The 115,343-nt window shown below is 64.4% G+C and carries 94 protein-coding genes and 2 pseudogenes (2 of these 96 cut by a window edge); 67 read left to right on the top strand and 29 right to left on the bottom strand.

Going from position 1 to position 115,343, the window contains the following annotated elements; all coding sequences use genetic code 11:
* The 6 genes from QA645_RS29195 to QA645_RS29170 all read right to left on the bottom strand — a co-directional run.
* On the bottom strand, positions 1-517 hold the beginning of the coding sequence (locus QA645_RS29195) for a tetratricopeptide repeat protein (RefSeq protein ID WP_283044867.1). The gene continues 959 nt to the left of window position 1, outside the view; only the first 517 of its 1,476 coding nucleotides appear in the window; it begins with the start codon at positions 515-517; its stop codon lies beyond the left edge, outside the window.
* 320 nt (positions 518-837) lie between these two features.
* Positions 838-1,017, bottom strand: a complete 180-nt coding sequence (locus QA645_RS29190) for a hypothetical protein (protein ID WP_283044866.1) — start codon at positions 1,015-1,017, stop codon at positions 838-840.
* 365 nt (positions 1,018-1,382) lie between these two features.
* Positions 1,383-1,565, bottom strand: coding sequence for a hypothetical protein (locus tag QA645_RS29185; protein WP_254130248.1), 183 nt, complete (start codon positions 1,563-1,565; stop codon positions 1,383-1,385).
* Between the two features lie 458 nt (positions 1,566-2,023).
* The gene (gene frc, locus QA645_RS29180) at positions 2,024-3,301 is read right to left on the bottom strand and encodes a formyl-CoA transferase (protein WP_254130249.1); all 1,278 of its coding nucleotides are present in this window, start codon (positions 3,299-3,301) and stop codon (positions 2,024-2,026) included.
* Positions 3,302-3,364: 63 nt separating this feature from the next.
* Positions 3,365-5,098, bottom strand: a complete 1,734-nt coding sequence (gene oxc, locus QA645_RS29175; RefSeq protein ID WP_254192814.1) for an oxalyl-CoA decarboxylase — start codon at positions 5,096-5,098, stop codon at positions 3,365-3,367.
* Between the two features lie 74 nt (positions 5,099-5,172).
* Positions 5,173-5,868, bottom strand: coding sequence for a GntR family transcriptional regulator (locus QA645_RS29170; RefSeq protein WP_254135345.1), 696 nt, complete (start codon positions 5,866-5,868; stop codon positions 5,173-5,175).
* Positions 5,869-6,213: 345 nt separating this feature from the next.
* Between QA645_RS29170 and QA645_RS29165 the strand changes: the two genes are divergently transcribed.
* The 8 genes from QA645_RS29165 (at position 6,214) to QA645_RS29130 (ending at position 16,190) form a co-directional block, all read left to right on the top strand.
* Positions 6,214-8,343, top strand: coding sequence for an acetate--CoA ligase family protein (locus QA645_RS29165; protein ID WP_283044865.1), 2,130 nt, complete (start codon positions 6,214-6,216; stop codon positions 8,341-8,343).
* A 61-nt stretch (positions 8,344-8,404) separates the two neighbouring features.
* Positions 8,405-9,244, top strand: a complete 840-nt coding sequence (locus QA645_RS29160; RefSeq protein ID WP_254130252.1) for an IclR family transcriptional regulator — start codon at positions 8,405-8,407, stop codon at positions 9,242-9,244.
* Positions 9,245-9,352: 108 nt separating this feature from the next.
* Entirely contained in the window at positions 9,353-10,165 is an 813-nt protein-coding gene (locus QA645_RS29155; protein ID WP_283044864.1) for an NYN domain-containing protein, read from the top strand.
* 85 nt (positions 10,166-10,250) lie between these two features.
* Entirely contained in the window at positions 10,251-12,053 is a 1,803-nt protein-coding gene (locus QA645_RS29150; protein ID WP_283044863.1) for an adenine deaminase C-terminal domain-containing protein, read from the top strand.
* A gap of 151 nt (positions 12,054-12,204) precedes the next feature.
* Positions 12,205-13,995, top strand: coding sequence for a glyoxylate carboligase (gcl, locus tag QA645_RS29145; RefSeq protein WP_283044862.1), 1,791 nt, complete (start codon positions 12,205-12,207; stop codon positions 13,993-13,995).
* 11 nt (positions 13,996-14,006) lie between these two features.
* On the top strand, positions 14,007-14,792 hold the full coding sequence (gene hyi, locus QA645_RS29140) for a hydroxypyruvate isomerase (RefSeq protein WP_283044861.1): 786 nt from the start codon (positions 14,007-14,009) through the stop codon (positions 14,790-14,792).
* An 11-nt stretch (positions 14,793-14,803) separates the two neighbouring features.
* Positions 14,804-15,691 (top strand): 2-hydroxy-3-oxopropionate reductase, encoded by an 888-nt coding sequence (locus QA645_RS29135; RefSeq protein WP_283044860.1) that lies wholly within the window; start codon positions 14,804-14,806, stop codon positions 15,689-15,691.
* Positions 15,692-15,806: 115 nt separating this feature from the next.
* The gene (locus QA645_RS29130) at positions 15,807-16,190 is read left to right on the top strand and encodes a DUF1236 domain-containing protein (protein WP_254130258.1); all 384 of its coding nucleotides are present in this window, start codon (positions 15,807-15,809) and stop codon (positions 16,188-16,190) included.
* Positions 16,191-16,264: 74 nt separating this feature from the next.
* On the opposite strand, the gene QA645_RS29125 is transcribed toward QA645_RS29130, so the two are convergent.
* A complete protein-coding gene (locus QA645_RS29125; RefSeq protein ID WP_254130259.1) occupies positions 16,265-16,861 on the bottom strand; it encodes a thiamine pyrophosphate-dependent enzyme in 597 nt (198 codons plus the stop codon).
* Between the two features lie 7 nt (positions 16,862-16,868).
* Positions 16,869-17,435: a thiamine pyrophosphate-binding protein gene (locus tag QA645_RS29120; protein ID WP_283044859.1), complete on the bottom strand. Its 567-nt coding sequence runs from the start codon at positions 17,433-17,435 to the stop codon at positions 16,869-16,871.
* Positions 17,436-17,690: 255 nt separating this feature from the next.
* Between QA645_RS29120 and QA645_RS29115 the strand changes: the two genes are divergently transcribed.
* The 3 genes from QA645_RS29115 to QA645_RS29105 all read left to right on the top strand — a co-directional run bounded on the left by QA645_RS29115 (position 17,691) and on the right by QA645_RS29105 (position 19,609).
* The gene (locus QA645_RS29115; RefSeq protein ID WP_283044858.1) at positions 17,691-18,740 is read left to right on the top strand and encodes a hydroxyacid dehydrogenase; all 1,050 of its coding nucleotides are present in this window, start codon (positions 17,691-17,693) and stop codon (positions 18,738-18,740) included.
* A gap of 152 nt (positions 18,741-18,892) precedes the next feature.
* On the top strand, positions 18,893-19,291 hold the full coding sequence (locus QA645_RS29110; RefSeq protein WP_283044857.1) for a flagellar basal body rod C-terminal domain-containing protein: 399 nt from the start codon (positions 18,893-18,895) through the stop codon (positions 19,289-19,291).
* 105 nt (positions 19,292-19,396) lie between these two features.
* Positions 19,397-19,609 (top strand): hypothetical protein, encoded by a 213-nt coding sequence (locus QA645_RS29105; RefSeq protein WP_027531168.1) that lies wholly within the window; start codon positions 19,397-19,399, stop codon positions 19,607-19,609.
* 3 nt (positions 19,610-19,612) lie between these two features.
* On the opposite strand, the gene QA645_RS29100 is transcribed toward QA645_RS29105, so the two are convergent.
* From QA645_RS29100 to QA645_RS29085, 4 genes are all read right to left on the bottom strand, one after another.
* Positions 19,613-20,191, bottom strand: a complete 579-nt coding sequence (locus QA645_RS29100) for a GNAT family N-acetyltransferase (RefSeq protein ID WP_254130263.1) — start codon at positions 20,189-20,191, stop codon at positions 19,613-19,615.
* Between the two features lie 6 nt (positions 20,192-20,197).
* Positions 20,198-22,555 carry an Orn/Lys/Arg decarboxylase N-terminal domain-containing protein gene (locus tag QA645_RS29095; RefSeq protein ID WP_283044856.1) on the bottom strand — a complete coding sequence of 786 codons (2,358 nt, stop codon included), beginning with the start codon at positions 22,553-22,555 and terminating at the stop codon, positions 20,198-20,200.
* 66 nt (positions 22,556-22,621) lie between these two features.
* Positions 22,622-23,809, bottom strand: a complete 1,188-nt coding sequence (locus tag QA645_RS29090; RefSeq protein WP_283044855.1) for a cupin domain-containing protein — start codon at positions 23,807-23,809, stop codon at positions 22,622-22,624.
* Positions 23,810-24,008: 199 nt separating this feature from the next.
* On the bottom strand, positions 24,009-24,488 hold the full coding sequence (locus QA645_RS29085) for an Lrp/AsnC family transcriptional regulator (protein WP_187437017.1): 480 nt from the start codon (positions 24,486-24,488) through the stop codon (positions 24,009-24,011).
* Positions 24,489-24,622: 134 nt separating this feature from the next.
* Here QA645_RS29085 and ald point away from each other — a divergent pair, with 134 nt between their 5' ends.
* Entirely contained in the window at positions 24,623-25,738 is a 1,116-nt protein-coding gene (ald, locus tag QA645_RS29080) for an alanine dehydrogenase (RefSeq protein WP_283044854.1), read from the top strand.
* A gap of 14 nt (positions 25,739-25,752) precedes the next feature.
* Here the strand turns inward: ald and QA645_RS29075 are convergent, their stop codons facing one another.
* The 3 genes from QA645_RS29075 to QA645_RS29065 are packed head-to-tail and all read right to left on the bottom strand — an operon-like array spanning position 25,753 to position 29,791.
* Positions 25,753-27,663: an NAD(P)/FAD-dependent oxidoreductase gene (locus QA645_RS29075; protein ID WP_283044853.1), complete on the bottom strand. Its 1,911-nt coding sequence runs from the start codon at positions 27,661-27,663 to the stop codon at positions 25,753-25,755.
* The gene (locus QA645_RS29070) at positions 27,660-28,301 is read right to left on the bottom strand and encodes a TetR/AcrR family transcriptional regulator (RefSeq protein WP_254192827.1); all 642 of its coding nucleotides are present in this window, start codon (positions 28,299-28,301) and stop codon (positions 27,660-27,662) included. The genes QA645_RS29075 and QA645_RS29070 overlap by 4 nt, the downstream gene beginning before the upstream one ends.
* Positions 28,298-29,791, bottom strand: a complete 1,494-nt coding sequence (locus QA645_RS29065; RefSeq protein WP_283044852.1) for an AMP-binding protein — start codon at positions 29,789-29,791, stop codon at positions 28,298-28,300. The genes QA645_RS29070 and QA645_RS29065 overlap by 4 nt, the downstream gene beginning before the upstream one ends.
* A 171-nt stretch (positions 29,792-29,962) precedes the next feature.
* On the opposite strand from QA645_RS29065, the gene QA645_RS29060 reads away from it, so the two are divergent.
* From QA645_RS29060 to QA645_RS29025, 8 genes and pseudogenes are all read left to right on the top strand, one after another.
* Complete coding sequence (locus QA645_RS29060; protein ID WP_283044851.1) at positions 29,963-31,222, top strand: ABC transporter substrate-binding protein; 1,260 nt, start codon at positions 29,963-29,965, stop codon at positions 31,220-31,222.
* A 90-nt stretch (positions 31,223-31,312) separates the two neighbouring features.
* Entirely contained in the window at positions 31,313-32,215 is a 903-nt protein-coding gene (locus QA645_RS29055; RefSeq protein WP_283044850.1) for a branched-chain amino acid ABC transporter permease, read from the top strand.
* Positions 32,212-33,231 carry a branched-chain amino acid ABC transporter permease gene (locus QA645_RS29050; RefSeq protein ID WP_283044849.1) on the top strand — a complete coding sequence of 340 codons (1,020 nt, stop codon included), beginning with the start codon at positions 32,212-32,214 and terminating at the stop codon, positions 33,229-33,231. The genes QA645_RS29055 and QA645_RS29050 overlap by 4 nt, the downstream gene beginning before the upstream one ends.
* Positions 33,192-33,590, top strand: a pseudogene (locus QA645_RS29045) (ATP-binding cassette domain-containing protein); the annotation flags it as partial. The gene QA645_RS29050 and the pseudogene QA645_RS29045, both read left to right, overlap by 40 nt.
* 187 nt (positions 33,591-33,777) lie before the next feature.
* On the top strand, positions 33,778-33,990 hold the full coding sequence (locus QA645_RS29040) for a hypothetical protein (protein WP_283053667.1): 213 nt from the start codon (positions 33,778-33,780) through the stop codon (positions 33,988-33,990).
* Positions 33,987-34,700 carry an ABC transporter ATP-binding protein gene (locus QA645_RS29035; protein WP_283053392.1) on the top strand — a complete coding sequence of 238 codons (714 nt, stop codon included), beginning with the start codon at positions 33,987-33,989 and terminating at the stop codon, positions 34,698-34,700. Before QA645_RS29040 ends, QA645_RS29035 begins: the two co-directional genes overlap by 4 nt.
* A 166-nt stretch (positions 34,701-34,866) precedes the next feature.
* Positions 34,867-35,085, top strand: a complete 219-nt coding sequence (locus QA645_RS29030; RefSeq protein ID WP_283044848.1) for a hypothetical protein — start codon at positions 34,867-34,869, stop codon at positions 35,083-35,085.
* 112 nt (positions 35,086-35,197) lie between these two features.
* Positions 35,198-36,256, top strand: a complete 1,059-nt coding sequence (locus QA645_RS29025; protein WP_254192835.1) for a putative sulfate exporter family transporter — start codon at positions 35,198-35,200, stop codon at positions 36,254-36,256.
* Positions 36,257-36,384: 128 nt separating this feature from the next.
* Here the strand turns inward: QA645_RS29025 and QA645_RS29020 are convergent, their stop codons facing one another.
* From QA645_RS29020 to QA645_RS29000, 5 genes are all read right to left on the bottom strand, one after another.
* A complete protein-coding gene (locus QA645_RS29020) occupies positions 36,385-37,257 on the bottom strand; it encodes an ABC transporter ATP-binding protein (RefSeq protein WP_283044847.1) in 873 nt (290 codons plus the stop codon).
* Positions 37,254-38,111 (bottom strand): ABC transporter permease, encoded by an 858-nt coding sequence (locus tag QA645_RS29015; RefSeq protein ID WP_254135346.1) that lies wholly within the window; start codon positions 38,109-38,111, stop codon positions 37,254-37,256. The genes QA645_RS29020 and QA645_RS29015 overlap by 4 nt, the downstream gene beginning before the upstream one ends.
* A 35-nt stretch (positions 38,112-38,146) precedes the next feature.
* A complete protein-coding gene (locus QA645_RS29010) occupies positions 38,147-39,568 on the bottom strand; it encodes an ABC transporter substrate-binding protein (RefSeq protein WP_283044846.1) in 1,422 nt (473 codons plus the stop codon).
* 165 nt (positions 39,569-39,733) lie between these two features.
* Positions 39,734-40,507, bottom strand: coding sequence for a Crp/Fnr family transcriptional regulator (locus QA645_RS29005; RefSeq protein ID WP_254130279.1), 774 nt, complete (start codon positions 40,505-40,507; stop codon positions 39,734-39,736).
* 218 nt (positions 40,508-40,725) lie between these two features.
* Positions 40,726-41,022 (bottom strand): DUF971 domain-containing protein, encoded by a 297-nt coding sequence (locus QA645_RS29000; protein ID WP_254135347.1) that lies wholly within the window; start codon positions 41,020-41,022, stop codon positions 40,726-40,728.
* Positions 41,023-41,236: 214 nt separating this feature from the next.
* On the opposite strand from QA645_RS29000, the gene QA645_RS28995 reads away from it, so the two are divergent.
* The 16 genes from QA645_RS28995 (at position 41,237) to mmsB (ending at position 59,019) form a co-directional block, all read left to right on the top strand.
* Positions 41,237-42,010, top strand: coding sequence for a ferredoxin--NADP reductase (locus tag QA645_RS28995; RefSeq protein ID WP_254192838.1), 774 nt, complete (start codon positions 41,237-41,239; stop codon positions 42,008-42,010).
* Between the two features lie 103 nt (positions 42,011-42,113).
* Positions 42,114-43,856, top strand: a complete 1,743-nt coding sequence (locus tag QA645_RS28990; protein WP_254130281.1) for a fumarate reductase/succinate dehydrogenase flavoprotein subunit — start codon at positions 42,114-42,116, stop codon at positions 43,854-43,856.
* A 30-nt stretch (positions 43,857-43,886) separates the two neighbouring features.
* A complete protein-coding gene (locus QA645_RS28985) occupies positions 43,887-44,120 on the top strand; it encodes a ferredoxin family protein (RefSeq protein WP_008141081.1) in 234 nt (77 codons plus the stop codon).
* A 2-nt stretch (positions 44,121-44,122) separates the two neighbouring features.
* Complete coding sequence (locus QA645_RS28980; protein ID WP_283044845.1) at positions 44,123-45,100, top strand: HEAT repeat domain-containing protein; 978 nt, start codon at positions 44,123-44,125, stop codon at positions 45,098-45,100.
* Positions 45,101-45,235: 135 nt separating this feature from the next.
* Positions 45,236-46,408, top strand: a complete 1,173-nt coding sequence (locus tag QA645_RS28975; protein WP_283044844.1) for a fumarylacetoacetate hydrolase family protein — start codon at positions 45,236-45,238, stop codon at positions 46,406-46,408.
* 392 nt (positions 46,409-46,800) lie between these two features.
* Positions 46,801-47,766 (top strand): galactofuranose ABC transporter, galactofuranose-binding protein YtfQ, encoded by a 966-nt coding sequence (gene ytfQ / locus QA645_RS28970; protein WP_254130285.1) that lies wholly within the window; start codon positions 46,801-46,803, stop codon positions 47,764-47,766.
* 116 nt (positions 47,767-47,882) lie between these two features.
* The gene (locus QA645_RS28965) at positions 47,883-49,424 is read left to right on the top strand and encodes a sugar ABC transporter ATP-binding protein (protein ID WP_283044843.1); all 1,542 of its coding nucleotides are present in this window, start codon (positions 47,883-47,885) and stop codon (positions 49,422-49,424) included.
* Positions 49,421-50,413 carry an ABC transporter permease gene (locus QA645_RS28960; protein WP_254130287.1) on the top strand — a complete coding sequence of 331 codons (993 nt, stop codon included), beginning with the start codon at positions 49,421-49,423 and terminating at the stop codon, positions 50,411-50,413. The genes QA645_RS28965 and QA645_RS28960 overlap by 4 nt, the downstream gene beginning before the upstream one ends.
* Entirely contained in the window at positions 50,410-51,390 is a 981-nt protein-coding gene (gene yjfF, locus QA645_RS28955; protein ID WP_254130288.1) for a galactofuranose ABC transporter, permease protein YjfF, read from the top strand. The genes QA645_RS28960 and yjfF overlap by 4 nt, the downstream gene beginning before the upstream one ends.
* Positions 51,387-52,157, top strand: a complete 771-nt coding sequence (locus QA645_RS28950) for a FadR/GntR family transcriptional regulator (protein WP_254192844.1) — start codon at positions 51,387-51,389, stop codon at positions 52,155-52,157. Before yjfF ends, QA645_RS28950 begins: the two co-directional genes overlap by 4 nt.
* Positions 52,158-52,159: 2 nt before the next feature.
* Positions 52,160-53,086 (top strand): Gfo/Idh/MocA family oxidoreductase, encoded by a 927-nt coding sequence (locus tag QA645_RS28945; protein ID WP_283044842.1) that lies wholly within the window; start codon positions 52,160-52,162, stop codon positions 53,084-53,086.
* Between the two features lie 2 nt (positions 53,087-53,088).
* On the top strand, positions 53,089-54,165 hold the full coding sequence (locus QA645_RS28940) for an aldose epimerase family protein (protein WP_283044841.1): 1,077 nt from the start codon (positions 53,089-53,091) through the stop codon (positions 54,163-54,165).
* The gene (locus QA645_RS28935; protein ID WP_283053389.1) at positions 54,165-55,043 is read left to right on the top strand and encodes an SMP-30/gluconolactonase/LRE family protein; all 879 of its coding nucleotides are present in this window, start codon (positions 54,165-54,167) and stop codon (positions 55,041-55,043) included. The genes QA645_RS28940 and QA645_RS28935 overlap by 1 nt, the downstream gene beginning before the upstream one ends.
* Positions 55,044-55,117: 74 nt before the next feature.
* The gene (gene chvE / locus QA645_RS28930; protein WP_254130292.1) at positions 55,118-56,191 is read left to right on the top strand and encodes a multiple monosaccharide ABC transporter substrate-binding protein; all 1,074 of its coding nucleotides are present in this window, start codon (positions 55,118-55,120) and stop codon (positions 56,189-56,191) included.
* Between the two features lie 63 nt (positions 56,192-56,254).
* A complete protein-coding gene (gene mmsA, locus QA645_RS28925) occupies positions 56,255-57,832 on the top strand; it encodes a multiple monosaccharide ABC transporter ATP-binding protein (protein WP_254135349.1) in 1,578 nt (525 codons plus the stop codon).
* Positions 57,829-59,019, top strand: coding sequence for a multiple monosaccharide ABC transporter permease (gene mmsB / locus QA645_RS28920; RefSeq protein ID WP_254192847.1), 1,191 nt, complete (start codon positions 57,829-57,831; stop codon positions 59,017-59,019). The genes mmsA and mmsB overlap by 4 nt, the downstream gene beginning before the upstream one ends.
* 110 nt (positions 59,020-59,129) lie before the next feature.
* Here mmsB and QA645_RS28915 read toward each other — a convergent pair whose 3' ends face one another.
* Positions 59,130-59,285, bottom strand: a complete 156-nt coding sequence (locus tag QA645_RS28915) for a hypothetical protein (protein ID WP_177195871.1) — start codon at positions 59,283-59,285, stop codon at positions 59,130-59,132.
* 131 nt (positions 59,286-59,416) lie between these two features.
* Here QA645_RS28915 and QA645_RS28910 point away from each other — a divergent pair, with 131 nt between their 5' ends.
* From QA645_RS28910 to QA645_RS28840, 15 genes are all read left to right on the top strand, one after another.
* Entirely contained in the window at positions 59,417-59,992 is a 576-nt protein-coding gene (locus tag QA645_RS28910; RefSeq protein ID WP_283044840.1) for a cytochrome c oxidase subunit 3 family protein, read from the top strand.
* A gap of 2 nt (positions 59,993-59,994) precedes the next feature.
* A complete protein-coding gene (locus QA645_RS28905; protein ID WP_283044839.1) occupies positions 59,995-60,255 on the top strand; it encodes a cytochrome C oxidase subunit IV family protein in 261 nt (86 codons plus the stop codon).
* Between the two features lie 111 nt (positions 60,256-60,366).
* The gene (locus tag QA645_RS28900) at positions 60,367-60,819 is read left to right on the top strand and encodes a cytochrome c (protein ID WP_254130296.1); all 453 of its coding nucleotides are present in this window, start codon (positions 60,367-60,369) and stop codon (positions 60,817-60,819) included.
* A 40-nt stretch (positions 60,820-60,859) separates the two neighbouring features.
* A complete protein-coding gene (locus QA645_RS28895) occupies positions 60,860-62,206 on the top strand; it encodes a cbb3-type cytochrome c oxidase subunit I (RefSeq protein WP_254130297.1) in 1,347 nt (448 codons plus the stop codon).
* 61 nt (positions 62,207-62,267) lie between these two features.
* Positions 62,268-63,080: a CbbQ/NirQ/NorQ/GpvN family protein gene (locus tag QA645_RS28890; RefSeq protein WP_283044838.1), complete on the top strand. Its 813-nt coding sequence runs from the start codon at positions 62,268-62,270 to the stop codon at positions 63,078-63,080.
* Positions 63,081-63,090: 10 nt separating this feature from the next.
* Positions 63,091-65,004 (top strand): VWA domain-containing protein, encoded by a 1,914-nt coding sequence (locus QA645_RS28885; RefSeq protein WP_283044837.1) that lies wholly within the window; start codon positions 63,091-63,093, stop codon positions 65,002-65,004.
* A 78-nt stretch (positions 65,005-65,082) separates the two neighbouring features.
* Positions 65,083-65,739 (top strand): HAD family hydrolase, encoded by a 657-nt coding sequence (locus QA645_RS28880; protein ID WP_283044836.1) that lies wholly within the window; start codon positions 65,083-65,085, stop codon positions 65,737-65,739.
* Between the two features lie 6 nt (positions 65,740-65,745).
* The gene (locus tag QA645_RS28875; RefSeq protein ID WP_254130301.1) at positions 65,746-66,696 is read left to right on the top strand and encodes a sugar-binding domain-containing protein; all 951 of its coding nucleotides are present in this window, start codon (positions 65,746-65,748) and stop codon (positions 66,694-66,696) included.
* Between the two features lie 302 nt (positions 66,697-66,998).
* A complete protein-coding gene (locus QA645_RS28870) occupies positions 66,999-68,309 on the top strand; it encodes a sugar ABC transporter substrate-binding protein (protein WP_254130302.1) in 1,311 nt (436 codons plus the stop codon).
* A 90-nt stretch (positions 68,310-68,399) separates the two neighbouring features.
* A complete protein-coding gene (locus QA645_RS28865; protein ID WP_283044835.1) occupies positions 68,400-69,272 on the top strand; it encodes a sugar ABC transporter permease in 873 nt (290 codons plus the stop codon).
* A gap of 4 nt (positions 69,273-69,276) precedes the next feature.
* Positions 69,277-70,107 carry a carbohydrate ABC transporter permease gene (locus QA645_RS28860; protein WP_254130304.1) on the top strand — a complete coding sequence of 277 codons (831 nt, stop codon included), beginning with the start codon at positions 69,277-69,279 and terminating at the stop codon, positions 70,105-70,107.
* Positions 70,108-70,122: 15 nt separating this feature from the next.
* A complete protein-coding gene (locus tag QA645_RS28855; RefSeq protein WP_254192854.1) occupies positions 70,123-71,130 on the top strand; it encodes an ABC transporter ATP-binding protein in 1,008 nt (335 codons plus the stop codon).
* Positions 71,131-71,150: 20 nt separating this feature from the next.
* Positions 71,151-71,924, top strand: coding sequence for an SDR family oxidoreductase (locus tag QA645_RS28850; RefSeq protein WP_254192855.1), 774 nt, complete (start codon positions 71,151-71,153; stop codon positions 71,922-71,924).
* Between the two features lie 39 nt (positions 71,925-71,963).
* The gene (locus tag QA645_RS28845; protein ID WP_283044834.1) at positions 71,964-73,610 is read left to right on the top strand and encodes an FGGY-family carbohydrate kinase; all 1,647 of its coding nucleotides are present in this window, start codon (positions 71,964-71,966) and stop codon (positions 73,608-73,610) included.
* Between the two features lie 5 nt (positions 73,611-73,615).
* Positions 73,616-74,551 carry a carbohydrate kinase gene (locus QA645_RS28840; protein ID WP_283044833.1) on the top strand — a complete coding sequence of 312 codons (936 nt, stop codon included), beginning with the start codon at positions 73,616-73,618 and terminating at the stop codon, positions 74,549-74,551.
* Between the two features lie 6 nt (positions 74,552-74,557).
* Here QA645_RS28840 and QA645_RS28835 read toward each other — a convergent pair whose 3' ends face one another.
* Positions 74,558-75,445, bottom strand: a complete 888-nt coding sequence (locus tag QA645_RS28835) for a LysR substrate-binding domain-containing protein (RefSeq protein ID WP_254192858.1) — start codon at positions 75,443-75,445, stop codon at positions 74,558-74,560.
* A gap of 123 nt (positions 75,446-75,568) precedes the next feature.
* On the opposite strand from QA645_RS28835, the gene QA645_RS28830 reads away from it, so the two are divergent.
* The 10 genes and pseudogenes from QA645_RS28830 (at position 75,569) to QA645_RS28785 (ending at position 86,580) form a co-directional block, all read left to right on the top strand.
* The gene (locus QA645_RS28830) at positions 75,569-76,990 is read left to right on the top strand and encodes an amidase (protein ID WP_283044832.1); all 1,422 of its coding nucleotides are present in this window, start codon (positions 75,569-75,571) and stop codon (positions 76,988-76,990) included.
* 84 nt (positions 76,991-77,074) lie between these two features.
* Positions 77,075-78,025 (top strand): ABC transporter permease, encoded by a 951-nt coding sequence (locus tag QA645_RS28825; protein ID WP_283044831.1) that lies wholly within the window; start codon positions 77,075-77,077, stop codon positions 78,023-78,025.
* Positions 78,022-78,915, top strand: coding sequence for an ABC transporter permease (locus QA645_RS28820; protein WP_283044830.1), 894 nt, complete (start codon positions 78,022-78,024; stop codon positions 78,913-78,915). Before QA645_RS28825 ends, QA645_RS28820 begins: the two co-directional genes overlap by 4 nt.
* A 2-nt stretch (positions 78,916-78,917) precedes the next feature.
* The gene (locus QA645_RS28815; RefSeq protein WP_283044829.1) at positions 78,918-79,931 is read left to right on the top strand and encodes an ABC transporter ATP-binding protein; all 1,014 of its coding nucleotides are present in this window, start codon (positions 78,918-78,920) and stop codon (positions 79,929-79,931) included.
* Positions 79,928-80,932 carry an oligopeptide/dipeptide ABC transporter ATP-binding protein gene (locus QA645_RS28810; protein ID WP_283044828.1) on the top strand — a complete coding sequence of 335 codons (1,005 nt, stop codon included), beginning with the start codon at positions 79,928-79,930 and terminating at the stop codon, positions 80,930-80,932. Before QA645_RS28815 ends, QA645_RS28810 begins: the two co-directional genes overlap by 4 nt.
* Positions 80,933-80,990: 58 nt before the next feature.
* The gene (locus QA645_RS28805; protein ID WP_283044827.1) at positions 80,991-82,484 is read left to right on the top strand and encodes an ABC transporter substrate-binding protein; all 1,494 of its coding nucleotides are present in this window, start codon (positions 80,991-80,993) and stop codon (positions 82,482-82,484) included.
* A gap of 431 nt (positions 82,485-82,915) precedes the next feature.
* A pseudogene (locus QA645_RS28800) lies at positions 82,916-83,188 on the top strand (CorA family divalent cation transporter); the annotation flags it as partial.
* A 225-nt stretch (positions 83,189-83,413) separates the two neighbouring features.
* Complete coding sequence (locus QA645_RS28795) at positions 83,414-84,499, top strand: cytochrome c peroxidase (RefSeq protein ID WP_283044826.1); 1,086 nt, start codon at positions 83,414-83,416, stop codon at positions 84,497-84,499.
* 17 nt (positions 84,500-84,516) lie between these two features.
* Positions 84,517-84,837 (top strand): plastocyanin/azurin family copper-binding protein, encoded by a 321-nt coding sequence (locus QA645_RS28790; RefSeq protein ID WP_283044825.1) that lies wholly within the window; start codon positions 84,517-84,519, stop codon positions 84,835-84,837.
* An 84-nt stretch (positions 84,838-84,921) separates the two neighbouring features.
* Positions 84,922-86,580, top strand: coding sequence for a methyl-accepting chemotaxis protein (locus QA645_RS28785; RefSeq protein WP_283044824.1), 1,659 nt, complete (start codon positions 84,922-84,924; stop codon positions 86,578-86,580).
* Positions 86,581-86,883: 303 nt separating this feature from the next.
* Here QA645_RS28785 and QA645_RS28780 read toward each other — a convergent pair whose 3' ends face one another.
* Together QA645_RS28780 and QA645_RS28775 are read right to left on the bottom strand one after the other, a co-directional pair.
* Positions 86,884-87,504 (bottom strand): alpha/beta hydrolase, encoded by a 621-nt coding sequence (locus QA645_RS28780; RefSeq protein ID WP_283044823.1) that lies wholly within the window; start codon positions 87,502-87,504, stop codon positions 86,884-86,886.
* On the bottom strand, positions 87,501-88,439 hold the full coding sequence (locus tag QA645_RS28775) for a ring-cleaving dioxygenase (RefSeq protein WP_283044822.1): 939 nt from the start codon (positions 88,437-88,439) through the stop codon (positions 87,501-87,503). Before QA645_RS28775 ends, QA645_RS28780 begins: the two co-directional genes overlap by 4 nt.
* Before the next feature lie 131 nt (positions 88,440-88,570).
* On the opposite strand from QA645_RS28775, the gene QA645_RS28770 reads away from it, so the two are divergent.
* From QA645_RS28770 to QA645_RS28760, 3 genes are all read left to right on the top strand, one after another.
* Positions 88,571-89,524, top strand: a complete 954-nt coding sequence (locus QA645_RS28770; RefSeq protein WP_283044821.1) for a LysR family transcriptional regulator — start codon at positions 88,571-88,573, stop codon at positions 89,522-89,524.
* A 122-nt stretch (positions 89,525-89,646) separates the two neighbouring features.
* Positions 89,647-89,979 (top strand): hypothetical protein, encoded by a 333-nt coding sequence (locus tag QA645_RS28765; protein WP_283044820.1) that lies wholly within the window; start codon positions 89,647-89,649, stop codon positions 89,977-89,979.
* The gene (locus tag QA645_RS28760; protein ID WP_283044819.1) at positions 89,976-90,290 is read left to right on the top strand and encodes a hypothetical protein; all 315 of its coding nucleotides are present in this window, start codon (positions 89,976-89,978) and stop codon (positions 90,288-90,290) included. Before QA645_RS28765 ends, QA645_RS28760 begins: the two co-directional genes overlap by 4 nt.
* A gap of 176 nt (positions 90,291-90,466) precedes the next feature.
* Here QA645_RS28760 and QA645_RS28755 read toward each other — a convergent pair whose 3' ends face one another.
* The 3 genes from QA645_RS28755 to QA645_RS28745 are packed head-to-tail and all read right to left on the bottom strand — an operon-like array spanning position 90,467 to position 95,136.
* On the bottom strand, positions 90,467-91,345 hold the full coding sequence (locus QA645_RS28755; protein ID WP_283053386.1) for an alpha/beta hydrolase: 879 nt from the start codon (positions 91,343-91,345) through the stop codon (positions 90,467-90,469).
* Between the two features lie 54 nt (positions 91,346-91,399).
* The gene (locus QA645_RS28750) at positions 91,400-94,096 is read right to left on the bottom strand and encodes a hybrid sensor histidine kinase/response regulator (protein ID WP_283044818.1); all 2,697 of its coding nucleotides are present in this window, start codon (positions 94,094-94,096) and stop codon (positions 91,400-91,402) included.
* Positions 94,093-95,136: an ABC transporter substrate-binding protein gene (locus QA645_RS28745; protein ID WP_283044817.1), complete on the bottom strand. Its 1,044-nt coding sequence runs from the start codon at positions 95,134-95,136 to the stop codon at positions 94,093-94,095. The genes QA645_RS28750 and QA645_RS28745 overlap by 4 nt, the downstream gene beginning before the upstream one ends.
* 286 nt (positions 95,137-95,422) lie before the next feature.
* Between QA645_RS28745 and QA645_RS28740 the strand changes: the two genes are divergently transcribed.
* From QA645_RS28740 to QA645_RS28730, 3 genes are all read left to right on the top strand, one after another.
* Positions 95,423-96,190: a hypothetical protein gene (locus tag QA645_RS28740; protein WP_283044816.1), complete on the top strand. Its 768-nt coding sequence runs from the start codon at positions 95,423-95,425 to the stop codon at positions 96,188-96,190.
* A gap of 71 nt (positions 96,191-96,261) precedes the next feature.
* On the top strand, positions 96,262-112,869 hold the full coding sequence (locus tag QA645_RS28735; protein ID WP_283044815.1) for a leukotoxin LktA family filamentous adhesin: 16,608 nt from the start codon (positions 96,262-96,264) through the stop codon (positions 112,867-112,869).
* Positions 112,870-112,875: 6 nt separating this feature from the next.
* Complete coding sequence (locus tag QA645_RS28730; protein ID WP_283044814.1) at positions 112,876-114,570, top strand: ShlB/FhaC/HecB family hemolysin secretion/activation protein; 1,695 nt, start codon at positions 112,876-112,878, stop codon at positions 114,568-114,570.
* A gap of 57 nt (positions 114,571-114,627) precedes the next feature.
* Here the strand turns inward: QA645_RS28730 and bluB are convergent, their stop codons facing one another.
* Positions 114,628-115,260, bottom strand: coding sequence for a 5,6-dimethylbenzimidazole synthase (bluB, locus tag QA645_RS28725; protein WP_283044813.1), 633 nt, complete (start codon positions 115,258-115,260; stop codon positions 114,628-114,630).
* 3 nt (positions 115,261-115,263) lie between these two features.
* On the bottom strand, positions 115,264-115,343 hold the final stretch of the coding sequence (gene cobS, locus QA645_RS28720) for an adenosylcobinamide-GDP ribazoletransferase (protein WP_283044812.1). Its footprint extends 706 nt past the window's final position; the window shows 80 of its 786 coding nt (coding positions 707-786); its start codon lies beyond the right edge, outside the window; the stop codon is at positions 115,264-115,266.

The raw sequence follows: 115,343 nt of genomic DNA, 5'->3' as shown, positions 1-115,343 counted from the left end.
GGCGGATGTATTCGCGGGTGCGCTGCACGGCCCCCTGTACCGCCCACCTGATCCCCAGCTCCTTGCCGAGCACTTTGAGATCAACTGGCTTGTTCTTGTAGGTGAAGGCTGTTCCGCGCCCGATCACGAAAGCGCCTGGTATTTGCGCGAGATCGGTGGTCAGGTCGGTCGTAACGCCATCGGCAAAGTAATCTTGTTCGGGGTCTTTGCTCAGATTGGCGAAAGGGAGAACAATCAGCGAGAGCCGTGGGACGACTCCCGGCCGCGACGCTGCTTTTTGCTGCAGGCTTTGGCCCTCGTGAAATATCTCCGTCTTCACCACCTTCCATGTAGTCCAATATCCCGCCAAGCCGCCGATAACAGCGCCGATTGCAGCAACTGACGCAATCGCTGCACCGAAATTGCTCACTCGATAGCGCAGGCGATCAGAGATGAAGCGAGCTCGTTTCAGAGGCGGAGCAGGCCCGCTGTGCTCCGTGAGATCCGCGCCGTCGCCCGACGAACCCGCATCGCTCATAGTCCTGGCCTCGCCCAGAGCATTCGCGAATGTCTTCGAGCATATACTCGCTCGGATTGTGCCGGAAGCCCTTTCGCATTCAGCGAGCGGATGGATCGGAGATAATCCTGCAAACAGGCAATCGACTTGCCAGACCAGATTACCGATGAAGTCAGCTATGGGTCTAAAGTGGCTGCCGGCAGCTTCGATTGCCAACGTCATTATGGCTCGGAAGCGGACGCCGGCGGGGCGGGGGGCGTCAAGCCCTGGAGTCCGCTAAGGGTCACAAGCTGACGGTCGCGGGCGACGCTAGAAGGTCGGCTACGGGCCATTTCCGGACGTCATCGTAATTGCTTTTTTTCTTGGTCGGCTAGATCACGTCCCATTGAGAAAAACTTCTCCTCATGCGCAGCAATGGCCTCCTCAATCGTCCCGAACCATTCGCTGCGTTCAACCGGCTCGACTTCGATAAAAAGCTCTACAAATTGGCGATCGAAGCCAGAGCGGGCGTTGAGAGTCATCGGCAAGCTATAAAAGTCAGCGCTTTGGACGCAGAAAAGATGCGACGCGACGTCCTCAAAGCATCGGAATTGGACAGCTCTTTGGGCGTCAATTCGCTTCCAGATAGACTGCTCTCGATACATCCCTGTTCACCGGTTTGTTTTCTTCAAACCACTGCTTAAGCCGAGTACATCTACTCTTCCCGCCACCAACTGCTCAAATTTGAATGAAGCGCACGAGGTCCGCATCGGGTCAAAAGCTGACATCTGGCCGGACACTCAAAATAGTCAGCTAAGGGCCACAAGGCGACATCGGCCTTTCTTACGCGGCCCTTAACCGCGCTTGGCGTTATCAGAATCCGACGCCGCCCTTGTGAGCACACGCCCTAGTCTTCGCCGGCCTTTGACCGAGCTTCGCGGGCCAATCGTTCCGCTTTGAGCCGCTCGCGGTTCTCGTGGAGGGAGTGCTGGGCCCTCGCATAGTCGTTCATCGGCTTCTGCGGTTTGACGGGCTTGAACGCCTTGTCGGCTTCGCGCCTGGCGCGATCAGAGGAATGATCTCTCAACATGTGTCGATCTCGATGTGTTTGAAACTGTGTGGCCCGCGAATTCGCCGACGTCCCGTCCGCGTTCGCGGGCTGGTGAAACAGGCGTTGTCCTTGGCGTGGAGAAGTCGGGTCTGGATAAACAACTGACGCCGACCGCCTCGGTTCCTCGAAAGACTATCCGACGCCAATAAAAAGGCGGGGCTGGTCGCCAACCGGCCAATGGTCGAGGCGCGGCAGAGGTGAGCCTCTGCGTCGAGATGCCCTTATGGGCCGACCTTCGCTTTTCGGATTGTGACAGATTACCCCTGTTTTGCCCGACGCGTCAACCAAAATTCGTAAAATTCGAAATCTGCTTCTGCAGCCAAGGGATTGGCTACTGTGCATGGGGTTGTTTTCCAGTTTTGGTTTGGGCTTGGGATTGCAAACAAAAAGGGCCGCCTCGATGGGCGGCCCTTTGGTCTCGCGCGTTGTGGCGTCGCTTACTCAGCGGCCTGCTTCTGCGGCGGGTCGAGCGCGCCGGACTTGTGGATGTCGGCGACCTGGTGGTCGCTGAAGCCGAGCACGGCGCGCAGGATCTCGTCGGTGTGCTCGCCGAGCAGCGGGGAGCGGGTGACGTCGCTCGGTGAATCCGACAGCTTGATCGGGTTGCCGACCGAGATGTACTTGCCGCGGGTCGGGTGATCGACCTCGACCACGGTGCCGGTCGCGCGCAGCGACTGGTCCTCGGCGATCTCCTTCATCGACAGGATCGGGCCGCAGGGGATGTCGTCCTTGTTGAGGATCTCCATCGCCTCGAACTTGGTCTTGGTCATCGTCCACTGCTCGATGCGGGCGAAGATCTCGTTCAGGCGCGGCAGGCGGGCCGGGGGCTTGGCGTAGTTCGGATCGGTCTTCCAGGTCGGCTCGCCGATCACGTCGCAGATCTTCTCCCAGACCGGGGCCTGGGTGATGAAGTAGATGTAGGCGTTGGGATCGGTCTCCCAGCCCTTGCACTTCAGGATGCGGCCGGGCTGGCCACCGCCGGAATCGTTGCCGGCGCGCGGCACGGCATCGCCGAACGGAATGCCTTCGCCGAACTGGCTGTATTCCTTGAGCGGGCCGTGGGCGAGACGCTGCTGGTCGCGCAGCTTGACGCGGGCGAGATTGAGCACGCCGTCCTGCATCGCGGCGGTGACGCGCTGGCCCTTGCCCGAATGCGTGCGCTGATAGAGCGCGGTGACGATGCCGAGCGCCAGATGCAGGCCGGTGCCGCTGTCGCCGATCTGCGCGCCGGTCACGAGCGGCAGGCCATCGCGGAAGCCGGTGGTCGAGGCGGCGCCGCCGGTGCACTGCGCGACGTTCTCATAGACCTTGCAGTCTTCGTACGGTCCGGGGCCAAAGCCCTTGATCGAGGCGACGATCATCTTCGGGTTGATCGCCTGGATCTTCTCCCAGGGGAAACCCATGCGGTCGAGCACGCCGGGGCCGAAGTTCTCGACCAGCACGTCGCACTTCTTGATCAGCTCGGTGAGGACTTCCTTGCCCTTGGGGTTCTTGGTGTCGAGCGTGATCGAGCGCTTGTTGTGGTTGAGCATGGTGAAATACAGGCTGTCCACGTTCGGGATGTCCTGCAGCTGGCCGCGGGTGATGTCACCCACGCCCGGGCGTTCCACCTTGATCACGTCGGCGCCGAACCATGCGAGCAGCTGCGTGCAGGTCGGTCCGGACTGGACGTGGGTGAAGTCGAGAATGCGAACGCCCTCGAGCGCTTTGGTCATTGTGTTGCTCCGTACTCTGTCTGCCCCCGCGAACCGCAGGGAATAAAGGTTGAGGGGGTGGACTTACTTCTTCTTCTGCAGAACGCTCTGCGGATTGAGGTTGCCGATGCGGCCGCTCTCCGAGCCCGCGGCCGGATCGATCACCGCGTTGATCAGCGTCGGCTTGCCGGACGCCATCGCCTCGTTGACGGCGCGCTTGAGCTCGTCGGGCGAGGTCGCATTCACGCCGACGCCGCCGAAGGCTTCCATCATCTTGTCGTAGCGTGCGCCCTTGACGAACACGGTCGTTGCCGGATCGGCGTTGACGCTGTTGACGTCGGTGCCGCGATAGATGCCGTCATTGTTGAAGATGACGACGCAGATCGGCAAATTGTAGCGGCAGATGGTCTCGACCTCCATGCCGGAGAAGCCGAAGGCCGAGTCGCCTTCAACCGCCAGCACGGGGTGGCCGGTTTCGAGCGCAGCCGCGATCGCCTGGCCCATGCCGATGCCCATCACGCCCCAGGTGCCGACGTCGAGACGCTTGCGCGGGCGGTACATGTCGATGACGCCGCGAGCGAGGTCGAGCGTGTTGGCGCCTTCGTTGACGAGGATCGCCTCGGGATGATCCTTGATCACGTTCTTCAGCACGCCGAGCGCGCCGTGATAATCCATCGGCGACTTGTTGTTCATGAGCTTCGGCGCCATCTTGGCGACATTCTCATCGCGCTTGGTCACGATGGCCTTGGTCCATTCCACCGGCGGTGCGGTCCAGCCCGTAGCGATGGCCTGGTTGAAGGCGGAGACGACCGAGCCGATGTCGCCGACGACGGGCGCGACGATCTCGACGTTGGAGTCCATTTCCTTCGGCTCGATGTCGACCTGGATGAACTTCTTCGGCGCTTCGCCCCAGCTCTTGCCCTTGCCGTGCGAAAGCAGCCAGTTCAGCCGCGCGCCGATCAGCATGACGACGTCGGAGTCCTTCAGCACCGTCGAACGCGCAGCACCTGCGCACTGCGGATGGGTGTCGGGCAGCAGGCCCTTGGCCATGCTCATGGGCAGGAACGGCACGCCGCTCTTCTCGACGAAGGTCTTGATCTCTTCATCGGCCTGCGCGTAGGCCGCGCCCTTGCCGAGGATGATGAGCGGACGCTTTGCGGCCTTGAGCACGTCGAGCGCGCGTTTGACCGAAGCGGGCGAGGGGATCTGCGCCGGAGCCGCGTCGATCACCTTGACCAGCGACTTCTGGCCGGCCTCGGCGTTCATCACCTGGCCGAACAGTTTTGCCGGCAGGTCGAGATAGACGCCGCCCGGACGGCCCGAGACCGCGGCGCGGATGGCGCGGGCGAAAGCGATGCCGATATCCTGGGCGTGCAGCACGCGATAGGCCGCCTTGCACAGCGGCTTGGCGATCGCGAGCTGGTCCATTTCTTCATAGTCGCCCTGCTGGAGGTCGACGATCTCGCGCTCGGAGGAGCCCGAGACCAGGATCATCGGATAGCAGTTGGTGGTGGCGTGTGCGAGCGCAGTGAGACCATTGAGGAAACCGGGCGCCGACACCGTGAGGCAGACGCCGGGCTTCTTGGTGAGATAGCCGGCGATGCCTGCGGCGTAACCGGCGTTCTGCTCGTGGCGGAAGGAGATCACGCGAATGCCTTCGGCCTGCGCCATGCGGCCCAGATCCGTGATCGGGATGCCCGGCACATTATAGATGGTGTTGATGCCGTTCAGCTTGAGCGCGTCGATGACGAGATGGAAACCATCCGTCAGTTCCTGCTCGGTGCCCGGTGCTTCGGACTTGGTCGCGGTGTTCAGCATGGGCCTTGTCTCCCTGGTCTCAAGATAACGGGGCGAATTTTTCGCCCTTCTGGTGAATGTTGCTAGGTGAAGAGTTACGTGAACAGTTCCTGGCCATGCGCTTCGACGTAAGCGGCAAGGCCAAGGGTGTGGTCGCGGGCGCGCTTCTCGGCGAGCTCGGTGTCGCGTGCCTCCAGCGCTTCGATCATGGCGAGATGCTCGGGCAGCGAGGTCGCGGTGCGGTCCTTGCGGCCGATCGTCAGCTGGCGATAGCCGCGCACGTGCAGCAGCAGGTCGTTGGTGAGATCGACCAGCACCGGCGATTCCGACAGCGAGATCAGCGACTGGTGGAAGGCGATGTTGGCGCGCGAATATTCCTCGACGTGATCCTCGGGCAGGCGGTCCTTGCCGAAGTCCTTGAAGAAGTCGCGCAGCGCCGAAATGTCCTTCTTGCGCGCGGTGGTGGTGATGAGGCGCGCGGCCATGCTCTCCAGCGCCGCCCAGGCGCGGATCATGTCGACGATCTCGCTCTTGGTCCGGCGCACGACCATGATGCCGCGGCGCGGCACGGTCTTCACGAAACCGTCCTGCTCGAGCATCGCGATGGCTTCGCGGATCGGCGTGCGGCTGACGCCCAGGCGTTCGGACAGTGCGCGCTCGTCCAGCATCACCGGCTCGGGCGTCGAATAGATGTCCATCTTGAGGATGGCTTCCTTCAAGGCGTCATACGCCTTGTTCTTGAAGCTGCTCTCCGGGGCAATACGAACGATTGCGATGTCTGCCTCGGCCATGTTCGGCAACGCCTTGGTTGGTTTCCGCAGTGACACGACGATTCTCCTCCAGTGGGAGTCGTCTTTTACAGGAATATTTACCGGAAAGTTTTTGGCATACCACATGCCAGAATGTCAAGCTGCCTATTTTTTGCGGCGTTCTAAGGCGGTCTCTGACTTGACAAGTTGGCTTCTGGCATACCAAATGCCATCACTAGCCATTTTTGATCCAAGCTGGCGGAGTAATCAAGGCATTTCGCCGCTCCGTTCCGCCAAATGGAACAGAGCGCGGCGATGGCAAGTATCACGGGCAGCCGCATCACGCGCGCTTTGCAAAGCAAGAACTGAAGGTCAAGGGAGAAGCTCATGTCCAATTCGAAAGACGTCGTCCGCAAGGTCCTTGACCAGGTCAAGGCCGACAACCGCACCAGCCTGACCGCCCCCGAAGGCAAGGTGGTCTGCGACGCCTACGGCATTCCGGTGCCGAAGGAGGGCGTGGCCAAGTCGGCGGGCGAGGCGGGCAAGATGGCGTCTTCGATGGGCTTCCCGGTGGTGATGAAGATCGTCTCGCCGGACATTCTCCACAAGACCGAGGCCGGCGGCGTCATCGTCGGGGTCAAGACGGCGCAGGATGCCGAGAAGGCCTACGAGACCATTCTCGGCAATGCCAAGAAGTACAAGGCCGATGCCAAGATCGAGGGCATCCAGGTACAGCAGATGCTGGCCGGCGGCACCGAAGTCATCGTCGGCTCGATCACCGACGGTTCGTTCGGCAAGCTGGTGGCCTTCGGCCTCGGCGGCGTGCTGGTCGAGGTGCTCAAGGACATCACCTTCCGCCTCGCGCCCGCAACCAAGGAAGATGCGCTGTCGATGCTCGATGGCATTCAGGCACACGAAATCTTGAAGGGCGTGCGCGGCGGCGAGCCGGTGAACCGTACGGCGCTCGCCGACGTCATCGTCAAGGTCTCGCAGCTCGTCACCGACTTCCCTGAAATCGTCGAGCTCGACCTCAACCCTGTGTTCGCCACCGCAAAGGACGCGATTGCAGCCGACGTGCGCATCGTCGTCGACTTCGCCTATGTTCCCAAGCCGAAACCGCGCCCGACCGAGGAGATCGTCGCTGCCATGAGCCGCATCATGCAGCCGAAGGCGGTCGCCGTGGTCGGCGCCTCCGCCGAGGACGGCAAGATCGGCAACTCGGTGATGAAGAACCTGATCAACGGCGGTTACAAGGGCGAGATCTATCCGATCCACCCGAAGGCTTCCGAGATCCTCGGCTACAAGGCCTACAAGAGCGTCAAGGACGTGCCTGGTGTGATCGACACCGCGGTGTTCGCGATCCCCGCGAAGTTCGTGGCTGCGGCGCTGACCGAATGCGGCGAGAAGAAGATCCCGGGTGCGGTGCTGATCCCGTCGGGCTTCGCCGAGGCCGGCGCACCGGAGCTGCAGGCCGAGATCGTCGAGGTCGGCAAGAAATACGACATCCGCCTGATGGGGCCGAACATCTACGGCTTCTATTATACGCCGGCGAACCTCTGCGCGACCTTCTGCACGGCTTATGACGTCAAGGGCCACGCGGCGCTATCGTCGCAGTCGGGCGGCATCGGCATGGCCATCATCGGCTTCTCGCGCTCGGCGAAAATGGGTGTGTCGGCGATCGTCGGCCTCGGCAACAAGTCCGACATCGACGAGGACGATCTGCTCGCCTTCTTCGAGCAGGATCCGAACACGAACCTGATCGCGCAGCACTGCGAGGACCTCAAGGATGGCCGCGCCTTTGCGGAGGCCGCCAAGCGCGTCTCCAAGAAGAAGCCGGTGGTCGTGCTCAAGGCGGGCCGCACCTCGGCCGGCGCCAAGGCGGCCTCGTCGCACACCGGCGCGCTCGCTGGCAACGACAAGATCTATGAGGACGTGCTGGCGCAATCCGGCGTGATCCGCGCGCGCAGCCTGCGGCAGCTGCTCGAATTCGCCCGCGGCGTCCCGGTGCTGCCGACGCCGAAGGGCGAGAACGTGCTGATCATCACCGGTGCGGGTGGTTCGGGCGTGCTGCTGTCGGACTCCTGCGTCGACAACGGCCTGTCGCTGATGTCGATGCCGCCGGATCTCGACGCGGCCTTCCGCAAGTTCATTCCGCCGTTCGGCGCGGCCGGAAATCCTGTGGATATCACCGGCGGCGAGCCGCCGATCACCTACGTCAACACGGTGAAGCTCGGCCTCTCGGACGAACGCATCCACTCGCTGATCCTCGGCTACTGGCACACCATCGTCACGCCGCCGATGGTGTTCGCCCGTAACATGGTCGAGGTGAAGAAGGAGATGGAAGCGAAGGGCTTCGTGAAGCCGATCGTTGCCTCGCTCGCCGGCGACGTCGAGGTCGAGGAAGCTGCCGAATATCTCTACCAGAACGGCATCCCTGCCTATGCTTACTCGACCGAACTGCCGGTCGAGGTGCTGGGTGCCAAGTACAAGTGGGCCCGCGGCGCGGGCCTGCTCTGAGACGTGGAGGTCTCTTCACCTCTCCCCGTCCGCGGGGAGAGGTGATATCAGTCAGGTCGCGATGAGCAAGAACGTGATCCGGCGCAAATCACTTGAAACACGATCGGCAGCAGAGGCCGATCGTGACGGCGGCGTGCAATCCGTCGACCGCGCGCTGTCGATTCTCGAGACGTTGGCCGAGGACGATGAGGGCTATCGCCTCAGCGATCTCGCGGTCCGCACGGGGCTATCGGCCTCGACCGTGCACCGCCTGCTGGCGACGCTGGAAAGCCGCCGGTTTGTGCAGTTCGACCGTGCCGAATCGAAATGGCATGTCGGCGTGCGCAGCTTTACGGTGGGCGCGAGCTTTGCGCGTCGGCGCAATTTTACCGCACAAGCCATTCCTTATTTGCGCAAATTGCGCGATCTGACCCGTGAGACCGCCAATCTCGCCGTGGTCGACGACGAATTCATCATCGTGCTGACCCGCATGGAGAGCCGCGAGATCATGCGCTCGCTGACCAAGGTTGGCGGTCGCGTCGCGATGGTGACCTCCGGCGTCGGCAAGGCCGTGCTCGCGACCTATTCCGATGAGGATGTCGGCGCCGTCATCCGCCATCACGGTATGCCCAGGCTCACGGAGAAATCCATCGTGAGGCCGAGCGACCTCTTTAAGGAACTCGCGACGATCCGGAAGCAGGGCTTTGCGGTGGACGACGAAGAAGCCGAGATGGGCCTGCGCTGCGTCGCCGCTGTGGTCTACAACGCGCTCTCGGAACCGCTCGCCGCGATCTCGGTGTCCGGCCTGACCAGTCGCGTCACCGACGCCCGGCTGCCGGAGATCGGCCGCGTGGTGCGTGAGGTCGCCGCTGAACTGACGGCTGCGCTCGGGGGCGTGACGCCGGTGGTGAAGCCAGCCTGAGTCGGATTTGCAGTCCGGCGTGCCTCGTCGAAAGAAATCACCTCTGGCGGCAAGAGCCCCAACATCGGTATATCCATCAGCCACTGTCGCGTCTATCTGGGGAATGCCATGCCTTCTGAGCTTCGTTCGCCCCGTCTCGCTGTCCTGATTGACGCCGATAACGCCTCCGCGAAGATCGCCGATGGGCTGTTCGAAGAGATTGCCAAGATCGGCGAGGCGAGCGTGCGCCGCATCTATGGCGACTTCTCCAATGCGCGATCCAGGGGGTGGGCCGACATTCTGTCGAAGCACGCCATCATCCCGCAGCAGCAGTTCGCCTATACGACGGGGAAGAATGCCTCCGACATAACCCTGGTCATTGATGCGATGGACCTGCTTCACAGCGGCCGGTTCGACGGCTTCTGTCTGGTGTCATCCGACAGCGATTTTACCCGTCTCGCTGCCCGCATCCGGGAGCAGGGCGTGGATGTCTTTGGGTTCGGCGAACACAAGACGCCGGAGAGCTTCAGGCAGGCCTGCCGACGCTTCGTTTATACAGAGAACCTGCTTTCCGGCACGGCGAACACTCAAGACGCCGGGGCGGGGTCGACGCCGCTTCAGCCGCACAATGCCGCGACGCCCATCATCAAAAAGGTCATCACCCAGATGGAGAGCGAAGACGGCTGGGTGACGCTCGGGGAGGTCGGGCGACAGCTCGCTAACCTCGCTTCGGATTTCGATCCGAGGACCTTCGGTTTCCGCAATCTGAGCAGCCTCGTGCGAAAGACAAATTCGTTCGAGATCGACGAGTCAAAAGGACGGTCGATGCGGATTCGGGTCAAGCCGGCTGCCGCAGCACCGCCGAGGACGCGGAACTCGCGCAGACCAGCAGCCAGACCTTCGAGGTCAGGGCCTGCGGGTGGGTCGGCGCCTAAAGCGTAAGCAGGGCCTGCCGCTATATTTGAGCTTGCCCAGTCTGGCGCAGGGCGTAACCATCGTCCGACCTTAACGCCATGCGAGGGTCCTGATGACCAAACTCACCCGTTTCGCCGTTGCGCCGCTGCACGCCATGACGCGCCGTCTCGCCGATGTCGCCTCCGCGCGCGTCGCGCCCGACCTCGTCATTTCCGGAGCGCGGGTGCTCTCGACCTATTCGGAGCGGATCCATCCGGGACGGGAGGTCTGGATCACCGGTGGCCGCATTGCCGCGGTGAAGGCCGCCGGCGCGGCGAAGAAAGCCTGGAGCGACATTTCGGTCTACGACGCCGCCGGCGGCATTATCGCGCCGGGGCTGGTCGATCCGCACATCCACATCGAATCCTCGATGGTGACGGCCTGCGCCTATGCCGAGGCTGCGCTGCTGAACGGGACCACCACGATCTTCTGCGACAGCCACGAGATCGGCAATGTCATGGACGTCGCCGGCGTCGAGGCGATGCTGGAAGACGCGCGCGAAGCGCCGCTCTCGATCTTTCTGACAGTGCCGTCGACCGTGCCGGCGACCTCAGCCGAACTGGAGACGGCGGGCGGCGATCTCACTCCCGACAAGATCGCCGGCCTGTTTGATCGCTGGCCCGAAGCGGTAGCACTCGGGGAGAAGATGGATTTCGTGCCCGTCACCATGGGCGACGAGCGCAGCCACGCAATCCTCGCGGCTGCGTTGAAGCGCGGACGGCCGGTGTCCGGCCACGTCTATGGCCGCGAATTCGTTGCCGCCTATGCGGCAAGCGGCGTGACCGACACCCATGAGGCGATCGACCGCGATATCGCCGATGATCTGCTCGATGCCGGCGTCTGGGTTTTCCTGCGCGGCGGCCCGCCGACCACGCCGTGGCACTCGCTGCCGCAGGCGATCCGGACGATCACCGAACTCGGCGCTTCGCACAAGCGCACCGCGGTTTGCACCGACGACCGCGATGCCGATGATTTGCTGCTGTTCGGCCTCGACTGGGTGGTGCGCGAGGCCGTGAAGGCGGGGATGTCGCCGGAGCAAGCCTGGTCGATGGGCTCGCTGCATGGCGCCGCGCGCTTCGCCATGGAAGGCGACATCGGCGGGCTCGGCGGCGGCCGCCGGGCCGATCTCGTTCTGATGGACGATCAGCTCAAGCCGCAATCGACCTGGTACGGCGGCGAGCTGGTGGTCGAGAACCGCAAGATCACGCCTCGGCTCGATCAGGCGCTGTCGCAGCGCTTCCAATATCCGAAAGCGGCCTATGTCACCGTAAAGCTGCCGGAGAAGCTCAAGTTGACACCGGAGCTCCCGACGAAGGCCTGCACCGTCAACGCGATCAAGACCGCGCTGCCCGGCATCACGCTGATCCATGAAAAGGTCGCGATCGAGCCGGCCAAGGACTGGCCGTCGCTGTTCGCGCGCTACGGCCTGTGCTTCGTCACCGTGGTGGAGCGCCACGGCAAATCGGCCGGCAACGTTGCTTATGGCCTGCTCAAGGATTTTGGCCTCAAGCGCGGTGCAGTCGCCTCAAGCGTCGGCCACGACAGTCACAACATCATCGTCGCGGGCACGAACGAGGGCGATATGCAAGTCGCGATCGCAGCGATCAAGGCGAAGCAGGGCGGCGTCTGCGTCGTTGCCGATGGCAAGGTGAGGGCGCTGGTGCCGCTGCCAATCGCGGGCCTTCTCTCCGACAAGCGCGTCACGGAGGTGGCCGAGGAGGTCAAGGTGCTGAAGAAGGAATGGGCCGAGGCCGGCTGCACCATCCCCTACATGGGCTTCAATTTGATTCCGCTATCGGTCATTCCGGAAATTCGCATCACCGACAAGGGCCTCGTGCTGGTGCCACAGATGGAACTGGCGCCGTTGTTCGAGTGAGGCGCTTTCACGTACTTCCCGATCTAACTGCTTGAGAGCACCGCAGTTTTTCTACGGCTGCCGCATCGTGGAAAATAAAATCTGCTTCGTTGAGATCGCATCCCGCGCACCTGATGATCTCGCTCGCTGACTTAACCAAGCGAGGTCCGATATGGCGAAGATGCGAGCTGTCGATGCAGCCGTGCGTATCCTGGAGAAGGAAGGCATCTCGACCGCCTTCGGCGTTCCCGGGGCAGCGATCAACCCGCTTTACTCGGCGCTGAAGAAGCGCGGCTCGATCCGCCACATCCTCGCGCGCCATGTCGAGGGTGCCTCGCACATGGCCGAGGGCTATACCCGGGCCAAGGCCGGCAATATCGGCGTCTGTATCGGCACCTCGGGGCCGGCCGGCACCGATATGATCACCGGACTCTATTCGGCGATCGCCGATTCCATTCCGATCCTCTGCATCACCGGGCAGGCGCCGCGCGCGCGGCTCTACAAGGAGGACTTCCAGGCCGTCGACATCGAATCGATCGCAAAGCCGGTGACCAAATGGGCGGTGACCGTGCGCGAGCCGGCGCTGGTGCCGCGCGTGTTCAGCCAGGCGTTTCATGTGATGCGCTCGGGCCGGCCGGGGCCGGTGCTGATCGACATGCCGCTCGACGTGCAGCTCGCCGAGATCGAGTTCGACGACGAGACCTACGAGCCGCTGCCCGTCTACAAGCCGACCGCCTCGCGAAAGCAGGTCGAGAAGGCATTGGAGATGCTCAATGCAGCCGAGCGGCCACTGATCGTGGCGGGCGGCGGCATTATCAATGCCGATGCTTCCGACTTGCTGGTCGAGTTCGCCGAGATCGCCAACGTGCCCGTCGTGCCGACGCTGATGGGGTGGGGCGCGATCCCCGACGATCACGTGCTGATGGCCGGCATGGTCGGACTTCAAACGAGCCACCGCTACGGCAACGCCACGCTGCTGGAGTCGGACTTCGTGCTCGGCATCGGCAATCGCTGGGCGAACCGTCACACCGGCTCGGTCGAGACCTACACCAAGGGTCGCACCTTCGTGCATGTCGACATCGAGCCGACCCAGATCGGCCGCGTGTTCAATCCCGATCTCGGCATCGTCTCGGACGCGAAGGCCGCGCTCGAGCTCTTCGTCACCGTCGCCAGGGAGTGGCGGCGTTCCGGCAGGCTACGCGAGCGCCAGGCGTGGCCCGCGGCCTGCCGCGACCGCAAGAAGACGATGCTGCGCAAGAGCCATTTCGACAACGTCCCGATCAAGCCGCAGCGCGTCTACGAGGAAATGAACAAGGCGTTCGGCCGTGACACCACCTATGTCACCGTGATCGGCCTGTCGCAGATCGCAGGAGCGCAGTTCCTCGGTGTCTACAAGCCGCGCAACTGGATCAATGCGGGACAGGCCGGGCCGCTCGGCTGGACGCTGCCGGCGGCGCTCGGCGTGCGCGCGGCCTGTCCGGATCGCGACATTGTGGCGCTGTCGGGAGACTACGACTTCCAGTTCCTGATCGAGGAGCTCGCGGTCGGGGCGCAGTTCAATCTGCCCTACATCCACGTCGTCGTGAACAATTCCTATCTCGGCTTGATCCGCCAGGCCCAGCGCGGCTTCGAGATGGACTATCACGTCCAGCTTTCCTTCGAGAACATCAACGCGCCGGAGATTGGCGTCTACGGCGTCGACCATGTTGCTGTCGCCGAGGGCCTCGGCTGCAAGGCGATCCGCGTCACCGATCCCAAGGACACGCAGGCGGCATTCGCCACCGCGCGCGACTTGATGAAGAAGCACCGCGTGCCTGTCGTGGTCGAGTTCATCCTCGAACGCGTCACCAACATCGCGATGGGGACCGAGATCGACAATATCGTCGAGTTCGAGGAGGTGCTGGATCTACCACTCGACGAGGTCGGGACCGCGCGCCCAGGCGTGCTGCAGCCGGCAGAATAGGGGAGCGCATCATGCCGAAATTCGCCGCCAACCTCACCATGCTCTTCAACGAGATGCCGTTTGTCGACCGCTTCGCCGCGGCCAAGGCGGCGGGCTTTGCCGGGGTGGAATATCTCTTCCCCTATGATTTCGACAAGGCGCTGTTGCGCGAGCAGTTGGAGGCCCACGGGTTGACCCAGGTGCTGCACAATCTGCCCGCCGGCAACTGGGCCGGTGGCGAGCGCGGCATCGCGATCTTGCCCGATCGCACCGCCGACTTCCGTGACGGCGTGTTCCGCGCCATCGATTACGCCAAGGCGCTCGATTGCGACCAGCTCAACTGTCTCGTCGGCATCGCACCTGTGGATGCCGATCCGCGCGAGTTGCAGGAGACGCTGGTTGGAAACCTGCGCTTCGCGGCTTCGACGCTGGCGCGGGAGAACATCAAGCTGCTGGTCGAGCCGATCAACACGCTCGACATTCCCGGCTTCTTCCTCAACGGCACCGAGCAGGCCGTGCAGTTGATCTCCGAGGTACGGTCGAACAATCTGTTCATCCAGTACGACATCTATCACATGCAGATCATGGAGGGCGATCTCGCCCGCACCATGCAGGAATATCTGCCGCAGATCTCGCACATTCAGCTCGCCGACAATCCCGGCCGCCATGAGCCGGGCACGGGCGAGATCAACTATCCTTTCCTGTTCCGCCACCTCGACGCGATCGGCTATCGCGGCTGGATCGGCTGCGAATACAAGCCGCGCACCACGACGCTGGAAGGCCTGTCCTGGCACGCCGCGCAGACTTTTGAGACCTGAGGACATCTGACATGATCGACATCGGCTTCATCGGACTTGGTACCATGGGACGGCCGATGGCCGGCCATCTTCTCGCCGCGGGCCATCGCGTTCTCCTGCATGACGTCGCGCCGGTCGCGCCGGAGCTGATCGCGGCCGGCGGCATCGCCTGCAAATCGGCTAAGGAGGTCGCGGAGGAGGCGGACGCCGTCATCATCATGGTGCCGGATACGCCGCATGTCGAAGCTGTGCTGTTCGGCAAGGACGGCGTTGCGGGCGGCATCTCCAAGGGCAAGATCGTGGTCGACATGAGCTCGATCTCGCCGTTGGCGACCAAGGAGTTCGCGAAGAAGATCGAGGCGCTGGGCGCGGACTATCTCGATGCGCCGGTGTCGGGCGGCGAGGTCGGCGCCAGGGCCGCGAGCCTCACCATCATGGTCGGCGGTCCCGAGCGGGCCTTCAACACCATGAAGCCGATCTTCGACAAGATGGGCAAGAACGTCACCCATGTCGGCGCCAATGGCGACGGCCAGACGACCAAGGTCGCCAACCAGATCATCGTCGCGCTGACGATCGAGGCGGTGAGTGAGGCGCTGCTGTTTGCGTCCAAGGCCGGCGCGGATCCCGCACTGGTGCGCAAGGCGCTGATGGGCGGCTTTGCCTCGTCGCGGATTCTCGAGGTGCATGGCGAGCGCATGGTCAAGCGGAATTTCGATCCCGGCTTCCGCATCGAGCTGCACCAGAAGGATCTGAACCTCGCGCTCGAAGGTGCGCGCGCGCTCGGTCTGTCGCTGCCGAGCACGGCGGTGGCGCAGCAATTATTTTCATCCTGCACCGCGCATGGCGGCAAGGGCTGGGATCATTCGGCGATGGTGCGCGCGCTGGAACTGATGGCGGGCCACGAGATCGCCGCGGCCTGAACTGTTACGCGGTAACACTCTTTCGGATTTGGCGTGTCTTTCGCCACGGCGGAACCGGAACAATGCTCCGGCCCCGCGGTTGAAGGCGCATCAACAAACACTGGAGAGTGTGGACATGAAGACCCGTCTTGCGATTTCGTTGGTTGCCGCGTCGCTGCTGGCGTCGAGTGCAGCCTTTGCCCAGTCGACGACCGAGCAGGGTGCCCGGAACGGCGCACGCGCGGGCGGCGACATCGGCGGTCCGGTCGGTGCGGTGGTCGGCGGCACTGTGGGTGCAGCAGTCGGCGCGGGCCTCGAAATTCCGAATGCGATCCTCGGTGGCATCCCGCGCGATGATTCGGTCGTGGTTCAGGAGCGCGTCGTGGTCGGCGAGCCGCTGCCTCCCACCGTGGTGCTGCGCCCGGTGCCGAATTACACCGAGTATCGCTATGCGGTCGTGAATGATCGCCGCGTGATCGTCGAGCCGCGCACGCGGCGCGTCGTCAAGATCATCGACTGATCGGCGCCATAGCGATTGAACGATCCGGCCCTGCGGAGTGACCTCCGCAGGGCCTTGTCGTCAGTGACCCGACGTTAGAGCGGCTCGCGGACACCGAGGCCGTGCATGAAGCGCTCGCGGATCTGCACGGGATCCCTGCGGGTGGTGCCGACCCCGGGCTTATCGTCGATGCGCAGCGCGATCAGGCTGGGTTCGTCAGCCGACATCGCTTCGTCGATCAGCCGCTCGAAATCGTCCTCGTCCGCGGCCCAGGCGCTGTTGGTAAGGCCCGAGCCCAAGGCGATCGCGACGAGATCGGCGACACCGGCGGCCGGCGTCGGCTGCGCGCCGGTGATCTGGTAGATGCCGTTGTCCATGACGATCATGATCAGGTTCTTCGGTTTCAACGCCGCGATGGTCGAGAGCGCGCCGAGCTGCATCAGGAGCGAGCCGTCGCCTTCCAGCGCAAAGACGCGGCGGTTGGGCTGCGCCAGCGCCACGCCGAGTGCGATCGGGAAGGCGAGACCCATGCTGCCCAGCATGTAAAAGTTCTGCGGGCGGTGGCCGGCGGCCCAGAGGTCGAAATTGGTGTTGCCGATGCCGCCAACGACCGCTTCCTCATGCTTGAGCTTTGCGATCAGGCGCTTCGTCACATCGAACCGGTTCATCACCTTGGTGTTGCGCGTATCCATGGCGACCTCACTTGTCGAAAGTCTTGCCGCCGGTGAGCAGCGGGTTGAGGATCAGTGCCACCGGGGCTTGCGTGGTGACGGCCTGCTTGATCGAGCGGTCGGCGATGAATTCGAGCTCGTCGAGCCGGGTGATGGTGTGGTGCTCCAGCGCCAGCGAATCCAGCACCGGGCGCATGGTGCGGCAGACCAGGGACTGGCCGTAGTTGAATTCGCCGAGCGTGCCGCGCTCGGAGACGAACATGATCAGCGGGATCTGGTAGGGCACCGCGAGCGAGGCGAGCGTGTTGGCGAGCGTGGCAAAGCCCGAGGTCTGCATCAGCACCGCGCCGCGCCGCCCGCCCATCCAGGCGCCGGAGACGATGCCGACGGCCTCCTCCTCGCGCGCGGTGGCAAAGGTCGTGAAGAAGGGATCTGCGTGCAGATTCTTGATCAGTGGCGTCAGCACCCGGTCGGGTACGTAGGGAATGAGGCTGATCTCGTTCCGCTTCAGGGTTTGCAGGACGATGCTATGCCAGCTTCTGTCGCCGGACCCCGGTCCCGCCTGGGACGAGGCCTGCTGTTCCGCAATCGCCATCGCGCTCTCCCTTGTGCCGCGCAGGTTTCTTGGTCTTGACCATTGTCTTGGTCGTCGCGGCGGTCTGCCGAAACTTGACGGAGCGGGCGGGATTGTCAACATGTCCGGGCCGGCACCGTGATCTGCGCCAGACGGCCTGCCGAGGCCGGCACCGCCATGTCATAAGCGGGATAATGAGAAAACGGAGGGACGCAGGAACGGGGCGCGTATTGCGCTGAGCTTGCGGGTCTCCAGGAGAGAGCCGGAAGGGTACTGATGTCGGTCAACAGCAAGCGCGTCTTCTACGTCAAATACCTGGCCAACCCGATCTACATCGACATCCTGAAGGCGCGGCCCGACGTCCGGCTCGACCGCATCGAGAACGAGAGCCCCGAGGATTTTTACGCCCCGCTCCTGAGCGCGGCCCATGTCTACCAGATCGGCGCCGCGCGCGACGAGCTGGCGCCGCATTTCCATGTCGATGCCGCCTTCCTGAAGCGCACGCCGAACCTGCTGCTGGTCTCCAGCAACGGCGCAGGCTTCGACCCCGTCGATGTCGAGGCCTGCACGGATGCGGGCGTGCTGGTCGTGAACCAGTCGGGCGGCAATGCGCATTCGGTGGCCGAGCATGCGCTGGCGATGATGCTGACCTTGTCCAAGCGCATCATCCAGTCCGACCGCAAGCTGCGCCGTGAGGCCAACGTCAACCGCAACGAGCTCGTCGGCAACGAGGTCGAGCACAAGACCGTCGGCATCATCGGCCTCGGCAATGTCGGCCGCCGTATCGCAGCACTCTGCAAGGGCCTGCTCGGCATGAAGGTGCTGGCCTATGACCCCTACCTCTCGAAAGAGGTGATGGCGGACCGGGGCGGCGAGAAGGTCGAGCTCGACGACCTCCTGCGCCGCGCGGATTTCGTCTCGATCTCCTGTCCGCTCAACAAGGGCAGCCGCAACATGATCAGCGTGCGCGAGTTCGGCCTGATGCAGCCGCACGCCTATTTCATCACCACCGCGCGTGGCTTCATTCACGACGAGGACGCTCTGCTCCAGGCGTTGCGCGACAAGCGCATTGCCGGTGCCGGCCTCGACGTCTGGTCCAAGGAACCGCCGCCCCCGGAGCATCCGCTGCTGCAGTTCGACAATGTATTGGCGAGCCCGCACACGGCCGGTGTCACGATCGAGGCACGTCAGAACATGGGCCGCATCGCGGCCGAGCAGGTGCTGGAGACGCTCGACGGCAAAAGGCCACCGCGCATCATCAATCCCGAGGTCTGGCCGGTTTACGCCGAGCGCTTCAAGCAGGCCTTCGGCGTGACGCCGGGGTAGGGCGCGAAGGGCTGTTGGTTACCACGATGAAAATGCAATGCGCTGCATCTTATCGATGGCGTGAATGAGCGCGTATGACTTGACCCTATAGACTAGGGGCATGAACATACTTTCGATTGCGACATCCGGACTTTCTGTCCGCGAGCTTGCGCGTGAACGTGGCCGCGAGCAACATCGCCAATGTCAGCACGACCGGCCCGTTACCCGCATCAGGCGGATCGAGCACATCGGCTGGTGCCGGCAGTTCGAGCACCAGCTCGACTTATCCCGCGGCCTATGTGCCGCTGCGGGTCGATCAGGTCGACCAATCGAGCGGCTCGACGCCGGGCGGCACGATCGCGACGGTGTCGACCGTTTCGCCAAGCTATACGGCACAATCCGACCCGAACGCTCCCTTCGCAAACCAGGATGGTCTGGTCGCGGCGCCGAACGTCGATCTCGCCAGCGAACTCGTTCAGCTGGCGACCGCGAAGTACAGCTTCATTGCCAATGCGAAGGTGATTCAGGCCTATTCGGAAACGACAGAGTCGCTGCTCGATATCAAGACGTGATGGCTGACGGATCGAGCCGACACCGGATTTGATCTCGGTCAAAATTCGCCTCCCCGAAACCAGGTAAAAGGGATTAGATTGTTGCCGGGGCAGCAGGGAGGTCCCATGTCAACTTATGTCGTCAGGTTCATGAAGGACGTGCTCGGCCAGTATGGCCGGCAGATCGAGGTCTGTCAGGGCGCGCTCGAGATCGACGCCGCCGACGAGGACGAGGCCAGGGAGCGGGCGAAGGCGAGGTTTTGCAAGGACCAGGCGCTGCATCACTGGTCGCTGCATGCCGACCGCATCCAGGTCAGGCCGGCCGACTTTCCGTCGTAAGGTTTAACGTCCCGGTGCCGTGAGCGATGGCGGCGCGGTGACGCCGGCGCCGAGCGAACGCTGCACCATGGCGGTATCGGACCAGTGGCCGTGCCGATAGGCGACGCCGCAGAGCAGGCCCACGCGCGCAAATCCGAACTTCTCGTGCAGCGCCAGCGAGGGCGCATTGTCGGCATCGATATAGCCGATCATCTGGCGGAAGCCAGCCGCCGCACAAGCGTCGATCAGCTCCTGGAGCAGCAGCCGTCCGACGCCGCGGCCGAGATGCTCGTGGTGGACATAGATCGAGTGTTTGGCCGTGTAGCGATAGGCCGGGCGCTTGCGGAACAGCACCGCGTAGGCATAGCCGACGACCTCGCCGCGATAGGTCGCAACCAGATGCGGCAGCCGGGTCTGCTTCAAGTTCTTGCGCCGGTCGCGCAGATCGTCGGGCTCCGGCGCGCCGGTTCCCTCGACGTCCCGTGGCACACCATTGCGGACATGATGGCGGTAGATCGCCAGCATCGCCTCGATATCGTTCTCACGTGACGGCCGGATCAGAACCGGCTCGTCATCGGTGCGTGCAATCGCTGTTTCGTTCATCGGCACCTACTCGGCCACGACGTAAGTATAAAGCCCAATGCGACCGCGCGCATCGACCTCCTTGTAGACGCCCTGGATTTCCACATCGAAGCCCGGGAACGTGTTGAAACAGGTCTCGAACATCTTGAGATAATCCACCATGGGCTTGGCCCGTTCCGTCAGCCGCTCGCCGGGAACGATGGTGGCGATCCCGGGGGGATAGACCACAAAGGGCGTGGTGGCGATGCGGCCGGCGATGGCCTCGATCGGCAGATAGTCGACGTCGTTCTTGAACAGGAAGCGCGCGGCATCGCGCGGCGACATCGCAATCTCCGGCATGTGCTCGGGCATGAATTGCCGCGCCTGGAGCGCACTGACGTCGGCAGCGCGGAAGAAGCGGTGCATTTCGCCGCAGAGGTCACGCAGCCGCACGCCGGCATAGCGTGCATGCCGCCGCTGGTAGAATTCCGGGATTGCGTCCGCCAGCAGCGCATTGTCGTCGTGCAGTCGCTTGAACGCGACGAGGCCGGAGATCAGCGTGCCGGCCTTGCTGGCCTCGACGCCCGGCGTGAGCAGGAAGAGCAGCGAGTTGAGGTCGTTCTTTTCAGGCACGATGCGGTTTTCGCGCAGATATTGCGCGACGACCGGGGCAGGGATGCCGTGATCGGCATAGGCGCCGGTAGTGCGGTCGAAGCCGGGGGTCAGCAGCGTCAGCTTGTTCGGATCGGTCATGGCAAAGCCTTCGGCCATGCCGGCGAAGCCGTGCCAGTTGCTGTCGGGGCCGAGCTGCCAGAGCGCGGGATTGGTGGCGAGCTCGTCGGTCGACAGCGTCTCCCAGGCAACGTTATGCGCGGCGCCGGGGCGGCCTACGTCGGGAATGGCGACGCGATCGGGCACGAACGGCTCGAAGAACCAGCGCCGGTCCACGTTCTGTTCTTTCTCTTCGAACTCCCGGCGCATCGCGCGGATTTTCTTGCGCAGCTCGATGCCGAGCCTGATCGTGTCGTCCCACAGCACTTCGCCGGAGCGGCCCTTCATCATCTGTGCGCCGACGTCGAGCGAGGCGAACAGCGGATAGAACGGTGACGTCGAGGCGTGCTGCATGAAGCTTTCGTTGAAGCGGCGGTGCTCGACGCGGCGCTTCTGGCCGCGGATGTGGCGGTCCTTGATGTGGATCTGCGAGGCTTGCGAGAAACTGGCGAGCTGCTTGTGGGTCGACTGCGTCGCGATGATGCCCGGCGCCTCCGGCGGAAGGTTGGCAAGCCCCATGGCGAAGCGGCCGGCATAGAGCGGATGGAACTTCATGAAGCCGGCCCAGGCCTCGTCGAACAGGATGTATTCGCAGAGATGGCCGATGCGCTTCAGGATCATTTCGGCATTGTGGATCGTGCCGTCATAGGTGCATTGCTCGACCACGGCGACGCGGAATGGCCGCTCCTTGCGCCAGGCGTCCTTGTCCGTGACCAAAGGATGGTTGCGGATCGCCTCGCGCAGCGCCTTCTCGTCGAGCACGTCCCAGCGCATCGGTCCGATCAGGCCCCAGGCATTGCGGATGGTCGGGACATAGACCGGAATGCCGCCATTGATCATCAGCGCGCCGTGATGGGCGGCCTTGTGGTTGTTGCGGTCGAACAGCACGAGGTCGCCGTCGGTGACGAGCGCGCCGAGCGCAACCTTGTTCGAGGTCGAGGTGCCGTTGAGCACGAAGTAGGTCTTTTCAGCGCCGAAGATCGCTGCCGCCTCCTTCTGCGCCTTCAGCGCCGGCCCCTCATGGGTGAGGAGATCGCCGAGATCGAGCACGGAATTGTCGAGATCGTCGCGGAACACGGATTCGCCGAGATGCTCGACGAACACCCGGCCGATCGGGCTGCGGTTGTAGAACACCCCGCCATTGTGGCCCGGGCAGGTCCAGAGCTGGTTGCCTTCCTCGGCATAGTCGACCAGCGCGCCGAAGAACGGCGTCTTGAGCGTCTCGGCATATTGCTTGAGCCGGCTGATCAGGTTCTTGGCGATGAAAGTCGGCGTCTCCTCGGACAGGAAGACATAGCCGTCGATGAAGTCGAGCACCTCGACCGGCAGGTCCTCGAAGCGCTTGCGCCGGATCAGCAGGATGATCGGGAAGTCGAGGCCGCGGCGTCGCATCAGGTTGATCAGTGCCGAGGTCTTGCCCTCAAGCCCCTTCTTGCCCCAATCCACCACCATGCAGCCGATCGCGGCATCGGTCTGCACCGCCATTTCCGCGTCTTCCAGCTTGCGGGCCCGAACCACCTCGAAGCCGGAGCGCTGGATCTCCTCGATGATCTGGTTGAAGCGGACGCCCTCGAGGTCGTCGGCGTCGAAAACAGGTGCGGCGAACAGGAAGTTGAAGCGCTTGAAATAGTCCATGGCGTGTCCCGAATGTGCAGAGACTGACAGGTCTCGGCACATTCGATGACAGTTCTATGACAGTGCTCAGCTTGCGCTGGCGATGACCATCCGCTTGCGCCCGAAATTGGCCACGGCCGCCTCCGAGACGCCGAAATTATTGGCAAGCAGATGGCGCGGCGCCTTCGCGAGCCAGTCGCCGAGGCTGCTTTCGTGGTAAGTGCCGCTGTCGAGCACACCGATCACCTCGGCATCCTCCTGGCCGATGTTCTGGATGGAGTGTCCGCAATTGGCGGGGATATAGGCGCATTCTCCGGCCGAGAGGTCTGCAACCGCGACCCGCTTGTCGAACGCGAACAAGGTCACGCGCGTGCGTCCCTTCAGGACGTAGTGCCATTCGTTGGCGTCGGTGTGCCAATGCGGCTCGTGCATCGCGCCGGATCTGAGCTTGAGCACTGTTCCGGTCATGGTGCTCGAGACCGGAAACTCCTTGGCGGAGGCGACGTAAAGCTGACCGCCCGCCGTGCTCACGCGCGGCTTCTGCGCCATCAGTGCGAAGCGGTGGGTGCGGTCGCGATCCAGCGCGCGGGCGACTTTTGCCTGCGGACCGTCGAGCGCCAGCACCTCGCCCTGCATGATGTAGGTCTCGGCCTTCGGATTCGGGCTGAAGGTCTCCGTGGAAACGCCCAGCGCCTGGGACAAGGCCGGCGCGTCGTAGCGGCTCATCCAATCGCTGATCCCGAAGGTGCCGTGCTCGGAATAGAGACCGTCATCGAAGGCGAGGATGGCGTGACAGGGGGCTGGCCCCAGCGTCTGGATGGCGTGGCTGTGACCCTTCGGGAAGAACCAGAGATCGCCAGGCCCAAGGTTGGCGACTTCGAGCTGGCCCTCGGGATCGACCACCGTCACCTGGCAATGGCCGTCCACGAGATAGGCCCACTCGGCCGAATTGTGCCAATGCATTTCGCGGGCGCCGCCCGCGTTGACGAACAGATGCGCGCCGGCAATTCCGGTCGCGAGCGGAAGCGTGCGGGTCGTGACCTCGCGCGCCCAGCCGCCGGATGTGGCCTTGATCGGTCCCTTGTCGAGCGAGGCGGTGAACACCACGGGATCACCCGACTTTCGCGGGATCGTCTTCAGGAATTCGGATGCCGGGGCGACGTCGTAGCCGGCAGCATGTCCATCGGGCGCTGCGAGCGCGGATTTGGCGGCGCCGAGGACTCCGGCACCGAATGCAACGGATTGAATGAAAAGACGGCGGCTGGATTTGAACATCGAAGACCTCAAAACCGAAAGGTTGTATGAAACGGATCGCGAAAACGGCGATGCTGCACACCTTCATAGGTCCGCGAAGGCGCCCGTTGCGCCTCAACCGTTCGGCTGAATTGGCCTCAATTATCTTTGATGGCGGAATGAATGCGACTGTGAAGTGATGCGCTTGACGGCGCGACCGCACGCGCCGTGGACGACTCGGCTACCGCTTCGTCTCGCCGAACACCACCGTCGGCACCGCGCGATTGACGACCTCGCGCAGCGCGAAGCTCGATTGCACCCGCGCCACGCGCGGCAGGCGCGACAGCTCGGTGCGATGGATACGCTCGAAATCCTGGATGTCGCGGGCGAGCACGATCAGGATGTAGTCGTCGGTGCCCGACATCAGGAAGCAGCGCACTACGGAGGGGCACTTCACCACCTCCGCCTCGAACGCCTTCAGCGCCTCGTCGCTCTGGCTCTCCAGCGCGATGCGCACAAGCACCGTGGTGGTGAGGCCGAATTGCGCCAGATCGAGCGCGGCCTGGTAAGCCTGGATGTAGCCATCATCCTCCAGCGTCTTCTGCCGCCGCGCCAGCGCGGTGCTGGAGAGGCCGACCTTGTTGGCGAGCTCGGTGTGGCTGGCGCGCGCGTTGGTCGTGAGTTCCGCGAGAATCGCGAGATCTTTCCGGTCGAGGGCCAAGGTTTCGTTTCCAGCGTGAAAGGACGTTTGCGCGCCGGAAACCGGCGCGGGACGGCCAAAGCTAGCGGATATTTGCACGAAACCAAACCGGCCTCGTCGCTACGATCATGGGGGGAATCAAAAAGGAGCTGAGGATGCGTGTCGGTGTGCCCAAGGAGATCAAGGTTCAGGAATATCGCGTCGGGCTCACCCCGGGCGCCGTCCGCGAATACGTCGCAGCCGGACATGAAGTGACGGTCGAGACTGGCGCCGGCAGCGGCATCGGCGCGTCCGACGAGGTCTATCAGCGGGCAGGGGCCTCCATCGCCGCGAGCGCACGCGACATCTTTGCCAAGTCCGACATGATCGTGAAGGTGAAGGAGCCGCAGAAGAGCGAATGGGCCCAGCTCCGCGAAGGCCAGATCCTGTTCACCTACCTCCATCTTGCGCCGGATCCCGAACAGGCCAAGGGCCTGCTTACGTCCGGCTGCACCGCGGTCGCCTATGAAACCGTCACCGACGCGGCCGGTCACCTCCCCCTGCTCGCGCCGATGAGCGAAGTCGCCGGCCGCCTCGCCATCGAGGCCGCCGGCGCCGCGCTCAAGCGGTCGGCCGGCGGTCGCGGGCTGCTGCTCGGTGGTGTGCCCGGCGTGCAGCCGGCGCGCGTCGTCGTGCTCGGGGGCGGCGTGGTGGGAACTCAGGCCGCGCGCATGGCGGCAGGCCTCGGTGCCGAAGTCACTGTGATCGACCGCTCGATTCCTCGTCTTCGTGAGCTGGACGACGTCTTTCTCGGGCGGGTGCGCACCCGTTTCTCGACCATCGAGGCGGTCGAGGAGGAGGTGTTTTCCGCCGATGTCGTGATCGGCGCGGTGCTGGTGCCCGGCGCCAGCGCGCCAAAGCTCGTGACGCGCGCGATGCTCAAATCGATGCGGCCGGGGGCCGTGCTGGTCGATGTTGCGATCGACCAGGGCGGCTGCTTCGAGACCTCGCATGCGACCACGCATGCGGAGCCGACCTACGAGATCGATGGCGTCGTGCATTACTGCGTGGCCAACATGCCGGGCGCGGTGCCGGTGACGTCGAGCCAGGCGCTGAACAATGCGACGCTGCCGTTCGGTTTGATGCTCGCTGCCAAGGGCTTTGCCGCCGTGCTGGAAAATCCGCATCTGCGCAATGGGCTGAACGTGCATCGCGGCCGCATCACCAACAAGGCGGTCGCGGAGAGTCTCGGGATGGACTTTGCGCCGGTGGGGAGTGGGCTCGCGGCCTGACGATGTGGTGAGGTTTACGCCTTCGTCAACCGGTACTGCTCGAGATCCGGATCGTGCGTCATGCGCCAGTAGTCCACGAAACGCCACGGCATCGCCGAAAACACGCGGCCGCTCGCGTTGCGGTAGTAGGTGCTCATGCCCGGATGGGTCCAGATCATCGCCTCGTGCTCGGTATCGACCTTGCGGACATAGTCGTCGAGCACGTCCGGGCGGACGTCGATGGCGGCGACGTCGTGCTCGATCATGTTAACGAGGCAGGCGGAGATGTAACGGCTCTGGCATTCGGACTGGAAGATGACGCTGCCGCCATGAGCCGGCCCTGAGTTCGGGCCGAGCATGCAGAAGAAGTTGGGGAAATCTGGCACGGTGAGACCGAGGAATGCTGTCGGATTGTCGTTGGCCCAGGCCTCGCGCAAATTCCTGCCGTCGCGACCGCTGATGTTGAGGCGCGCGGCCATCTCCGTCACTTTGAAGCCGGTCGCGACGACGATGATGTCGGCGGGACGGCGCTCACCGTCGGCGGCGACGATGCCGCTTTCATCAAAATGGTCGATCGCGTCGGTGACCAGCTCGACATTGTCGCGCGTCAAGGTCTTGAACCAATTGTTGTCGAGCAGGATGCGCTTGCCGTATGGCGGATAGCTCGGCACGCATTTTTCGATCAGGTCGGGCCGGTCCTTCAGCTCGGTGAGGATGAAGTCGGTCAGCTCCTGACGATGCCGGTCGTTGCCCTTGTTGACGGCACGCTCCGGATGCGGCCAGGCCGGGTCCTTGCGCAGGAACGGCAGCAAGCCGTCGCCATAGCGCCAGAACATGTTGAAGCGGTACCACTGCACATAGAACGGAAGGTGCGCGAGCAGCCAGCGCGCGCCTTCGCTGATCGGGTCGGCATAGCCCTTCACCGGTCGTGCCCACTGCGCGCTGCGTTGGTAGACGGTGACCGAGGCGACACGGCCCGCGATCGCCGGCACCAGCTGCATCGACGTCGCGCCGGTGCCGATCACGGCGACATGCTTGCCGTCGAGCTTGATGTCGTCCGACCACAGCGCCGAGTGAAGGATCGTGCCTTTGAAGTTTTCTTCGCCCTTGAAGTGGGCGCGTGAGGGATCGTTGAGCTGCCCGATGGCCGAGACCAGCGCGGTGGATTCGAAGGTCTCGTCGCCCGCCTGCGTCTTCAGCGTCGAGATCCAGCGCCGCTTGCCGTCGTCCCAGCGCGATGCCGTCAGCTCGGTGTTGACGCGCAGATGCTTGCGGATGCCGTATTCGTCGGCGACCTTGAGCAGATAGCCGAGCAGCTCCTCGCGCTGGCAGAAATAGCGCGTCCACGCATTGCCGGAGCCGAACGAGTAGGAATAGGAGTGGTTGGGCGTGTCGACGCCGCAGCCGGGATAGCGGTTGATCCACCAGGTGCCGCCGAGTTCGGCGTTCTTCTCGACGATGGTGTAGGGGATGCCGAGATGGCCGAGCGCCACGCCGAGCGCGATGGCACAGACGCCGGCGCCGACGATCAGAACGTGCTGGTCCGCAAGCTTTCCGTCCGAAGGCTGCTTGGTCCAGCGCGGCTCGCGCGACACAAAGCCCATCTCCTCGCGCATCAGCGGTGCATATTCCGGCGCGACGTTTTCGCCGAGGCACGCGCGCATCATCTTCAGCAGCAGCTCTTCGCCGGGATCGGTGATGACAGGCGTCGGGGTGCCATCGGCAAACAGCTTGACGACGGCGGCGCGGATTTCATCCTGGATCTCGCGGGGCACGCCGGCCTCGGGGTCGGGGATGAGACGGATGTCGCGCTTGGGCAGATAGGGCGGTTCGAGCCAGCGCGTGTCGCCGGTCATGTGCACCAGCACCATCAGCAGGCAGCGGATGTCGGCTTCGGCAATCGCCGAGGCGAGGTCGAGCGGCTGGCGGGGAGACTCGATGTTCATGGCGTGTCCTGATCTCCGGATGCACTGAAGAGGCCGCGCGTCATCAGCTTGCGATAGGCGGAGATGACGTGGTCCGGCACGGCGGTGACGCCGTCGGCCGAATAGGAATAGCGTCGGCTGAGATATCCACGCGAGCCCATCAGCATGTGCACGATCGCCTCGAACTCCTCGTCGCTGTAATCCGCGATTGCGCCTGACCCTCGCGCGCGACGCAAGATGCGGACATAGGCGACCGAGATATTGTCGAGATGCTTCTGGTAGCCGATCGGTGCGAAGAACTCGGCCTCGTTGAGGATGCGCAGGAATTCCGGCACCTCACGGATGAAGTCGAAGAAGGCGGAGAAACGCGCGATCTCCTGTCGTGCCGCGTCCGCCGTGCCCGTGCGGGCGCGGATGAACTCGACCATGTCGAGGCCGATCTTGGGCAAGAGCTGGTCGAGCAGTTCCTGCCGGTTCTCGAAATGATTGTAGAACGTGCCTTGCGCGACGCCGGCTTCTTCGGTGATCCGGGCGACGGAAGCTTCGGCATAGCCATGCTTGCCGACGACCTTGGTCGCGGCGTCAAAGATCTTCTGCTTGGTCCAGGCGTTGCGCTCGACACGATTGAGCTTCGTGACCTTGGCATTCGCTTGCGTCATTCAGACGTCTCCAGCTCGGCGCGCAGCACGCGCTTGAGAATTTTACCCGACGGATTGCGCGGCAGGCTGTCGCGGATGATCAGCTCTTTCGGTACCTTGAAGCTCGCCAATCGTGCGCGGCAGTGCTCGGTCAGGGCAAGGAGCGCAAGGCTTGTGCCTTCGGTCAGCACGACAATGGCGACGGGACGCTCGCCCCAGCGTGCATCGCGCAGGCCGATCACCGCGACCTCGCGTACTTCAGGCAGATCGTAGATCACGCGCTCGACTTCGGAGGAGGCGATGTTCTCGCCGCCGGAGATGATCATGTCCTTCTTGCGGTCGGTCAGATACAGAAAGCCGTCGTCGTCGAGATAGCCGATGTCACCGCTGCGGAACCAGTCGTCGAAAAAGGCAGACGCCGTCTTCTCCGGATCCTTCCAGTAGCCGCGTGTGATCTTCGGTCCGCGCAGGCAGATCTCGCCGTTGACGTTCGGCGGCAGCGTCTTGCCGTCCTCGTCGCGGATCTCGATCTCGACATGGGCAATGGCGCGGCCGGTCGAGCCGATCTTCTCGATCTCGCGGCCGGCTTCCATAAAGGTGTCGCCGCCCACGGTCTCGGTCAGGCCATAGGCATCGATGTAACGCGCATTGCGGAAATACTCGGAGAAGGCACGGATGCGCTGCTCCGGCGTCTTCTCGCCGCCGCCGATCGCCCATTTCAGGCTCGAGACGTCGTAGCGATCGCGGGTCGGGCAGGTGAGCATCGCCGTGGTCATGACGGGCGCGAACCATGCAGCGTTGAGCCTGTCGTCGGCGATCGCCGCAAGCGCGGTCTCCGGCTCGAAATTGCGTTCGATATGGATGAAGCCGCCATGCCAGAGCACGGCGATGCCGGGCAAATCGAGCGCGCCGACGTGATAGAGCGGGCCGACGACGAGCAGGCGCGTATCGGCGCTGAGGCCTAGCGCGATGGTCTGGTCCGCCGACTTCCAATAGAAATTGTCGTAAGTCAGCATGACGCCCTTGGGGCGGTCGGTCGTGCCCGAAGTGTACATCAGCCGCATCAGGTCGGATGGCTGGCGCACATGCATCGGAGCCGGGGGCGCGTCACTCGCAAGCCGCGTCACGCTCTGCTGCGCGGCTTCGTCGAGTACGACAATCGTCGCGCCGGCTGCATTCGCCGCCAATTCCTCGTCGACGATCAGCAGCCGCGCCCCGGCATTGCCGACGATGTAGCTGACCTCATCGCGCGAGAGCCGAAAATTGATCGGCAACAACACCGCGCCGAGATGGCTGGCGGCGAAGACGAGCTCCAGGAACGCCGCGCTGTTCTTCAGCAGGACGGCCACGACGTCGCCCGCCCCGATGCCCTGGGCCGTAAGCCAGCCCGCGGCCTGTCGGACGCGCGCGTCGAAGGCGGCGTAGGAAATAGCCTCGCCGCGGTATTTCAGCGCGGGCCGGTCCGGCGTTTGCCGGGCGTGAAAGGCGATGAAGCTCGAAAGATTGATCATTTGACGGGCATTGGGCCAGTTATGGCCCTGTTTCCTCGGTTGGTGAATTCTGACTCATAATTCATAATTGGCTTGACGTCACCCCCCTTGCTCTGAAATCCTCATGCCTACGGAGACGAGACGATCTCCGACAGGGATCAGGAAACGCCGACCCGAAAGAGGGAGGGGAAGATGACGAGAACTCGCACGCGGGGCATCAGCCGCCGTTCGACACTGGCGCTGATGGGCGCCGGCGCGATGACGTTTGCCGCCCCATGGGTGGCACGCGCACAGGCCAAGACCATCAAGATCGGCATGCCGACGATTTTGTCGGGCCGCGTCGCACAGCTCGGCACGTCGTCGCGCAATGCGGTGATGCTCGAGGTCGACAAGGTCAACGCCGCCGGTGGTCTCGCGGGCCGGCAGATCGAGATGGTGATCCGTGATTCCAAGGGCCAGCCGCAGGAAGCCGCCCGCGTCGCACGCGAGCTCGTCAATACCGATGGCTGCGAATGGCTGATCGACGGCGAGGCGTCGTCCGGTTCGTTCGCGGTTCACGAAGTTGCGCGCGATCTCGGCGTGCTCTGCGTCCACACTTGCTCGGAGGCGTCCTCGTTGACGGCCGATCCGAAGCAGCACATCCCGAACGCGTTCCGCTGTGTGCGCCAGGGCATTCACGATTCCATCGTCGGCGGCAGCTACGCGGCTGCGATAGCGAAAGCCAAGGGCCTGAAGAAGTGGGCGACCTGCTCGCCGGACTACGCCTATGGCCGCGACACCACCGGCGAGTTCACGCTGTATCTCAAGCGCTTCGCGCCCGACGTCGAGGTCATCAGCGAATCCTGGCCAAAACTGTTCCAGCCCGACTACACCGAGGTCGTGACGAAGATCCTGCAGGCCAAGCCGCAGGCACTGTACTCCTGCCTGTGGGGCGGCGATCTCACCTCCTATATCGATCAGGCCAACATCTACGCGATGTTCACGCAGATGGAGGTGTTCGCGGTGAACATGGCCGACTACACCGCGCTCACCGTGGTGAAGAACCTGCCCAAGGGCATTCATTCCGGCAATCGCTACATCAAGACGTTCCCGACCACGCCGGAGAACGCCGCCTGGGGCGATGCCTACAAGGCCAAGTACAACGAGTATCCGACCAACTGGTCGTGGCAGAACGCGACCGCGGTGATGTTCCTGGCCGACGCCGCCAAGAAAGCGAACTCCACCGACGGCAAGAAGATCGCGGAGGTGCTGAAGGGCCTCACCATCAAGTGCCCGTTCGGCGCCGACGGCACCGTGACGATGCGCGGCGACGACCACACGCTGGTCGGTTACGCCATCGGCTGGGGCACCACGATCCCGCAGGAGCCCTACGTGCCCGAGGTCAAGGCGGGCGACTGGAAGACCATCTTCGAGCTCGAGACCGAGTGGAAGAAGAGCAAGGGTTATATCTGATCACGCGCAGGGCGGGCACGGACAGCCGTCTCCGCCATCTTCGTTTCGTTTTCCGCGCCGCCTTTGGCGCACGACAATGAAAGTGCTCCCGTGGATCTCGACGCGCTCACCGGCTGCCTCTCCAGCTCCGCCTGCCTCGTGACGCAAACCACCAGCGGCCTCATCATCGGCATGCTGCTTTTCCTGGTCGCGGTCGGGCTGACGCTGATATTCGGCGTGCTGAAGGTCGTCAATTTCAGCCATGGCGCTTTCTATATGTTCGGCGCTTATTTCGCGATGACGGCCTATCATCTCACCGATAGCTTTGCGCTGGCGATGCTGGCGGGCGCGGCCGGCACCGCCATTCTCGGCCTGATCTTCGAGCGCGTCTTCATGAGCCGCGTTTATGGCGCCGACGTGCTGATGCAGCTCCTCGTCTGCTATGCCTTCGTGCTGATCTTCGACGACGTCGTGCGCATCATCTGGGGACCTGAATTCAAGTCGATGGGCATGCCTGCGGCGTTCCAGGTGATGCCGTTGTTCATCGCCGGCGGCGTGGTGCCGCCTTATTATCTTCTGCTGATCGGTGTCGCACTTGTTGCGGCGATCGTGCTCGGGATCGGGCTGTCGCGCAGCCGCATCGGCAAGGTGATCCGTGCCGCCGCGCATAATCCCGGCATGGTGTCTGCGCTCGGCATCAACACCGGCCTGATCTATGGCGGCGTGTTCGCGCTCGGCGGCATGCTGGCGGGTCTGGCCGGCGCGCTGGCCGCGCCGGTGCGGTCGTTGACGCCCGGGATGGGCTTCTCGGTGCTGATCGAATCCTTCATCGTCACCGTGATCGGCGGCATGGGCTCGATCCTGGGCGCTCTGATCGGTGCGCTACTGCTCGGCCTGATCAGGTCCTTCGGCTCGCTCGGTTTTCCCCTGTTCACGGAAGGCCTGATGTACCTGTTCATGGTGATCGTGCTGGTCTCCAAGCCAACCGGCCTGTTCGGCAAGGAGGCGGCATGACCGAACTGGAGGCCGGGCGTGCGCAAACGCTGGCACCGGGGCGCGATGGCGCGGTGCTGCAACGCTACCGCGACGTGCTGATCGCGCTGATTGCCTTCGCCGTGCTGGCGAGCCTGCCGCTGTTCACGGGCAGCAAGGCGCTACTCGATTTCGTCATTCGCTGCTCGGCCTACGGCCTGTTCGCGACCTCGCTCAATCTGCTGGTCGGCTATACCGGCTTGACCTCGTTCGGTCACGGCATGTTCTTTGGCCTTGGTGCCTACAGCTTCGGCCTGATCATGCAGAAGCTCGGCGTACCCATTCCGGTCGCCTTCGTCGCGACGCTCGCGATCACCGCGATGATCGCGGCCATCATCGGCGCGATCTGCGTGCGGTTGAAGGAGATCTATTTCGCCTTCGTCACGCTGGCCTTCCAGATGCTGATCCACTCGACCATTTTGTCCTGGGCCTCCTTCACCGGCGGCGACCAGGGCCTGCGCGGCGGTATTCCGCGCCCGGTGTTCCTCGGCATCGATCTCGCCAATCACGTCCATCTCTATGTTGCAAGCTGCGCGCTGCTGATCCTCGGCCTGCTGGCGATGCGCCAGATCGCGCAATCTCCGTTCGGCTACACGCTGCGTATGATCCGCGACAACGCCGCGCGCGCGAGTTTCCTTGGCATCGACGTCTGGCGCGCCAAGCTGACGGTCTTCGTGCTGGCGGCGCTGTTCGCCGCGATGGGCGGCATGGTGATGGCGCTGTTCGTCTCCGGCGCCTATCCGGAGTTCGCCTACTGGACGATCTCGGGCGAGGGCATCTTCATCAACATGCTCGGCGGCGTCTCGACTTTTTTGGGGCCGATGGTCGGTACCGTGCTGCTGCTCCTGCTCAACGACACCGTCACGCGTTTCACTGAATATCATGGCATCGTGCTCGGCGTGGTCATCCTGTTCTTTGCGCTGGGCCTGCGCAAAGGCTTGCTGGATTTCGTCGCCGAATGGTTTGCGCACCGGCGCGATGCAGGCGAGGGGCGCTAGCGATGCTCGAGATCCGCAACCTCGTAAAGTCGTTCGGCGGCGTGAAGGCGACCAACGACGTCTCACTGGACTTCCCCGACGGCTCGCTCACCGCGGTCATCGGCCCGAACGGCGCCGGCAAGAGCACCTTCTTCAACCTCATCACCGGCGCGCTGAAGCCTGACACCGGCCAGGTCCTGCTCGACGGCGTCGATCTCGCCGGCCGTTCGCCGCCGGAGATCGTGCGTCACGGCATCGGCCGTGCCTTTCAGGTCGCGAGCATCTTCAGGTCGCTGACGGTGCAGGAGACCATGCTGGCCGCCGTCAGCGCCGACCAACGCTCGTCGGCGGTGCTGCACAAACGCTTTCCGCTGCCGGAGACGCGCGACCGCGCCGAACATGTGATGGAGCTGCTGGGCCTCGCGGGAAAAGCGCAATCGCACCGCGGCGACACTGTCGCATGGCGACCAGAAGCTGCTCGATATCGCGCTGGCGCTGGTGCTCGAACCAAAGGTGTTGCTGCTGGACGAGCCGACCGCCGGCATGGGCCCGGAGGAGCGCTGGCGCATGATCGACAAGGTGCGCGAGCTCTGGGAGACCCAGAAGATCACCGTCGTCTTCATCGAGCACGACATGGATATCGTGTTCAAGATCGCACCGAAGATCGTCGTGCTCTGCTACGGCCGCATCCTCGCGACCGGCACGCCGGACGAGATCCGCAACAACAGCGCCGTGATCGACGCCTATCTCGGCACCGAGCATGCCGGAGCCGCCGCATGAGCGCCGCCGTCATCGAAGTCGCCGATCTCGACGTCTATTACGGCACCAGCCAGATCCTGTTCGGCGTCGGCCTGTCGGTGCGGCAGGGCGAGACCATGGCGCTGCTCGGGCGCAACGGCGCCGGCAAGTCGACGACGATGAAAGCGATCATGGGGCTGGCGCCGCCGCGACGCGGCAAGGTCAGTCTGCGCGGTGTGGTGATCTCCGGCCGGAAGCCGCATCACATCGCGCGCGCCGGGCTCGGCTTCGTGCCGGAGGATCGCCAGATCTTCCCGGAGCACACCGTCGAGGACAATCTCGTCATCGGTCGCAAGAAGGGCCCTGACGGCCAGGACGAGTGGCCGATCAAGCGCATCTACGAGGTGTTTCCGCTGCTCGAGCCGCTGCGCCATCGCATCGCCGGCCGCCTGTCCGGCGGCGAGCAGCAGATGCTGGCGATCGCGCGCACGCTGATGGGCAACCCGGCGCTGCTGTTGCTCGACGAACCGAGCGAGGGGCTCGCGCCGATCATCGTGCAGCGGATCGGCGAGTTGTTGCGGCAACTCCGCCAGCTCGGCTCGACGGTGCTGATCGCCGAGCAGAACATGCATTTCTGCCTGGGGCTGGCGAGCCATGCCACGGTCATCGACAAGGGCCAGATCGTCTATGCGGCCGGGATCGACGAGCTGAAGGCCAATGACGCCATTCGGCGGCGCTATCTGGCCCTCTAAGCCGGTCCGCCGGTGTCCGAATGGGCCGGAAGAAGAAAACTATTGCGTCACGGGCGCCCGGCGGAAGGAGTTTCCCCTTCGGGGGGCAAATACGCCAATCGCTTCCATTGCCGTTTGGGGCCGAAACGACGACATTCCATCCAGAATTTGATGGATTGGCATAGCCATGGAACGCACTGGATTTGAGCCCTTCGGCGAGCAGCTGGTCTCCGCAACGGATACCCAGCCGCAATCGCGCGCCGCAAAGCTCGTGCTGCGGGCCGGCACGGGCCTGTTTTGGTCGCTGGTCGCCGCGATTGTGGTGGCGCGCGCGGCTTTCTTCGAGCCGGGCGTCTATGACAGCTTCAGCCACATGGCTTCGCTCGCCAAGAACCTCTTGTTCTGAGCCGGGTTATTCCGGGGCTGAGGATAGAACTTCCCTCGGCCCTGATATGCTGAAAACTTATTCCCCAACCCAAGCGCCGTGCGTATAAATCTTTCTCCTCTGGGAGAGATTTGTGTCGCAGAATCAAGCATCCAGCCCGGCCGATTCCAAGCCGACCACTGCGGTAAGCCGCATTCTCGCGCTGATTCCCGGCATTCTTCTCTGCATCGCCGTGGCCGGCGTCTCGGCCCTGCTTGAACGAGCGGAGCTGGGCGTTTTCGAGCATCCCTATGTCGAAGCGCTGGTGATGGCGATCCTGCTTGGGATGGCCGTGCGCAGCTTCTGGAAACCGGCCCCGCGCTGGCAGGCCGGCATTGCCTTCAGCGCCAAGCAGCTGCTTGAAGTCGCGGTCATGCTGCTGGGCGCCTCCATCAGCTTTGCCGCCATCGCGGCCTCGGGCATCGCCCTTTTGGCGTCGATCGCGGCCGTGGTCGTGGTGGCCCTTTGCGTCTCCTTCGGTCTTAGCCGTTTGCTTGGCCTGTCGACGCGGCTGTCGATCCTGATCGCCTGCGGCAATTCCATCTGCGGCAATTCTGCCATCGCGGCGGTGGCGCCGATCATCGGCGCCAACAGCGACGAGATCGCATCGTCGATCTCCTTCACCGCGATCCTCGGCGTGATGATGGTGCTGGGCCTGCCGCTGCTGATCCCGCTGTTGCAACTCACCGCAACGCAATACGGCATCCTCGCGGGCCTGACCGTCTATGCTGTGCCGCAGGTGCTCGCGGCGACGGTGCCGGCCGGCCTGATCTCCACGCAGATCGGCACGCTGGTCAAGCTGATGCGCGTGCTGATGTTGGGGCCCGTGGTCGTCGGCCTGTCACTGGTGGCCTCGCGCTGGCAGACCGGTGCCAAGAAGACCAATGTCGGCTTCTTCCGCCTGGTGCCGTGGTTCATCCTCGGCTTCCTCGCGCTGGCGACGTTGCGCTCGCTCGAGATCGTGCCGGGCACGGTGGTGGGACCAGTGACGAAGATCACCAGTTTCCTCACGGTAGTGTCGATGGCTGCGCTGGGCCTCGGCGTTGACGTGCGCGTGCTGGCGAACGTCGGGGGCAGGGTGACGGCGGCGGTGACGCTATCGCTGATGCTGCTGCTAGGGATCAGCATCGCGCTGGTGCATTGGTTCAAGTGATCAGGGCGACGCTGCCGCAGGGTAGGCAAAGGCGCGGCAGCGCCGTGCCGACCATCTTTCGAACGTCGAGATAGTCGTGGGCACGCTTCGCTTTGCCCACCCTACGAAATCACCCGTGTTGTGGGCATCTAGATCACATCCGCCAGCGAATGGCCGTGCAGCTCGATGTTGAGCCCCTGCATGCCCATGTCGCTGATCTCACCGCCCATCGCCTTCAGGCTCTCCTCGCGGATCAGCGACATCAGCCCGCGGCGCAAGGCCAAAAACTCCGACGACATCATCATCGACTGCTGCCGCGGCCGCTCCAGGGGAATCGGGATCTCGGCCTTGATCGAGCCAGGACGTGCGGTCATGCAGTAGACGCGGTCGGAGAGGAAGATCGCCTCGTCGATGTCGTGGGTCACGAACAGCACCGAAATCTTCAGCCGCTGCCACATGTTGGTGAGGATCTGCTGCATGATCACGCGAGTCTGCGCGTCGAGGGCGCCGAAGGGCTCGTCCAGCAGCAGTACCTTCGGGCCCGTCGCGAGCGCGCGCACGATGCCGACGCGTTGCTTCATGCCGCCGGAGAGCTTTTCCGGATAGTGCTTCTCGAAGGCTTCGAGGCCCGCGAGCCCGAGCAGCGTGCGCGCGGCGCGTTCGCGCTGCGAACGCGGCATGCCGCGCATCTTCAGGCCGAACTCGACATTCTCCCGCACCGTCTTCCAGGGGAACAGCGAATATTGCTGGAACACCATGCCGCGCTCGGCGCTGGGGCCATTCACGCGCTCCCCATCGACCGTGACAATGCCCATGGTCGGCTTGAGAAAGCCCGCGACCGCATTGAGCAGCGTCGACTTTCCGCAGCCGGAAGGGCCGACGATGGAGACGAACTCGCCCGGCTTGACGTGGATCTGCGTGTCCGTGACCGCCTGAACCGGTCCTTCGATGCTGTCATAGCTGAGGGAGAAGTTTCTGACCTCGATGTGGCCCTTCGGTTGGCTCGCCAGAATCTCGCTCATCTCGTTGACCTCCACGGCATCACCAGATGTCCTGCGGCCCTGATCAGCAGGCTCGATCCGAGGCCGAGCACGCCGATCGCGATCATGCCGAGCGCGATGTCGGCATACTGGACCAGCGAATAGGCTTCCCAGGTGAAATAGCCGATGCCGTACTGGCCCGAGATCATCTCGGCCGCGATCAGCGACACCCAGGCGACGCCCATGCCGATGGTGAGGCCGGTGAAGATGTGCGGCAGCGATGCCGGAAAATACACCTCGCGGAAGATCGAGCGCTCGCGCGCGCCGAGGCATTGCGCGGCGCGTACCAGCACGGGATCGACCAGCGACATGCCGTGGAGCGTGTTGACCAGGATCGGGAAGAACGAGCCGAGGAAGGTGATGAAGACGATGCTCTGCTCGTTGGTCGGCCACAGCATGATCGCCATCGGCACCCAGGCGATCGCCGGGATCGGCCGTAGCACTTCGGCGACCGGGAAGATGATCTCATGCACCAGCTTGAAGCGGCCCATGATCAGGCCGAGCGGCACCCCGACGATCGCCGCCAGCGAGAAGCCGATGAAGATGCGGCGGCAGCTCAGCACGATGTGCATCAGGAATTTAGGATCGTGGATCGCCTTGGTGAAGCTTGCATAGACCGCCAGCGGCGAGGGCACATTGGTGAAGCGCACGAAGAACACGACGCGGTAGGTCGTGAGCAGATGCCACACCAGCAGGAAGGCGAGCAGCGAGATGATGCCGATCGCGGTCGCGCGCAGTCGTCCCTGGTTCAGCCGGTACCAGCGCAACGCGAGCGTGCCGAAAGAGGGCGGCGGCGCGGGCGGTGCGGGAGCCGCCTCCACGGTTGCGGCTGGCATGCTGTCGTCGCGCTGTCTGAGGATCGCGGGGCTGCTCACGTCTTGCCTCCGCTGACGGCCGTCTTCACCGCGTCGTCGAAGCCGAGCACCTTACCGCCGATCTTGGCGGCGTAGGCCTCCGCGTCCTTCTTGAGCAGGAACGGCGCGACGTCGCCATTGCCGACCGCGAAGAAGGCCTGGTCGGCGAACAACTTGATGCCGCGCGTGGTGTCGAAAACGTAGGCGACGTTGATCTTCTTGCCCTTGGCCTTGAAGTCGGCGTAGGCGCCGAGCGTGCAAGCAGCGGACGAGAACGGCAGGATGCCGGCGTCGTCGACCCAGACCTCGCCGGCCTTGCGCGGATCGGTGATCGGCTTCCTGCAGAAGGCGTCTTCGCCGGTGATTTCGTAGTTCTTGGTGCTTCCAAGCTGTGCGTCATAGTCGAGCTTCATCTCGGCATAGGCCTTGCGGATGTAGCTGTCGTCGACCCACTTCTTCGGGTCGAACTCCTTCATGCGGCCGAGATTCTGCAGCACCTTGACGTCGGTCGCGGCCGCATCGATCAGAGCCGGCTTGACCGTCGGGTCTGTGGTCATGTTGCCGCTGGGACCCAAGAAGATGTAGACGACTTCCTTGTTGATGCCGGTCCATTCCTGGATCTTCTCGGCGGCGAGCTTGGGATCGTCGCGCAGCCACTGGTTGGCGGCGATCAGCGCCTTGAAGTAGGCGACGACGACCTCCGGATATTTCTCGGCAAAATCGGTGCGGACGACGATGCCGTGGAAGGTCGGCAGATTGGTCTCGACGCCGTCAAAGATCTTTCGCGCGAAGCCGCGGAAGGGGAGCAATTCGGCGAAGGGGACGAAGTCGGCATGCGCGTCGATCTTCTTCTCCTGGAGGTTGGTCGAGCCGACCTCCGGGCTCTGGCTGACGAGCTGGAAGAAATCGGCCGCATAGCCGCGGTCCTGCATCGCCTTCAGCACCATGCCGTGCGCGGCGGAGCCGAAGGGTACGCTGACGAGCTTGCCCTTGAGATCGGCGAGATCGTAATAGGGCGAGTCCTTGTGGACGACGATGCCGTTGCCGGAGCCGGAAAGGCTGTAGGCGGCGATGCCGATCAGCCGGCTCTTGCTCTCGGGATTGCTGTCGAAGGTGAAGCCGTTCACGATCAACGGATAGTCGCCCATCATGCCGATCTGCAGCTTGTTCGCCATCATCGCGTTGGTGACGGGCGGACCGGACGTGAAATTCTGCCACTCCAGCTCGAACTTGATGTTGGAATATTTGCCGTCCTTGGGCAGGTATTTTTCGAGGAGATGGAGCTGGCGGATGACGACGCCCGCGGTCACCGTGTTGGTCGTGGTGTCCTGCGTTCCGATGCCGAGGGTAACGGTTTCCGCCGAAGCCGGCTGCGCGAGGAGCAGCGCCAGCGACGTCACCGACATCGCGATCGAGAGCGTGGGAAGATGGCGGACCATTCTCATCCTCATTCGGTTGGATGTGCTGTGGTTGCCATGATTGGGGGAGGGCCCCGACAGGGCAAATCCGGAATGATGACCGCAGTCGATTAGTTGCCGGGAAAAGCTGATTGCATACTCCTTGGGCAGTCCTGCACTATAAAGCCGCTTGCCTGTGCACCGGCTCTAGTCGCCGCTCTGGCCGCGCATCTCTTCCAGAATGTCGGTCCGGCACACCACGATCTGCGAGCGCTTGGTCACCACGATTCCCTTCTCCTGCATGCGCTTCAGGCTGATCGTGACCCATTGCCGGGTCGCGCCGACCATGTGAGCGATGTCAGCGTGGGTGAAGGCAGCCGCAATCACGCGCCCGTCGGCGTCCTCGACGCCGTAGAGCTCGACGAGATGCAGCAACAGATGCGCGAGGCGCTGCGTGATCGAGCGCGTTCCCAGCATCTGGGCCAGCGCAGAATAGCATTTGCCCTTGAAGGTCAGGCCCTCGATGAGGCCGATCGCGAGGTTCGGGATCTCTGCGGCAAGCGACCGCAATTCCTTTCCGGGCAGGTGCACCACGCTGCAATTGCTGGATGCGACGCCGGACCATTGATGCACTGTGCCTTCGAACACTTCGGGCCCGCCGACGAAATTGCCGACATGCCAATAGGCGAGCGTGATCTCGCGCCCGAGTGGCGAGGTGTAGAACACGCGGATACGACCGCTCTCGATCAGCCAGATGCCGTCATGCTTGCCACCCTGGCTGAACAGCGTCTGGCCGCGGTTGAGCACTTTTCGCCGGCCCTGCTTCAGCACCAGCTCGCGCTCGCGCTGGGTGAGCTTGTCCATCAGTGGCGGCGGCCCGCCGATCCATTGCTGGTTCTCGGTCAGCAGCAGCGAGGAGCTGCCCGCAGGCCGGACTGCCGGGGGGACAGTCCCGCGAACCGCACTCGCCGCCTGCAACATCGTCTTCCTCCGGAACGTTGAAATCGTTCTAAAGAGGAGCAATGTCCGTGCCAGATGGGGACTGGAACGAAGTCTCGCCATCCACTTCGATGTCATCGCCCGCGAGGGCGGGCGATCCAGTATTCCAGAGGCGTCAATGGGTTACGGACAGGCCGCGGCGTACTGGATTCCCCGCCTTCGCGGGGAATGACGGCGGAGCGGGGGGGGACGCTCGGCGCCTATCGCCCCGCCAGGCTCAGCAGATACGGCTTCGGATAAATGCCGCGATTGTGCCCATCCGAGAACGAGATGTTTACCCCATAACCGAGATCGCCGATCTCAGTGATGGCGATGCCCGGAAACGCTTCCGGGAAGCGGTCGTCGAAGCGGGCGCGAGTGCAGTGGGCGCATTTGCAGGAGAGGCGGAGTGTCTCCGCCGGAACGCTGAGCGCGCCGCCTTCGGTGGTGCGGACGAGGAGCGTCGCGAGATCGGCGCTTGCTTCGTAGTCGGCCACGGTCGGTGCCACCAGGGTCATGGTCATGACGAACCTCCTGCTAGTCTCTACGTCGGCGCCGGCACGCGCGAATAGCAACTAATTGCCAGTATCGGCGTGGTCGCGCGTTCTTGCTGCCTCGCCTTCAATCACCGCCCGCGAAATGTGAAACTAATCGACCGGGAATTTCACTTCCGAATTGCCGGACTCCCGTCTCTCCGAAACCTTGTGCGTCATCGAGGGCTAAGGAGAGACCATGAGCGCATTTCAGAAGGAGACGGTTTTGTCGGTCAGGCACTGGACCGACTCGCTGTTCAGCTTCACCGCGACACGTGATCCCGGCTTCCGCTTCCAGAACGGTCAGTTCGCGATGATCGGCCTGGAGGTCAACGGCAAGCCGTTGATGCGGGCCTACAGCATGGCCAGCGCCAATCACGAGGAGGCGCTCGAATTCTTCTCGATCAAGGTACAGGACGGCCCGCTGACATCGCGCCTGCAGAAGATCAGGGAAGGCGACATCATCCTGGTCGGCCGCAAGGCGACCGGCACGTTGATCACCGGCAATCTCATTCCCGGCAAGCGCCTGCTGCTGCTCTCGACCGGCACGGGCCTCGCGCCGTTCGCAAGCCTGATCAAAGACCCCGACGTCTACGAGAATTACGAGACCATCGTGCTTGCCCATGGCTGTCGCCAGGTCTCCGAACTTGCCTATGGCGAGCACGTCGTCGACGGCCTGCGCAATCACGAATTTTTCGGATCCCTGATCCGCGACAAGCTCGTCTACTACCCGACCGTCACCCGCGAGCCGTTTAGGAATCGCGGCCGCATCACCGATCTGATCGCCTCCAACCAGCTGTTCGACGACATCGCCCAATCCGGTCTCGATATCGCAACCGATCGCATCATGCTGTGCGGCAGTCCGGCGATGCTCGAGGAACTCCCCGCGATGTTTTCCGCGCGCGGTTTTGTCGAGGGCAACCACAGCCAGCCCGGCCATTTCGTGATCGAGAAGGCCTTCGTCGAGCGCTGAGGCGCAAATCGGCTCCCGGCGACAACTAATTGCTATCGCCGGGACGTCCCCTGAACAAATCTGATGCAAAGGCGCCGAACACGCGGCGAACCAGGAGCAAGCGATGGCACTAGATCAGATCGTCGACGGACTTTCGGAGGTTTCCTGCGATGTGCTCGTGATCGGCGGCGGCACGGCCGGCCCGATGGCAGCGCTGAAGGCGAAGCTGAAGAATCCGAAGGCCAATGTCGTCCTGCTCGAGAAGGCCAACGTCAAGCGCTCGGGCGCGATCTCGATGGGGATGGACGGGCTGAACAACGCCGTCATCCCGGGCTATGCAACGCCGGAGCAGTACACCAAGGAAATCACCATCGCCAATGACGGCATTGTCGATCAGAAGGCGGTCTACAAGTACGCCCAGAACTGCTTTGAGATCATCGAGGAACTCGACAGCTTCGGCATTCGCTTCCTGAAGAACGAGAACGGCGACTACGCCGTCAAGAAGGTGCATCACATCGGCACCTATGTGCTGCCGATGCCGAACGGCGAGACCGTGAAGAAGGCGCTCTATCGCCAGCTCCGCCGTGCCCGCATTCTGATCTCCAACCGTTACATGGCGACGCGGCTGCTGAAGTCCGCAGACGGCCGTATTGCCGGTGCGATCTCCGTCAACACCCGCACCGCAGAGATCCTGGTGATCAAGGCCAAGGCCGTGATCCTCTGCATGGGCGCCGCCGGCCGGCTCGGCCTGCCGACTTCCGGCTACATGTTCGGCACGTACGAGAATGCCGCCAATTCCGGCGACGGCTATGCGATGGCCTATCACGCCGGCGCCGCGCTCGCGAACCTCGAATGCTACCAGATCAATCCGCTGATCAAGGATTATAACGGCCCGGCCTGCGCCTACGTGGCCGGTCCGTTCGGTGCCTTCACGGCCAACAACGAAGGCTCCCGTTTCATCGAATGCGACTACTGGTCCGGCCAGATGATGCTGGAATTCTACAACGAGCTGTTGTCCGGCAAGGGCCCGGTGTTCCTCCAGCTCAAGCATCTCCATCCCGACACCATCTCGGAGATCGAGTCCACGCTGCACAAGGTGGAGCGGCCGACGCGCGGCCTGTTCCAGCAGGGGCGCGGGGTCGACTACCGCCACGACTCGATCGAGATGCACATTTCGGAGATCGGCTTCTGTTCCGGTCACAGCGCCTCGGGCGTGTTCGTCGACGACAATGCCCGCACCACCGTGCCAGGTCTCTATGCCGCCGGAGACATGGCAAGCGTGCCGCACAATTACATGCTCGGCGCCTTCACCAACGGTTCGGTCGCCGGTATCGACGCGATGGAGTTCGCCGACAATCACGACTTTGCCGAGTTCGATGCGGCCGATGTCGCGAAGGAGCGCGACCGCGTGCTGGCGCCGACCAGGCGCGAGGACGGCATTCCGCCGAACCAGGTCGAGTACAAGACGCGCCGCCTGGTGAATGACTATCTTCAACCGCCGAAGGTTACGCGTAAATACGAGCTCGGCATGCGCCGTCTCGCCGAGACGCGCCAGGACATGCAGGAGCATATGATCGCGCGCAATGCGCATGAGCTGCTCCGCGCGCTGGAAGTGCAGTCGATCATGGACTGCGCCGACATGGCCGTGCACGCATCGCTCTACCGCGAGGAAAGCCGCTGGGGCCTTTACCACTGGCGCACGGACTTCCCCGAGAAGGACAACGAGAACTGGTTCTGCCACACGCTGCTGAGCAAGCAGAACGGCAAGATGACCAGCGAGAAGCGCGCGGTCGAGCCCTATGTCGTTCCGATCGCGGACGACGAGAAGGATCTCTACGACAAGCAGCGCATCCGCGCCACCGCCTGATCCACCGCACCTAGCAACAGGAGACATCAAATGCCTCTCGCGTCCTATCAGACATCGGTCCCGGTGGTCGTCGACGACGCCAAATGCATTGCCGACAAGGGCTGCACCGTCTGCGTCGACGTCTGCCCGCTCGATGTGCTGCGCATCAGCGACATGACCGGCAAGGCCTACATGGCCTATGACGAATGCTGGTACTGCATGCCCTGCGAGGCCGATTGCCCGACCGGCGCCGTCACCGTCAACATTCCCTATCTCTTGAGGTGAGCATGTCGAGCCCGTTCGAATCCTACGACGATCTCGAAGACGCCGACGAGCGGCTTCAGGCCGCCGATCCCGCCGAGCGCCGCGTCGCTATCATCGCGCTCGGTCATTCCGGCGACCCCGCCGCGGTCGGTCATCTCGCCGGTATCGTGACCGATCCCGACGCCGGCGTCCGTCAGCAGGTCGCGATGGCGCTCGGCGAATTCGACGGGCCGGAGGCCGCAAGCGCGCTGGTGAAGCTGCTGGTCGACCCGGAACGGATCGTTGCAGCGGCTGCGGCCGACAGCATGGCCGAGTTCAAGGATCCTGCCTGTGCAGATGTCATCCTGCCATTGGTCAAGCATGCCCATGCCTTCGTCCGCATGGGCGCGCTGCGCGCGCTGAAGGAGTTGAGGCGCAAGGATACGCTCAAGCCCGCGCTGGAAGCGCTGCAGGATTCCGATGCCGCCGTGCGCGTGCAGGCGATCGGCGTGATCGGCTTTCTGAAACTGGAGGAATCCATTCCCGCGCTGACCGCGCTGATCAACGATCCCGATGCGCATGTCCGCCGTGCCGCTGTGAGCGCGCTGGCCTTTTCGCAGATGAAGCCCGCGGCCGAGACGATTACGCGAGCCTTGAAGGACGCCGATTGGATGGTCCGCGAGATGGCGGCGGAAACGCTCGGTCTCAACATCAACGGTTCGATCGCCGCCGACCAGCTCGTCGGCGCTCTCGCCGATGAGTTCTGGCAGGTGCGGCTGAAGGCGATCCGCAGCCTCGGCAAGATGAAGATCGAGCGCGCGGTGCGGCCGATCGGCAATTGCATCAACCACGACCAGGCGAATTTGCGTAAAGAGGCGGCCGCCGCGCTCGGCGAGATCGCCCATCCCGATGGTGAGGCGTTCCTGGCCGTCATCGCCGACGATGCCGATCCGGATGTCCGCAAGAATGCGCGCTGGGCGCTGCAGCAGATCGCGGCGCGCAAAGCGCGAGCGGGGGCATAAAGCCGCGGGCAGGGGCATAGCGGCGGTGCGGCCTGCCGCTCTGGACTTCCCCCGCCAGACGTTTATTGGTCTTCGCCAATGGGATCGGCCGCTCGCGAAAGTGGCCGTTTCTGAGAAACAGCGAGGACGCCGGCCATGACGAGTTTGACGGTTAAGGACCTTCTTCCCGAGGATGGAACGAAGGGAACGTTGGTCGGTCGCGTCTGGCTGCCGCAGGCGAACGGCCCGGCCGTGGTTGCCGTGCGCGCCGACGGTGTCTTCGACGTCACCGCGAAATTCGCGACGATCAGCGCCCTCTGCGAAGAGGACAATCCGGCCAAGGCCCTTGCCGCGACCAGGGGTGAGCGCATCGGCGATCTCGAAGCCATCGTCGCCAACACGGCACCCGATGGGCGCGACCCGAAAAAGCCCTGGCTGCTCGCGCCGGTCGATCTCCAGACCTTGAAGGCTGCCGGCGTCACCTTCGCCATCTCGATGCTGGAACGCGTGATCGAGGAGCGAGCCAAGGGCAATCCGGCCTCGGCCGAAGCGATCCGGAAAGAAGTGACGCGGTTGATCGGCGACGATCTGTCAAAACTCAAACCCGGCTCGGACCAGGCGATGCATCTGAAGCAGGTGCTGATCGACCAGAACGCCTGGAGCCAGTATCTCGAAGTCGGCATTGGCCCCGATGCCGAAGTCTTCACGAAGGCGCCGACCCTGTCCTCGGTCGGCACCGGCATGGATGCCGGGCTGCATCCGAAGTCGACCTGGAACAATCCGGAGCCGGAGCTCGTGCTGTTCGTCTCCAGCAGCGGCAAGATCGTCGGCGGTGCGCTCGGCAACGACGTGAATCTGCGCGACTTCGAGGGTCGCTCGGCGCTGCTGCTGTCGAAGGCGAAGGACAACAACGCCTCATGCTCGATCGGACCGCTGCTGCGCCTGTTTGACGAAACCTTCACGCTCGACGATGCGCGCAAGCTCGATATCAGCCTGAACGTGACGGGCGCGGACGGTTTCGTGCTCGACGGCCATTCCTCGATCAGCATGATCAGCCGCGATCCGACCGACCTCGTCGCGCAGACCATCGGCAAGGTGCATCAATATCCTGATGGCTTCGTTCTGTTCCTCGGCACGATGTTCGCGCCGGTCAAGGATCGCGAGGCGCCGGGGCAGGGCTTCACCCACAAGCGCGACGACATCGTCACGATTTCAGCGCCTCAACTCGGCAAGCTCGTCAACCGTATGCGCACTAGCGACGAGTGCGAGCCCTGGACGTTCGGCATCGGCGCGCTGATGAAGAACCTGGCGCAGCGCAAGCTGATCTAGTTTCTTCGCCGCTCCCAGCGCTCAGTTCTTCCGTCATGGCCGGGCTTGCCCCGGCCATCAACGTCTTGCTCCTGTACGAGGAATGTGGATGCCCGGGCCTTCGCCGCGCCGAAGCGGCTTCGGCCGCGCAGGCGGGACAAGCCCGGGCACGACGAAAACACGCGATCGCAAATCGCCTTCATCTCCGCGTTGCATCAGTGGAACAAGGTCGTGTTTGGCGCATCATCTGCGCGGCCGTCGGCATCCCCGCGTCATTCGTCCAAATAGTCAAATAATATGACTATACGAGCGCAAACTTCCGTGAAATAGTCCCTCCCGCCGCCTCAAAGGCCGGCCTGAGGGTGTCATGTTACCAAATGGCGCCCCGGACAACATTTTGGGAGACACGCCTGATGACCTTCAAAGCCCTTTTTGCGGCCAGCGCCACGGCCGCGTTGTTGCTCGCGCTGCCGGCCAATGCGGCCGAGCTCACCGTCGGCTTCTCGCAGATCGGATCGGAATCCGGCTGGCGCGCGGCCGAGACGTCGGTCTCCAAGCAGGAGGCCAGCAAGCGCAAGGTCAATCTCAAGATCGCCGATGCGCAGCAGAAGCAGGAGAACCAGATCAAGGCGATCCGCTCCTTCATCGCGCAGAACGTCGACGCGATCTTCCTCGCACCCGTGGTGTCGACCGGCTGGGATTCGGTGCTGAAGGAAGCCAAGGAAGCCAAGATCCCGGTCGTGCTGCTCGACCGCGACATCGATCCGTCCGGCAAGGACCTCTATCTCACCGCCGTCACCTCGGACAGCGTGCATGAAGGCGCGGTCGCTGGCGAATGGCTGGCCAAGACCGTCGGCGACAAGGCCTGCAATGTCGTCGAACTGCAGGGTACGGTCGGCGCAAGCGTCGCTGCCAATCGCAAGAAGGGTTTTGACACCGCCATCGCCAAGCACGCCAATTTGAAGGTGGTGCGGAGCCAGACCGGCGACTTCACCCGCGCCAAGGGCAAGGAAGTGATGGAAAGCTTCATCAAGGCCGAAGGCGGCGGCAAGAACATCTGCGCGGTCTATGCGCATAATGACGACATGATGGTCGGCGCCATCCAGGCGATGAAGGAGGCGGGCCTCAAGCCGGGCAAGGACATCCTGACCGTCTCGATCGACGCAGTTCCCGACATCTTCAAGGCGATGGTGGCCGGCGAGGCCAATGCCACGGTCGAACTGACGCCGAATATGGCGGGGCCGGCCTTCGATGCCGTCGCGGCGTTCAAGGAGAAGGGCACCGTGCCGCCGAAGTGGATCCAGACCGAATCCCGGCTTCTCACCGCCGCCGACGATCCGCAGAAGGAATACGACAGCAAGAAGGGCCTCGGTTACTGAGGCGGGCGTCTCGCCGGGCCGCTCCGTGCGGTCCGGCACCCCCTTCGCATCCGCCGCACGAACGAATAGGCTGGGTGTCCGCAGCATAAGCGGGCGCCGGTGGGAGTGACGTCGTTATGGAGAATAGCCTTGATCCGGCTCCTTCCCTGTTGGAGGTGCGCGGGATCAGCAAGAGCTTCGGTGCGGTGCGCGCGTTGCAGGAAGTCGACTTCACGCTTCGCGCCGGCGAGATCCATGCGCTGCTCGGCGAGAACGGCGCCGGCAAATCCACGCTGATCAAGGTCGTCACCGGCGTGTTCCCGCGCGATGCCGGTGTTGTCCGTCTGGGCGACGAAGAGGTTGCGCCGCGCTCGGCCAAGGCCGCGGTGCAAGCCGGCATTGCCACCGTCTACCAGGAGGTCAACCTGCTGCCGAACCTGTCGGTGGCGCAAAATCTGTTTCTCGACCGCCAGCCGATGCGCTTCGGCATCGTGCGCGAGGGCGAAATGCGTCGCCGCGCCAAAGCGCTGCTCACGGAGTTTGGCCTCGATATCGATGTCGCAGCGCCACTCGGCAATTATTCGGTGGCCATACAGCACGTCACCGCGATCGCGCGCGCCGTCGATCTCTCCGCCCGCGTGCTGATCCTGGACGAGCCGACCGCGAGTCTCGACCGTCATGAGGTCGAGATCCTGTTCGGCATCATGCGCCAGTTGGCCAAGCGCGGCATTGGCATCGTCTTCGTCAGCCATTTCCTCGATCAGGTCTACGAGATCTCCGATCGCATCACCGTCTTGCGCAACGGCCGCCTGGTCGGCGAGCGCGAGACCGCTTCGCTGTCACGGCTCGAACTGATCCGGATGATGCTCGGCCGTGAGCTGGCCGAGACCACCAGCGCGCGGGCGGCGGCGAGCGAACAGAATGCGCGCGAGGTGTGTGCGAGCTTCGAGAATTACGGCAAGGCCGGCTATGTCGCCCCGTTCAATCTCGAGCTACGCCATGGCGAGGTCGTTGGTCTCGCCGGCCTCCTCGGCTCGGGCCGCACCGAGACGGCGCGGCTGGTGTTCGGCGCCGAGCGCGCCGATGGCGGGCAGGCGAGGGTGGAGGGTGCGCCCGTGCGGCTGCAATCGCCGCGCGATGGCGTGCGCCACGGCTTCGGCTATTGCCCGGAGGAGCGCAAGACCGACGGCATCGTCGCCGAACTGACCGTGCGCGAGAACATCGTGCTGGCGCTTCAGGCCAAGCGCGGGCTGCATCGGCCGCTGTCGCGCCGCGAGCAGGACGAACTCGCGCGCCGTTACGTCAAGATGCTCGACATCCGCCCGCCCGATGCCGAACGGCCGGTCGGCCTGCTTTCCGGCGGCAATCAGCAAAAGGTTCTGCTGGCGCGCTGGCTTGCGACATCGCCGCGGCTGCTCGTGCTGGATGAACCCACGCGCGGTATCGATGTCGGCGCGCATGCCGAGATCATTCGCCTGATCCGCGAGCTCTGTGACGACGGGCTGGCGCTGCTCGTGATCTCCTCGGAGCTCGACGAGATCGTGACCTATTCCGACCGCGTGGTCGTGCTGCGCGATCGTGCCCATGTCGAGGAGCTTTCGGGCGAGGCCATCGACGTCAGCAACATTCTCGCGGCCATCGCCGCCGATGGCGCAGCGATGCAAGAGGCCCGGGCATGACAGCACTGTTGCCGCGCCGCGGCCTTGCCCAGATCCTCGCGCTGATCGTCATCCTCGCGGTCGACCGCGTGGTGTCGCCGCAATTCTTCGATCTGCGTCTCCAGGACGGCCGACTGTTCGGCAGCCTGATCGACGTGCTCAACCGCGGTACGCCGGTGGCGCTGCTCTCGCTCGGCATGGTGCTGGTGATCGCGACGCGCGGCATCGATCTCTCCGTCGGCGCTGTGATGGCGATCTGCGGCGCCATCGCCGCGAGCCTCGCCGACAGCCACGGCCTGCCGGTGGTGCTGGCGGCCGCGCTCGGCGCGGGGCTCGTCTGCGGGTTGTGGAATGGCTTCCTCGTCGCCGTGCTTGGCATGCAGCCGATCGTGGCGACGCTGATCCTGATGGTCGCCGGTCGCGGCATCGCCCAGCTCATTACCGAAGGTCGTATCGTGACCTTCACCTCGCCGGATCTGGTCTGGCTCGGCAACGGCGCCATTCTCGGCGTGCCGGTGCCGATCGCGATTGCGCTCGGCATGCTGATCCTGACCGGCGCGGTGGTGCGCGGCTCGGCACTCGGGCTCCTGATCGAGGCGACCGGTGGCAATGCGCGGGCAAGCGAGCTTGCCGGCGTCGGCACGCGCGCGATGATTCTGGCGGTCTATGTCTGGTGCGGCGTCTGCGCCGCGCTCGCCGGCGTGATCGCCGCGGCCGACATCATGGGCGCGGATGCCAACAATGCCGGCCTGTGGCTCGAGCTCGACGCCATCCTTGCGGTGGTGATCGGCGGCACCTCGCTGTTCGGCGGCCGCTTCAGCCTTGTCCTGGCGGTGCTCGGTGCGCTGATCATCCAGACCATGAACACCGGCATTTTGCTGTCAGGCTATCCGCCGGAGTTCAACCTGCTGGTCAAGGCCGTGGTGGTGCTCGCGGTGCTGCTGCTGCAATCGCCAAAACTGTCAGGCTTTGCCGGCATCATGGCGCGGCTGCGGAGGACGAAACCATGAAAGGCCTGCCGCCCGTCCTGATCACGGCCATCGTCCTCGTCGCAGGCTTCGCCCTCTGCGCGCTGCAGTTTCCCAATATCGCCTCGACCCGCGTGGTCGGCAATCTCCTCACCGACAACGCCTTCCTCGGTATCGTCGCGACCGGCATGACCTTCGTCATCATCTCCGGCGGCATCGATCTCTCGGTCGGCTCGGTGATCGGCTTTACCACCGTGTTCGTCGCGCTCGCGATCGAGCGCTGGGGCGTGCCGCCGCTGGTCGCTTTCGTCGCCATCCTCGCACTCTCGGCCGCCTTTGGCGCCGCGATGGGCGCGATCATCCACGTCTTCGACCTGCCGCCCTTCATCGTGACGCTCGCCGGGATGTTCCTGGCGCGCGGAGCCAGCTTCCTGCTCTCGACGGAATCGGTGCCGATCACCGCGCCGGTCTATTCGACCGTCTCGGACTTCGCGTTGCGCATGCCCGGGGGCGGGCGATTGACCGCGATCGCGATCATCATGCTCGTGATCGTGATCGGCGGTGCCTTGCTGCTGCACCTCACCCGGTTCGGTGCCAACGTTTATGCGCTCGGCGGCAGCCGGGCCACGGCGAGCCTGATGGGCGTCGCGGTCGGCAAGATGACAGTGAAGATCTACATGCTGTCGAGCCTGCTTGCGGGCATCGCCGGCATCGTGTTCTCCTTCTACACCAGCGCCGGCTATTCTCTCTCTGCCGTCGGCGTCGAACTCGATAGCATCGCGGCCGTGGTCATCGGTGGCACGCTGCTCACGGGCGGGCAGGGCTCGGTGATCGGCACCTTCCTCGGCGTGCTGATCCAGGGCATGATCCAGACCTACATCAATTTCGACGGGACGCTGTCGAGCTGGTGGACCAAGATCGCGACCGGCGTCTTGCTGTTTGCCTTCATCGCCCTGCAACAGGGGCTGGTCGCGCTGGCGCGACGGCCGGTGGCGAAACGCGCGGGAGCCGCCTCATGACCTCGCGCATCGTCGTCATCCCGACACGGCGGGCCCATTCCAACCACGCGGAGGTCGCCCGCTCAATCGGCGTCGACATCATCGCTAGCCGCTATGCCGAGGGGGCGCGGCTTCCGGGTGACGCCGAGTTGATCGCGATGTTCGGCGTGTCGCGGCCGGTGCTGCGCGAGAGCGTGAAGACGCTGGTCGCCAAGGGGCTTTTGACCACCAAGGCGCGGGTCGGCACCGTCGTGCGCGAGCGCACCGCCTGGAACATGTTCGACGCCGACGTGCTGGCCTGGCATCTCGACGCCGGCATCGACAAGCGTTTTCTCAACGACCTCGCCGAGATCCGCCTCGCGGTCGAGCCGCGGGCCGCGGCGCTGGCGGCGGCGCAGCGGTCCGAGGAGGATATCGCGGAGCTTCGCCGGAGCATGGAGCGGATGCGGCTGGAGGCTTCCGATTCCGTCGGCTTTGCCGATGCCGATCTCGCACTGCACGTTGCGGTGGCGCGGGCATCGGGTAATCTGTTCATGCGCTCGATCGGGCATGTGATCGAGGCCGCCTTGCGCGCCTCGTTCCTGCTCAGTGCCCCGGTCGAGCCGGAGGACCGCGATACCGTGCTGCTCTGGCACCAGAAAATCGTCGACGCGATCACGTCCGGCGATGCCGGGGCGGCGTCGGAGGCGATGGTCTACGTCATTCACAACGGCATGCGTCGCCATGAGGGCACCGAGATCGAGACGGCCCCTGCCGAGCAACTGCCGTCTGCGGAAAGTGGAGAATAAGCGTGACTGAACTTCGCATCGCCATCGTCGGCTTCGGCAAGATTGCGCGCGACCAGCATGTCGGCGCGATTGCCGCAGTGCCAGGCGCGATGCTCGCTGCAATCGCCAGCCGCAACGCATCGCTGCCGGGCGTACCGCATTTCGCGACCGTCGAGGAGTTGTTGGAGAAGGGACCGCAGATCGACGCGGTGTCGCTCTGCACGCCGCCGCAGGTGCGTCGCGCCCAGGCTGCCGCGGCGCTCGCCGCGGGCAAGCATGTCATGCTGGAGAAGCCGCCCGGCATCGGCGTTGCCGAGCTCGGTCCGTTGATCGCGATGGCGGTGGAGGCAGACCGGACCCTGTTTGCAACCTGGCATTCGCGCCATGCACCTGCGGTCGAGCCGGCCCGCGAATGGCTGGCTGCGCAGCGGATCAGATCGGTGCATATCAATTGGAAGGAAGACGTCCGCGTCTGGCATCCCGGCCAAGCCTGGATCTGGGAACCGGGCGGGCTCGGCGTGTTCGATCCCGGCATCAACGCGTTGTCGATCCTGACCCGCATCCTGCCGAAGCCGGTGTTTGTCACCGCGGCTGAACTCGCTTTTCCCGCCAATTGCCAGTCGCCGATTGCCGCCAATTTGATGTTGACCGATATCGACGGCCTGCCGATCACAGCTGAATTTGACTTCCGCCAGACCGGGCCGCAGAGCTGGGATATCCTGGTCGAAACCGACGAAGGCCGGATGACCTTGTCCCGCGGCGGCAGGGTCATGGCGGTCGACGGCAAGGTTGTCGCCGACGCACCTGATGAGGAATATCGCGAACTGTATCGGCGCTTCGTCAAGCTCGCCGCGACCGGCGCGAGCGACGTCGACCTGGCGCCGCTTCGTCTCGTTGCCGACGCTTTCCTGCTCGGCAGGCGCAACATCGTCGAACCGTTTGTGGACTAGACATGGCTGGCTCAAGAATAACAAAAGACGCTTTTGGAACGCTGCCTGATGGACGCAAGGTCGAGCGCATCGTGCTGCGCGGGGAGGGCGGGTTCGAGGCTCGCATCATCACCCATGGCGCGGTGATCCAGGCGCTGAGCGCGCCGGACGCGAAGGGCGGTTGCGACGACGTCGTGCTCGGCCATGATGCCTTTGACGGCTATCTCGCCGAACGGAAGTTTTTTGGCGCGACCGTCGGCCGCTATGCCAACCGTATCGCCAACGGGCAGTTCTCGCTCGATGGCGAGACCTTCCGGCTGCCAATCAACAACGGCCCGAATGCTCTGCATGGCGGCCTCGATGGCTTCGACCGCAAGCTCTGGGACATTGCCGAGCTCGACGATGGCGCCAGCCCCGCAGTCACGCTGACCTACACCAGCCCGCATGGCGAGGAGAATTATCCCGGCAAGCTCGATGTACGCCTGACCTATCGCGTCACCGGCCCGACCGAGCTGTCGCTGACGATGGAGGCACGGACCGACCGGCCGACCATCGTCAACCTCACCAACCACAGTTTCTTCAATCTGGAAGGCGCGACCTCGGGCAAGTCCACCCTCGATCACAGGCTGACGGTGGAGGCCGAGCATTTCCTGGCGATCGACCCCACTGCGATTCCGCTGCCGGAGCCGCCGCGCGCAGTGGCAGGCACGCCGTTCGATTTCCGCGAGGCCCACGCGGTTGGCGCGCGCATCCGCGAGAACGATCAGCAATTGCGCAATGGCAAGGGCTACGACCACACGTATTGCCTCGCGCGCGACGGCAAGCTTGCGCTCGCGGCCCGGCTGGAGGCGCCGCAGTCGGGGCGGATCATGGAACTGCTGACCGATCAGCCCGGCTTGCAGGTCTATTCCGGCAACTATCTCGACGGCACGATCTCAGGCAAGGGCGGCAAGCTGATCCGGCAGTCGGATGCGTTGTGCCTGGAGCCCCACATGTGGCCCAATTCACCGAACCGGCCTGATTTTCCGAGCCCGCGCCTTGATCCCGGCGGCGCCTATCGGCATCACACCGTCTATCGCTTTGCCGTGAGGACGCCATGATGGAAGAGGTGCCGACCTCGGTTCTCTCCGCCGAACACTGTCACCTCGGTGAAGGTCCGACCTACGATGTCGCCACCGATACCGCGTGGTGGTTTGATATTCGCGAGGGACGCCTGTTCGAGGCGCATCTGGGCGGTGGCACAATCCGCATCCATGCGCTTGGCCGGATGGCGAGTGCGCTTGGGCGGATCGATGCCGAACGCCAGCTGGTCGTCGCGGAAGATGGTTGTTACGTCCGCACGCTCGCCGATGGCGCGATGACGCGGTTCTGCCCGCTCGAGGCGGACAATCCCGCGACGCGCTCCAACGATTGCCGCGTGCATCAATCCGGCACGTTCTGGATCGGCACCATGGGACGCAAGGCCGAGCGGGGGGCGGGTGCGATCTACGCATTGCACCGCGGTAAAATCTCGACGCTGTTTCCGGGCATCAGCATTCCGAACTCGATCTGCTTCTCGCCCGACGGCGCGACCGGCTATTTCACCGATACCGCGCGCGCCGTGCTCTATGCTGTGCCGCTCAATGCCGACACGGGCTTGCCACGTGGCGAACCTGAGGTGTTGCTGTGCCACACCGGCATCGGGGGGCTTGACGGCTCCGTGTGCGACGCCGATGGGCAAATCTGGAACGCCTGTTGGGGCGCAGGCCGCGTCGATGTCTACTCGCCGCAAGGCGAGCACCTGCGCTCGTTGCGGGTGCCGGCCAGGCAGGCGAGTTGTCCCGCTTTCGTCGGCGCCGATCTGTCGCGCCTGCTCGTCACCTCGGCCTGGCAGGATATGGATGCGGAGGCGCGTGCCGCCGATCCACAGGCCGGTTGCACCTTTCTGCTACAAGCCTCCGCGCGCGGTCGCGCGGAGCCCGACGTCAAGCTCGCATAGGAGATCCCAAGCCGACCTTTACCTCTGTTCTCGACGACACTAAGAAGCAATCTGACACCCAAAGGGAGTGAAGCATGTTGAAATTGAAGACGACATTTCTCGCACTGGCGCTGGCCGGTGCTGCATCGATGGCCGCAGGCGTCACCGCCTCCGCCCAGGACAAGGCGACCGTGGGTATCGCGATGCCGACGAAATCCTCGGCGCGCTGGATCGACGACGGCAACAACATGGTCAAGGTGCTGAAGGAGCGCGGCTACAACACCGACCTGCAATATGCCGAGGACGACATCCCGAACCAGCTCTCGCAGGTCGAGAACATGGTGACCAAGGGCGCCAAGGCGCTGGTGATCGCTGCGATCGACGGCACCACGCTGTCCGACGTGCTCAAGCAGGCCAAGGCAAAGGGCATCACCGTGATCGCCTATGACCGCCTGATCCGCGGCACGCCGAATGTCGACTATTACGCGACCTTCGATAATTTCCAGGTCGGCGTGCTGCAGGCGGAATCGATCGAGAAGGGGCTTGGCCTCAAGGAAGGCAAGGGTCCGTTCAACATCGAGCTGTTCGGCGGCTCGCCCGACGACAACAACGCCTACTTCTTCTACAACGGCGCGATGAGCGTGCTGAAGCCCTATATCGACAGCGGCAAGCTCGTGGTCGCCTCCGGTCAGATGGGCATGGACAAGGTCGCGACCTTGCGCTGGGACGGCGCCACCGCCCAGGCCCGCATGGACAACCTGCTCAGTGCCTACTACGGCAACAAGAAGGTCAACGCGGTGCTGTCGCCCTATGACGGCCTCTCGATCGGCATCATCTCCTCGCTGAAGGGCGTGGGCTATGGCAGCGCCGATCAGCCGATGCCGATCATCTCGGGCCAGGACGCCGAGGTGCCCTCGATCAAGGCCATGCTGCGCGGCGATCAGTACTCGACCATCTTCAAGGACACCCGCGATCTCGCCAAGGTGACCGCCGACATGGTCGACGCCGCGCTGGCCGGCAAGCAGGTGACGGTCAACGACACCAAGACCTATGAGAACGGCTCCAAAACCGTGCCGTCCTATCTGCTGAAGCCGGTCGTGGTGTATAAGGACAATTGGGAGAAGACCCTGGTTGACAGCGGCTACTACAAGAAGTCGCAGTTCCAGTAAGACTCTCGAGTTTCCCTCTCCCCGTTCGCGGGGGGAGGGATCTAACGGATGGGACGCAACGCAATGACCGCCATGCTGGAGATGCGTAACGTCAGCAAGAGCTTTTCCGGTGTGCAGGCTCTGCGCGACGTCAATTTCTCGGTCGAAGCTGGCCAGATCCACGCCCTTGTCGGTGAGAATGGTGCTGGCAAGTCGACCTTGATGAAGGTGCTGAGCGGGGTCTATCCGGCAGGCAGCTACGAGGGCACCATCGTCTTCGAGGGCGAGGAACGCCGCTTCCGCGACATCAACGATTCCGAGGCGCTCGGCATCATCATCATCCACCAGGAGCTGGCGCTGATCCCGCTGATGTCGATCGCGGAGAATATCTTTCTCTCGCATCCGCCATCAAAGTTCGGCGTGATCGATCGCGACCAGGTCTACAAGCGTACCCAGGAGTTGCTGGCGCAGGTCGGTCTGAAGGAATCGCCGGATACGCTGATCACCGATCTCGGCGTCGGCAAGCAGCAACTGGTCGAGATCGCCAAGGCGCTGTCCAAGCGCGTCCGGATGCTGATCCTGGACGAGCCGACCGCGAGCCTGAACGAGGCCGACAGCGCCGCCTTGCTGGAACGCCTGATGAAATTCCGCGAGCAGGGCATCGGCTCGATCCTGATCTCGCACAAGCTCAACGAGGTCGCCAAGGTCGCGGACCACATTACCGTGCTGCGCGACGGCCGCACTGTCGACGGCATCGACTGCCGCGCCGAGCCGATCCAGGAAGACCGCATCATCCGCAGCATGGTCAACCGCGATCTCGCCCATCGCTTCCCCGAGCGCAGTGCGAAGATCGGCGAGCCCGTGCTCGCGGTTTCGAACTGGTCGGTCTATCACCCCATCCATCCCGACCGGCAGGTGATCAAGAACGTCAATTTCGGCGTCAGGCGCGGCGAGGTCGTCGGCATCGCCGGGCTGATGGGCGCCGGCCGCACCGAATTCGCCATGAGCCTGTTCGGCCGCTCCTGGGGCACCCATATCAGCGGCCGCATCGCCCTCGAAGGCCATGAGATCTCCCTTCCGAGCGTCGCAGCTGCGATCGATGCCGGCCTTGCCTATGTCACCGAGGACCGCAAGCAGCTCGGCCTGATCCTGGCCGACGACGTCCGCAAGAACATTACGCTGGCAAGCCTCAACCAGGTCGCGCCGGGGCGGGTGATTGACGACATCGCCGAGCTGAAGGTCGCAAGCGACTACCGCAACCGCATGCGGATCCGCTGTTCCGACGTCTACCAGGAGACCGGCCAGCTTTCCGGCGGGAACCAGCAGAAGGTCGTGCTGTCGAAATGGCTGATGACCGACCCCAAGGTGCTGATCCTGGACGAGCCGACCAGGGGCATCGACGTCGGTGCCAAATACGAGATTTACTGTATCATCAACGAGCTTGCGGAAGCCGGCCGCGGCGTGGTGGTGATCTCCTCGGAGATGCCCGAGCTGCTCGGCATCTGCGACCGCATCTGCGTCATGAACGACGGGGCCTTCGTCGGCGAGTTCCCGGGCGCCGAGGCGACACAGGAAAAGATCATGCGCGCCATCATGCGCAACGAACGAAGCAACGGTAACGGCGCGGTCGAGGCCGCGGAGATGGGAGGATCGCAGCCATGACCGACAAGACGGTTTCGCTGCCCGAGGAGCGCCGCCACGGCAGCTTCATCAAGAACAATCTGCGCAACTACGGCATGCTGATGTCGCTGGTCGCGATCATGCTGTTCTTCCAGGTCATGACCGGCGGTACGCTGCTGCAGCCGCTCAACCTGACCAATCTGGTGCTGCAGAACAGCTACATCGTCATCATGGCGCTGGGTATGCTGCTGGTGATCGTCACCGGTCATATCGACCTGTCGGTCGGTTCGGTCGCGGGGTTCGTCGGTGCGGTCGCCGCTCTGCTCATGGTGACCTACAAGGTCGACTACACGCTCGCCTTCCTCATCTGCCTCGCTGTCGGCGCGGCCATCGGCGCCGCGCAGGGTTATTGGGTCGCCTATTTCAAGATCCCGTCCTTCATCGTCACCCTGGCCGGCATGCTGGTGTTCAAGGGCCTCGCGCTCGCGGTGTTGCAGGGCCAGTCGCTCGGCCCGTTCCCGTCGACCTTCCAGAAGCTGTCGTCGGGCTTCATTCCGGAACTGCTGCCCGAGGCCGGCACGCTGCATCCGACCTCCATGCTGATCGGCGCGGTGCTGGCGCTGGGTCTGGTCTACGCCAGCGCCAAGGGCCGCGCGCGTGAGGTCTCACACGGCATCGAGGTCGAGCCCTTCGGCTTCTTTCTCGGCAAGAGTGTCGTACTGGCCCTCGCGGTGCTCTATTTCACCTATCTGATCGCGACCTATCGCGGCCTGCCCAACGTGCTGGTGATCATGAGCGCCCTGATCGCGCTCTATGGTTTCGTCACCCGCCGTACCGTCATCGGCCGTCAGATCTATGCCGTCGGCGGCAACGCCAAGGCGGCAGGCCTGTCGGGCATCAAGACCGAGCGGCTGACCTTCTTCACCTTCGTCAACATGGGCGTGCTGGCCGCGCTCGCCGGGCTCGTCTTTGCCGCCCGCCTCAACACCGCGACCCCGAAAGCGGGCCTCGGCTTCGAGCTCGACGTCATCGCCGCCTGCTTCATCGGCGGCGCTTCGGCCTATGGCGGCGTCGGGCGCGTCGGCGGCGCCGTGGTCGGCGCCATGATCATGGGCGTGATGAACAACGGCATGTCCATCCTCGGCATCGGCATCGACTACCAGCAGGTCATCAAGGGCCTGGTGTTGCTCGGAGCCGTGTGCATCGACGTTTACAATCAGCGGCGGTAGCTATATCGGCGATGCCGTAGGGTGGGCAAAGGCGCAGCGCACCGTGCCCACCGTCTGTCCCTGATGAGAGAGAAGTGGTGGGCACGCTTCGCTTGCCCATCCGGCAGCTGTTATTGCGTCGTGAACAGCACCGTCGCGATGGCGACGGAGAGGCTCACCGCTGAGACGGTCGCCACCGTCGACAGCACACCCATCTTCCGCAACGCGATCGCGAACACGATGATGATCGGCGTCGCGGTCATCAGCCCGAGTTGTGCTTCGCTCATCCTTGTTCGCTGCTCCGTGAAAGGCTGAGGCGGTTCTTACCGCGCACCAGCGTCTTCCAGTTTGTCCTGCGACAAATTCCGAACTGGATCGGTGAGCTATGGCTGGCCGGTGTCCTGATCCGGAAGAGCAGATGTCGGCGGCGGAGTGCGAGCAACCGGGATCCGGTTGGGGGATTTTGGAAGATCTCCCCGGCGATCCCATGATCTGGGTGCTGATCTTCAGCGAGCTCGCCGCGTTCGGCCTGTTTCTCGGCGCGTTCGTGGTCGCGCGTGCGATCCATCCGGCGGTGTTTGCTGAGGGGCAGGCGGCGCTCGATTCGAGCCTTGCCGGGCTCAATACGATCGTGCTGGTGACCAGCGGCTGGGCCGCGGCCCGGGCGACAAGATCCGCGCGGGCCGGTGAGAAGCGGGCATCGCGCCGCTGGCTCCTCATCGCCATGGCGCTCGGCGGCTGCTTCATCGCCATCAAGCTTGCCGAATATGCCGGGGAGATCGGTCGCGGCATTGGCCTGGAGACCAGTACCTTCTTCACGCTCTACTTCCTCCTGACCGGCTTTCACCTCCTGCACGTCGGCCTCGGCATCGTGATCCTTGCCGTGGTCTGTCGCCGCGCCGAGACGGTAGGCGTCGAGACCGGCGCCGCGTTCTGGCACATGGTCGATCTGGTCTGGATCGTCATGTTCCCGATTCTCTATCTGGTGCGATGACGATGCCGGATCGGCTTGACATCAGCTGGCTCGTGTTGATCGGCCTCGCGCTTGCAACGCTCCTTCTTCCGCCGCTGTTGCCGCGCCCGCTGCTCGCCAACGCACTGGTCTTGATCCTTGCGCTCATCAAGGGCCGGCGGATCGCGCTCGACTTCCTCGACCTTCGCGCTGCGCCGGTGCTCTGGCGCGGGCTCGTCGGCGCCTGGATCGCGATCCTCGTGCTGTTCGCCTGGCTCGCCTCGGCGATCGTCAGCTTGATCTGACGCGGTCAACGCTCGCGCTCATTGCGCCGCGACAAAGACCCGTCCCCACCGATCGGCAAGATACAGCATCACTGCTCTTTCACGACACGACTCACACGGAAAGGACTGGCAATGGCTGAACGCCTGACCAAGTCGGCGGCTCGAAACGTCTTCTACGGCGGCTCGGCCTTTTTCTTTGCAATCTTCCTGGGGCTGACCGCGCACAGCCACTACTACATGGTCACGACCTCGACCGACGCGCCCACCCTGACCGCATCGGTCGCGCGCGGCAAGCATGTCTGGGAGCGCAACTCCTGCATCAACTGCCACACGCTGCTGGGCGAGGGCGCCTATTTCGCGCCCGAAGTCGGCAATGTCTGGGATCGCTGGGGCGGCAAGGAAGATCCGGCCGGCGCGCGCGAGACGCTGAAGGCCTGGATGCAATCGCAGCCCTCGGGCGCGGAAGGGCGGCGGCAGATGCCGCAATTCAACCTGACCGACCAGGAGCTCAACGATCTCGCCGATTTCCTGCAATGGGTCAGCACGATCAAGCGCCAGGACTGGCCGCCGAACAAGGCCGGCTGAACCGGCCCGCATTCTTCTTTCAAGACAGAGAGAAATCGAGATGAAATATCAGACCCAGAAAGTCGCGATGCTGTATTTCTACGGCGCGCTGACGCTGTTTTTGGCCCAGGTCGTCTTCGGCCTGCTTGCCGGAACCATCTACGTCCTGCCCAACACGCTGTCGGTGCTGTTGCCGTTCAACATCGTCAGGATGATTCACACCAACGCACTGATCGTTTGGTCGCTGATTGGCTTCATGGGCGCGACCTACTACCTGCTGCCGGAGGAGACCGAGACCGAATTGTTCAGCCCGCTGCTGGCAAAGATCCAGTTCTGGATGTTCTTCTGCGCGGCGGCCGTGGCCGTGGTGGGTTATCTCTTCCACTACCATGAGGGTCGCGAATTCCTCGAACAGCCCTTCATCATCAAGGTCGGCATCGTCGTGGTCTGCCTGATGTTTCTGTTCAACGTGACCATGACGGCGCTCAAAGGCCGCAAGACCACGGTCACCAACATCCTGCTGTTCGGCCTGTGGGGTGTTGCGATCTTCTTCCTGTTCGCCTTCTACAACCCGGCCAATCTCGCGGTCGACAAGATGTACTGGTGGTACGTCGTCCATCTCTGGGTCGAGGGCGTCTGGGAGCTGATCATGGCCTCCGTGCTCGCCTTCCTGATGATCAAGCTCAACGGCATCGACCGCGAGGTCGTCGAGAAGTGGCTCTATGTCATCATCGGCCTTGCGCTGTTCTCCGGTATCCTCGGCACTGGCCATCACTTCTACTGGATCGGCGCACCCGGCTACTGGCAGTGGATCGGCTCGCTGTTCTCCACGCTCGAGGTCGCGCCGTTCTTCACCATGGTGATCTTCACGGTGCAGATGACCTGGAAGGCGGGTCGCAAGCATCCGAACCGCGCTGCGCTGTTGTGGTCGGTCGGCTGCTCCGTGATGGCATTCCTCGGGGCGGGCGTCTGGGGCTTCCTGCACACGCTGTCGTCGGTGAACTACTACACCCACGGCACGCAGGTCACCGCTGCGCACGGCCATCTCGCCTTCTTCGGCGCCTACGTCATGCTGAATCTGTCGGTGATGGCCTATGCAATCCCGCAGATCAAGGGACGCGCGCCCTACAATCAGTGGCTCTCCATGACGAGCTTCTGGATCATGTGCACGGCGATGATGGTGATGACGTTCGCGCTGACTTTTGCCGGCGTGATCCAGGTCCATCTCCAGCGCGTGCTCGGCCAGAGTTACATGGACGTGCAGGATCAGCTCGCCTTCTTCTACTGGGTGCGGCTCGGCTCCGGTGTGTTCGTCGCGATATCTGCGCTGATGTTCGTCTGGGCGGTGCTGGTGCCCGGCCGCGAAAAGCCGGCGACCATCCCGGGCGCGTTGCAGCCGGCCGAATAAGCGAGAACGGCGGCCGCGACGATCGCGGCCGCCTGCCCAAGAGAATTTCCGGAGAAGGACCATGAAAGCAGCTCTTCACGCCGTGCCGGCCTCCGCGCCAGCGCTTCCGGCCTATGTCCCCAGCGGCAATGAATGCGTGCTGTTCGAGCATGCCTGGCGGCATCGCTTGCCGGTCCTGCTGAAAGGGCCGACCGGCTGCGGCAAGACGCGCTTCGTCGCACACATGGCGGCGCGGCTGGGATTGCCGCTCCACACCGTCGCCTGTCACGACGATCTCACCGCCGCCGATCTCACCGGCCGATTCCTGCTGAGGGGCGGCGACACCGTGTGGACCGACGGTCCGCTGACGCGCGCGGTGCGGGAAGGCGGCATCTGCTATCTCGACGAAGTCGTGGAGGCACGCAAGGATGTCACTGTGGTGCTGCATCCGCTCTCGGACGACCGCCGCATCCTGCCGCTGGAGCGGACCGGCGAGGAGCTTGCGGCGCCCGACAGCTTCATGCTCGTGGTCTCCTACAATCCCGGCTACCAGACGCTGCTGAAAGCGCTGAAGCCGTCGACGCGGCAGCGCTTCGTCGCCATCGAGTTCGGCTTCTTGGCCCCGGAACAGGAGGTTGCGGTGGTGGCGGCCGAGAGCGGTCTCGCGCCCGATTACGCGCGGCCACTGGTCGCGCTGGCCGGTCGGCTCCGCGCGCTGAAAGGGCATGATCTGGAGGAGGGCGTCTCGACCCGCCTCGTCGTCTATTGCGCCACCTTGATTGCCGCGGGAGCGTCGATCACCGAGGCCGTGCTCGCCGGCATGATCGAGCCGTTGACCGACGATCCCGACGTCAAGGCTGCGCTGCTCGACGTCGCGCGCGCCGTGATTTCCTGAGAGGGCTGTGATGCTCGATTTCCTCGAGCTTGAAGAAACAGTCGGCCGGGCCTGGCATCGTCTCGTCGGCGGCACCGCGAGTTACCCGGTTCATGCCGACCAAGCCGTCTCGCTGGCTGATATCCGTCCGCGCATCGCCGTGATGTTCCGTGCGCTCGGTGGCGAGGCGGGCGTCCAGATCGCGAGCGCGCGTGCTCGCCGGACCGGACACCGGCTCGGATGGCGACAGCGCATCGGGCTTGGCGACGAGCGCCTTGAGCAGCCCGGGCGGGATTCCACCACCATTTTCCTGCCTGACAGCATCGCGATCTTTGCCGACCGTGAATTGAACGCCGCGTTGTATCGGTGGCTCGCGGCCTGGTTCGCATTTGCACCTGTCGATACGATCGGCGAGGCCGATCCGCTGCGGCGCGATCTCCTGAATCTGCGGCGGGTCAGCGAGATCGCGGTACTGGTGCTCACCGAATGCCCGGGCCTCGCCGAAGATTACGCCCGGCTCGCTGCGGCCGTGGCGATGGCCCGGCCGCGCCGGCCGCTGCCGCGCATCGAGCAGGACATGGAGCAGATGGTGCTCACGCTGCTCGGCGCCGATGTGCCACCCGCGGGCAAGTTGTGGCCAGCCATGATGGGAACAGGTCCGTTGCCGGACGAGGCCCCGCCGGGATATCACGCCATCTTGCCGTGCCCGCTGTGGGGCGATTGCTGGACGCGCGAGTTCGCACCGGCGGGAATGCAGGATGACGAGGTGGCCGGAAGCAGCGCGGCCACGCCGCCGGACGAGCGCAAGCGTTTCGCCGTCCGCGAACGCGACGATGGCGCCAATCGCCGGGATCCCTTTGTGCTCAACCGCTTCGAAAAGATCCTGGCGATGGCCGAGATGGTCAATGTCGATCGCCCTGCGGACGACAGTGATGACGAGGACGCGCAGAAGGCGGCCGATGATCTCGAGGAGATCACGCTTGGACATCGCAGCGGCAAGCCCGCGACCCGGCTGAGATTTGATCTCGACCTGCCGCCGGAAGCGCTGGATGACTCTCAATTGAATGCGGAGGTGACCTATCCCGAATGGAATTATCGCAGCCGGTCCTATTTGCCCGATCATTGCCGCGTGCTCGCCGGCGTGGCGTCCGAGCGAGGTGAAATTTGGACGCCCGACGAGGGCATGCGCCGGCACATCCGCCAGGTTCGCCGCCGTTTCGAGATCTTGCGGCCGCGCCACGAATTGATGCGCGCGCAAGCCGATGGCCACGACCTCGATCTCGATGCGCTGGTGCGGGCGCGTTGCGATCTGCGCGCCGGCAGCGGCGCGCTTGATCGCGTTCATGTGGCGATGCGGCCGCAAGGACACGATCTCGCCGTGACCTTGCTGGTCGACGTCTCGCTCTCGACGGATGCGTGGGTTGACGGCCATCGCGTGCTCGACGTCGAGAAGGAGGCGCTGCTCGTGCTTGCCCACGGCCTTTCGGCCTGCGGCGATCACCACAGCATTTTGACCTTCACCTCGCGCCGGCGCGCCTGGGTACGGCTCGAGACGGTCAAGGCGTTCGGCGAGCCGATGAGCGGGGCGGTGGAGCGCCGCATCGGTGCGCTGAGGCCGGGCTATTACACCCGGATCGGCGCCGCGGTGCGCCACGCCTCGGCCGAGCTCGCGCGCCAGCCCCAGCGCAAGAAGCTTCTGCTCGTCCTGACCGACGGCAAGCCGAACGATGTCGATCACTATGAGGGCCGCTTTGCGGTCGAGGACACGAGAAAATCGGTGCAGGAGGCGCGGCGACTTGGCATCGCCGTGTTCGGCGTGACGGTTGACGCCACCGCGCAGTCCTATTTTTCGACGCTGTTCGGCCGCGGCGGCTACGCCATCGTCGGCAACATCAGCCGGCTGCCCGCCGCGCTGCCAGCGATCTATCGGCAGGTGGCCCATTGAACCAGCACGACTAAGCCCGCGGCGCCGTGTTCTCTGTGAGCTATTGCCCATCAGGTGGGTATATGATCGAATACCCGGATGGACCCGGGTCGGCCAGAACTGATCATCTTCGATTGCGACGGCGTGCTCGTCGATAGCGAGCTGCTCAGCTGTCGCTGTCTGTCCGAGGTGCTGGCGGAGTTCGGCTTTCAACTCAGTGTGCAGCAGGCTCTCGAACTCTTCCTCGGGCGCAGCACCAAGGCGATCGAGCAGCACTATCGCGATCTCGGGCAGGTTCTGCCTGACGACTTCCTTCCGCGCCTGAAGGCACGCGTGCTCGAGACCTTTGCGGGGGCGCTCCAGCCGATCCCCGGCATCGGTGCCGTGCTGTCCGGATTGAAGACGCCGCGCTGTGTCGCATCGTCGAGCGACCTCGACCGCGTCTCGCTGTCGCTCGATGTCACGGGCCTCGCGCCGCATTTCGGCGACCGGCTTTACACGGCGCAGATGGTCAGGCACGGCAAGCCGGCGCCGGATCTCTTTCTTCACGCTGCCGGGAAAATGCAGGCCAGCCCTTCGCGCACGCTGGTGATCGAGGATAGCGTCAGTGGCGTGCAGGCCGCCAAGGCGGCCGGCATGATGGTCTGGGGATTTGTCGGCGGTGGCCATTATCGCGCACGCGATGGCCGGGCTATATTGTCCGCCGCCGGAGCCGATCGGGTCTTCGCGCGCATGAGCGATTTCTGGGAGGCGTGAGGCCGCATGGCCGTCGAGAACGAAAAATCCAGGCTCGACGACGCCGCGCGTGCCGGCTGGCTCTATTTCATTGCCGGCCACACCCAGGATGAGATCGCAAAGATGCTGCAGGTGTCGCGCGCCTCGGCGCAGCGGCTGGTGTCGCTGTGCCTCGCAGAGCGGCTGATCACGTTCCGGCTCGAGCATCCGATCGCCGCCTGCATGGAATTGGCCGCGCGCCTGAAGGAGCGGTTTGACCTCAGCCATTGCGAGGTGGTGCCGGCCGACCCTGCGGCGCCGCAGGCGACCGCCGGCATTGCCGAGCGCTGCGCCAATCTGCTGGACGCAACGCTGCGTTCGGAAACGCCCGTCATCGTCGCGCTCGGCACGGGGCGGGCGGTGCGCGCCGCCGTCGAGCGCGTCACGCCGATCGACCGTCCCAATCATCAGATCGTCTCGCTGGTCGGCAACATCTCCGCCGACGGTTCGGCGAGCTTCTACGACACGGTCGGCCGGCTCGCCGACCGCACCGGCGCGCGGCATTACCCGATGCCGCTGCCATTCCTGATGTCGTCGGAGGACGAGCGCAACAAGATGGTCCGCATCGAGCCGATCGCGAAGGTCAAGGCGGTCGCCGCCAAGGCGGATCTCCGTCTCGTCGGCATCGGCCAGATGGACCAGAAGGCGCAGGTCCATGTCGACGGCTTCGTCACGCGTGATGAATTGTTTGAGATGATGCGGCAGGGCGCCATCGGCGAGATCACCGGATGGGCCTATGATTCCAAGGGCCGTCTGCTCAAGGCCGGCACCAACAAGCGCCTCACCAGCATTCCGCCGGAGGTTCCGGCGAAGACCACGACCATTGGCGCGGCGATCGGTGCGGCCAAGGTGCCGGCGATCGCGGCCGCGCTGAACGGGGGCCTGATCAATGGCCTAATCACCGACGAGGCGACGGCACGGGCGATCCTCGAGCGGTAGGGCGCTCGGCGGTCGTGGCCCCGCGTACCACTGTCATCGCCCGCCTTGCGCGCCATTGCGCGCCGGGGCGGGCGATCCAGTACGCCGCGGCCCATCTTGGGGCAAACCGACTGACGATACGGAATACTGGATGCCCCGCCTTCGCGGGGCATGACAGCGTAGGTGGATGTCATCCCTCCCGCACCGCAGCACTCATAAGTTGCGGGAACGGCTGCGCGCCTGCTTGACAAGCGCTGCACCTCGTCCGAACATACGCCCAACGCGTGGGCATATGCTCAAAAGCGCGGGCTAGGGAGGTCACCGTGAAACATGTTTTGGGCGCCGTCTGCGGCGCGTCCGTACTGCTTGCCGTCCCCGCGATGGCCGAAACGACCCTGACGATCGCCACCGTCAACAACGGCGACATGATCCGCATGCAGGGGCTGACCAGCGAATTCACCAAGGCGAACCCGGACATCTCGGTGAAATGGGTGACGCTGGAGGAGAACGTGCTGCGTCAGCGTGTCACCACCGACATCGCCACCAAGGGCGGCCAGTTCGACGTCCTGACCATCGGCACTTACGAGGTGCCGATCTGGGCCAAGAAGGGCTGGCTGGTGCCACTCGCCAATCTCGGCGCCGACTACGACGTCGCCGACCTCCTGCCGAAGATCAAGGACGCGGTCTCCGTCGACGGCAAGCTCTATGCCGCGCCGTTCTACGGCGAGAGCTCGATGATCATGTACCGCACCGATCTGTTCGAGAAGGCCGGCCTCAAGATGCCGGAGAAGCCGACCTGGGATTTCGTGATCGATGCCGCCAAGAAGCTGACCGACAAGAATGCCGGCACCTACGGCATCTGCCTGCGCGGCAAGGCCGGCTGGGGCGAGAACATGGCGTTCCTCTCGGCGATGGCCAATTCCTACGGCGCGCGCTGGTTCGACGAGAAGTGGGAGCCGCAGTTCAATACGCCGGAATGGAAGACGACGCTCACGACCTACGTCAATCTGATGAAGGACGCCGGCCCTCCGGGCGCGAGCTCCAACGGCTTCAACGAGAACCTTGCCCTGTTCAACGCCGGCAAGTGCGGCATGTGGATCGATGCGACGGTGGCGGCGTCCTTCGTGACCAATCCGAGTCAGTCCACGGTTGCCGACAAGGTCGGCTTCGCGCTCGCGCCCAACACGGGGCTCGGCAAGAACGCCAACTGGCTGTGGGCCTGGAACCTCGCGATCCCCGCCGGCTCGAAGAAGACTGAAGCCGCCGAGAAGTTCATCGCCTGGGCGACCAACAAGGACTACACCAAGCTCGTCGCCTCGAGGGAGGGCTGGTCCAACGTGCCGCCCGGTACGCGCACCTCGCTCTACCAGAACCCTGACTATGTGAAGGCCGCGCCTTTCGCCAAGATGACGCTGGCCTCGATCGACGCGGCCGATCCGAACAAGCCGACCGTGAAGCCGGTGCCTTACGTCGGCGTGCAATATGCCGCGATCCCCGAATTCCAGGGCATCGGCACGCAGGTGGGGCAGCAATTCTCTGCAGCGCTGGCCGGGTCGATGACGGTCGATGCGGCGCTTGCCGCGGCGCAATCCGCCACCGAGCGCGAGATGAAGCGCGCCGGCTACATCAAGTAAACCTGAGCTCTCCCTGAGCTCAAACTTGCGGCCATCCACTCATTGCTCGATGGATGGCCGCCCTCTTCACCCCAAGCGGAGAGTCCGAGGATGGCAACCCGGCAGACGCAATTCCTTGCGCGGTCGCTCCTGACCCCGGCCGTCGGGCTCCTCTTCATCTGGATGATCGTCCCGCTGGCGCTGACGCTCTATTTCTCGACGCTGCATTACAGCCTGCTCGATCCCGGCTCGGAAGCGTTCGTCGGCCTTGAGAATTTCCGCTACTTCCTCACCGACCCCGCCTTCCTCGCCTCACTTCAGAACACGCTGGTGCTGGTCGGTTCGGTGCTGGCGCTGACGATCCTGCTCGGCATTCCCCTGGCGCTGCTGATGGATCAGCCGGTGATCGGCCGCAATATCGTGCGACTGATGGTGATCGCGCCGTTCTTCGTGATGCCGACGGTGAGCGCGCTGGTCTGGAAGAACCTGCTGATGCACCCGGTGTCCGGCCTGTTCGCCTGGCTCGCAAAGCTGGTCGGGCTGACGCCGATCGACTGGTTCACGGACGCGCCGCTGTTCGCCGTGATCCTGATCGTGGCCTGGCAATGGCTGCCGTTCGCGACGCTGATCCTGCTGACTGCGCTACAATCGCTCGATGAGGAGCAGAAGGAAGCGGCCGAGATGGATGGCGCCAGCGCGATCTCGACCTTCATCTACATCACGCTGCCGCATCTGGCGCGCCCGATCACGGTGGTGATCCTGATCGAGACCATCTTCCTGCTCACGGTGTTCGCGGAAATCTTCGTCACCACCGGTGGCGGGCCGGGCCTGCAAACCACCAACATCGCCTTCCTCATCTATTCGCAGGCGCTGATCCAGTTCGACGTCGGCAGCGCCTCGGCGGGCGGCCTCGTGGCTGTGGTCATCGCAAATGTCGTCGCTTTCTTCCTTGTCCGCATCGTCGGCCGCAACCTGGAAGCCTGAAATCATGGCGCGCAAGTCAACGACGCAGAAGGTGGTGGTTTCGACGATCGGGGCGTGGTTCTTCGGCTTCCTGATCTTCTTCCCGATCCTGTGGATGGTGCTGGCGAGCTTCAAGACCGAGCTCGAGGCTTTTGCGATCCCGCCGTCTTTCCTGTTCTTCCACTGGACGACTGAGAACTACGCGACGGTGCAGGAACGCAGCGATTATTTCCTCCACGCGATGAATTCGATCATCATCGCCGGCGGCTCGACGCTGATTGCACTCCTCATCGCGATTCCCGCAGCCTGGTCGATGGCGTTCTCGCCGACCAAGCGCACCAAGGACATCCTGCTCTGGATGCTCTCGACCAAGATGATGCCGCCGGTCGGCGTGCTGGTGCCGATCTACCTGATCTACAAAAGTTTTGGTTTGCTCGATACCCGCATCGGCCTCGTCTTCATTCTCTGCCTCGGAAATCTGCCGATCGTGATCTGGATGCTCTTCACGTACTTCAAGGAGATCCCGCGCGACATCCTGGAGGCCGCGCGCATGGACGGCGCCACCATCGGCCGCGAGCTCGTCTATGTCCTGACGCCGATGGCGATTCCGGGCTTGGCGTCGACCATGCTGCTCAATCTGATCCTGGCCTGGAACGAGGCGTTCTGGACGCTCAATCTGTCGACCTCGAACGCCGCGCCGCTCACCACGTTCATTGCGTCCTATTCCAGTCCGGAAGGACTGTTCTGGGCAAAGCTGTCGGCGGCCTCGACGCTGGCGATCGCGCCCATTCTCGTCCTCGGTTGGTTCAGCCAGAAGCAGCTCGTGCGCGGGCTCACTTTCGGCGCGGTGAAGTAAAGGGGCTGCCGGATCATGGGTCAGATCACACTTCAAGGCGTGCAGAAATCGTTCGGTCCCGTGCACATCATCAAGGGCGCCGATCTCGACATCGCCGACGGCTCCTTCGTCGTCTTCGTCGGTCCCTCCGGCTGCGGCAAGACCACGCTGCTGCGGTTGATCGCCGGCCTCGAGGACGTCACCGGCGGCGCCATTCTGATCGACGGCAAGAACGTCGTCGACACGCCACCCGCCAAGCGCGGCCTGTCGATGGTGTTCCAATCCTACGCGCTCTATCCGCATATGAGCGTACGCGGCAATATCGGCTTCGGCCTGAAGATGGCGGGATTGCCCAAGGACGAGATCAACCGCAAGGTCGAGGCGGCCGCCGCGACGCTGAACCTTACGCCTTATCTCGACCGCAAGCCCCGCGAGCTCTCCGGCGGCCAGCGTCAGCGCGTCGCGATCGGCCGCGCCATCGTCCGCGAGCCCAAGGGGTTCCTGTTCGACGAGCCGCTGTCCAATCTCGACGCCGCCTTGCGCGTGCAGATGCGCATCGAAGTGACGCGGCTGCAGAAGCAGCTCGGCACCACCGCGATCTATGTCACCCATGATCAGGTCGAGGCCATGACCATGGCCGACAAGATCGTCGTGCTCAACGCCGGCAAGATCGAGCAATATGGGTCGCCGCTGGAACTCTACGAGCGGCCCGCCAATCTCTTCGTCGCCGGGTTCATCGGTTCACCCAAGATGAATTTCGTCACCGGCGACAGCGCCGCGCAACAGGGCGCCGCCACGATCGGCGTGCGTCCGGAGCATCTCAAGATCGAACGCGAGGGCGCCGGCGGCTGGCAGGGCACGATTTCGGTCGCGGAGCATCTCGGCAGCGACACCTTTCTCTATGTCGATGCCGGGCCGCTCGGAATGTTGACGGCACGCTACATCGGCGAATTGAGCCTGCACGCCGGCGACCGGGTGTCGCTGGTGCCGGACCCCGCGCGCATTCACCGCTTCGACGCAAGCGGCAACGCGCTTCGGAACTAACAAGAAACGGGAATACGACCATGTACCTGGAAAAATTCAAGCTGAGCGGCAAGACCGCGTTCATCACCGGCGGCGGGCAGGGCATTGGTCTTGCTTGCGCGGAGGCATTGGCCGAGGCCGGCGCCAAGGTCATCATCGGTGATCGCGACAGCAAGGTCGCCGGTGACGCCAAGACCAGCCTGAAGGCAAAGGGTTTTGATATCGAGACCGCGATCATGGACGTCACCGACACCAAGCGCGTGGCGGAGGTCGCCAATGATCTCGTGGCCCGCCACGGCAAGGTCGACATCCTCGTCAACAATGCCGGCATTGCGCGCAGCGAAACCCCCGCCGAGACCGTCACCGACGAGCACTGGCTCAACGTCATCGATGTCAATCTCAACGGCACCTTCTGGTGCTGCCGCGAGTTCGGCAAGCACATGCTCAAGGCCAAGAGCGGCGCCATCGTCAATGTCGGCTCGATGTCCGGCTTCATCGTCAACAAGCCGCAGGAACAGTGCTTCTACAACGCCTCCAAGGCTGGCGTGCACCATCTGACCAAGTCGCTGGCCGCGGAATGGGGCGCGCGCGGCATCCGCGTTAATGCGGTGGCCCCGACCTATATCGACACGCCGCTCAACGCCTTCGTGAAGAGCACCCCGAGAATGTACGACGCCTGGATCGGTGGAACCCCGATGGCCCGGATGGGGCAGGTCGAGGAGATCGCCTCGGTCGTCCTGTTCCTGGCATCCGAGGCCGCGAGCCTGATGACCGGCAGCATCGTGCTGGTGGATGGCGGCTATACTTGCTGGTAGGCTTACGTCAAAATTTGACGAGAGCTTCCGGGAGCGACAATGCCGCGAGCCTATATCGGCGTCGACGTGGGGACCACGAGCACGCGAGCAGGGGTGTTTGACGAGGCGGGAGCGCTACTCGCGACCGCCAAACACCCGATCCGGATCTGGCACGAGGCCGGCGACATCGTCGAGCAGTCGTCCCAGGACATCTGGGAGGCTTGTGTCAAATCGGTGCGGGCGGCGATGGCGGAGGCGGCCATCGCGCCCGACAGCGTCGGCGGCATCGGGTTCGACGCCACCTGTTCGCTGGTCGTGCTCGACCGCCAGGGCGAGCCGGTCACGGTCAGCGCCTCCGGCGACAAGCAGCGCAACGTCATTGTCTGGATGGATCATCGCGCCATCGCCGAGGCGCGCCTGATCAACGAGACCGCCGACGACGTGCTGCGCTATGTCGGCGGCTCGATCTCGCCCGAGATGGAGATGCCAAAACTGTTGTGGTTGAAGCGGCATTTGCGTACGAGTTTCGACGCCGCCGGGCATTTCTTCGATCTGGCGGACTATCTGACCTGGCGGGCGACCGGATCGTTGCAACGCTCGACCTGCACCGTCACTTGCAAATGGAACTACCTGGCGCATGACGGCGGCGGCTGGAGCGCGCCGTTCATCCAGCGCATCGGCCTGTCTGATTTCGTCAGCGAGAAATACGCCCGCATCGGCACTGAGATTGTCGCGCCCGGCACGCGGCTCGGTACTGGTCTGACGCGTGCGGCCGCCGCCGATCTCGGCCTGTCAGCGGGCACGCCGGTCGGCGCCTCCTTGATCGACGCCCATGCCGGCGGCATCGGCGCGATCGGCGGCCGTGACGGATCGGGCGGAACGACGGATGTCACCGATCGCCTGGCCTACATCATGGGTACGTCGGCCTGCATCATGGCGACGACAAAAGAGCCGTGCTTCGTGCCCGGCGTCTGGGGTCCCTATTACTCCGGCATGGTGCCGGACTTCTGGCTCAATGAAGGCGGCCAGTCGGCCGCGGGCGCGGCGATCGATCATCTCCTCAAATCGCATCCCGGTCACGTTGAGGCGAGCGCGGTGGCGCGCAGCGAGGGTGTCGACCTGATCGAGTTCCTCGAGCGCCGCATCATCGCCCGCGCGGGCGATGCCAGCCGGGCCGCGCTGCTTGCCCGCGACGTTCATGTGCTTCCCGAATTCATCGGCAACCGTTCGCCTTATGCCGACCCTGATACGCGCGCCGTGATCGCGGGCCTCGATCTCGACACCGATGTCGGTTCGATGGAGCGGCTGTTCATCGCCGGCCTATGCGGGCTGGCCTATGGCCTCGCCGAAGTGATCGAGGCCTTTGCCGCGCACGGCGTCCATGCCGGCATCATGATCATGGGGGGCGGCGCCAGCCGAAGTCCGCTGGTGCGGCAGATCATGGCGGATACCACCGGCCTTACCGTCGCGCTGCCGCAGACCAAGGAGCCGGTACTGCTGGGTGCTGCGATGCTGGGGGCGGTCGCCGGTGGGGCCTATGCCTCGATCGGCGAGACCATGGCCAAAATGTCGGCGCTCGGACGCAAGAGCGAGCCGACCGCGCCGGACATGGCCATGTTTCACAAACGCAAGCGGGAGGTCTACAAGCTGCTGCGCGAGGTCGATCGCGGCAGCCGGGCCGCGATGGCTGACCTCGCCAAGGGTTGAAACGGATGCTGATTTCCTGCGGCGATGCGCTGATCGATTTCGTGCCGACGAAAACCGCCGACGGCCGCGAAGCGGTGATGCCGGCGGTCGGCGGCTCCTGCCTCAACGTTGCGATCGGCATCGCGCGGCTCGGCGCACCGACCGGTTTTGTCGGCGGCATCTCGACCGATCTGTTCGGGCGCATGATCGCGGATCATGCCGCAGCCTCGAACGTCGAGCTTGGTCTCGCCACCCGCAGCGATCACCAGACCACGCTTGCCTTCGTCCGCATCGTCGCCGGCGAGTCGCATTACGCTTTCTATGACGCCGAGACCGCGACGCGGAATTGGACGTTTCGGCGCGGGAGCATTCCCTTCAGTACGATCGAAGCCCTCCATGTCGGTTCGACCACCCTGGTCAACGACCAGGGTGCGGCCGAGACCAAGGCGTTGATCGCGGACGCACGCGCTTCGTCGACGATCTCCTTCGATCCGAACTGCCGGCCCAATCTGGTCAAGGACAAGCCGGCTTATCTCGCTCGCATGGCCGAGTTCGCCGCCAGTGCCGATCTCATGAAGATGTCGGATGTCGACTTCGCCTATCTCTTCGGCGAGGAGCCCTATCAGCAACGCGCGGCCGCGCTGCTGGGGCAGGGTACAAGGCTCGTCGTCATCACCCGCGGCAACAACGGCGCCGTCGCCTGGCATGCGAAGGCAGGGCAGATCGAGGTCGAGGCACCGAAGGTCGAGGTCGCCGACACCATCGGCGCAGGCGACAGCTTTCAGGCCGCATTGTTGTTCGCCCTGCACAAGCAGGGGCGCCTCGTCCGGCAACAATTGGAGGACATCGGCGCAGACGAGCTGCGCCGCGCGCTGTCCTTTGCCGCCAACTGCGCCGGCCTGACCTGCACGCGCCCCGGCGCCGATCCGCCCTGGAGCCGCGAGATCAGCTGGAGCTGGTAGTTCGCCTCACAGCTTTGCGACGATTTTCTCCGCGCACTTCAGAAATTTGGGGATCAGCGGGCTCTGCGAGTCCCGCCGCCAGCACACCGCGATGTCGATGGAATCGGCAGCGTCGCGCAGTGGCCGGAACACGATGCCCCGCGGCGCGCCGAGCTTGGCGCAGGCGGGCAGGATCGCAAAACCTTCGCCGGCGAGAACGAGGCTCATCGCCGAATTCACCGTCTCCACCCGGCTTGCGATCGGCATCACGACCTGGTGCCGCCGCAGCAGAGCTGCGACCGCGGAAGAGGCGGGGTCTCGCTCCGGCGGCGGCAACGCCACCAGGGGACGGCCCTGCAACCGTGCCATAGGCACGGCGCCAAGACGCGCGAGCGGCGAGCGGTTCGGCATTGCCAGCATGAAGCGCTGCGTCCCGATCCGCGCCACCTGGATTTCGGGGTGGTGGATCGCCGGCATGCACAGCGCCACCGTGACGCTGCGGTCGAGCAAACGTGCCTCGCGCGTCGACGCACTGAGGTCGACGAAATCAAGATCGACCCCGGGAATGGATCGCCGCAGCTCGGGGATCAGCCGCGGTAGCACGGCGTTCGCCAGCACGAACATGTAGCCGACCGAGATCCGCCCGCGGCGACCGGCTGCGACCGCACGTGCGGCCTCGATGCCGTCGGCCGCAAGCGCCAGCGCCTCGCCGGCGCGCGCGAGCAGGGCCTGGCCTGCGTCCGTCAGATCCATGCCGCGCGTCCCGCGGTGGAACAGCGGCGCGCCGACCTCGGCCTCGAGCTTGCGGATCTGGACCGAGAGCGGCGGTTGCGCCATCCGCAGCCGCTCTGCAGCCTTGCCGACGCTGCGCGTCTCGGCCACGGCGACGAAATAGCGGAGGCGGCGTAGATCCATAGGCATACCGAAAACGTATGGGTTGATCGCCAAAATCGTATTGGACGCCGAGTTAACAAAACTGTCATTCTCATTGTCAATGCATTGGGCCAACGAGGGTCCGCTTCGGAGCATGATCTGACGATGAACGGCGATCCCTGTCTGCTGTCCGCAACCGAGTTGCGTGATCTGATTGCGCGCAAGCAGATCTCCCCCGTCGAGATCGTCGGCGCCGTGCTCGCGCGCGCCGAGACGCTCCAGCCTGAATTGAACTGCTTCATCACGCTTTGTGGCGACGAGGCGATGGCAGCGGCCCGCGAAGCCGAACGGAAGGTGATGACGGGCGAACCGCTCGGCCTGCTGCACGGGCTTCCCGTCACCGTCAAGGACATCGTCAACACCCGCGGCGTGAAGACCACTTTTGGTGCCGTTCCCTACAAGGACAACATCCCCGCCGAGGATGCCGTCGCGGTCGCAAAGCTGCGCAGCGAGGGCGCGATCCTGATCGGCAAGACCACGACGCCGGAGTTCGGCAGCAAGTGCCTGACCGATTCACCGCTGTTCGGCCGCACCCGCAATGCGTGGAGTGCGGAGCGTTCGTCCGGCGGCTCCAGCGGTGGTGCTGCCGTTGCGGTGGCGAGCGGCATTGCGCCGCTGGCGATCGCCACCGATGGCGGTGGCTCGACGCGGATTCCCGCAGCCTGCAACGGTGTGGTGGGCTTGAAGCAGAGCAACGGCGTGATCGCGCATAGCCAGGCGCTCGATGCGTTCGGCAACCAGACCTATGTCACGCCGACCACGCGCACCGTGGCCGACACCGCATTGATGATGCAGGCGATGGCGGGCGAGGATGCCTGCGATCCCTGGTCGATCGGCATGCCCGTGCCTGACTTTATAGGCACTGCCGCGCCGCGCGGCGACCTGCGCGGCCAAAAGATCCTGTTCTGCGCGTCGCCGCCCGGACGACCGGTGTCGGCGGATGTTGCCACAGCGTTCAAGGCGAGCCTAGACCGGCTCGCGAGCCTGGGTGCCGAACTCGAGGAATTCTCCGGCGAAGGGTACGACGTCGAGCCGATCTGGCGGGCTATCAACCACACCGTCTGGCGTTCGCGGTTTTCGAAACTGGTAACAGAGCATGGCGACGTCCTCAGCGAGGCCTTCGTCAAGCAGATTGCGCTTGCGACCAATGTCAGCGGCGTTGACTATCAGGAGGCGATGTTCGCGCGAACGGCGTTGTTCCGTCGCGTGCAATCCCTGCTTGTGCGCGGGCACCTTCTGGCGATGCCAACCGTCACCCGCACGGCGCTGCCGATCGACCAGGATTTGTTCGGCACCATCGAGATCGATGGGACGCAGTTTGACAGCGTCCGGCCGCACTGGTTCCCCTGGACCATGCCGTTCAACATGACCGGCCACCCTGCGATCAGTCTGCCCTGCGGCTTTGGTCGCGACGGCCTGCCGATCGGGCTCCAGGTCGTCGGCCGCTTCCGGGCCGATGCGGAATTGCTGCGCGTCAGCGCGCTGTTCGAGGCCTCGGCCGACCTGCTCGGCCGCCGGCCGGGCTGAGATGGGGCGCATGCGGCAAAACTCTTGCATCGGGCGTCCGGACATGTTGATCGTGCCGCCGATGAGCCCTGAACCCGACCACGCATGAGCGTATTTGTCCTCCGACGTGTCCTGACTTTGCTGGCGACGCTGGTCGGCGCATCCGTGATCATTTTCCTGGTGCTTGACGCGCTGCCGGGCAATGCCGCGCAGATGCTGATGGGGGCCGACGCCTCGGCCGACGCGGTGCGCGCGCTCACCGTCAAGCTCGGGCTCGATCAGCCGCTGGCGGTTCGCTACCTGCAATGGATCAAGGGGCTGCTCGTCGGCGATCTCGGCAATTCCTATGTCTACGGCACGCCGGTCGGCAACCTGATCGCGGAGCGGCTGGTGCTGACCATTCCGCTCGCGATCATGTCGATGCTCATCACGGTGGTGCTGGCGCTCTCGGCCGGCATCTACACCGCGGCCAACCACAACAAGCTCGGCGACGTCGGCGTGATGTCGCTGACCCAGATCGGCATCGCGCTGCCGAACTTCTGGTTTGCGATTCTCCTGGTCCTCCTGTTCGCCGTGCGGCTGCAATGGCTCTCGGCAGGCGGCTTCGCCGGTTGGGATGACGGTATCTGGCCCGGCGTCAAATCGCTGCTGCTGCCGTCGATCTCGCTTGCCGTGGTGCAGGCCGCGATCCTCGCCCGGGTCACCCGCTCGGCCGTACTCGAAGTGCTGCGCGAAGATTTCGTTCGCACCGCGCGCGCCAAAGGGCTCGGCAAGCGCGAAGTGCTGTGGAGCCACGTGCTGCGCAATGCGATGATCCCCGTGATGACGGTGATGGGCCTGCAATTCGCCAACCTGCTCGCCGGCACCATCGTCATCGAGAACGTGTTCTATTTGCCGGGCCTCGGCCGCCTGATCTTCCAGTCGATCGCCAACCGAGACCTGATCGTGGTGCGCAATTGCGTGATGCTGCTGGCTGCCATGGTCGTCATCGTCAATTTCGTGGTCGACGTGCTCTATGCTTTCATCGATCCCCGCATCAAGGTGCACGACCTGTGAGCGCGCCCCTGACAAGTTCGGTTGATGCGCCGGTCGCAACGCGTCCCCTGCCGGCCAAGACTTTCTGGGGCCGCGCGCTGCGCCATCGCAGTTTTGTGCTGGGCGGCGTGCTCAGCCTGCTGGTGGTCGCGTCGGCCGCGCTCTCGCTGGTGTGGACGCCGTGGTCGCCCTACGAGATCGACATCGCCTCGAAACTCCGGCCGCCCTCGGCCGCGCACTGGCTCGGCACCGACTCCTTCGGCCGGGATATCGTCTCGCTGTTGCTCGCCGGCGCCCGCTCGACCATCCTGGTCGGCATCATCGCGGTCAGCATCGGTCTCACCTTCGGCGTCTGCCTTGGTCTGATCGCGTCGGCCAAGCGCGGTTGGACCGAAGAGGTCATCATGCGCTTCTCCGACTTCACCTTCGCCTTTCCTGCCGTGCTCTCCGCGATCATGCTCGCCGCGGTCGCGGGGCCAGGCATGCTGACCTCGATCATTGCGATCGGCATCTTCCAGATCCCGACCTTGACCCGGCTGACGCGCGGCTCGGCCAATGCGATCTGGGCGCGTGAATTCGTGCTGGCGGCGCGTGCCTCGGGGAAGGGCGCTTTCCGCATCACCATCGAGCATGTGCTGCCGAACATCCTGTCGATCCTGATCGTGCAGGCGACCATCCAGTTCGCGCTCGCCATTCTCGCCGAGGCGGCGCTGTCCTATCTCGGCCTCGGCACGCAGCCGCCGCAGCCGTCCTGGGGCCGCATGCTGAACGATGCGCAGACCATGCTGTTCCAGTCGCCGATGCTCGCGGTCTACCCGGGTGCGGCGATCGCGATCGCGGTGCTCGGCCTCAACCTGCTCGGTGACGGCTTGCGCGATCTGCTCGATCCCAGACTGGCGCGGGAGCGGTAACGATGGCTGATCCCGCAACCATGCCGCTGATCGAGGTCGACAATCTCGGCGTCCGCCTCAACACCAGCCGCGGCCCGGCGCAGGCCGTGCGCGGCGTCAGTTTTGCGCTGAAGCGCGGCGAGACGCTCGGGCTCGTCGGCGAATCCGGCTGCGGCAAGTCGGTCACGGCGCTGTCGCTGATGGGATTGCTGCCGGACAGCGCTGATATCACCGGCAGCATCAAGCTGGATGGACGCGAGCTCGCGCGGCTGCCGGACGCGGAATATTGCGGCTTGCGCGGCAACCGCATCAGCATGATCTTCCAGGAGCCGATGACGGCGCTCAACCCGATGCACACGATCGGCCATCAGGTCGCCGAGCCGCTGCGGCGTCACAAGAAATATTCCGCCGCGCAGGCGCGCAGGGAGGCGATCGCGTTGCTCGACCGCGTCGGGCTGCCTGATCCCGCCAAGCGCATCGATGCCTATCCGCACCAGTTCTCGGGCGGCCAGCGCCAGCGCGTCACGATTGCGATGGCGCTGGCCTGCGAGCCGGATCTCCTGATCGCGGACGAGCCGACCACGGCGCTCGACGTCACCATCCAGGGCCAGATCCTCGATCTCATCGCCGACCTCGTCGAGGAGCGCGGCATGTCGATGATCCTGATCTCGCATGATCTTGGCGTCATCGCCGAGAACGTGCAGCGCATGATGGTGATGTATGGCGGCACGGTCGTCGAGAGCGGGCCGACCGACGAGGTGTTCCGCCGCATGGGCCATCCCTATACGCAGGGCCTGTTCCGCGCGCGTCCGCGGCTCGGTGCGCGCAAGGGGACGCGGCTGACGACGATCTCGGGCACGGTGCCGGAGCTCGCCGATCTGCCGGCTGGCTGTGCCTTCGGCGAGCGCTGTCCGCTGGTCGAGGACAAATGCCGCGCGGCGCTGCCGCCGATGGTCGAGGTCGGCCCCGCGCATGTCGTGCGCTGTGTCCGCACCGATGTCTCGATGGCCGCGAATGTCGGGGCGCTGTCAGCATGACCGCAGCTCCGCTTCTCGACGTCAAAGATCTCGAGCAGCGTTACACGCTGCCGCGCGAAAGCCTGTTCCGTCCACCGGGACAGGTGCGGGCGCTCAATGGCGTCAGCGTGCAGGTCCAGGCCGGCAAGAGCCTCGGCATCGTCGGCGAGTCCGGCTCCGGCAAATCCACCTTTGCGCGCGTCGTGATGGCGCTGGAGCGGCCGGCCGCGGGACAGGTCACGCTGCTCGGCCGCGATCTCAACCGCATCTCTCCCGATGAATTGCGCCGTGCGCGGCGCGATTTCCAGATGGTGTTCCAGGATCCCTATGGATCGCTCGATCCACGCCAGACCATTGCGCGCATCGTCGCCGAGCCGCTCACCGTGCTCGATGATGCCGACCGCAGCACGTTCCGTTCCCGCGTCGCCGCGGTGCTGAAGCAGGTCGGCTTGCGCGATGCGGACATGGACAAGTATCCGCACGAGTTTTCGGGCGGACAGCGCCAGCGCATCGCGATTGCGCGTGCGCTGATCACCCAGCCGAAGCTGATCGTCGCGGACGAGCCCGTCTCTGCGCTCGATGTCTCCGTGCAGGCCCAGGTGCTGAACCTGATGCAGGACCTGCAGCAGCAGTTTGGGCTGAGCTACATCCTGATCAGCCACGACCTCGCTGTCGTGGACTATCTCTGCGACGAGGTCGCGGTGATGTATCTCGGCCGGGTGGTCGAGCAGGGGCGCCCCGAAGATCTGTTCGAGCGCTGCGCCCATCCCTATACGCGGGCGCTATTGGACGCGGTGCCGCGGGCACGTGCCGGCGGCGGCCGGCGGCGGCGCGGGGTCCAGGCGATCGCCTCGCAATCGGCGGCTGCGACCGGATGCCCCTATGTGGCGCGCTGCCCGCTCGCCGACCAGCATTGCCGCGAGGTTCCGCCCTTGCTACGCAGGGTGGGCGAGGGACATCTCGCCGCCTGCCACAAGGCGGAGGCCGTGATGGCATTGCCGCAGGCGGGTATGGAAGGCTAATGTCGCCCGCAGGATTGGCGTAGCCTCAGGAATACAGAAGAAGGCCGGGGAGTTAGGCATGTTGAAGAAGCTAACGATCGTCGCTTTTGCCGCAGCATTGGCCGCGGCGCCGCTGCCGGTGCTGGCGCAGAGCAAGAAGGACAGCGTCGTCATGGGCATGACGCTGGAGCCGCCGGGGCTCGATCCCACCAACGCAGCCGCCGCCGCGATCGCCGAGGTCACGCTCTACAACATCTACGAGACCCTGACCAAGATCAACGAGGACGGCTCGGTCGCGCCGCTGCTCGCCGAGAGCTGGACCGCGTCGCCCGACCTGAAGACCTATACGTTCAAGCTGCGCAAGGGCGTCAAATTCCAGAACGGCGAGGCGTTCGATTCCGCGGCCGTCAAATTCTCGTTCGAGCGCAACGCGGCCGCGAACAGCACCAACAAGGACAAGAGCCTGTTCCAGGCTTTCGAGAAGATCGATGCGCCCGACGCCGAGACGATTGCGCTCACGCTGAAATATCCCGAGCCGAACCTGCCGTTCCTGCTGGGGCAGGCGAGCGGCTCGATCGTCGAGCCGAAGAGCGCTGCGACCAACGTGACCCAGCCGGTCGGCACCGGGCCGTACCAGCTGGGCGCCTGGGTCAAGGGCTCCTCGCTCACGCTGAACAAATGGGCCGACTATCGCAACGCGTCCGCGATCAAGCTGTCCAAGGTGACGATCCGCTTCATCGGCGATCCCGCCGCGCAGATCGCGGCTCTGCTGTCCGGTGACGTCGATGCGTTCCCGCGCGTCACCACCCGCGGCGTCGCGCAGTTCAAGAGCGATCCGCGCTTTACCGTGCTGGTCGGCGGCTCCAAGGCCAAGACCATCGTCGCCATCAACGAGAAGAAGAAGCCGCTCGACGACGTGCGGGTGCGCCGCGCGATCCTCGCCGCTATCGACCGCAAGGCGATGATCGACGGCGCGGTCGAAGGTTTCGGCACGCCGATCGGCAGCTTCTACACGCCGGGCTCGCTCGGCTATGTCGACACCACCGCCGTCAACCCTTACGACCCCGAGAAGGCGAAGAAGCTGCTGGCTGAAGCCGGCGTCACCGCGCCGCTCGAACTCAGCCTGAAGCTGCCGCCGCCGCCTTACGCGCGGCAGGGCGGCGAGATCCTCGCAGCCCAGCTCGCCAAGGTCGGCATCAACGCCAAGATCGAGAACGTCGAGTGGGCGCAGTGGCTGTCGCAGGCTTTTGCTCCGAACGGGCCGCATAATTACGACCTCACCATCGTCTCCCATGTCGAGCCGTTCGATCTCGTCAAGCTGACCGAGCCCGACTTCTATCTCGGCTACAACAGCGACGCCTTCAACGCGCTCTACAAGCAGGTCGTGTCGACGCCCGATGAGGCCGGCCGCGCAAAGCTGCTCGGCGATGCCCAGAAGATGCTGGCGACCGACGCGGTGGCCGGCTTCCTGTTCCAACCGCAATGGCCGACGGTCATCAACAAGAAGCTGAAGGGCGTCTGGAAGGAAGTCCCGCAGTTCGAGAACGATTTCTCGGCCTGGTCCTGGGAGTAGACCTGGTCACCGAAGTCAAATCCGACAACTCGATTTTGACCTCTCCCCATCCGGGAGAGGTCATTTTTTTTGGCTGCATCGAACAAGATCTGCGAAACAACCCCATGCACAGTAGCCCGGGCCAGTGCCTTCAATGGCTTGTGCGACCTGCTCGATGGCTTGCGCGAATCCGCGGTGGATTTGACCCGTCGGGCAAAACAGGGGCATGATGGCATCGTCGAAGAAGACCGCGCGTTGTCATGTGAGGGCGCCCCGTCCATCGATCCCCCGACGTTGAACGTTTGGAACCCTCATGCGTTAGCCCGGCGCAGGATGGCCGTAGGCCGTGCGATCCAGCGCGAGGGCAGACGGAGTTCGGCCATTGCTGAAACTGCACAGGTGGCCGTCCGACGACAGCCTCGAAAACGGCATGTGCGTGTTCACCCGCCTGCGACTACGAGACGCGATTGTCGGACAAGATCCGGCTGCTGCTCGATGCGGTGCTGGGCTTCATCAACATCCAGCAGAACGAGCTGTTCAAGATCCTGACGATCGTCTCCGTGGTCGGCGTGCCGCCCACGATCCTGGTCGGTGTCTGGGGCATGAACTTCAAGAACATGCCGGAGCTGAGCTGGACGTTCGGTTATCCGTTGTCGCTGTTGGCCATCATCGCGAGCGGCGTGCTGCCCTTGATCTGGTTCAAGCGGCGCGGCTGGTTCGAGTGAACGCGACACGGCAGCCCGGTCGTTCGTCCTGTCATCGATACCGCGCCACGTCCCGGTTGTTGCCGATTCTTCCTGCACTTTCTGCTTGCGGAATTGCCGAAAATCGACAAGGCCGCACCATTCTTATTTAATGATTTGCCGATACGTTCGTCATGTTTCTGAACGGATTCGTTTCGTTGCGGATTTTTCGGTGTCGCAAATGACACCCTTCTGGGGGGAATTTGCATGCCGGCGCCGGGCTCCTTTCGCGCGTGCATTGTTGCCGGAACGATCGCATCGGCCGTGCTCGGCGCTCTCGGTTTCAGCACGATCGGTTATGGCGCCGCCGTGGTCGGTGAAAGCCGCAAGGTCGAGATCACACAGAAGGCGCCGAGCGGCATCGACGCGCTGAAGTCGCAGTACCGCAGGCCCGCCTCGATCCCGTTTCCGAAGGACAATCCGTATACGCCCGAGAAGGCCGCTCTCGGCAAGAAGCTCTATTTCGATACGCGCCTGTCGGTGAGCTCCGCGCAGTCATGCGCAAGCTGCCATAGTCCCGGTTTCGGTTGGGGCGACGGGCTCGCGGTCGGCGTCGGTCACGGCATGGCCAAGCTCGGCCGCCATTCGCCGACAATCGTCAACGCCGCCTGGAGCGCAATCTTCATGTGGGACGGACGGCTTCCGACGCTCGAAGAGCAGGCGCTCGGTCCGATCCAGTCGCCCGGCGAGATGAACATGAAGCTCGACGATCTGATGGCGCGGCTGGCGAGCATTCCCGAATACAAGCCGATGTTCGAGGAGAGCTTTCCCGGGCAGGGCTTGAAAGCGAAGACGCTGGCGCAAGCGATCGCCACCTATGAGCGCACCGTGGTCTCGGAGCGCGCGCCGTTCGACTCCTGGATCGAAGGCAACGAAAAGGCCATCTCCGAAGCGGCCAAGCGCGGGTTCGCCGTGTTCAACGGCAAGGCGCAATGCGCCGCGTGCCACGAGGGCTGGAACTTCACCAATGAGGGTTTTCAGGATATCGGGCTGCCGAGCAGCGATATCGGCCGCGGCGAATATCTGCGCGATGTCATCAAGATGCAGCACGCGTTCAAGACGCCGGGCCTGCGCGAGATCGACCGTCGCAGTCCCTTCATGCATGACGGTTCGCTCGCCACGCTCGAAGCCGTCATCGATCATTATGATCATGGCGGCGTGGACCGTCCGAGCCGATCCGATCTCATGCGTCCGCTCGAGCTGACAGCGCAGGACAAGGCCGACCTCGTCGCATTCCTCAAGACGCTGACCAGCAATCTCGAACCCACGGCCGTGCCGGTCCTCCCACGCTGAACTCGAAGGATACTTCCATGCGCACAATCGCTCTGTTTACTTGCGTGATCGCCGCCGGCTTCTCGGTCGGCGCCTATGCCGCCACCGAGGTGATCCACCAGCAGGGGCGGGTTTTCTCCACCGAGAGCGTCTCGGTCAAGAAAGGTGACGCCGTCACCTTCCTCAACGACGACACCGTTCCGCACAACATCATGTCCGCCACCAAGGGCAACGAGTTCAATCTGGGATCGCAGGCGCCCGGCACTTCGACGGATGTCACCTTCAAGGAGGCGGGCGATGTGCAGGTGATCTGCGCCATTCATCCGCGCATGAAGATGATGGTCAAGGTGACGGACTAGAATTTTTGTTTGACGCGTTTTCTTCACGCGAACCGGTACCCACTTCGCTCGAAAACGCTCTAACCGAAGCGCCGGAGATTGACGATGTCGATACGCTACAAGATTTTCGGTGCCTTCAGTGTCGTGCTTCTCCTGGCCTGCGGCATCGCGTTCTATGGCATTCGCGCCATCGGCAATTCCGGCGACATGGTGGTCCGTCTCTATGACGGCCCATTGATGGGGATCAACCACGCGCGTTCCGCTCACGCGGCGTTGCACGAGGCGCGCCTGATGCTTCAGCGAGGCTTGGTTGCGGGCAGCTCCCGCGAAACAGTCGCAAAGTTCGAGTCGCTGATCCGCGAGAGTGCCGAGGACCTGAACGTCGTGCGTGAACGCGCCGCGACGCCCAACGTTTCTGCTGCCCGCGAGAAGACCGAAAGCCAGCTCAGGGACTGGTCGACCGCCGCGCTCAAAATCCTGAAGCCGTCGCCCGGTGGCGCGACGGAGATTCCGACCAGCTTCCTGCTGGCGGAGCAAGGCGATCGGCTGATGGCCTCGATCGACGACCTGGTCGAGCTGGTGGCCGCGTACGGTTATGAATATCGGATGGCGGCGGAGAAAGACGTGGAGGCGGCCCGCACGACGATGCTGTCGGTCGCCGTCGGAACCGTCGCGATCGGGCTGATGATCGCGCTCGCATTCTCGTACTCGATGAGCCGGCCGATCTCTGCGGCGGTTCGGGTCGCCGAACGCGTCGCCGCCGGCAATTTCACCGATGATATCGCGGTGCGTCGTCGCGATGAGCTCGGGCGCCTGCTGAAGTCGCTCGCTGTCATGCAGGCGAGCCTGAAGACCCGTGCCGATGACGATCTGGCATTGATCGCTGCCAAGGACCAGAGCAGTGCGGAGCAGTCCGGTCATCGGCAGCGTCTGGAGGCCGAGATCGATGCCTTCCGTTCCGCTTTCAGCGAGGTCATGAGCAACACCGCTCGCATGACCGGCGAGTTGACGGACACCGCACAGGGGCTCGCCTCCGCCGCAAGGAATGCGGGCACGCAGTCGAACGAGGCGGCTTCGACGGCGAAGGAGACCTCCGCGAACGTCCAGACGGTGGCGTCGGCTGCAAGTCAGCTCGGCCAATCCGTCCAGGCCATCACGTCCCAACTGGCGGATGCGACCACCATCGTGCAGCGTGCATCCGGCATGGCGGAAGCCGCCAACCAGACCATCGGCAGGCTCGCCAGTGCCGCCCAGCAGATCGACGAGGTGGTCGGCTTCATCAGGACCATCGCAGGGCAAACCAATCTGCTCGCGCTCAACGCCACGATCGAAGCGGCACGGGCCGGCGAAGCGGGCAGGGGCTTCGCGGTCGTCGCGTCGGAAGTGAAGGCGCTGGCGACGCAGACGGCAAAGGCGACGGAGGAGATTTCGAGCCAGATCACCGAGGTGCAGTCGGCGACGCGAGAGGCCGTCGACAATGTCGGTGCCATCGCGTTGATCATCGGCGATATCGACGGCTTCACCGGCAGGATCGCGGCTGCGGTCAGCCAGCAAAACGCGGCGGCCGGCGAGATCTCCAGGAATATCGGGCAGGCGGCGTCGGGCACCGCCCTGGTCGCGCGCAGCATCGCCGGAACGGCCGAGGCGACCGACAACGCCAATCGCACCGCCGACGTCGTTCTTGCCACGGCTCACGACCTGTCCAGCCAGGCCACGCAGTTGCGTTCGTCGGTGGATCGCTTCCTGTCGAACGTTGCGGCGTAGGCGCGACGGAGTCGGGTTCGATCGGCGTCCACCGTCACCTCTCCCCGACGGGGAGAGGTCGGATTGCGCCCGGCGATGCGAAGCATCGTCCAGCGCAATCCGGGTGAGGGGCCGCGGCACCCAGTGAAACCAGAACCCCTCACCCGGATCGCATCTTCGATGCGCTCCGACCTCTCCCTGTGGGAGAGGTGATCTGAGCTCTCGGTGCGCACCGATCTAACCAAATGCGTTCCGCTTCAAGCGAACAGGGTTAGTTTAACTGAAGACGGCGCACCGTCCGAAGACGATGCGCCGCTCATTGGTTCATGCCGCCTTTGCCTCGACGCTGCCGATCCAGTTGCGGGCGAGCGTCACGTCGGTTTGCGACAATTGATGGCCGGCCGGCAGGACCTTGTGGTCGACACGCGCGCCCGCTTCCGACAACAGCGCCGCAAGCTTGGCCGAGTTACTCGCCGGCACGATCGGGTCGGCTTGCCCGGACAGCAACAGAACGGGCTTGCCGCCAAGCTCAGCCTTGGGCGGATCAGACAGCGGCACCATCGCGCGCAGCAGGATCGCGCCTGCGAGCACCTCCGGCTTCAGCAGCAACAACGCGGCTGCGATGTTGGCGCCATTGGAGAAGCCGACCGCAATGGGTGCGGCGATGCCGTATTGCGTCCGTGCGTCGGCGACGAGCTCGCCGAGCTCGAGCGCACGCCGGCGCACGTCCTCCTCGTCGAACACGCCTTCGGCAAGGCGACGGAAGAAGCGCGGCATGCCGTGCTCGAGCACGCGGCCGCGCGGCGAGAGCAAGGCGGAGCCGGGCGAGATCATCCCGCCGAGGCCGAGCAGATCGTTCTCGTCGCCGCCGGTGCCGTGCAGCAGCAACAGGGGTGGGGAGCCCGCGCTGGTCGCGGGCTCGAAGCGATGGATGAAGTCGGTCATGACGCGGTCTCTTCCAAATTCGGCAGGACGCCCTCGATCTGCTTGCGATGCTGTTCGAGGAAGCTCGGCAGCTTCAGGTCGCGTCCGAGCGTCGCGACGGGTTCGTCCACGGCGAAGCCGGGGATATCGGTCGCGATCTCGAACAGCACGCCGCCGGGTTCGCGGAAATAGATCGAGCGGAAGTAGTTGCGGTCCCTCTGCTCGGTCGGGTGCAGGCCGTGATTGCTGACGAGCTTTTGCGCCATCTTGCCCTGCTCGGCATCATCGGCCGCGCGGAACGCGATGTGGTGCACCGAACCTCCGCCCTGGTGTCCGCGCAAAAAGCCCTTCGCTTCGTAGATGTCGACGACGCTGCCTTCGACGTCGCCCGGCGCCTTGAAGCGGATCACCGAGCCTTCGCGCCCGGTCTCCTTGAAGCCGAACACGTCGGTGAGGACGGCGGCCGTCTTCGTCGCGCTGTCGAGCAGCAAGGTTACGCCGTGGAAGCCGCGGATCGCGTGCTCGGCCGGCACGTCGCCATTGCTCCAGCCGGGCTCGTTCTCGGCGCCGGGGACGCCGACGAGCGCGAGCGCCATGCCGTCAGGATCGGTGAACGGCAGCACGGATTCGCCAAAGCGCTTTTCCAGCGCCTCGTAAGCGATGCCCTTCTCGATGAAGCGCTGCGTCCAGTAGCCGAGCGAGCGCTGCGGCACGCGGAAGGCGGTCTGATGGGTCTCGCCGACGCCGCGGCGGCCCGGCGACACGCCGGCCCACGGGAAGAAGGTCAGGATGGTGCCGGGGCGGCCGGTCTCGTCGCCGTAGTAGAAGTGATAGGTGCCGGGATCGTCGAAATTGACCGTCTTCTTGACGAAGCGCAGGCCGAGATCCCTGGTGTAAAAGCCGAAATTGCGGATGGGGTCGCCGGCAATCGCGGTGACATGGTGCAGTCCAGACATGGTCGTCCTCCTGAAAATCGGGGAGCGGGTCTTGCTCTGGGAGGAAATATCGTTCCGCTTTGGATTGGAGACAATCCATGCAAATATGACGTCTATGTCTACGATTTGGAAACAATCCACGGGGCGGGCCCATGGATAAGGTCGCCAGCCTCCGGGCCTTCGTCAAAGTGGTCGAAAGCGGCAGCTTTGCCGAGGCCGGCCGGCAGTTGCGGCTGTCGCGCTCGGCGATCAGCAAATACATCGCCGACCTTGAGGAGAGCCTCGGTGTCCAGCTTTTGAACCGGACCACCCGCCACGCCAGCCCGACCGAGAACGGCCAGCGCTATTTCGAGCGGGCCGTCGTCATCCTCTCGGAGATCGAGGCCGCCGACCAGGCGGTGTCGCAGGCGCAGTCGGCGCCGCGCGGGCTGTTGCGTGTCAACGCGCCGATGTCGTTCGGCACGATGCGGCTGGGGCCCGTTCTCGCTGAGTTCATGGAAGCGTACCCGGAGCTTCAGCTCCAGATCGTGCTCAGCGACGACCTGCTCGATCCCGTCCAGGATGGCTTTGACGTGACGCTGCGCATCGCGGAGCTGGAATCCTCGAGCCTGATCGCGCGAAAAATCATGCCGGTGGCGCGCATGATCTGCGCCTCGCCGGATTATCTCGCGCGCCACGGCACGCCAAGGCATCCGCAGGATCTGCGCGAGCACGCATCGCTCACCTACGGCTTCCTGCTGACCGGCAATCAGTGGAAGCTCACCGGCAAAGATGGCGATCACTGGATCCAGCCGGCCTGGTCGCTCTGCGTCAACAATGCCGAGGTGCTACGCGACGCCGCGATCAAGGGCAGGGGCCTCGCGCTGCTGCCCGAGTTCATCGCGGCCGATGCGTTGCGGAAGGGTGACCTGCGGACCGTGCTGGACGATTATTCCGCGCCGCCGCTTTCGCTTTATGCGGTCTATCCGCCGACGCGGCATTTGTCGGTGAAGGTGCGGCTGTTCATCGATTTTCTGGTCGAGCGGTTTGGGCGGGAGGAGGGGGAGGCGCGGGGACACGGTGAGGCTGGGGTGAACGCGTCCTTATGGGGGCCTGCCGATGTCTGACGGGCCGCGAACAGGAGCCAGGAAGTGGGGCGTGCGGCGACTTGGCTTTTGGACCGGAAGGCGGCATGGATGATATGTAAATGGCCACCAACTTGTGGTGTTGCATCTGAGACTTAGCCATCATGACACGAGATCACGAGGCCATCGAACGAGTTCGATCCGATGGTCAGCGGAAGACCTTTGCGATTAATCCCGACAGAGAGCTTAAAGTTGCCTTCCTGATCCGCGGTGATGATTGGCGTCCTCTGAGAGCATCATGGTGGCATGGTAAGGATGTCTCGATTATTGGCGCCGACCTCGACGGCAACTTCATCCTTCGCCATTGCGACGAATCAGTCCGACTCTGGGATCATTCAGAGCAAACGGACGAAGTTATTGCATCCGGCGTGGTGGAATTTTGCGATCATCTGGGACCGCCATTCGAAACGAGGGTACCTCAGGCCGCACCAAAATGACCATTTTGACAATAGAACTCGATGCCAGCAATTGGAAAACCGCTTGCGATTTTCGATCAGCCCTCAAGGCAGCAATAGGGGCGCCGGAATGGCATGGTGATATTGTGGGCGCCTTCTTGGATTCAATTTTCGGGGGCGGCATGAACGCGATCAAGCCTCCTTACGTCATCAAGGTCGCAAATGCGGCCCACCTCGCACCAGAGCTCAGGGAACTGATCCGCGATCTTTCCTCAGCGATGAAGGATACGCGAATGCGTCGGCTCGCTCGTACAGGTGAGGACGTTGCGGCTAGTCTTGAAATCGCGAATTAGGAAACGCGCGACTCTGAAATTATCGCGACCGCTGATTGCTCGTCTACTCGAGTCGGCTGCCTATAGCGGCATTCCGCGTGAAGTCGGTTTGGGATTACAACCGGAAGCCACGCGCGGCTCGGGGCGTCCGATGAGGGAAAACGCCGAACTGAGACATCTCAGCTCGGCTCGTCGTCCTATTTCTTGCCGTCGAGAAACGCGCGCACCGCCTTGATGGTCGCCGCCGGATCTTCCTCCATCAGCCAGTGCCCGGCGCCGGGAATGACGACCTCGGTGACATCGGTCGCCGCGTTCCGCATCACGACCGCTTCCATCTTGCCGAACGACTTTTCGCCGCCGACGGCGAGTACGGGGATGGTCAGCTTGGTCGCGATTGCCTTCTTGTTGTCCTCGGCGTCGGTGCGGATCGCCCTGAACTGCGCGAAGGCGGAATGCATCGCGCCCGGCCGTGCATAGAGCTCCGCGTAGTGACGGCGCGTCGCCTCGTCGACCTTGGAGGGCGTGCCCGCAAATTCATTCCAGAAGCGGTCGAGGTAGATGCGTTCGCGGCCCTTGACCAGCCGCTCCATGTCGGGGCCGCCGAAATCGAAGTGCCAGAGTTGCGGGCTGCGGACGACCTCGTCCCAGGGCGGCACGCCCGGCACGGGGGCATCCATCACGACCAGCTTTTCGGTGAGGTCGCGATAGCGCGCCGCATAGGCATAGGCCACCATGGTGCCGATGTCGTGTCCGACGACGACAGCCTTGTCGATGTTGAGCGCCTGCAGGACGGCGCGCATGTCGGCCGCCTGATTCCATTTATCGTAGCCGCCGTCCGGCTTGTTCGAGAGGCCCATGCCGCGCAGGTCCGGCACGACCACGGTGTGATCGCGCGCGAGGTCCGCGCCGAGCCTGGCCCACATGTCGCCGGTATCGCCAAAACCGTGGATCAGGATCACCGCGGGTCCCTTGCCGCCGACCCGCACATGGATCTGCGTGCCGTTGGCCGGGATGGTTTTGGTCCGGAAGCTGGACGGGAACTGTTCCTCGGCGCGGGCGGCGGGCGCGAGCAGCATGAGGAGAATGGCGAGACATCTTGCGCGCACGGGCGGCCCCTATGATTCAGGATTTCAGGACGTAACCGTACGTTCCTGGGCTGGTGCGAGCATATTGTCCAGCGCGCTGATCGATGCGTCGCGAAGCGCGGCCAGCTCGCGCGCCGCATCCCGGCATTCGTCGGGCGACATCGTCGGCGCCGTCAGCTCGATGTCGCGGCAGCGCTCGAACAGGTGGACGAGGCCCAGCGCGCTCGCCGCGCTGCCGAGCTGATGCGCGGATCGTGCGAGCTGATTGTGGTCGCCGGACGCGGCGGCCGCAGTGATATCGGCGATCAGTTTTTCGCTGGTCTCCTGCAGCAGATGATGGAGCTTCGCGATCTGCGTCGGTCCGAGCAGCTCCTTCTGGTCGTCGAGAAAATTCCGGTCGATCAAGGCGCCGGCCGCAAGCGGTGCGTCGGTCGCGCCATCCCCGGATTCATCCTCGATCGCCTCGCGAAGCGCGTTGATCAGGATCGGCTTGCTGACGACCCTGGCGATTCCTGCGGCTGCGAGCCGCTCGCGGGTGCTGCGCGAGACGTCGGCGGTCACGACGATGATCCGCGGCATCGGCTGCAGCGAAAGCTGTCGAATGCGTGCGGCCGCTTCCACGCCATCCATGTCGGGCATGTGCAGATCCATCAGGATGACGTCGAATGCGTGGTCGCGCGCGAGCGCCACCGCTTCCGCGCCGTTCCTGGCGATCGCGCAGAGGTGGCCGAGCCGGTTCAAAATGGCTTCGCCGACCTCGCAATTGACGGGATCGTCGTCGACCAGCAGCACGTGGCGCTGCCGCGATGGCGGCGCAATCGCGCCTTGCGCGATGCCGCTGGCGGCGTCACGAAGCGGAACGAGCAGCGTGAACACGCTGCCCTGGCCGGGCGTGCTCTCCACCGTCAGCTCGCCGCGCATCAGCCGGGTGAGGCGACGCGCGATCGCAAGCCCGAGGCCGGTGCCGCCGAACCGCCGCGCGATGCTGTCGTCGGCCTGCACGAAGTCCTCGAAAATCCGCTCGTGCATGTCGGGCGCGATGCCGATGCCGGTGTCGCGAACGACGACGCGGAGCAGCGCATCGTCGTTTCGCCGTTCGGCTGTCGCGCTCAGGGAGATGCCGCCGCTCGGGGTGAACTTGATGGCGTTGCCGATCAAGTTGAGCAGGATGCGATTGAGCCTGACGGGATCGCCGTGCACGGAGGTGCCGATCGTCGCATCGCAGTCGAGGTCGAAGCTCAGTCCCTTGCCGAAGGCTTGCGGCCGCATCAGATCGGCGGCGGTCTCGATCAGCTGGTCGAGGCGGAAGTCGCGCGTCTCCAGCGTTTCGGCGCTGGCTTCGAGCCGGGCATATTCGAGAATGGCATCGACCAGCGCGATCAGCGTTTCGCCCGAGGCGGCGGCGGTTGCGAGGTGGCGGCGTTGGACCTCACTGAGCCTGCCGTCGTCGAGCAGCTGCAGCACGCCCATGACGCCGTTGAGCGGCGTGCGCAGCTCGTGGCTGACCACGGCGAGGAAGCGCGATTTGGTTTCGTTGGCCGCAACCGCGACGCTGCGTGCGCGCTCGGCCGCATCGTGCTCGGCCAGAGCCTGGTCGCGCGCCTTCTCGAGCTCTGAGGTCCGTTCGATGACCTTCCGCTCCAGCGTGGCATAGGATTCGCGCAAATGCGCGGCCATCCGGTTGAACTGGTCGCCGAGCGCCTCGAGCTCGTCACCCGTCCTGATCGCGAGCCGCAGTTTGAGATCGCCGCTCTCGATCCGCCGCGCGCCCTGCGTCAGCAGCTGGATCGGCACGGTCATGCGCCGGCTGAGCCAGAGCGACACGAGAGCCGCGATGACCAGCAGCGCGACCAGCAGGAACGTCGACCGTCCGATCGAGGCGTAGATCGGCGCGTAGGCTTCGCTGAGCGGAAGCTCGACGAACACCAGCCAGCCGAGCGAGGGGACCGTGGCATAGGTCGACAGCACGCGTTGTCCGGAAAAATCCTCCTTGACCAGGCCGCCGGTGGGCGGCCCGACTCCGTCGAGCGCGGCGCGCACATCCGGATGCCGTGACAGATCGCTGCGGCGGAGCGCCGGCCACAGATCGGGATGTGCGATCAGCACGCCCAGCCGATCGACCACATAGGCCTTGCCGGTGTTGCCCACCCTGATCCCGGCGACGAGATCCCAGATGAAGCGCAGATTGACCTCTGCGACGACCACGTTGGGTGTGCTGCCGACGCCGCGGGTGGCGATCGTCATGTAGGGCTCGGTATCGCCGAAGAAATAGACCGGCCCGTAATAGGCCCGGCTTTCATTGGCGCCGCGGAACGACGCAAAGGAAGAATGGTCGGCGTTGCTGCCGATCCTGTCCGCGACGCGGCGCGACACCCGCACCTGCTCGCGGCCTTGCGCATCGAGCTCGGTCAATTCGGCGATCGCGGGCGAGAGGCGCATCAGGCGGATGGCGTTGAGGCGCACGTCCTCGTTGGTCGAGAGTTCTGCGGGCAGGCGGGCAAGCCATCTGATCTGGTTTTCGATCTGGCCGACGAACTGGCCGATCTGGATGGCCGCGCTTGCGGCCTGCTCGCGCTGGGTCGCGGCGAGAAGCTGCTTCTGCTCGCGATAGGAGAACCAGACGTCGAAGCCGGTGTTGATGGCGAGCACGGCAAAGGCGAGGGCGACGATCGAGTAGAGATATTTGCGGAAAAGCCGGCCCGGAGGCGTTCGCAGATGTCCCTGGTCGACCGCCTCGTTCACTCGCGAATCTCGTCGGCGCGCACGAGCAGCGTGAACGGGATCGTCAGCCCGAGCGCGTTGGCAACGGTGCGGTTGATCAGGAGCTCGTACTTCCGCGGCGATTGCACCGGCAGATCGCCGGCCTTGGTGCCGCGCAGGATGAGATCGACGTAATCGGCCGAGCGCACCTCCAGCGTCGGCCCATAGCTCATCAGCCCGCCGGCATCCATGAAGTAGTGGAACGGATAGATCATCGGCACGCGATATTTCGCGGCCGTTGCGACGATCGCCTGCCGGTTCACCACCAGAAAGCTGTCGACGAGCGAGATCATCGCCGCCTTCGGCGGCTCGGCGAAACGGCTGATCGCGCCGTCGATTTCGGCCGCCGTGCTGATCGGCGTGACCACCACGGTCACGCCTGCGGCCGCGGCCTCCTGCTCGACGGAATCGAGGTAGAAGCGCCCGGCGCGAGGAGTGCTCGCCGGATTGAACAGGACGCCGACGCGCTGAATATCCGGCACGGCCTCCCTGATCAGCTGAAGCCATTTGCCGCCCATCTCGGGCGTGCTGCTGGTGAAGCCCGTGATGTTGCCGCCGGGATGAGCGAGGCTCTGGACGAAGCCATTGCCGATGGGGTCGTTGGATGTCGCGAAAATGATCGGGATGGTCTTGGTGGCCGCCATGATGGCTGCGGTTTCGACGGTCGAGCCGGTGAGGATGACATCCGGCTTGAGGTCGATGAGCTCCGTGACCGCGGCCTTCATCTTGTCCGGACCGCCGAAGCTCGAGCGGACCTCGAAACGGTAGTTGACCCCTTCGACCCAGCCACGCTGCCTCAGGCCGGCGATCAGCGCGCCGAGGCGCGTGGTCGAGCTTTCGGTCATGTTGCGTCTGGTCAGCTCGTCGTCGAGCGACAGGCTGGTGATCGAGGCGACGATTCGCATGCGATCCGACGTTGCGCCGAGCGCAAAGAAGCCCGCGGCGGTTGCGCCCGCAAGGCGAATGAAATCGCGGCGGGCGACCGCCGGCACAACGCGGGCAGGTGCGGGCCGTTCAGTCATGAAATGTTTCGCAAAAGTTGTCCCTGGCGTTGTGCATAACGCGAAAGCCTGGCGGCGACAATTGATGAAAAAATGCGCTTGTGAACCTTCATTCGCAGCCACAGGGACCCCAATACCGTATTGCTACCTGAATCGCTGTTTCGGTTGATGTCTGCTCCGTGACGCCCTGTAAGGCCTTCTGGCATTGCAACATTTCCGTCTCGGTTGCGGACCGCGATTCGGGGAAGCCGATTTCGTAACTGCCGATTTTTGAGCTGTTGTTTCAGGTTTGTTTCGAAGGTTTACAATGCGCAAAATCTACCTTGTCCCGGCCCTTGTCGGCCTTCTCACCATTGTTGCGGCCGGGCCGCTGGCGGCTCAGGGCGTGCAGGGCGCGACGCCCAAGCAGAAGGCTGCGACGGCGCCGAAGGCGGTCGCGGCCGGTGCGTCGCCCGGCGCGGCAGCCCCTGCCAGTGCGGCACCTTCAGCCTCGAGCGAGGCCGCCACGGCGCCTGCCGACGACAAGACCAAGACGATCGACGGTTTCCGCTCCGCCAAGTTCGGCATGAACGAGGCCGACGTGCGCGCGGCGATGACCAAGGATTTCAGCCCGAAGGCCGACGCGATCAAGGCGCAGGACAATCCGTCCGAGCTGACCCATAGCGTGCTGCTGACCGTTCCGGATCTGCTGCCGAACGGCGGCACCGCCGAGCTCTCCTACGTGTTCGGCTACAAATCCAAGTCGCTGATCCAGATCGGCGCGGTCTGGTCCAAGGCGACCGATGCGGCGCTGACGGCGGAGAAGCTGTTCTCCAACGCCAACATCCTGCGCGCGCACTTCCTCAGCGAAGGCTTCAAGCCCGACTCCATCGCGGTCAACATGCCCGTCAACGGCGGCATCGTGATGTTCCGCGGCAGCGACGCCAAGGATCGTTCGGTGATCCTGCTGCTGCAGGGCACGTTCGAGAACAAGGAGAACAACCAGCGCGTGCTCACGCCGACGAGCCTGCTGCTGTTCTACGTGGCCGACGCCAAGAGCCCCGACGTCTTCAAGCTTCCGCCCGGTCAGTTCTGATCCGGGACGATCTCACATCATTCTCCCACGCGGTTGTGGATCGGCGCCAATGCCGATGAAGAGGATCTGAAATGCGCGGACCGTCTGCGAGGCGAGACAACAACGAACGGATGCTGCAGGGACTTGCACGCTTCCGTTCGATGTCGCTGCTCTGCGCGATGCAGATGGTCTTCCTGCCGGTGTTCAGCGTCCGCCTGCAGGCGCAGACCGCGAACGTCATCGTTCCGGACGGCCGTACCGGCACCGCCTTGCAGACCTCCGGCGGCGTCACCAACGTCACGACGTCGACGGTGGCGGGCGCCAACGCCTTCAACTCGTTCTCGCAGTTCAGCGTCGGGCAGGGCAACACCGTCAATCTGCAGCTGCCGACCGGCACGCAGAACCTGGTCAACATCGTTCGCGATGCGCCGGTCTACGTCAACGGCACGCTGAACTCCTACATGAACGGCGCCATCGGCGGTAACGTCTACTTCGCCGATCCCAAGGGCTTCGTCGTCGGCCGCAGCGGCACGGTGAATGTCGGCAGCCTCAACGTCTCGACGCCGACGCGCGAGTTCACCGACAGCCTGATCGGACCCGGAGGGGCGATCAACGGCACGGCGGTCGGCAATCTGATGGCCGGCTCGTTCCCGGTCTCGCCGGACGGCAATATCAGGATCTACGGCCGGATCAACGCCATCGACGGCGTCCGCCTGACCGGGCAGAACGTCCTCGTCGGCGGCGCAAGCCAGCGCGACATCGCCAATCTCGATCACGCCGCGAAGTTCGCGGCCTCCGTCAATTCGAAGGGCCTGCGCAGCGCCAGCGCCATCACCGTGAGCAACGGCTCGATCCACATCGGAGCCGTCAACAACGCAACCGTCAACGGACGGCTGACGGCGCGCAGCAAGACCACGACGCCGAGCACGATTGCGGTCGTGGCCGGCAACAACGCCGAGATCGGCAAGAATGCGAAGCTGAGCACCGCGAGCCGAACCGGCGATGCCGGCGGCGTCCTCGTCAAGGCCGGCAACGACCTGACCGTGAAGAGCGGTGCGGCGATCAACGCCGGCTCGAAGACGGGCAATGCGGGCCTGGTCGAGCTCAGCGGAAACGGCGTCATCGACATCGGCAGCGGTGTCTCCATCAACCTCAGCGCGCCGAACGGCAAGGCGGGCACGCTGGTGATCGACCCGACCGATGTGGTGATCGGCGATGCGGGCCAGGGCGACGCCGGCGTGACCCTGTCGAACACGTCCGTCGCCAACGCCATCGCAGCGCTGAGCGCCGGTGCGACTTACGTCGTCCAGGCGGACAATTCGATTACGCTCGCCGCGCATGCCGTGATCGATGCCCGCCGTCTCGACGTCAACGGTCATTCGACCGGCAATGCCAACAATGTCGAGCTCGACGCGAAAACGATCTCCATCGTCAACGGCGCGAAGATTCTGGCCCAGGCGGTCAATTCCGGCACCAGCTACACCGACGGCAGCGTCACCCTCGCGGCGACCGCCAGCCAGACCCTGATATCGGGTCACGCCTATGCGACGACGGGCATCACGGTCGATGGCCAGATCACCGGCGGAAACATCAGCATCGGTGCGACCTCGACGGCGGTGTCGAACATGCTGAGCTCGACGGCCGGTCTTTTCGCGATGCTCGGCGAGACCGTTGCGGGGCTGAACCTCGGCGTCAATGCCGGATATGTCGCCGCGAGCGCGACGGCCAACGTTGCCATCAATGGTCATGCCAATATTTCCGCGAGCGGCAACGTCCTGATCACCGCGACCGGGTCGGAAACGGCGGCGGATCCGGTGCTCGCATCCACGATCGGCGGCGGTCTTCCGTTCGGCGCTTCGGCCGTGGTCGGCAACGTCATCGGCAATGTCTCCGCCAACGTCGCCAGCAACGCGACCATTTCGGCCGGCGGCTACCTGAACATCACCTCCACCAACAACGCCACGGTGAACGTCGCCGCGATCGCGGCAACCACCAGCGCGGCCGTGGTTGCGACGTTCGCCTATACCAACGCCTCGGTGACGACCAACGCGAATGTCGAGACCGGCGCGCATCTGAGCGCGGGGACGGCGAGCGGTTCGGCCGGCGGCCTTGCCATCTACGCGACCAACAACAACAGCTTCTCGACATCGGCGACATCGGTCGCGCTGGATAATCCTGCGCTCAACGGCAATGTCGGCGGCGCGATGGCGATGAGCAACATCAACACCTCCGCCAACGCCACGCTGGGATCATCGCTGGGAACCAGCGCCAATCCGATGACCGGTCCGGTGACGGTCAATGCCGTCTCGAACACCACGTCGAACTCGACCATGGCGTCGACCATCACCGGCACACCGACGCTGATCGCGGGCCTGCAGGGTGTTGCGGCCGTCGGCTCCGCGCCGACCAGTATCATCGTGTCGCAGATGACCAGCACGCTGCTCACGGCCGATTTGAATCTCAAGGCCTCCGCGGCGCTCACGCTCGCCAACAGCACCGAAAATGCCACGGCGGCGATCGCGACCAATCCCAGCGGTGGCGCGCCGTCGATCTACACGACCGGCAACGTCGCGGTGGTCTCCAACGTGACCGACGTCGGCGTGCGCAACAATTCGACGACGGCGGCGATCACCTCGAGCCCGATCAACGGCCAGTCCTACGCGGTCAGCGCGGCCGTGGCCTGGGGCAACTACACCCACAATTCGAATGCCTATATCGGCGAAGGCGTGACCATCAATGCGCCGAACATCGGCGTCGCCGCAAACACCTCGATGCCGATCACCAACACCTGGACCCAATGGGCCGGGTTGACCGAGGTGTTGAGCCATCTCAACGGCAGTCTTGGCGTCAGCGGCAACATCATCACCAGCTACGCGAACGCAGGCGCCGACGCAGGCGACACGCTCGGAATTTCCGGCTCGCTGAACAATTTCATCGTCCACAACAACACCACGGCATGGGTCGCGACCGACGCCAACCTGAATGCGACCTGCACCGTCGCGTCGTGCGGCAGCGGCGCGTGGACGGCCAACCTCAACAACGGCACCCAGGCTTTCGACGCGACGCTTGCCGTCACGGCCAACTCCTATACCGCCTCGATCGACGTCGCCGGCAACATCGGCACGTTCGGCTTCATCGGCAACACGTCCGGCGGCTCGTCGTTCGGCGGCTCGCTCAATCTGGTCCAGCTCTCCAACAACACCATCGCCGGCGTCGCCGCCAATGCGACGGTGAAGGCGAACGACAACATCTCCGTCGAAGCCGTCACGACCGATCAGTTCTTCGGTGTCGCGCCGACGTCGGGCAAGGCCCAGGGTTCGCTGGCGCTGAACGGCATCACCTCGATTGCGCTGGTCGACAACACGACCCATGCTTCGATCGGAGCGGGGGCGACCGTGGAGGCGCCGACCGTCAACATCTATGCCGCCCAGGACCTGTCGATGCTGTCGATCGCCGGCGCGGTCTCGATCAGCGCCAACTCGGCGGTCGGTCTCGCCGTCGCCTATCTCGGGGCGACCGCCGACACCGCTGCCAATATCGGCGACAACAGCAGCGATATCCGGGGCGGTGCCTTCAACGTCGACGATCCTTTCTCGGGAACCAGCGGCGGCAGCGGCTCGGTGAAGGCCGACAACCTGATCATTTCCGCGACGACGTCCGGACGCATCACGGCGGCCTCGATCGCAGCAGCGATCTCGGAGCCGGGCGTGTCCAGCTTCGCGACCAAGGCGGGGGCGGTGACGTCGGCCGCAACCGGCGGTACCGCGGGCGTTGCAGCCGGTGCGAGTCAAGTCGGTGCGAAGTCCGGATCGAGCACCAGCGGCTTCAGCATCGATCTCGCCGGCAGCTCCTCGGTGAGCGATGTCTCGCTCGGCACCAGCGCCTATATCAAGAACGCCGGGACGATCGACAAATACACCACGACGAGCCTGGTGAGCACCAAGACACTGGTCCAGGCGCTCAACGACACCATTCTGGACAATGGCTCCGGCTCGGCTGCGGCCAACATGGCCGGGAGCGAGGGATCGACCAGCGTGGCCGTCGGCGGCGCCATCGCCTCGGCGATGTCCAGCAACCACACGCTCGCCTATATCTACGGCACGACGCTGAACAATCAGGATACCTTGAAGGTCATGGCGCTCAATGGCGGCTCCGAGACCGTCGTCGCGCTGGGCATCTCGGGATCGAAGGCCAATTCCGCCTCGTTGTCGGCCTCGGTCGGCATCATCACCGACAGCGCCAATGCCTATATCGAGAACTCGACCGTCACGGGCCGGACGGGCGTTGTCAACCGCACCCTCGAGGTCGACGCCTACCAGACCACGAACATCGCGATCGGCGGCGGCGTGCTCTATTTCTCGGGTGGCAAGGCGGGTGTCGGTATCGCGCTGACCTATGCCTCGATCTCCGATCCGACCAGCGGGAAGGCGACTGACGCCCACATCCTCTCGAGCTCGATCTCCAATTACGACACGTTGCAGGTGCTCGCCGACAATGCCAGCGTGATCGCGGCCGGCGCGGCGTCGGGGGGCGCGTCGACGAACGGCAATTCGCTGACCGGTGCCATTGTGGTTGACGAGATATCGCCGACCACGACGGCCTATATCGACAGCGGAGCGACGGTCAGCATCAATGTCGGGTCGATCACGGTGATCGCCGACAGCGGCGACGTGTCGGCGCTCGACACCGCGCTTGGAAATCTGGTCAAGAAGTCGAACAGCGGGCTCCTCGCGTCGGACACCTGTACGACCCACGGCGGCACCGGAGGGCAGAACTGCGTCGACTTCAGTGCGGCCGCGCTCAACGGGGGGGTGGGTAACGGACCCGGCGGCGGCATCGTTTCCGTCGCCGGCGTCATCGAGGCCGCCAAGAACGATATCGGCGCTTCGCTGGTCTACGACACCATCGCGACGACGCATTCGGCCTACATTGCCAACGTGCTGACGACGGCGGTCGGCCGCGTCAATGTGACCGCAACCGACTCCTCGGCGATCCAGTCGGTCGCGCTCGGCATCGGCGCGGCCAGCGGGCAGTGCGCCGGTACCGCCGCGCTGACGATCAGCTCGATCACCAACACCGTGTCGGCCAACATCGGCAAGAGCCAGTCGAACTCCACGGGTTCGACCGTGTCGGCCGGCTCCGTGACGATCAACGCGACCGACAATTCCAAGATCACCGGTTCGGCTGCAGTCGCCGCGATCGCGCCGAATGGCGGAAACGCCGCGGGTCTGGCGCTCGTCAACAGCAACATTGCCAACAATGTCAGCGCCGGCATCACCGGTTCGAAGGTGACCTCGACAGGCACCGTCGCCCTCGGCGCAAGCTCGAACGCCACGATCTCGACCGTCGCCGTCGGTATCGCGATCTCCTCGCAGGTCGGCCTCGCAGGCTCGGTCGCGACGAACCTGATGGGAACCAACGTCACTGCCAGCATTACCGACAGTGCCGCGCTGGGCGCCACCAAGGGATCCGACGTCATCGCCAACAACAACGTCGCGGTGATCGCAAGCAACACGGATAACGTTGTCGTGTCCGCCGGCGCGCTCTCGATCTCCAAGGGGCCGGCCGGCGGCGCCGGCTCGATGGTAACGAACCAGATCACCGGCAGCACCTCGGCGTATATCAGCGGAGCAAACACCAAGGTCGACGCGCTCGGAACCAGCTCGACCGACACGCTGTCGGTCAATAGCGGCACGCTGGCGCATGCGAACGATCTCAGCGGCTTCCAGGCGCCGACCGACCACACGCCCGATCTGAGCGAGATCCAGGACACGGTGAAGGGCCTCGCCGTGGTCGCGAGCTCGCACCAGGCCGTCGTGACCAATGTCATGACGATCGCAGCCGGCACCGGCATCTCCATCATGGTCAACCCGATCACCTCGGTGCTGAGCGGGTCGACCACCGCCTATATCGACAGCGCCAGCATCGACACGCGCCTGACCAGCGCGGGGCTGCTGCCGCAGATCGACGTCGCGGCCTCGAGCTTCTCCTATTCCGGCGCGTTCGGCGCCGGCATCGTGCCCCCGACCGGCACCGGCGGTGGCGGCGCGACCGTCATCTCGACGACGATGTCGCGCACCACGATGGCGTATGTCACCAATTCGACCGTCGGCAGTCTTTCGTCGACGCCGTCCGCGACCGTCGGCGCCGTCACCGTGAAGGCCAATGCCGAGCAGGATGCGTCCTCGATCGGCGTCGGCTTCAACACCGGCTCGGTCGCCCTGAACGTCTTTACCGCGACCACCGAGGCCTATGTCGACGGCGGCGCGATGACGGCGTCGTCGCTCACCGTGAATGCCATGGACACCACCGCCATCTATTCGGCGGGCGGCTCGGCGGCCTATGGCAGCCAGGCGGCGGTCTCTGCGGCCTTCCTGGTCCAGGTCTCGGCAAACCGGACCGAGGCCTATGTCGGCGACGAGTTCTACTATCATGGCGGCAACACGACCCACACGACCGCGCTCAATCTGAGCGGCGCGCTCGACGTCGAGGCCAACACGGTCGATCGTTTCCAGGCCTATTCGGTCGGCGGCTCGCTCGCGACCGGATCGGCCGCGATCGCCGGCATGGCGAACATCGAGATCGCCAACAACACCACCATCGCCGGTGTCTACGACACCACGCTGCGATCGCCGACGGGTGGTGCGGCCGGCGCCGTCACCGTCGCCGCGAACGAGGATGTCGAGATCAAGGAGATCGCCGGCGCGATCGCGATCGGTGCTAGCGGCTCCGGCGTCGGTATCGGCGCGGCCGCCAACGTGCTCGTCTTCAAGAGCCAGACCACTGCGGAAATCAACAACAGCGACCTGAACTCGTCCGGCGCGATCAATGTCGACGCGCTCAGCACCAAGGAGGTGTTGTCCTATGCGGTCACCGCGGGCGTTGGCGGCAGCGTGGGCATCGGCGCGACGGTCGGCGTCATCATCATCGGCTCCAACACGGCCGATGCCGATACGCAGCAGCAGGAAACCGGGCAGCTCGATCAGCGCGACAGCAACGGCCACAACAACGGCACCATCACGGCCGTCAACAACAGCACCAGCAATTCGCACGGCAGCGATGCCGTCGCGAGCGGCACCGCCGGCAATCCGAACAATGCGCATGTCACCTCGACCTACGACGTCAGCACCGTGCTGGCCGGCGGCTCCGACGGCGTCACCGCGCAGATCGCGGGCGGCAGCGCTATTTCGACGATGCAGGTCAACGTCGGCGCCACCAGCGCGAACGCGACCAAGATGTATTTGCTCGGCGCCGGCTTCGGCAAGAATGTCGGCATCGGTGCCGGCATCGGCTACACCAGTGTCAGCAGCAATGTGACGGCCAATCTGAGCTCGGCCGTCACTGCGCCGTCCGTCATGGTGGCCGCGGTGGTCAAGGACGCCAGCGGCGGGGCCTATGGCGGCCAGACCATCAACACCGAGGCGATCGCGGGCGGCGCGGGACTTTACTTTGGCGCGGATGCCGCGGTGGCGGTCGGCAACGTCTCAAATCATGTGAAGGCAGAGCTCGGCGGCTCCGTGACCGGGACGGGCGGCGCCGGTGTCGCCGTGATGGCGCAGGATTCCACGACCCAGATCGTCTTCACCGGCGGTGTCACCGGCGGCGCCGCGGCGGTCGGCGCCTCGGTCTCGACGGCGAGCCGGTCGAGCACGGTCTCGGCGGATGTGCTGCAGGGGGCCGACATCAATACCTCGACGCTCGCCGTCGGTGCGCAAGGCGCGGGCACCTTGACCACGACGGCAACGGCGCTCGGCGGTGGTATCGTCGCGGGCGTCGGTGCGGACGCCGAGGCTCACGAGAATTCGAGCGTGACCGCCGATATCGGCGCGGGCGCCACGATCGCGACGTCGGCGACCGGGCTCGGCACGCTGGTGTCGGCGTCGATCACGCCCAATTTGTCGAGCAGCGCGATCGGCGTCTCCGTCGGCGGCGGTGCGGTCGGCGTCGCCGTCGCCCAGTCGACGGTCGGGGCCCAGGTCACGGCCGATATCGGCAACGACGCCATCTTCTCAGGCGGCGCGGTCTCCGTGGCCGCCATGGCGCTGGTGCCGACGGGTGGCACGACGACCTACGCCTGGGCACTCGCAGGCGGTGGCGGATCGCTGATCGGCGCCCAGGGCAGCTACGCCAAGGCTTCGGAGAACGCGACGGTCAACGCCTATGGCGGGACCGGAATTACGCTTCCCAACGCAGACGTGACCATTGCAGCCCAAAACGACAGCGCCCAGTACGCGGAGGCAACCGGCCTTTCGAGCGGCTTCCTGGCCTTGGGCGCGAGCGTCGCGCAGGTCTCGTCCAGCGCGCACACCTACGCCTATCTCGGGGCGGGCGCGATCACGTCGGCGGCCAACACCGGTATTCTCCAGATCCTCGCGACCGGCGTCGATGTCAACGCCGCCGACGCGATCGTCGGCGCAGGCGGCACCTATGCGGGTGCCGCGGCGGTGGCGACCACCAGTTCGACTGCGACCACCCAGGCGCGGATGGACGGCAACGGGGCCGACGACACACTCTATTTTGGCGGCCTCAAAGTGAGCGCCAAGCACACCACGAATTACGGCGCCAGCGGCGATGCCTACCAGGCCTCCACCGCCGGCGTCTCCGGTGGCAGCGCGCAAAACACCGTCACCACAGACACGACCGCTGAGATCGGCACGCACCTGATCATCAATTCCGCCGGTGGTAACATGACTGTCATCTCCAATGACATCGTCAATCAGGCCGGCGGCGGCGCGCGGTCGGGTTCGGGCGGCATGTTCGCGGGCGCCGCGGCGCTCAGCAACTCGACCGTCACCCAGACCGTCACCACCAATATTGATGCTGGGACGGTCCTGAGCCTCAACGACGATCCGCGGACGTCGAACGGGGTGATCAACATCGAGGCCTACAACACGCTGAATACGAACGACACGGTGAGCCTGGCGACGGCCGCGCTCTTCGCCGGCGGCGGCGCCGAGTCCGACATGACGGCGAACGCCACGCTCCAGGTCAATATCAATGCCCGTGAGCTGTTCAGCGCCGGCAAGATCTATGTCGGCACGGCGGCGAAGATGGCGGCGGCCAACAATGCCAACGCCAGCCTCTATGGCGCGATCGCCGGTGTCGGCGCCAGCACCAACACCTGGGTCCACGCCAATCAGGCCGTCAACGTCGGCAACAACGCGAAGATCGAGGCCTGGCACGACATCACCATGTATGCCGGCCTCGCCGGCGACGGCAGTGTCTTCAGCAGCGTGCAGGCGACGGCGACGACGGTCGTCTACAACAACACCGCGATCCCGATCTCCACGCTCTACCGCGGCACGGCCAATGCCGACGACACCACGAGCCTGACGCTCGCCAACACCTCGAGCGTGCTCGGCGTGCAGAACATTTACCTGGGTGCGACCCAGGGGCAGGTCACTGCCGCTGGCAACGGCAGCAATTACAATCCGTATCTGGACATCTTCAGCGCCAAGAACAGCGACAATCACAGCCACACCAGCGGAACCGGCGATGTCGCACTCAATGGCCTGGTGGTGGCGGGCATCGACAACGACCTGACCGTCACGATCGAGCTCGGCGCGAGCGCGCCGACCCTGAGCACGACCAGCCCTTACTCCGAGCTGACCCTCGAGTCCGTTTCCGACGCCAATCACTTGAGCTCGACGATGAGCTGGAACCACCAGGCGGTCCAGTACACCATCGTCGGCAACTTCAATCCCTACCAGCTGGTGGTCAACCAGCTCGCGACGCTGACCGGCCTGACCGCGGCGCAAGTTCGCTCCCAGCTCGCGGCGGCGACGCCTACGGCGCCCGCCACGATGTCGCCGTCCGGCACCGATACGACCGGCGACATCCAGCGCCAGATCGACACGTTGATCAAGCAGGCGCCGTTCACCTCCGACGCGCCCGGTAACGCCTTCGCGTTCGGCGACATGCTGGTGTCCGCCGGCAACGTCTCGATCCTGGCTCAGAAGCTGACCGGCAACAGCGGCACGAACCCGGCCGCGCCGGCGGTCATCGCGCGCAGCTCGCCCTTGATCAAGATCGAGAACAAGGGCCTCGACTTCATGAGCCTGGGCAATCTCACGGTCACCGACGTGAGCGGAGGAAACATCACCTATCGCCAGATCGACCATGTCGACCCGGATTCGCACTCAAATGTGACCTTCACTGCCATGCCGAGTGCGACGCCGGTCATCGACATCTCAGCCACCTATAACGGCCTCGATCCCAGCACCGGCCAGGGCATCGACCAGAACGGCAACGTGCTGACCCGCACCCCCGACATCTATTTCAACGGCGCCGTCAACAACGCGAACGGCCTGCTCAAGATCGTCAATAATCTCGGCAGCGTGGTCGCATCGCAGTCACTCAGCGCCGCAACCGTCCAGATCGTGGTGCCCAAAGGCACGTTCACCTTCCTCGGCGGCGTCGGGACCTTCTACGACAGCAGCAGCGCGGTCACCTCGCAATGGGATACGACCGAAAACCGGCCGACTGACGCGCTGACGGCGGTGATGACGGCGGCGACCTATCTCGGCGCCTATGGTGACTACTACACCGCTCCGCATATCGCCTCGGGCGGGGATCACCCGTATTTCTACTATTGCTGCACCGACGGCACCCACGGCGTGTATCAACCGGTCGCCAACGCCGACGCCAGCACGATCTTCACCGCGCGCATGCTGATGACGTACTACGACGGGCTCTCGCTCTATTCGTCGATCTTCCTGCCGGTGGGCCGGGGCACGCCTGGGAACACCAGCACTCCCGATGCCGGCAGCGTGCCGGACGTCAATACGCTCAAGATCATCGAGGGGCAGTCGCTGGACTCGACCAATGTCGTGCTCGCGCAGTGGAAGAAAACGACTTATGACGGCCGCAACGTTTATACGGATAGCGGTCCGTACAAGACGCCGTTCAATTGTGCGACAGCCTGCGACAGCTCGGGCTTTTTCCAGGTCATCAACATCCAGCCGGATGCGATCACGCCGAAGACCGCGGATACGCCGGCCACCGCGACGGCCACCCGGACCATCACCGGCCAGGCGGTCATCATCTCGGCGTCGGTGATCAACATCAACGGCACCATCCAAGCCGGCTCGAGCAGCAATTACTCGGTCAACATCGGCGCCGCGGCGTACGATGCCATCTATGGCAGCAACGGCCTCAAGAACCGCAACGGCGGCGCGGACTTTGCCGCGGCCCAGGCCAACGCACGGAACGGCGTCTATTACGACGTCTCAGGCTCTGTGACGGCGTCGGCTACTGGCGACGCCAAGATCGGGGTCAGGTACAACGCTCTCACCGATCAGCTCATCCTGAACGGCGTGGCGCAGGGCGCCGGCGGCTACGTCTATCTGAACGGCAAGATCATCTCGACCTCGACCGACAGCACCCAGACCCAGGGCAACATCGAGATCAAAGGCGGCGCCGGCACGGTCACGGTCAACAACACCAGCGGGCTCCAGCTTGTCACCAACACCATCAACACCAGCGCCACCGCCCAGAGCGTGGTCGAGATCGTCGATCAGCTGAAAGGCAAGACGACGTGGTGGGTCTACGATCCCAAGGCGGCGAGCAACCAGCAGGTATCGAGATACGAGACGAATAGCGTCACTGCGGCCGCGATCGATCCTTCGATGCTTGCAGCCAGGACAGGTACGGCAGGCATCCAGTACGCGACGCAGGAGAACATGCTCTATCAGTGGGTCGACACGGCGACGCTGGATCGTCCGACCACCAGCACGCAATTCGACTACGGCTGGAGCTTCACGCAGACCGCCGGCCAGGACTGGACCCGCTCGATCAGCCTGGTTTCTGGCACGCAGAGCACCAACTACCAGAAGGTCACCACCGCCACCGGCAGCTATCACTGGGCGGGGGGCGTGAACCCGGACGGGAGCCCCGTTGGACTCAACACCCACTCCAACGCGTGCTGCGGCGCGGACGGCCAGTACAATTGGTACCAGGCGATCTACGATCACCTGACGCTCACGCTGACCAACACGGTCAAGGCGTCGAACCCGATCAACATCAAGTTCACTGGTGGCGGCAGCAGCGACGTCGTGGTCAATTCGACCTCCGGAATCGTCGTCAACGGGTCGATCAACAACGTTCAGGGGGCGACGACGCTCAACGCCACCGGCGCCAACTCGTCCATCACGGTCGCCGCCAATGCCAACAACCCGGTGATCTCGGGTACGAGCGTGACGCTTCGGGGTGACGGTGGCATCGGCTCGCTCGGCACCACCAAAACGCCTGTCCAGGTGCAGATCTATGGCGGCAGCCTGACCGCCAGCTCGATCGACCACGACATCGCGATCTCGGCGACCGGCGCGATGTCGATCAACCAGGTGAAGGTGAATTCGGCAGGCGCCACGCCGCAGGGCAACGTCTTCCTCTCGGCGACCGGCGACATCAACTCGGCGACCGCCTACAACGTCACCAACCCCGTCGTGATCGGCAAGAACATCGAGATCGACTCCGCCGCCGGCGCGATCGGCGCGACCAGCAGCGTCGTCAACGGCACATCCACCCTGACCAACATCAATCCGCTGGTGATCCAGGCGAGCGGCACGGTGCAGGCGAGTGGCGCCGTCGACGGCGGCGTGCTCAACAGCAGCTCGGCCACCGGCGCCTACATCATCCAGTCCAAGGGCGATTTGCGCATCGGCACGGTGCAGTCGACCAGCGGACCGGTCTTCCTGGAGGCGGCCGGCTCCGACGGCAACCAGGCCAACATCCTGAACGGCCAGGCGGCCGCCGGTATCACCGCGGCGGAGAGCGCGCATCTCCAGTCCGTCTGGACCAATCTCGACCTGCTCAACGGCAATCCCGCCACCGCCGCCGTCAACAGCTACCAGTCGATGGTCACGTCGGCCTACAACGACTACTTCCAGCTCAAGAACATCGCCTTCGCGAACGGCAGCACCTACAACCCGACCTCGGTGGGTCTGACCGTCCTGCGGGCGCAGGTGGCGGCCAAGCTCGGCATCGATCCCGCCAACGTCTCGACGACGGATATGCAGGTCGAGGCCACGACGCGGTTCCTGAAGGATCAGTTCCTGCTCGGCAAGATCAACACCGATCAGCTCAAGAGCTCGCTGACGACATTGCTCGGCACTGCACCCACCGATCCGCTGGGGACCGTGTTCGGCACGTCGCTGTCGTCGACCCTGTTTGCGAAACTGTTCGACGGCGTCGCGACCGCCGATCAGCGCCTGCCGTCCAATACGGCCCTGCAAACGGCGCTTGATGCCTACGATGCGCGCTATACTTACACGCTCGCCACCACCGAGCGGGTCTACGGCGTCATCACCGCCGGCGCGCAATGGACGCAGAGCCAGCTCGCCTACACGGTCTCGTCGTCCGCGATCGGCGCGGCACCGCCGCCGATCGACCCGAATGTCGCGGCCAATATCAGCGCGAACCAGATCATGCTCTACGCGCCGCATGGTTCGGTCGGCAATTCGGCCGCGCCCCAGACCTTCACCTTCACCAGCGTCGATTCCTCGTCGTTGACGCCGGATCAGAGGGCGTTGCTCTCCTCGGCCGGTCCCGGTCAGCTCACCGTCGGCGCGGTCACGGATCCGACGACCCATGTCGTGACCTATACGGTCAGCCTGTCGCAGCAGAATCTCGTCGTGCTCGACAACCCCGTCGCGATCTCGGCCAACGCGCTGTCGAACATCTATCTCGGCAGCAAGAACAGCCTGACGCTCGGCGGCGTCACCGCGAGCTATGGCCCGATCGCGGCCGCGCAAGCCAACGGCATCCAGGTGACCGGCCGCGGCGACGTCAAGCTCGACGCCGTGACCGGCATCACCGCTGCCGCCGGCGTGACCGGCGTGCCCGTGATCTCAGGTGATATCGCCAACCTCACTCTGATCGCCGAGCACGGCAATATCGGTGCCCCCGGCGCTGCCGGTAGCAATCCCGCGACCAAAGCGAACGCGATCCAGATCGCCTTTGCCAATCCGGCCAACGACCAGCTCGACCAGGTCTCGTCCGGCCAGGGCATCTATGTGAAGCAGACCACCGGCGATCTCGTCCTCGGCAACATCTCCGCCGGCAACGAGATCCAGCTCGCCGCGACCGGCAGCATCTACGCCGAGGCCGGCTTCACGGACCGCAGCGCGATCCACATCCTCGGCACCGACCTCGACCTGCGCGCCGGCGGCAATATCGGCTTCAACGGCGCGACCTTCCAGCCGCTGCAGGTGAACATCTCCGGCGCGGTGACCGGCTCCGCCGGCGGCGATTTCAGCCTGCTCGCGGTCACCGGCGACCTCGCGGTCGGCTCCAGCGGCGCCTATGGATCGCTCATGGCGGGCGGCGCGATGACCTTGAACGCGTCGCGCGGCGCGCTCACCATCAATGCCGATCTCACCAGCGACGGCCTGATGCAGCTCCTCGCCAACCGCGGCATGACCTTCGCGGCCGGCACCAGCGCCGCGCCGGTGGTTGCGACCAGCACCACCGACGGGGTGACGCTTGTGGCCGCGACGCTGTCGATGGGCGCCTATTCGGCCATCAACGCGGCCAAGGTGATCTCGGTCACCACGACGGGCGATGCGGTCCTCGGTCAGCTCAACACGTCGCTGTCGTACGCTGCGGCCGGCAACGCGCCGTCGATCATCGTCACGGCCGGTGGCGTGGCATCGCTGGGCGCGATCATCGGCAATGGCGACGGCCAGACCACCTTCGTGACCTCAGGCGCCGGCGCCGCGCTGTCGCTCAGCGCGTCGAACGGCATCGGCAGCGCGACGGGCCGGCTCGCCTTCAACGCAGGCCTGTTTTCGGCCAGCGCTAGCGCCGGCAACGTCTATCTGAAGGCGCTCACTGACACCGAGGCGAGTGTGCTCTCGGCGGCCGCGGGTAGCGTCGACATCGTCGGCACCGGCGGCCTGACGCTCGACCAGGTGGCCGCGGGAACGGCTGTGGGCGCGAGCGGCAGCTTCAGCGCCGTCACCGCCAACGGCAGCATCGTGATCGGGACCGCCGGCAGCAGCGGCGCGCAAACGATCCACGCCAGCCAGAACGTCACGTTCAACGCGCTCGCCACCACCGGAAATGCCGGCGACGTCGGCAACATCAGCGTCACTGCCGACAACGGCTTCATCCTGGCACAGACGGTGACGTCGGGCGGCGCGACGACGCTGGGCTCGGTCTCCGCCAACGGCTCGGCGACGCTGCTGGCCGCCACCACCATCACCGGCAACACGCTTGCGGCGACGACCGGCGCCGGCCTGCTGACCGCCGGCGGCCCGATCAACTGGAACGTCCTCAACGTCGGAACGACGCTGGGCGCCACCGCGAGCCAGGGCAGCATTAACCTGCAGACCGCACAGAGCGGCGGCACGCAGACCATCCACGCCCACGACAACGTGACCTTCAATGCGCTGACGGCTGCGGGCATCACCGGCGACGTCGGAAGCATCAATGTCGATGCGGACAATGGCTTCATCCTGGCGCAGACGGTGATGGCCGGCGGTGTGCCGACGCTGGGCTCGGTCTCGGCTCACGGCTCGGCGTCGCTGATCGCCGCCGGCACCAACATGGGTCATAACCTCACGGCTTCGACCGGTAACGCGGTTCTCAAGGGCACCGTCGTCAAGTGGGACAACCTCACCGCCGGCGGCACGCTCGATGTCACGGCGACGGCCGGAGGCATCACCCTCGGCACCACCACCAGCGGCGGCAAGCAAACACTGCATGCCCACGACGACATCGTCTTCAGCCAGATCACCACGACGGGCATCCCGGGCGATGCCGGCGATCTCGACATCAAGTCCGACACCGGCAAACTTCGCGGCGGATCGATCTCCGCCAGCGGCGATACCCGTTTCGATGTGGCCGGAGGCGTCTCGTTCGACCGGATCACCGGCGAAGTGGTCAAGATGACGTCGTCGGGCGACCTGACCATCAACTGGGTCAGCGTGGTCAAGGAGCTCGACCTCGCCGCCGACACCATCACCGTCAGGGGCGAGCAGATCCGCTCGAATCCGCCGGTTCCGCTGATCCTGAACATCACGGGCTACAATGGCGGCGTCGCGACCTCGGCCAATGTCACGATCGACCCGGATAGCATCATCATCAACCAGCTCAAGGTCGTGGATGCGAACATCCTGACCGATGCGCACTCTGTGACTGTCCTGAACGGCTACGTGCCGGGCCAGCTGACGCTCACCACGGCGAGCGAGCAGGTGCTGCTGAACAACCGTACGCTGGCGCCGTCCAACTGGCCGACGCTCCAGCTCTACCAGCCGGGCGGCGTATTCACGCTGAGCCAGGTCGGCAACGCCACTGTCACCAACGCCTATGTGGTGTCCTACACCGGCGATATCTCGGCGACCGTCACGAATTACGGCTCTAACCACGCCTGCTGCAGCGACTACACCGGTGCCAGCATGGCCCGCAACATCGCCGTCGACGGCGAGGGGCATGAGAGCATCGACACCTGGCTGGCGCAGAAGAGCGGGGCAGGGACGTTCTATCAGCTCGGTCTCTCCGGCCATGCACGGCTCGACGCTTTGCTCTCGCCGCGTCCGGTCGAGACCATCGGGTCGGGTCCCGCGGTGAACGTCGAAGGGCTCAACGACATGCGCAAGCTGCGCCGCCAGGGGCAGCGCGCGGGTCGTCCGGGCTGGAAGGACGCAGCAATTGATGCAATGACGAAGCCGGCGGTGAGTCGCCTCGCGGAGGCGTGGTAGGTCGAAATGCGGGTTCTGGGGGCAGCACTGGGGGTGGGACTTGCAGCGTCGAGCATCGTGGCCGCGCGCGCGCAGGTGCCCTCGATCAATCCTGGCGCGATCCAGAACGACGTCGACCGCCAACGCCGCCAGTTCGAACAGCAGAGCGAGCCGCCCAAGCTGAACGGCCCGGCCGTGATCGGCGGCGCACGTGAGAAATCGCCGCTGATGAAGCCGGGCGGTCCGAAATTCCGCCTGCGCAAGCTCGAATTCGACCCATCCAAATTCATCACGCCGGCCGAGCTCGACGAGATCGCGAAGAAATATGTCGGCAAGAACGTCGACATCGCGGCGCTGCTGCAGATCGTCGCCGATATCAATGCGATCTACACCGAGCGCGGCATCGTGACCGGCATCGCGACCCTGCCTGATCAGGATCCCAAGGACGGGGTGGTCAAGATCAAGCTGACCGAGGGCCGGCTCCAGAAGACGACGATCGAGGGCAACAAGCAGACCCGCACCGACTACATCCTTCAGCGCGTCAAGGAGCCGGAAGGCGAGGTCCTCGACGTCCCCAAGCTCAATCGCGACGTGACCTGGTTCAACCGGACCAACGACGTGCAGATCAAGGCGCTGCTCCAGCCCGGCTCGAGCTTCGGCCTGACCGACCTGCAGTTTGCGGTGATCGAGCCGCCGGTCGATACCTGGCAGCTCTTTGTCGACAACCAGGGCTCGGAGAATACGGGCCGCTGGGAAGGCGGCACCTTCTACAAGCGCCACGGCCTGTTCGGCGTCGACGACCGTCTGACCTTTTACGGCGTCCGCTCCGACGGCAACCTCAACGGCAACGTCGCCTACAGCATCCCGGTCAACCCCTGGGGCGGTCGCGCCGGCGTCAGCTACACCGAGGGCAAGATCAAGATTATCGACGGGCCGTTCACGGCGCTCGACGTCACCGGGCGGTCGAGCCAGGCCGCGGTCAATTTCAGCCAGCCGGTGTGGGTGACGCAAAACTGGCTGGTGCTGCTCAACGCCGCCGAGACCGAGGGCAAGACGGTGAGCCGGTTCTCGACCGTCGCGGTGACCGACGACCATTACGACAAGGCCACGGCCGGCGTCTCCGTGACCAATTCCGGCAACACCTATTCGATCACGGTCTCGCCCGCGGTGAACTACATCGAATGGCAAGACCACGTGCTCGGCAACAATCGCACGTTCAACACCTATACCGGCACGCTGATCGCGAACAGCGCCGCGGGCCCCGCCAATTTCAGCGCCAATGTGCTGGCGAGCTGGCAATATACGCAGGAAAAGCTGCTGCCCGGCGACCAGATCTTCACGATCGGCGGCCCCACCACCGTGCGCGGCTATCCGACCAACGCGGCGTCCGGCGACAGCGGCTATTATTTCAACGCCGAGCTGCACTACAACTGGTCGCAATGGCTGAGGGGATTCGACACCTACATCTTCACCGACTGGGGTGCGGTGTACTCGACATTCCCCGGCGTCACGGAAATGACCTCGGTCGGCGTGGGCTTCTCCTGGACCTATGCGCAGTTCATGACGTTCGAAGCCAATTACGCGACGCCGCTGAAGAATGCCGTTTCGACCCAGCACCACTACGAGGCCTATGGCCGCGTCATCGTCCGCCCGCTGCTGATGTTCGAGAAGCAGCCGAGCACCACGCCTGTGGCTGCCGTTGTCGGCAAGAGCAAATCGTAGCTATTGGCTTTCTCTCTCCGTCATGGCCGGGACAAGCCCGGGCATGACGAGCTTGGATCAACGCCGCAGCGTGAATTCGTCCGCGCCTCTCCGGTGTTCCCACTTCGCCCGCTCGAGCTCGGGCTGATCGCACTCCGTCTCGGGATAGCCGATGCAGAGATAGGCGATGAACTTCCAGGAGACAGGCACGTCGAGCACGCCGTGGATGCGCTCCGGACTGAGAATGGAGACCCAGCCGAGCCCGATGCCTTCCGCACGTGCGGCGAGCCACATGGCGGTGATGGCCGCGACGACTGAATATTCGGTGGTCTCCGGCATGGTCGCGCGTCCGAGGCCATGGCCGATGTCGCTGGCCTTGTCGGCGAACACGGCGAGATGGCCTGGTGCCTGTTCGAGCCCAGAGAGTTTGAGCGCGGCATAGCGCGCCGCGCGTTCGCCGGAATAGCAATTCAGCGCGTCGGCGTTGCATGCCCTAAAATCGTCGATCACGTCGCGGCGCCGTGCGGCATCATCGACGGTGACGAAGCGCCACGGCTGGCTCAGGCCGACCGATGGCGACAGACAGGCGGTCTCGATCAGCCGCTCCATGGCGCCGTCGGGCAGCGCATCGGGGCGAAAGCGACGCACGTCGCGGCGCCATACGAACAGTTCGTGCAATTGCCGGCGGAAGGCGTCGTCGAACTCGACCATCAATCATCCTCCCGCGTGAAGGAAGGCTGCAGCGACCAGCAGGATCAGGATCTCGCCGACCTGCTCGAACGCGCCGAGGATGT

The organism is Bradyrhizobium sp. CIAT3101, assembly GCF_029714945.1.
GTDB lineage: Bacteria > Pseudomonadota > Alphaproteobacteria > Rhizobiales > Xanthobacteraceae > Bradyrhizobium.
Note: the sequence above shows the minus strand (reverse complement) of the source record. Positions and strands in the feature narration are given on the sequence as shown.

What these genes read in the sequence shown, in the direction of transcription:
- QA645_RS29190 (WP_283044866.1), bottom strand. Translation starts at nt 1,017, where the DNA reads ATGACTCTCAACGCCCGCTCTGGCTTCGATCGCCAATTTGTAGAGCTT.
- QA645_RS29185 (WP_254130248.1), bottom strand. Translation starts at nt 1,565, where the DNA reads ATGTTGAGAGATCATTCCTCTGATCGCGCCAGGCGCGAAGCCGACAAG.
- frc (WP_254130249.1), bottom strand. Translation starts at nt 3,301, where the DNA reads ATGACCAAAGCGCTCGAGGGCGTTCGCATTCTCGACTTCACCCACGTC.
- oxc (WP_254192814.1), bottom strand. Translation starts at nt 5,098, where the DNA reads ATGCTGAACACCGCGACCAAGTCCGAAGCACCGGGCACCGAGCAGGAA.
- QA645_RS29170 (WP_254135345.1), bottom strand. Translation starts at nt 5,868, where the DNA reads ATGGCCGAGGCAGACATCGCAATCGTTCGTATTGCCCCGGAGAGCAGC.
- QA645_RS29165 (WP_283044865.1), top strand. Translation starts at nt 6,214, where the DNA reads ATGTCCAATTCGAAAGACGTCGTCCGCAAGGTCCTTGACCAGGTCAAG.
- QA645_RS29160 (WP_254130252.1), top strand. Translation starts at nt 8,405, where the DNA reads ATGAGCAAGAACGTGATCCGGCGCAAATCACTTGAAACACGATCGGCA.
- QA645_RS29155 (WP_283044864.1), top strand. Translation starts at nt 9,353, where the DNA reads ATGCCTTCTGAGCTTCGTTCGCCCCGTCTCGCTGTCCTGATTGACGCC.
- QA645_RS29150 (WP_283044863.1), top strand. Translation starts at nt 10,251, where the DNA reads ATGACCAAACTCACCCGTTTCGCCGTTGCGCCGCTGCACGCCATGACG.
- gcl (WP_283044862.1), top strand. Translation starts at nt 12,205, where the DNA reads ATGGCGAAGATGCGAGCTGTCGATGCAGCCGTGCGTATCCTGGAGAAG.
- hyi (WP_283044861.1), top strand. Translation starts at nt 14,007, where the DNA reads ATGCCGAAATTCGCCGCCAACCTCACCATGCTCTTCAACGAGATGCCG.
- QA645_RS29135 (WP_283044860.1), top strand. Translation starts at nt 14,804, where the DNA reads ATGATCGACATCGGCTTCATCGGACTTGGTACCATGGGACGGCCGATG.
- QA645_RS29130 (WP_254130258.1), top strand. Translation starts at nt 15,807, where the DNA reads ATGAAGACCCGTCTTGCGATTTCGTTGGTTGCCGCGTCGCTGCTGGCG.
- QA645_RS29125 (WP_254130259.1), bottom strand. Translation starts at nt 16,861, where the DNA reads ATGGATACGCGCAACACCAAGGTGATGAACCGGTTCGATGTGACGAAG.
- QA645_RS29120 (WP_283044859.1), bottom strand. Translation starts at nt 17,435, where the DNA reads ATGGCGATTGCGGAACAGCAGGCCTCGTCCCAGGCGGGACCGGGGTCC.
- QA645_RS29115 (WP_283044858.1), top strand. Translation starts at nt 17,691, where the DNA reads ATGTCGGTCAACAGCAAGCGCGTCTTCTACGTCAAATACCTGGCCAAC.
- QA645_RS29105 (WP_027531168.1), top strand. Translation starts at nt 19,397, where the DNA reads ATGTCAACTTATGTCGTCAGGTTCATGAAGGACGTGCTCGGCCAGTAT.
- QA645_RS29100 (WP_254130263.1), bottom strand. Translation starts at nt 20,191, where the DNA reads ATGAACGAAACAGCGATTGCACGCACCGATGACGAGCCGGTTCTGATC.
- QA645_RS29095 (WP_283044856.1), bottom strand. Translation starts at nt 22,555, where the DNA reads ATGGACTATTTCAAGCGCTTCAACTTCCTGTTCGCCGCACCTGTTTTC.
- QA645_RS29090 (WP_283044855.1), bottom strand. Translation starts at nt 23,809, where the DNA reads ATGTTCAAATCCAGCCGCCGTCTTTTCATTCAATCCGTTGCATTCGGT.
- ald (WP_283044854.1), top strand. Translation starts at nt 24,623, where the DNA reads ATGCGTGTCGGTGTGCCCAAGGAGATCAAGGTTCAGGAATATCGCGTC.
- QA645_RS29075 (WP_283044853.1), bottom strand. Translation starts at nt 27,663, where the DNA reads ATGAACATCGAGTCTCCCCGCCAGCCGCTCGACCTCGCCTCGGCGATT.
- QA645_RS29070 (WP_254192827.1), bottom strand. Translation starts at nt 28,301, where the DNA reads ATGACGCAAGCGAATGCCAAGGTCACGAAGCTCAATCGTGTCGAGCGC.
- QA645_RS29065 (WP_283044852.1), bottom strand. Translation starts at nt 29,791, where the DNA reads ATGATCAATCTTTCGAGCTTCATCGCCTTTCACGCCCGGCAAACGCCG.
- QA645_RS29060 (WP_283044851.1), top strand. Translation starts at nt 29,963, where the DNA reads ATGACGAGAACTCGCACGCGGGGCATCAGCCGCCGTTCGACACTGGCG.
- QA645_RS29050 (WP_283044849.1), top strand. Translation starts at nt 32,212, where the DNA reads ATGACCGAACTGGAGGCCGGGCGTGCGCAAACGCTGGCACCGGGGCGC.
- QA645_RS29040 (WP_283053667.1), top strand. Translation starts at nt 33,778, where the DNA reads ATGATCGACAAGGTGCGCGAGCTCTGGGAGACCCAGAAGATCACCGTC.
- QA645_RS29035 (WP_283053392.1), top strand. Translation starts at nt 33,987, where the DNA reads ATGAGCGCCGCCGTCATCGAAGTCGCCGATCTCGACGTCTATTACGGC.
- QA645_RS29030 (WP_283044848.1), top strand. Translation starts at nt 34,867, where the DNA reads ATGGAACGCACTGGATTTGAGCCCTTCGGCGAGCAGCTGGTCTCCGCA.
- QA645_RS29020 (WP_283044847.1), bottom strand. Translation starts at nt 37,257, where the DNA reads ATGAGCGAGATTCTGGCGAGCCAACCGAAGGGCCACATCGAGGTCAGA.
- QA645_RS29015 (WP_254135346.1), bottom strand. Translation starts at nt 38,111, where the DNA reads ATGCCAGCCGCAACCGTGGAGGCGGCTCCCGCACCGCCCGCGCCGCCG.
- QA645_RS29010 (WP_283044846.1), bottom strand. Translation starts at nt 39,568, where the DNA reads ATGGTCCGCCATCTTCCCACGCTCTCGATCGCGATGTCGGTGACGTCG.
- QA645_RS29005 (WP_254130279.1), bottom strand. Translation starts at nt 40,507, where the DNA reads ATGTTGCAGGCGGCGAGTGCGGTTCGCGGGACTGTCCCCCCGGCAGTC.
- QA645_RS29000 (WP_254135347.1), bottom strand. Translation starts at nt 41,022, where the DNA reads ATGACCCTGGTGGCACCGACCGTGGCCGACTACGAAGCAAGCGCCGAT.
- QA645_RS28995 (WP_254192838.1), top strand. Translation starts at nt 41,237, where the DNA reads ATGAGCGCATTTCAGAAGGAGACGGTTTTGTCGGTCAGGCACTGGACC.
- QA645_RS28990 (WP_254130281.1), top strand. Translation starts at nt 42,114, where the DNA reads ATGGCACTAGATCAGATCGTCGACGGACTTTCGGAGGTTTCCTGCGAT.
- QA645_RS28985 (WP_008141081.1), top strand. Translation starts at nt 43,887, where the DNA reads ATGCCTCTCGCGTCCTATCAGACATCGGTCCCGGTGGTCGTCGACGAC.
- QA645_RS28980 (WP_283044845.1), top strand. Translation starts at nt 44,123, where the DNA reads ATGTCGAGCCCGTTCGAATCCTACGACGATCTCGAAGACGCCGACGAG.
- QA645_RS28975 (WP_283044844.1), top strand. Translation starts at nt 45,236, where the DNA reads ATGACGAGTTTGACGGTTAAGGACCTTCTTCCCGAGGATGGAACGAAG.
- ytfQ (WP_254130285.1), top strand. Translation starts at nt 46,801, where the DNA reads ATGACCTTCAAAGCCCTTTTTGCGGCCAGCGCCACGGCCGCGTTGTTG.
- QA645_RS28965 (WP_283044843.1), top strand. Translation starts at nt 47,883, where the DNA reads ATGGAGAATAGCCTTGATCCGGCTCCTTCCCTGTTGGAGGTGCGCGGG.
- QA645_RS28960 (WP_254130287.1), top strand. Translation starts at nt 49,421, where the DNA reads ATGACAGCACTGTTGCCGCGCCGCGGCCTTGCCCAGATCCTCGCGCTG.
- yjfF (WP_254130288.1), top strand. Translation starts at nt 50,410, where the DNA reads ATGAAAGGCCTGCCGCCCGTCCTGATCACGGCCATCGTCCTCGTCGCA.
- QA645_RS28950 (WP_254192844.1), top strand. Translation starts at nt 51,387, where the DNA reads ATGACCTCGCGCATCGTCGTCATCCCGACACGGCGGGCCCATTCCAAC.
- QA645_RS28940 (WP_283044841.1), top strand. Translation starts at nt 53,089, where the DNA reads ATGGCTGGCTCAAGAATAACAAAAGACGCTTTTGGAACGCTGCCTGAT.
- QA645_RS28935 (WP_283053389.1), top strand. Translation starts at nt 54,165, where the DNA reads ATGGAAGAGGTGCCGACCTCGGTTCTCTCCGCCGAACACTGTCACCTC.
- chvE (WP_254130292.1), top strand. Translation starts at nt 55,118, where the DNA reads ATGTTGAAATTGAAGACGACATTTCTCGCACTGGCGCTGGCCGGTGCT.
- mmsA (WP_254135349.1), top strand. Translation starts at nt 56,255, where the DNA reads ATGACCGCCATGCTGGAGATGCGTAACGTCAGCAAGAGCTTTTCCGGT.
- mmsB (WP_254192847.1), top strand. Translation starts at nt 57,829, where the DNA reads ATGACCGACAAGACGGTTTCGCTGCCCGAGGAGCGCCGCCACGGCAGC.
- QA645_RS28915 (WP_177195871.1), bottom strand. Translation starts at nt 59,285, where the DNA reads ATGAGCGAAGCACAACTCGGGCTGATGACCGCGACGCCGATCATCATC.
- QA645_RS28910 (WP_283044840.1), top strand. Translation starts at nt 59,417, where the DNA reads ATGTCGGCGGCGGAGTGCGAGCAACCGGGATCCGGTTGGGGGATTTTG.
- QA645_RS28905 (WP_283044839.1), top strand. Translation starts at nt 59,995, where the DNA reads ATGCCGGATCGGCTTGACATCAGCTGGCTCGTGTTGATCGGCCTCGCG.
- QA645_RS28900 (WP_254130296.1), top strand. Translation starts at nt 60,367, where the DNA reads ATGGCTGAACGCCTGACCAAGTCGGCGGCTCGAAACGTCTTCTACGGC.
- QA645_RS28895 (WP_254130297.1), top strand. Translation starts at nt 60,860, where the DNA reads ATGAAATATCAGACCCAGAAAGTCGCGATGCTGTATTTCTACGGCGCG.
- QA645_RS28890 (WP_283044838.1), top strand. Translation starts at nt 62,268, where the DNA reads ATGAAAGCAGCTCTTCACGCCGTGCCGGCCTCCGCGCCAGCGCTTCCG.
- QA645_RS28885 (WP_283044837.1), top strand. Translation starts at nt 63,091, where the DNA reads ATGCTCGATTTCCTCGAGCTTGAAGAAACAGTCGGCCGGGCCTGGCAT.
- QA645_RS28880 (WP_283044836.1), top strand. Translation starts at nt 65,083, where the DNA reads ATGGACCCGGGTCGGCCAGAACTGATCATCTTCGATTGCGACGGCGTG.
- QA645_RS28875 (WP_254130301.1), top strand. Translation starts at nt 65,746, where the DNA reads ATGGCCGTCGAGAACGAAAAATCCAGGCTCGACGACGCCGCGCGTGCC.
- QA645_RS28865 (WP_283044835.1), top strand. Translation starts at nt 68,400, where the DNA reads ATGGCAACCCGGCAGACGCAATTCCTTGCGCGGTCGCTCCTGACCCCG.
- QA645_RS28860 (WP_254130304.1), top strand. Translation starts at nt 69,277, where the DNA reads ATGGCGCGCAAGTCAACGACGCAGAAGGTGGTGGTTTCGACGATCGGG.
- QA645_RS28855 (WP_254192854.1), top strand. Translation starts at nt 70,123, where the DNA reads ATGGGTCAGATCACACTTCAAGGCGTGCAGAAATCGTTCGGTCCCGTG.
- QA645_RS28850 (WP_254192855.1), top strand. Translation starts at nt 71,151, where the DNA reads ATGTACCTGGAAAAATTCAAGCTGAGCGGCAAGACCGCGTTCATCACC.
- QA645_RS28845 (WP_283044834.1), top strand. Translation starts at nt 71,964, where the DNA reads ATGCCGCGAGCCTATATCGGCGTCGACGTGGGGACCACGAGCACGCGA.
- QA645_RS28840 (WP_283044833.1), top strand. Translation starts at nt 73,616, where the DNA reads ATGCTGATTTCCTGCGGCGATGCGCTGATCGATTTCGTGCCGACGAAA.
- QA645_RS28835 (WP_254192858.1), bottom strand. Translation starts at nt 75,445, where the DNA reads ATGGATCTACGCCGCCTCCGCTATTTCGTCGCCGTGGCCGAGACGCGC.
- QA645_RS28830 (WP_283044832.1), top strand. Translation starts at nt 75,569, where the DNA reads ATGAACGGCGATCCCTGTCTGCTGTCCGCAACCGAGTTGCGTGATCTG.
- QA645_RS28825 (WP_283044831.1), top strand. Translation starts at nt 77,075, where the DNA reads ATGAGCGTATTTGTCCTCCGACGTGTCCTGACTTTGCTGGCGACGCTG.
- QA645_RS28815 (WP_283044829.1), top strand. Translation starts at nt 78,918, where the DNA reads ATGGCTGATCCCGCAACCATGCCGCTGATCGAGGTCGACAATCTCGGC.
- QA645_RS28810 (WP_283044828.1), top strand. Translation starts at nt 79,928, where the DNA reads ATGACCGCAGCTCCGCTTCTCGACGTCAAAGATCTCGAGCAGCGTTAC.
- QA645_RS28805 (WP_283044827.1), top strand. Translation starts at nt 80,991, where the DNA reads ATGTTGAAGAAGCTAACGATCGTCGCTTTTGCCGCAGCATTGGCCGCG.
- QA645_RS28795 (WP_283044826.1), top strand. Translation starts at nt 83,414, where the DNA reads ATGCCGGCGCCGGGCTCCTTTCGCGCGTGCATTGTTGCCGGAACGATC.
- QA645_RS28790 (WP_283044825.1), top strand. Translation starts at nt 84,517, where the DNA reads ATGCGCACAATCGCTCTGTTTACTTGCGTGATCGCCGCCGGCTTCTCG.
- QA645_RS28785 (WP_283044824.1), top strand. Translation starts at nt 84,922, where the DNA reads ATGTCGATACGCTACAAGATTTTCGGTGCCTTCAGTGTCGTGCTTCTC.
- QA645_RS28780 (WP_283044823.1), bottom strand. Translation starts at nt 87,504, where the DNA reads ATGACCGACTTCATCCATCGCTTCGAGCCCGCGACCAGCGCGGGCTCC.
- QA645_RS28775 (WP_283044822.1), bottom strand. Translation starts at nt 88,439, where the DNA reads ATGTCTGGACTGCACCATGTCACCGCGATTGCCGGCGACCCCATCCGC.
- QA645_RS28770 (WP_283044821.1), top strand. Translation starts at nt 88,571, where the DNA reads ATGGATAAGGTCGCCAGCCTCCGGGCCTTCGTCAAAGTGGTCGAAAGC.
- QA645_RS28765 (WP_283044820.1), top strand. Translation starts at nt 89,647, where the DNA reads ATGACACGAGATCACGAGGCCATCGAACGAGTTCGATCCGATGGTCAG.
- QA645_RS28760 (WP_283044819.1), top strand. Translation starts at nt 89,976, where the DNA reads ATGACCATTTTGACAATAGAACTCGATGCCAGCAATTGGAAAACCGCT.
- QA645_RS28755 (WP_283053386.1), bottom strand. Translation starts at nt 91,345, where the DNA reads ATGCTGCTCGCGCCCGCCGCCCGCGCCGAGGAACAGTTCCCGTCCAGC.
- QA645_RS28745 (WP_283044817.1), bottom strand. Translation starts at nt 95,136, where the DNA reads ATGACTGAACGGCCCGCACCTGCCCGCGTTGTGCCGGCGGTCGCCCGC.
- QA645_RS28740 (WP_283044816.1), top strand. Translation starts at nt 95,423, where the DNA reads ATGCGCAAAATCTACCTTGTCCCGGCCCTTGTCGGCCTTCTCACCATT.
- QA645_RS28735 (WP_283044815.1), top strand. Translation starts at nt 96,262, where the DNA reads ATGCGCGGACCGTCTGCGAGGCGAGACAACAACGAACGGATGCTGCAG.
- QA645_RS28730 (WP_283044814.1), top strand. Translation starts at nt 112,876, where the DNA reads ATGCGGGTTCTGGGGGCAGCACTGGGGGTGGGACTTGCAGCGTCGAGC.
- bluB (WP_283044813.1), bottom strand. Translation starts at nt 115,260, where the DNA reads ATGGTCGAGTTCGACGACGCCTTCCGCCGGCAATTGCACGAACTGTTC.